General features: G+C 64.6%; 107 protein-coding genes, 1 tRNA gene and 1 pseudogene (2 of these 109 only partly in view). 42 read left to right on the forward strand and 67 right to left on the reverse strand.

Annotation, left to right across the window (positions count from 1 at the left end):
- The 5 genes from P9273_RS01255 to P9273_RS01275 all read right to left on the reverse strand — a co-directional run.
- Positions 1-160, reverse strand: partial view of an isocitrate lyase/PEP mutase family protein gene (locus P9273_RS01255; RefSeq protein WP_278047280.1) — the start only. Its footprint begins 647 nt before the window's first position; 160 of the gene's 807 nt are visible here — the first part of the coding sequence; the start codon lies at positions 158-160; its stop codon lies beyond the left edge, outside the window.
- Positions 161-239: 79 nt separating this feature from the next.
- Entirely contained in the window at positions 240-1,094 is an 855-nt protein-coding gene (locus P9273_RS01260; RefSeq protein WP_278047281.1) for a hypothetical protein, read from the reverse strand.
- A gap of 62 nt (positions 1,095-1,156) precedes the next feature.
- Positions 1,157-1,816 (reverse strand): HAD family hydrolase, encoded by a 660-nt coding sequence (locus tag P9273_RS01265; RefSeq protein ID WP_278047282.1) that lies wholly within the window; start codon positions 1,814-1,816, stop codon positions 1,157-1,159.
- The gene (gene dut / locus P9273_RS01270; RefSeq protein ID WP_278047283.1) at positions 1,816-2,301 is read right to left on the reverse strand and encodes a dUTP diphosphatase; all 486 of its coding nucleotides are present in this window, start codon (positions 2,299-2,301) and stop codon (positions 1,816-1,818) included. Before dut ends, P9273_RS01265 begins: the two co-directional genes overlap by 1 nt.
- A gap of 135 nt (positions 2,302-2,436) precedes the next feature.
- Positions 2,437-2,907 (reverse strand): Lrp/AsnC family transcriptional regulator, encoded by a 471-nt coding sequence (locus P9273_RS01275; RefSeq protein WP_040994450.1) that lies wholly within the window; start codon positions 2,905-2,907, stop codon positions 2,437-2,439.
- A 115-nt stretch (positions 2,908-3,022) separates the two neighbouring features.
- Between P9273_RS01275 and P9273_RS01280 the strand changes: the two genes are divergently transcribed.
- The 3 genes from P9273_RS01280 to P9273_RS01290 all read left to right on the forward strand — a co-directional run bounded on the left by P9273_RS01280 (position 3,023) and on the right by P9273_RS01290 (position 5,048).
- Positions 3,023-3,277, forward strand: a complete 255-nt coding sequence (locus P9273_RS01280; RefSeq protein WP_040994452.1) for a DUF6356 family protein — start codon at positions 3,023-3,025, stop codon at positions 3,275-3,277.
- A gap of 16 nt (positions 3,278-3,293) precedes the next feature.
- Positions 3,294-4,097: a class II glutamine amidotransferase gene (locus P9273_RS01285; RefSeq protein WP_278047284.1), complete on the forward strand. Its 804-nt coding sequence runs from the start codon at positions 3,294-3,296 to the stop codon at positions 4,095-4,097.
- A 150-nt stretch (positions 4,098-4,247) separates the two neighbouring features.
- Entirely contained in the window at positions 4,248-5,048 is an 801-nt protein-coding gene (locus tag P9273_RS01290) for a class II glutamine amidotransferase (RefSeq protein ID WP_278047285.1), read from the forward strand.
- A gap of 47 nt (positions 5,049-5,095) precedes the next feature.
- Here the strand turns inward: P9273_RS01290 and P9273_RS01295 are convergent, their stop codons facing one another.
- Together P9273_RS01295 and P9273_RS01300 are read right to left on the reverse strand one after the other, a co-directional pair.
- Positions 5,096-6,169 (reverse strand): NAD(P)/FAD-dependent oxidoreductase, encoded by a 1,074-nt coding sequence (locus tag P9273_RS01295; RefSeq protein ID WP_278047286.1) that lies wholly within the window; start codon positions 6,167-6,169, stop codon positions 5,096-5,098.
- A gap of 67 nt (positions 6,170-6,236) precedes the next feature.
- On the reverse strand, positions 6,237-8,051 hold the full coding sequence (locus P9273_RS01300; protein ID WP_278047287.1) for a winged helix-turn-helix domain-containing protein: 1,815 nt from the start codon (positions 8,049-8,051) through the stop codon (positions 6,237-6,239).
- Between the two features lie 204 nt (positions 8,052-8,255).
- Here P9273_RS01300 and P9273_RS01305 point away from each other — a divergent pair, with 204 nt between their 5' ends.
- From P9273_RS01305 to P9273_RS01330, 6 genes are all read left to right on the forward strand, one after another.
- The gene (locus P9273_RS01305) at positions 8,256-8,537 is read left to right on the forward strand and encodes a DUF4242 domain-containing protein (RefSeq protein WP_126079726.1); all 282 of its coding nucleotides are present in this window, start codon (positions 8,256-8,258) and stop codon (positions 8,535-8,537) included.
- Positions 8,538-8,553: 16 nt separating this feature from the next.
- Complete coding sequence (locus P9273_RS01310) at positions 8,554-9,069, forward strand: hypothetical protein (RefSeq protein ID WP_278047288.1); 516 nt, start codon at positions 8,554-8,556, stop codon at positions 9,067-9,069.
- A 79-nt stretch (positions 9,070-9,148) separates the two neighbouring features.
- Positions 9,149-9,397: a DUF1127 domain-containing protein gene (locus P9273_RS01315; protein WP_278047289.1), complete on the forward strand. Its 249-nt coding sequence runs from the start codon at positions 9,149-9,151 to the stop codon at positions 9,395-9,397.
- Between the two features lie 148 nt (positions 9,398-9,545).
- Positions 9,546-10,142: a TetR/AcrR family transcriptional regulator gene (locus tag P9273_RS01320; protein WP_278047290.1), complete on the forward strand. Its 597-nt coding sequence runs from the start codon at positions 9,546-9,548 to the stop codon at positions 10,140-10,142.
- On the forward strand, positions 10,139-11,059 hold the full coding sequence (locus tag P9273_RS01325) for a haloalkane dehalogenase (protein ID WP_278047291.1): 921 nt from the start codon (positions 10,139-10,141) through the stop codon (positions 11,057-11,059). The genes P9273_RS01320 and P9273_RS01325 overlap by 4 nt, the downstream gene beginning before the upstream one ends.
- Before the next feature lie 96 nt (positions 11,060-11,155).
- Positions 11,156-12,748, forward strand: a complete 1,593-nt coding sequence (locus P9273_RS01330) for a peptide chain release factor 3 (protein WP_278047292.1) — start codon at positions 11,156-11,158, stop codon at positions 12,746-12,748.
- An 81-nt stretch (positions 12,749-12,829) separates the two neighbouring features.
- Here P9273_RS01330 and P9273_RS01335 read toward each other — a convergent pair whose 3' ends face one another.
- Positions 12,830-13,300 carry a VOC family protein gene (locus tag P9273_RS01335; RefSeq protein ID WP_278047293.1) on the reverse strand — a complete coding sequence of 157 codons (471 nt, stop codon included), beginning with the start codon at positions 13,298-13,300 and terminating at the stop codon, positions 12,830-12,832.
- A 244-nt stretch (positions 13,301-13,544) separates the two neighbouring features.
- On the opposite strand from P9273_RS01335, the gene ilvD reads away from it, so the two are divergent.
- Entirely contained in the window at positions 13,545-15,389 is a 1,845-nt protein-coding gene (ilvD, locus tag P9273_RS01340; protein ID WP_040993790.1) for a dihydroxy-acid dehydratase, read from the forward strand.
- 207 nt (positions 15,390-15,596) lie between these two features.
- Here ilvD and P9273_RS01345 read toward each other — a convergent pair whose 3' ends face one another.
- Complete coding sequence (locus tag P9273_RS01345; RefSeq protein WP_278047294.1) at positions 15,597-17,351, reverse strand: ABC transporter ATP-binding protein; 1,755 nt, start codon at positions 17,349-17,351, stop codon at positions 15,597-15,599.
- 177 nt (positions 17,352-17,528) lie between these two features.
- On the opposite strand from P9273_RS01345, the gene P9273_RS01350 reads away from it, so the two are divergent.
- Both P9273_RS01350 and P9273_RS01355 read left to right on the forward strand, forming a co-directional pair.
- Positions 17,529-18,809 carry an amidohydrolase family protein gene (locus P9273_RS01350; protein ID WP_278047295.1) on the forward strand — a complete coding sequence of 427 codons (1,281 nt, stop codon included), beginning with the start codon at positions 17,529-17,531 and terminating at the stop codon, positions 18,807-18,809.
- 81 nt (positions 18,810-18,890) lie between these two features.
- On the forward strand, positions 18,891-19,811 hold the full coding sequence (locus tag P9273_RS01355) for a DMT family transporter (RefSeq protein WP_278047296.1): 921 nt from the start codon (positions 18,891-18,893) through the stop codon (positions 19,809-19,811).
- A 15-nt stretch (positions 19,812-19,826) separates the two neighbouring features.
- Here the strand turns inward: P9273_RS01355 and P9273_RS01360 are convergent, their stop codons facing one another.
- Positions 19,827-20,723, reverse strand: coding sequence for a phosphotransferase family protein (locus P9273_RS01360; RefSeq protein ID WP_278047297.1), 897 nt, complete (start codon positions 20,721-20,723; stop codon positions 19,827-19,829).
- Positions 20,724-20,830: 107 nt separating this feature from the next.
- On the opposite strand from P9273_RS01360, the gene P9273_RS01365 reads away from it, so the two are divergent.
- Entirely contained in the window at positions 20,831-21,463 is a 633-nt protein-coding gene (locus P9273_RS01365; RefSeq protein ID WP_278047298.1) for a class I SAM-dependent DNA methyltransferase, read from the forward strand.
- 15 nt (positions 21,464-21,478) lie between these two features.
- On the opposite strand, the gene P9273_RS01370 is transcribed toward P9273_RS01365, so the two are convergent.
- The gene (locus tag P9273_RS01370; protein ID WP_278047299.1) at positions 21,479-23,932 is read right to left on the reverse strand and encodes a GcvT family protein; all 2,454 of its coding nucleotides are present in this window, start codon (positions 23,930-23,932) and stop codon (positions 21,479-21,481) included.
- Positions 23,929-24,813, reverse strand: coding sequence for a phosphotransferase family protein (locus tag P9273_RS01375; RefSeq protein WP_278047300.1), 885 nt, complete (start codon positions 24,811-24,813; stop codon positions 23,929-23,931). The genes P9273_RS01370 and P9273_RS01375 overlap by 4 nt, the downstream gene beginning before the upstream one ends.
- A 384-nt stretch (positions 24,814-25,197) precedes the next feature.
- On the opposite strand from P9273_RS01375, the gene P9273_RS01380 reads away from it, so the two are divergent.
- From P9273_RS01380 to P9273_RS01410, 7 genes are all read left to right on the forward strand, one after another.
- The gene (locus P9273_RS01380; protein ID WP_278047301.1) at positions 25,198-25,962 is read left to right on the forward strand and encodes a DeoR/GlpR family DNA-binding transcription regulator; all 765 of its coding nucleotides are present in this window, start codon (positions 25,198-25,200) and stop codon (positions 25,960-25,962) included.
- Between the two features lie 54 nt (positions 25,963-26,016).
- Entirely contained in the window at positions 26,017-26,928 is a 912-nt protein-coding gene (locus P9273_RS01385; RefSeq protein WP_040993810.1) for a LysR substrate-binding domain-containing protein, read from the forward strand.
- Positions 26,929-27,137: 209 nt separating this feature from the next.
- Complete coding sequence (locus P9273_RS01390) at positions 27,138-28,292, forward strand: ABC transporter substrate-binding protein (RefSeq protein ID WP_278047775.1); 1,155 nt, start codon at positions 27,138-27,140, stop codon at positions 28,290-28,292.
- A 157-nt stretch (positions 28,293-28,449) separates the two neighbouring features.
- Entirely contained in the window at positions 28,450-29,448 is a 999-nt protein-coding gene (locus P9273_RS01395) for an ABC transporter ATP-binding protein (protein WP_278047302.1), read from the forward strand.
- A gap of 217 nt (positions 29,449-29,665) precedes the next feature.
- Positions 29,666-30,631: an ABC transporter permease gene (locus P9273_RS01400; protein WP_278047303.1), complete on the forward strand. Its 966-nt coding sequence runs from the start codon at positions 29,666-29,668 to the stop codon at positions 30,629-30,631.
- Positions 30,621-31,436 carry an ABC transporter permease gene (locus P9273_RS01405; protein WP_278047304.1) on the forward strand — a complete coding sequence of 272 codons (816 nt, stop codon included), beginning with the start codon at positions 30,621-30,623 and terminating at the stop codon, positions 31,434-31,436. The genes P9273_RS01400 and P9273_RS01405 overlap by 11 nt, the downstream gene beginning before the upstream one ends.
- Positions 31,437-31,540: 104 nt before the next feature.
- Positions 31,541-32,968 (forward strand): gamma-aminobutyraldehyde dehydrogenase, encoded by a 1,428-nt coding sequence (locus P9273_RS01410; protein ID WP_278047305.1) that lies wholly within the window; start codon positions 31,541-31,543, stop codon positions 32,966-32,968.
- 162 nt (positions 32,969-33,130) lie between these two features.
- On the opposite strand, the gene P9273_RS01415 is transcribed toward P9273_RS01410, so the two are convergent.
- The 11 genes from P9273_RS01415 to P9273_RS01465 all read right to left on the reverse strand — a co-directional run bounded on the left by P9273_RS01415 (position 33,131) and on the right by P9273_RS01465 (position 45,276).
- Positions 33,131-34,540, reverse strand: coding sequence for an FAD-binding oxidoreductase (locus P9273_RS01415; protein WP_278047306.1), 1,410 nt, complete (start codon positions 34,538-34,540; stop codon positions 33,131-33,133).
- Between the two features lie 334 nt (positions 34,541-34,874).
- Positions 34,875-35,189 (reverse strand): hypothetical protein, encoded by a 315-nt coding sequence (locus P9273_RS01420; protein WP_040993821.1) that lies wholly within the window; start codon positions 35,187-35,189, stop codon positions 34,875-34,877.
- 59 nt (positions 35,190-35,248) lie between these two features.
- Positions 35,249-35,611, reverse strand: a complete 363-nt coding sequence (locus P9273_RS01425) for a nuclear transport factor 2 family protein (RefSeq protein ID WP_040994460.1) — start codon at positions 35,609-35,611, stop codon at positions 35,249-35,251.
- A 79-nt stretch (positions 35,612-35,690) separates the two neighbouring features.
- Positions 35,691-36,164, reverse strand: coding sequence for a carboxymuconolactone decarboxylase family protein (locus P9273_RS01430; RefSeq protein WP_040994462.1), 474 nt, complete (start codon positions 36,162-36,164; stop codon positions 35,691-35,693).
- A 108-nt stretch (positions 36,165-36,272) separates the two neighbouring features.
- The gene (locus P9273_RS01435) at positions 36,273-37,826 is read right to left on the reverse strand and encodes an alpha/beta fold hydrolase (protein WP_278047307.1); all 1,554 of its coding nucleotides are present in this window, start codon (positions 37,824-37,826) and stop codon (positions 36,273-36,275) included.
- A gap of 122 nt (positions 37,827-37,948) precedes the next feature.
- Positions 37,949-38,263, reverse strand: a complete 315-nt coding sequence (locus P9273_RS01440; RefSeq protein ID WP_278047308.1) for a formate dehydrogenase subunit delta — start codon at positions 38,261-38,263, stop codon at positions 37,949-37,951.
- Entirely contained in the window at positions 38,253-39,083 is an 831-nt protein-coding gene (gene fdhD, locus P9273_RS01445; RefSeq protein ID WP_040993827.1) for a formate dehydrogenase accessory sulfurtransferase FdhD, read from the reverse strand. The genes P9273_RS01440 and fdhD overlap by 11 nt, the downstream gene beginning before the upstream one ends.
- 145 nt (positions 39,084-39,228) lie before the next feature.
- Entirely contained in the window at positions 39,229-42,141 is a 2,913-nt protein-coding gene (gene fdhF, locus P9273_RS01450; RefSeq protein WP_278047309.1) for a formate dehydrogenase subunit alpha, read from the reverse strand.
- 10 nt (positions 42,142-42,151) lie between these two features.
- On the reverse strand, positions 42,152-43,708 hold the full coding sequence (locus P9273_RS01455; protein WP_278047310.1) for a formate dehydrogenase beta subunit: 1,557 nt from the start codon (positions 43,706-43,708) through the stop codon (positions 42,152-42,154).
- Entirely contained in the window at positions 43,705-44,184 is a 480-nt protein-coding gene (locus P9273_RS01460; protein WP_278047311.1) for a formate dehydrogenase subunit gamma, read from the reverse strand. The genes P9273_RS01455 and P9273_RS01460 overlap by 4 nt, the downstream gene beginning before the upstream one ends.
- A gap of 192 nt (positions 44,185-44,376) precedes the next feature.
- On the reverse strand, positions 44,377-45,276 hold the full coding sequence (locus P9273_RS01465; RefSeq protein WP_278047312.1) for a LysR family transcriptional regulator: 900 nt from the start codon (positions 45,274-45,276) through the stop codon (positions 44,377-44,379).
- Positions 45,277-45,436: 160 nt separating this feature from the next.
- Here P9273_RS01465 and P9273_RS01470 point away from each other — a divergent pair, with 160 nt between their 5' ends.
- Together P9273_RS01470 and P9273_RS01475 are read left to right on the forward strand one after the other, a co-directional pair.
- Positions 45,437-46,078, forward strand: a complete 642-nt coding sequence (locus tag P9273_RS01470) for a DUF47 domain-containing protein (protein ID WP_278047313.1) — start codon at positions 45,437-45,439, stop codon at positions 46,076-46,078.
- A 3-nt stretch (positions 46,079-46,081) separates the two neighbouring features.
- On the forward strand, positions 46,082-47,086 hold the full coding sequence (locus P9273_RS01475) for an inorganic phosphate transporter (RefSeq protein WP_278047314.1): 1,005 nt from the start codon (positions 46,082-46,084) through the stop codon (positions 47,084-47,086).
- Positions 47,087-47,110: 24 nt separating this feature from the next.
- Here P9273_RS01475 and P9273_RS01480 read toward each other — a convergent pair whose 3' ends face one another.
- Positions 47,111-47,488 (reverse strand): VOC family protein, encoded by a 378-nt coding sequence (locus tag P9273_RS01480; RefSeq protein WP_278047315.1) that lies wholly within the window; start codon positions 47,486-47,488, stop codon positions 47,111-47,113.
- Between the two features lie 197 nt (positions 47,489-47,685).
- On the opposite strand from P9273_RS01480, the gene P9273_RS01485 reads away from it, so the two are divergent.
- Positions 47,686-48,846: an Mrp/NBP35 family ATP-binding protein gene (locus P9273_RS01485; protein ID WP_278047316.1), complete on the forward strand. Its 1,161-nt coding sequence runs from the start codon at positions 47,686-47,688 to the stop codon at positions 48,844-48,846.
- A 22-nt stretch (positions 48,847-48,868) separates the two neighbouring features.
- Here P9273_RS01485 and P9273_RS01490 read toward each other — a convergent pair whose 3' ends face one another.
- The gene (locus tag P9273_RS01490; protein WP_278047317.1) at positions 48,869-49,318 is read right to left on the reverse strand and encodes an SRPBCC family protein; all 450 of its coding nucleotides are present in this window, start codon (positions 49,316-49,318) and stop codon (positions 48,869-48,871) included.
- A 152-nt stretch (positions 49,319-49,470) separates the two neighbouring features.
- Between P9273_RS01490 and P9273_RS01495 the strand changes: the two genes are divergently transcribed.
- A complete protein-coding gene (locus tag P9273_RS01495; protein WP_278047318.1) occupies positions 49,471-51,276 on the forward strand; it encodes an IlvD/Edd family dehydratase in 1,806 nt (601 codons plus the stop codon).
- A 124-nt stretch (positions 51,277-51,400) separates the two neighbouring features.
- The gene (locus P9273_RS01500) at positions 51,401-51,799 is read left to right on the forward strand and encodes a hypothetical protein (RefSeq protein WP_278047319.1); all 399 of its coding nucleotides are present in this window, start codon (positions 51,401-51,403) and stop codon (positions 51,797-51,799) included.
- 45 nt (positions 51,800-51,844) lie between these two features.
- Here the strand turns inward: P9273_RS01500 and P9273_RS01505 are convergent, their stop codons facing one another.
- The gene (locus tag P9273_RS01505; protein ID WP_278047320.1) at positions 51,845-53,434 is read right to left on the reverse strand and encodes a trimethylamine methyltransferase family protein; all 1,590 of its coding nucleotides are present in this window, start codon (positions 53,432-53,434) and stop codon (positions 51,845-51,847) included.
- A 220-nt stretch (positions 53,435-53,654) separates the two neighbouring features.
- Entirely contained in the window at positions 53,655-55,148 is a 1,494-nt protein-coding gene (gene pdxR, locus P9273_RS01510; protein WP_040993852.1) for a MocR-like pyridoxine biosynthesis transcription factor PdxR, read from the reverse strand.
- Positions 55,149-55,579: 431 nt separating this feature from the next.
- Between pdxR and pgi the strand changes: the two genes are divergently transcribed.
- Entirely contained in the window at positions 55,580-57,223 is a 1,644-nt protein-coding gene (pgi, locus tag P9273_RS01515; RefSeq protein ID WP_278047321.1) for a glucose-6-phosphate isomerase, read from the forward strand.
- Between the two features lie 5 nt (positions 57,224-57,228).
- Complete coding sequence (locus P9273_RS01520) at positions 57,229-57,954, forward strand: HAD family hydrolase (RefSeq protein ID WP_040993856.1); 726 nt, start codon at positions 57,229-57,231, stop codon at positions 57,952-57,954.
- A gap of 55 nt (positions 57,955-58,009) precedes the next feature.
- Here P9273_RS01520 and P9273_RS01525 read toward each other — a convergent pair whose 3' ends face one another.
- The 6 genes from P9273_RS01525 to P9273_RS01550 form a co-directional block, all read right to left on the reverse strand.
- Complete coding sequence (locus P9273_RS01525) at positions 58,010-58,585, reverse strand: CGNR zinc finger domain-containing protein (RefSeq protein WP_278047322.1); 576 nt, start codon at positions 58,583-58,585, stop codon at positions 58,010-58,012.
- 12 nt (positions 58,586-58,597) lie between these two features.
- On the reverse strand, positions 58,598-59,494 hold the full coding sequence (locus tag P9273_RS01530) for a DMT family transporter (protein WP_278047323.1): 897 nt from the start codon (positions 59,492-59,494) through the stop codon (positions 58,598-58,600).
- A 9-nt stretch (positions 59,495-59,503) separates the two neighbouring features.
- Entirely contained in the window at positions 59,504-59,830 is a 327-nt protein-coding gene (locus P9273_RS01535) for a hypothetical protein (RefSeq protein ID WP_278047324.1), read from the reverse strand.
- Between the two features lie 38 nt (positions 59,831-59,868).
- Positions 59,869-60,747 (reverse strand): alpha/beta fold hydrolase, encoded by an 879-nt coding sequence (locus P9273_RS01540; protein ID WP_278047325.1) that lies wholly within the window; start codon positions 60,745-60,747, stop codon positions 59,869-59,871.
- A gap of 150 nt (positions 60,748-60,897) precedes the next feature.
- Positions 60,898-61,611: a class I SAM-dependent methyltransferase gene (locus P9273_RS01545; RefSeq protein WP_278047326.1), complete on the reverse strand. Its 714-nt coding sequence runs from the start codon at positions 61,609-61,611 to the stop codon at positions 60,898-60,900.
- On the reverse strand, positions 61,608-63,548 hold the full coding sequence (locus P9273_RS01550) for a long-chain fatty acid--CoA ligase (protein WP_278047327.1): 1,941 nt from the start codon (positions 63,546-63,548) through the stop codon (positions 61,608-61,610). Before P9273_RS01550 ends, P9273_RS01545 begins: the two co-directional genes overlap by 4 nt.
- A 460-nt stretch (positions 63,549-64,008) precedes the next feature.
- Between P9273_RS01550 and P9273_RS01555 the strand changes: the two genes are divergently transcribed.
- Genes P9273_RS01555 through P9273_RS01575 form a run of 5 tightly spaced genes read left to right on the forward strand, consistent with a single transcriptional unit; the run spans position 64,009 to position 69,250 of the window.
- Entirely contained in the window at positions 64,009-65,607 is a 1,599-nt protein-coding gene (locus P9273_RS01555; RefSeq protein WP_040993865.1) for an ABC transporter substrate-binding protein, read from the forward strand.
- 51 nt (positions 65,608-65,658) lie between these two features.
- Positions 65,659-66,666 (forward strand): ABC transporter permease subunit, encoded by a 1,008-nt coding sequence (locus P9273_RS01560; RefSeq protein WP_040993867.1) that lies wholly within the window; start codon positions 65,659-65,661, stop codon positions 66,664-66,666.
- On the forward strand, positions 66,667-67,578 hold the full coding sequence (locus P9273_RS01565; RefSeq protein ID WP_442920177.1) for an ABC transporter permease subunit: 912 nt from the start codon (positions 66,667-66,669) through the stop codon (positions 67,576-67,578).
- Positions 67,578-68,429, forward strand: a complete 852-nt coding sequence (locus tag P9273_RS01570; protein ID WP_278047328.1) for an ABC transporter ATP-binding protein — start codon at positions 67,578-67,580, stop codon at positions 68,427-68,429. Before P9273_RS01565 ends, P9273_RS01570 begins: the two co-directional genes overlap by 1 nt.
- Positions 68,426-69,250: a dipeptide ABC transporter ATP-binding protein gene (locus tag P9273_RS01575; protein ID WP_278047329.1), complete on the forward strand. Its 825-nt coding sequence runs from the start codon at positions 68,426-68,428 to the stop codon at positions 69,248-69,250. Before P9273_RS01570 ends, P9273_RS01575 begins: the two co-directional genes overlap by 4 nt.
- A gap of 236 nt (positions 69,251-69,486) precedes the next feature.
- Here P9273_RS01575 and P9273_RS01580 read toward each other — a convergent pair whose 3' ends face one another.
- The 18 genes from P9273_RS01580 to P9273_RS01665 form a co-directional block, all read right to left on the reverse strand.
- A complete protein-coding gene (locus P9273_RS01580; protein ID WP_278047330.1) occupies positions 69,487-70,767 on the reverse strand; it encodes a cysteine desulfurase-like protein in 1,281 nt (426 codons plus the stop codon).
- 37 nt (positions 70,768-70,804) lie between these two features.
- Positions 70,805-71,479 carry an amino acid ABC transporter permease gene (locus P9273_RS01585; RefSeq protein ID WP_040993874.1) on the reverse strand — a complete coding sequence of 225 codons (675 nt, stop codon included), beginning with the start codon at positions 71,477-71,479 and terminating at the stop codon, positions 70,805-70,807.
- 105 nt (positions 71,480-71,584) lie between these two features.
- The gene (locus tag P9273_RS01590; RefSeq protein WP_278047331.1) at positions 71,585-72,370 is read right to left on the reverse strand and encodes an ABC transporter substrate-binding protein; all 786 of its coding nucleotides are present in this window, start codon (positions 72,368-72,370) and stop codon (positions 71,585-71,587) included.
- A 100-nt stretch (positions 72,371-72,470) separates the two neighbouring features.
- The gene (locus P9273_RS01595) at positions 72,471-73,610 is read right to left on the reverse strand and encodes an aminotransferase class V-fold PLP-dependent enzyme (protein WP_278047332.1); all 1,140 of its coding nucleotides are present in this window, start codon (positions 73,608-73,610) and stop codon (positions 72,471-72,473) included.
- A 164-nt stretch (positions 73,611-73,774) separates the two neighbouring features.
- The gene (locus P9273_RS01600; RefSeq protein ID WP_278047333.1) at positions 73,775-74,503 is read right to left on the reverse strand and encodes a GntR family transcriptional regulator; all 729 of its coding nucleotides are present in this window, start codon (positions 74,501-74,503) and stop codon (positions 73,775-73,777) included.
- 284 nt (positions 74,504-74,787) lie between these two features.
- Positions 74,788-75,183 (reverse strand): RidA family protein, encoded by a 396-nt coding sequence (locus P9273_RS01605; protein WP_278047334.1) that lies wholly within the window; start codon positions 75,181-75,183, stop codon positions 74,788-74,790.
- 29 nt (positions 75,184-75,212) lie between these two features.
- Positions 75,213-76,361: an acyl-CoA dehydrogenase family protein gene (locus P9273_RS01610; RefSeq protein ID WP_278047335.1), complete on the reverse strand. Its 1,149-nt coding sequence runs from the start codon at positions 76,359-76,361 to the stop codon at positions 75,213-75,215.
- A 210-nt stretch (positions 76,362-76,571) separates the two neighbouring features.
- Positions 76,572-77,384, reverse strand: coding sequence for an enoyl-CoA hydratase family protein (locus tag P9273_RS01615; RefSeq protein WP_278047336.1), 813 nt, complete (start codon positions 77,382-77,384; stop codon positions 76,572-76,574).
- Positions 77,381-77,845, reverse strand: a complete 465-nt coding sequence (locus tag P9273_RS01620) for a MarR family winged helix-turn-helix transcriptional regulator (RefSeq protein WP_040986048.1) — start codon at positions 77,843-77,845, stop codon at positions 77,381-77,383. The genes P9273_RS01615 and P9273_RS01620 overlap by 4 nt, the downstream gene beginning before the upstream one ends.
- Positions 77,839-78,612 (reverse strand): SDR family NAD(P)-dependent oxidoreductase, encoded by a 774-nt coding sequence (locus P9273_RS01625; RefSeq protein WP_278047337.1) that lies wholly within the window; start codon positions 78,610-78,612, stop codon positions 77,839-77,841. Before P9273_RS01625 ends, P9273_RS01620 begins: the two co-directional genes overlap by 7 nt.
- Complete coding sequence (locus tag P9273_RS01630; RefSeq protein ID WP_278047338.1) at positions 78,609-80,903, reverse strand: bifunctional salicylyl-CoA 5-hydroxylase/oxidoreductase; 2,295 nt, start codon at positions 80,901-80,903, stop codon at positions 78,609-78,611. Before P9273_RS01630 ends, P9273_RS01625 begins: the two co-directional genes overlap by 4 nt.
- A gap of 193 nt (positions 80,904-81,096) precedes the next feature.
- Entirely contained in the window at positions 81,097-81,696 is a 600-nt protein-coding gene (locus P9273_RS01635) for a VOC family protein (RefSeq protein WP_278047339.1), read from the reverse strand.
- 80 nt (positions 81,697-81,776) lie between these two features.
- On the reverse strand, positions 81,777-82,601 hold the full coding sequence (locus P9273_RS01640) for an ATP-binding cassette domain-containing protein (RefSeq protein ID WP_278047340.1): 825 nt from the start codon (positions 82,599-82,601) through the stop codon (positions 81,777-81,779).
- Positions 82,594-83,472: an ABC transporter ATP-binding protein gene (locus tag P9273_RS01645; RefSeq protein ID WP_442920185.1), complete on the reverse strand. Its 879-nt coding sequence runs from the start codon at positions 83,470-83,472 to the stop codon at positions 82,594-82,596. Before P9273_RS01645 ends, P9273_RS01640 begins: the two co-directional genes overlap by 8 nt.
- 8 nt (positions 83,473-83,480) lie before the next feature.
- Positions 83,481-84,329, reverse strand: coding sequence for an ABC transporter permease (locus P9273_RS01650; RefSeq protein ID WP_278047342.1), 849 nt, complete (start codon positions 84,327-84,329; stop codon positions 83,481-83,483).
- Positions 84,322-85,329, reverse strand: coding sequence for an ABC transporter permease (locus tag P9273_RS01655; RefSeq protein WP_278047343.1), 1,008 nt, complete (start codon positions 85,327-85,329; stop codon positions 84,322-84,324). The genes P9273_RS01650 and P9273_RS01655 overlap by 8 nt, the downstream gene beginning before the upstream one ends.
- Before the next feature lie 70 nt (positions 85,330-85,399).
- Entirely contained in the window at positions 85,400-86,929 is a 1,530-nt protein-coding gene (locus tag P9273_RS01660; RefSeq protein WP_278047344.1) for an ABC transporter substrate-binding protein, read from the reverse strand.
- Between the two features lie 91 nt (positions 86,930-87,020).
- The gene (locus tag P9273_RS01665; RefSeq protein WP_278047345.1) at positions 87,021-88,595 is read right to left on the reverse strand and encodes a phytoene desaturase family protein; all 1,575 of its coding nucleotides are present in this window, start codon (positions 88,593-88,595) and stop codon (positions 87,021-87,023) included.
- 120 nt (positions 88,596-88,715) lie between these two features.
- On the opposite strand from P9273_RS01665, the gene P9273_RS01670 reads away from it, so the two are divergent.
- The 6 genes from P9273_RS01670 to P9273_RS01695 all read left to right on the forward strand — a co-directional run bounded on the left by P9273_RS01670 (position 88,716) and on the right by P9273_RS01695 (position 95,714).
- Entirely contained in the window at positions 88,716-89,507 is a 792-nt protein-coding gene (locus P9273_RS01670) for a cyclase family protein (protein WP_040993905.1), read from the forward strand.
- A gap of 18 nt (positions 89,508-89,525) precedes the next feature.
- Positions 89,526-91,097: a phytoene desaturase family protein gene (locus P9273_RS01675; protein ID WP_278047346.1), complete on the forward strand. Its 1,572-nt coding sequence runs from the start codon at positions 89,526-89,528 to the stop codon at positions 91,095-91,097.
- Positions 91,097-91,579 (forward strand): MarR family winged helix-turn-helix transcriptional regulator, encoded by a 483-nt coding sequence (locus tag P9273_RS01680; RefSeq protein ID WP_278047347.1) that lies wholly within the window; start codon positions 91,097-91,099, stop codon positions 91,577-91,579. Before P9273_RS01675 ends, P9273_RS01680 begins: the two co-directional genes overlap by 1 nt.
- A gap of 46 nt (positions 91,580-91,625) precedes the next feature.
- The gene (locus tag P9273_RS01685) at positions 91,626-93,779 is read left to right on the forward strand and encodes an indolepyruvate ferredoxin oxidoreductase subunit alpha (RefSeq protein WP_278047348.1); all 2,154 of its coding nucleotides are present in this window, start codon (positions 91,626-91,628) and stop codon (positions 93,777-93,779) included.
- Positions 93,772-95,355, forward strand: coding sequence for an indolepyruvate oxidoreductase subunit beta family protein (locus P9273_RS01690; RefSeq protein ID WP_278047349.1), 1,584 nt, complete (start codon positions 93,772-93,774; stop codon positions 95,353-95,355). Before P9273_RS01685 ends, P9273_RS01690 begins: the two co-directional genes overlap by 8 nt.
- Before the next feature lie 86 nt (positions 95,356-95,441).
- Positions 95,442-95,714, forward strand: coding sequence for a GCG_CRPN prefix-to-repeats domain-containing protein (locus tag P9273_RS01695; protein WP_278047350.1), 273 nt, complete (start codon positions 95,442-95,444; stop codon positions 95,712-95,714).
- 54 nt (positions 95,715-95,768) lie between these two features.
- On the opposite strand, the gene P9273_RS01700 is transcribed toward P9273_RS01695, so the two are convergent.
- The 11 genes from P9273_RS01700 to P9273_RS01750 form a co-directional block, all read right to left on the reverse strand.
- A complete protein-coding gene (locus P9273_RS01700; RefSeq protein ID WP_278047351.1) occupies positions 95,769-97,004 on the reverse strand; it encodes a DUF1501 domain-containing protein in 1,236 nt (411 codons plus the stop codon).
- A 19-nt stretch (positions 97,005-97,023) separates the two neighbouring features.
- Positions 97,024-98,457: a DUF1800 domain-containing protein gene (locus P9273_RS01705; RefSeq protein WP_278047777.1), complete on the reverse strand. Its 1,434-nt coding sequence runs from the start codon at positions 98,455-98,457 to the stop codon at positions 97,024-97,026.
- A gap of 129 nt (positions 98,458-98,586) precedes the next feature.
- The gene (locus P9273_RS01710; protein ID WP_278047352.1) at positions 98,587-98,874 is read right to left on the reverse strand and encodes a GCG_CRPN prefix-to-repeats domain-containing protein; all 288 of its coding nucleotides are present in this window, start codon (positions 98,872-98,874) and stop codon (positions 98,587-98,589) included.
- Between the two features lie 112 nt (positions 98,875-98,986).
- Positions 98,987-99,430, reverse strand: coding sequence for a periplasmic heavy metal sensor (locus tag P9273_RS01715; RefSeq protein WP_040993919.1), 444 nt, complete (start codon positions 99,428-99,430; stop codon positions 98,987-98,989).
- Positions 99,427-99,876 carry a hypothetical protein gene (locus tag P9273_RS01720; RefSeq protein ID WP_278047353.1) on the reverse strand — a complete coding sequence of 150 codons (450 nt, stop codon included), beginning with the start codon at positions 99,874-99,876 and terminating at the stop codon, positions 99,427-99,429. Before P9273_RS01720 ends, P9273_RS01715 begins: the two co-directional genes overlap by 4 nt.
- A gap of 74 nt (positions 99,877-99,950) precedes the next feature.
- Positions 99,951-100,493, reverse strand: coding sequence for an RNA polymerase sigma factor (locus tag P9273_RS01725; protein ID WP_278047778.1), 543 nt, complete (start codon positions 100,491-100,493; stop codon positions 99,951-99,953).
- A gap of 45 nt (positions 100,494-100,538) precedes the next feature.
- Positions 100,539-100,964: an EF-hand domain-containing protein gene (locus P9273_RS01730; RefSeq protein WP_278047354.1), complete on the reverse strand. Its 426-nt coding sequence runs from the start codon at positions 100,962-100,964 to the stop codon at positions 100,539-100,541.
- Positions 100,965-101,119: 155 nt separating this feature from the next.
- Complete coding sequence (locus tag P9273_RS01735; RefSeq protein ID WP_040986255.1) at positions 101,120-101,308, reverse strand: YodC family protein; 189 nt, start codon at positions 101,306-101,308, stop codon at positions 101,120-101,122.
- Positions 101,309-101,508: 200 nt separating this feature from the next.
- The gene (locus P9273_RS01740) at positions 101,509-101,721 is read right to left on the reverse strand and encodes a hypothetical protein (protein WP_278047355.1); all 213 of its coding nucleotides are present in this window, start codon (positions 101,719-101,721) and stop codon (positions 101,509-101,511) included.
- 353 nt (positions 101,722-102,074) lie between these two features.
- Positions 102,075-102,150 (reverse strand) — tRNA-Thr (locus P9273_RS01745).
- Between the two features lie 41 nt (positions 102,151-102,191).
- Positions 102,192-102,395, reverse strand: a complete 204-nt coding sequence (locus P9273_RS01750) for a hypothetical protein (protein WP_278047356.1) — start codon at positions 102,393-102,395, stop codon at positions 102,192-102,194.
- Positions 102,396-102,476: 81 nt separating this feature from the next.
- On the opposite strand from P9273_RS01750, the gene P9273_RS01755 reads away from it, so the two are divergent.
- Positions 102,477-103,673, forward strand: coding sequence for a hypothetical protein (locus P9273_RS01755; protein WP_278047357.1), 1,197 nt, complete (start codon positions 102,477-102,479; stop codon positions 103,671-103,673).
- Positions 103,674-103,835: 162 nt separating this feature from the next.
- On the opposite strand, the gene P9273_RS01760 is transcribed toward P9273_RS01755, so the two are convergent.
- Together P9273_RS01760 and P9273_RS01765 are read right to left on the reverse strand one after the other, a co-directional pair.
- A complete protein-coding gene (locus P9273_RS01760; protein WP_278047358.1) occupies positions 103,836-105,437 on the reverse strand; it encodes a cisplatin damage response ATP-dependent DNA ligase in 1,602 nt (533 codons plus the stop codon).
- Positions 105,438-105,669: 232 nt separating this feature from the next.
- On the reverse strand, positions 105,670-106,680 hold the full coding sequence (locus tag P9273_RS01765; protein WP_278047779.1) for a ligase-associated DNA damage response exonuclease: 1,011 nt from the start codon (positions 106,678-106,680) through the stop codon (positions 105,670-105,672).
- A 211-nt stretch (positions 106,681-106,891) separates the two neighbouring features.
- Between P9273_RS01765 and P9273_RS01770 the strand changes: the two genes are divergently transcribed.
- The 3 genes and pseudogenes from P9273_RS01770 to P9273_RS01780 all read left to right on the forward strand — a co-directional run.
- Complete coding sequence (locus P9273_RS01770) at positions 106,892-107,836, forward strand: methyltransferase domain-containing protein (protein ID WP_278047359.1); 945 nt, start codon at positions 106,892-106,894, stop codon at positions 107,834-107,836.
- A 122-nt stretch (positions 107,837-107,958) separates the two neighbouring features.
- A complete protein-coding gene (locus P9273_RS01775; protein ID WP_278047360.1) occupies positions 107,959-108,333 on the forward strand; it encodes a hypothetical protein in 375 nt (124 codons plus the stop codon).
- Positions 108,334-108,407: 74 nt separating this feature from the next.
- A pseudogene (locus tag P9273_RS01780) lies at positions 108,408-108,920 on the forward strand (AAA family ATPase); the annotation flags it as partial.
- 15 nt (positions 108,921-108,935) lie between these two features.
- Here P9273_RS01780 and P9273_RS01785 read toward each other — a convergent pair.
- The 3 genes in view from P9273_RS01785 to P9273_RS01795 are tightly spaced (at most 38 nt apart) and all read right to left on the reverse strand, a layout consistent with a single transcriptional unit that may run on beyond the window.
- On the reverse strand, positions 108,936-109,877 hold the full coding sequence (locus P9273_RS01785) for a 2-hydroxyacid dehydrogenase (protein ID WP_040993940.1): 942 nt from the start codon (positions 109,875-109,877) through the stop codon (positions 108,936-108,938).
- A 38-nt stretch (positions 109,878-109,915) separates the two neighbouring features.
- Positions 109,916-111,544 carry an ABC transporter ATP-binding protein gene (locus tag P9273_RS01790; protein ID WP_278047361.1) on the reverse strand — a complete coding sequence of 543 codons (1,629 nt, stop codon included), beginning with the start codon at positions 111,542-111,544 and terminating at the stop codon, positions 109,916-109,918.
- On the reverse strand, positions 111,541-112,580 hold the 3' portion of the coding sequence (locus P9273_RS01795; RefSeq protein ID WP_278047362.1) for an ABC transporter permease. It continues 100 nt past the right edge of the window; the window shows 1,040 of its 1,140 coding nt (coding positions 101-1,140); its start codon lies off the right edge, out of view; it ends in the stop codon at positions 111,541-111,543. The genes P9273_RS01790 and P9273_RS01795 overlap by 4 nt, the downstream gene beginning before the upstream one ends.

A 112,580-nucleotide genomic window follows, 5' to 3' on the forward strand; every position in this document is an offset into this window, starting at 1 on the left:
CGCCGTCCGGCAGGCCGCGCGAGAAGGCGAAGCCGGCGCTGGTCGTCGCCAGCGCCTTAAAACCGAACGAAGCAAGAAGCTTCGTCGTGCCTACGTCCCAGGGATTGGGCATGACGAAGGTGGAGGAATGCAGATCGCGAAAAATCTTGCCCTTGTCCATGGCGGATCCTCAATCGTGATCGGGGTTGTGAGGGAAATCTATCGCGGTCGCTCGAACCGGGCAAACGAATGCGTCTGGCTCAGAAGTGTTTGGCGTTCTCTGCTGCCAATTTCTCGAAGGCGTCGGAATCCGGCACGTAACGCGACCTTGCCTCCTCCCAGTGATAGGTGACGGTAACGTCATGCGAAGCAGCCTTCGGCGCCGCCTCGTCGCAGCTTTCACCGCTCGGCTTGGTGACGTCGCTCACTGTCGCCTTGATCGCCGCATAAGGTTTTTCACTGCCGGGCGTCTGGAACGACAGGTCCTGTGTGCGTTTGTAGGCGCAGACATTCTCGTCGAACGTATTGATCTGATCGATAGGCTCGAAGCGGTCGTCGCGAACGAGGATAAGAATGGTGCTGACATAACCCTGGTTCGAATTGAAATGCATGCTCATGGTGATGAGGGCATCGTCATCCGGACCGATTGCGATCTTGCTAGGATCGCGAAAATAGCTGTTCTGGTCGGTTCCGACATTGACGGCATCGAGCAGCTTCGGCTTGCCCGAAAGATCGTAAAGCGCCAGCACCGCAAACCCTTCGGCGCTGTTTTGCGCCTGGCCAAGGTCGAAAAGCATCGTCAGCCGGTCCTTGCCACCGGCCTTGATCGCAAGCACCGCCGCGTTCGGCAGGCTGATGGTCTCGGGCGGCGAGCCGCCTTGATCGCCGCCAAGGATGTGGCGCACCTCGATGGGCGCGCTTCCCTTGTAAAAACCGTCATCCCCGGCGGCGAGATCGGGGACGACCATTTTCGCGAGGTCGAGATAGGTGACGTCCTGATGACCGGGAATGGCGCCGTTCAGCTCCGGAAAGCTGACGGCCTGGGCGTGCGCCGCGGACCAGGCACAGGGCAGCAGCAGGCACGCGAGCAGGAGTCTCGATAAAATGGAAATCACTACAAGCACCCCCCGGAAAAAAGCACGATAGCACGGACGCGTAAGGTGCGCAGCCGGTGCTTTCAGCGGATCGGCACGAGGCTCGCGAGTTCGCGCATGTCGTCGAACAGGATGCCGCCGGCCGCCGCCAGGCCGTCACGGTCGGAGAGCGGATCGGCGTGGTAGGAGAACACCCGCATGCCGGCGGCGATGCCCGCCTCGGTTCCCGCGACGCTGTCCTCGATGACGACGCAGTCGGCCGGCGCGAAGCCCATCGTCCTTGCCGCATGCAGGAAGAGGTCCGGAAACGGCTTGCCGCGGGAAACCATGGTGGACGAGAACATCGCATGCTCGAACAGCGGCAGGAGCCCGGTCTGGCCGAGCGTGATGTGCATCTTCGACACCCGCGCCGACGAGGCGACGCAGTAGGCGATGCCGGCGGCTCGCACCTTCTGGACGAAGTCGCCCACATAGGGGATTGCCTCGACGCCGTGCGAAAAAAGATCCGGCAGACCGGCGTTCCAGCGCTCGACGAAGTCGGCGCCAAGCCTGATCTCGGTCGTCTCTTCGACCTCTTTCTGCACCGAGGCCATGCTGCGGCCGGAAAAATGCTTGCGGCAATATTCGAATGTGCTCGTGAAACCGGCGGCTGTGAGCCATTCGGCGAGACGTCTGTTGGCAAGGTTTTCTGTGTCGACCAGAACCCCGTCGCAGTCGAAGATGACCAGTTTCGGAACTTGCATTAAGCGGTGCCGGTCGATCCGAACCCGCCGGTACCTCGTGTCGTGCCGCCCGCCAGCGCCCGCTCCTCGACCGTGATTTGGGTCAGGGCAGCGAAGACGATCTGGGCGATGCGCATGCCGCGCGTCACCGCGAAATCCTCGTCGCCGAGGTTGACGAGCAGGACTTTCACCTCGCCGCGATAGTCGCTGTCGACGGTGCCGGGCGAGTTGAGGACGGTGAGCCCATGCTTGAAGGCAAGGCCCGAGCGCGGCCGCACCTGGCCTTCCATGCCTTCCGGGATTTCCAGCACAAGCCCGGTCGGCACCAGCGCGCGTTTCCCCGGCAGGATGAGCAACGGCCGGTCTTCCGGCACCGCGGCGCGCAAATCCATGCCGGCGGCGCCCGCGCTCTCATAGGCCGGCAGAGGCAGGCCTTCGCCATGCGGAAGCCTGACGAAACCGACGGTGGGGCCGATGACGGAGGAAGGATGGACAGCCGTGCGCATGAGCCCACTCCTATCGGCGCGAATGCCGATTCGGTCAACTCGGCCGTGACGCTATCCAAGGCTTTCTTTGGGGCGTCACGATGACCTGAAGTGTGTTGAGATTCGGGTCAGGCCTCACCTAAAACTGAGCATGCCTCAGCGCAGTTCCACCGGCACCACGGTCGTTTCCTTGATCTCCTCCATGACGAAGGAGGCCGAGACATCCGACAGCGGCACCCTGGCGATCAGCCGCTGGTAGAGACGGTCATAGGCTTTCACGTCGGCGACACGGGCCCTCAGCACATAATCGAGGTCGCCCGACATGCGGTAGACGCCGGTGATCTCGGCAAAGCCGGTCACCGCCGCGCGAAATTTCTGCAGCCAGTCCGGATCGTGATTGGACGTACGGATTAGGACAAAAACGGAGAGGCCGACCCCTAGCTTGTCGGCATCGACCAGCGCGACGCGGCCGGTGATGACGCCATCCTCCTCCAGCCGCTTGACGCGCCGCCAGCAGGCGTTGCGCGACAGCGCCACGCGCTCCGACAACTGGTCGACCGAAAGCGTGCCGTCGCGCTGCAGCTCGGCCAGCAATCTTCGATCGATCTCATCGATTTCCGTCGGCATGTTGGGATGAATGTCCCACAAAATGGCAAAAGGCAAGGACGATTTGGGACCGATGAACCAAAGCCGTGTGGCACGATACTCATCATCGGGACTCATCCCGGCAGGAGGGATCACCATGACGACACGGTTTACGGCACTGTTCACGGCTCACCCGGAGAAGGTCGGCGAGACTTATTTCGGCCACATGGCCTTTGCCGCCTGGTTCTGTTCGCGCCTGTCGATGGCGGCGGGCGCCGCGCTCGTTCACGCTTTCTTGCCATTTCTGTTCGAAACTACGGCCAGCCGAATCGTTCGCGAGCTCTATGAGCGCACGCATAACAGGGGTTCGCATGCGGTGAAGGAGCCGAAGGCTCTCTTGGACCGCGCCTGATAGATGGTGAAATGCGATGTGCCGGTGGGCGGCCTATCTTGGTGAAGCGGTCTTCCTCGAAGACATCATCACCGCGCCCTGCCATTCGCTGATCGCCCAGAGCCACTGTGCTCAGGAGGCCAAGTCGCCGACCAATGGCGACGGCTTCGGCCTCGCCTGGTACGGCGACCGGCCCGAACCTGGGCTCTACCGCGACATCCTGCCGGCCTGGTCGGACCCCAACCTGAAAAGCCTCTGCCGGCAGATCAAGTCCGGCCTGTTCCTCGCCCATGTGCGCGCCTCCACCGGCGGCGCCACCAGCCGCATGAATTGCCATCCCTTTGTCTCGGGCCGCTGGTCGTTCATGCATAATGGCCAGATCGGCGGTTTCGAAAAGATCCGCCGCGCCTTGGAGAATTCGCTCTCCGACGAGGTCTTCGACCAGCGTGAGGGCACCACCGATTCCGAGCTCTTCTTTCTTCTGATGATCGACCAGGGTCTGGCGACCGACCCGCAGGGTGCGGTGTCGCGAGCAACCGGTCGCGTCATCGAAGCATCCCGCCGGGCTGATATCGAGCCGGCGCTGAAGCTGACGGCGGCCTTCTCGGATGGCGCGGCGGTGTACGCCGTTCGCTATGCCACCGATGGCCACGCGCCGACGCTCTATACCGGCGCCTTCGCGAAACGCGCCGGCCATTGCATCGTCTCGGAACCCTTCGACCGCAACGGTGGCGAGTGGCAGGCGATACCTCCGGCGAGCTTCGTCACCATGACCAGGGACGGCACGGGCATCCGCCCGTTTGCGCCGGCAGCGAACAAGCTGGCGCTGGTCGTCGGCTGACGCAAATCCCGAGCTGCCGCGTTCAGGCAGAGATCAGCAAAACGTAAGCGCGGCGTAAGGACGCCCAAGCTCCCTCCTGTCATCTGTGGCGCTCGACGGGCGGCGAATTCATTCGCGCTCAAAAACGCATCGACACAGGATCACAGGACAATGTGCAGATGGGCTGCCTATCTCGGCGACGCGATCTTCCTGGAAGACGTCATCGCCGCACCCTCCCATTCCCTGATCGTTCAGAGCCGCCAGGCGCGGGAGGCAAGATCGCCGACCAATGCCGATGGCTTCGGCGTGGCATGGTACGGCGATCGGCCGGAACCGGGCCTTTACCGCGATGTTCTGCCGGCCTGGTCGGACACCAATCTCAGGAGCCTTGGGCGCCAGATAAAATCCGGCCTGTTCCTGGCCCATGTACGCGCCTCGACAGGCGGCGCCACCAGCCGCGTGAACTGCCATCCCTTCGTCTCGGGCCGCTGGTCCTTCATGCACAACGGCCAGATCGGCGGCTTCGAGAAGATCCGCCGGGTGCTGGAGAATTCGCTCTCCGATACGTTGTTCGACCAGCTCGAAGGCACCACGGATTCCGAACTGTTCTTCAGGCTTATGATCGGCGAGGGGCTTTCGGACGATCCCTATGGCGCCGTATCGCGCGCCACCAGCCGCGTGATCGAGGCTGCGCGCCGCGCCGCCATCGACCCGTCCCTGAAGCTGACGGCCGCCTTCAGCGATGGTAAGGCGCTTCACGCCGTCCGCTACGCCACCGACGACCAGGCGCCCACGCTCTACACCGGCGCCTTCGCCAAGGGCGTCGGTCGCTGCATCGTCTCGGAGCCGTTCGATCGCGACGGCCGGACCTGGCATGAGATTCCGCAGTCGAGCTTCGTGACGATGACCCGCGACAACACCAGCATCCGGCCGTTCGCGCCGGCAGTCGCACGTTTGGCGATGGCGGGTTAAGGCATCGGTCCTTGCTGATCCCGGGACGGCTTTCGCCGTCCTTCGGGCTACCGGGCGAAACGCGAGAGAGCGTAAGGCCTGAGTAACGCATCGCGCTCGCCGTCGAGGATTTCGCGCGCCGCAAACAATCCCACGGCCGGTGCCAGTGTGATGCCGGAATGCGTGACGGCGATGTAGACACCGCTGACGCCTTCCGACCGGCTGACGATCGGGAAACCATCGACCGGCGTCGGACGGTAGCCCACCGTGTGGAAATCGAGCTCCAGCCCCTCCGAACCGCGCAGCATCGCTTTCGTCGCTTCGAAAAGCTCGCGAGCGGTGGCCTGGGGGTCCTCGCCCGGATCGCCGCCGCTGAAATCCGAGCCGGCGATGATGCGGCCCTCGGCCGTCTGGCGCATATGCAGCCTGTCGGCCATGACCAGGCCGTTGAGGAGCTTCTTGTAAGGGCGCGAATGCACGATCAGGCCGGGCGGCGTTTCGATCGGCAGCCTTATCCCAGCCGTCGCGGCGATCGCCGGGGTGCCGGCGCCCGATGCAATCACCACCTCGTCGGCCGCGATGATATCGCCTGAAACAGCGACGCCCGTGACCTTGCCGTCGACCAGCGCCAGCCTGTCGATGGTACCCGTGGCGATCCGCGCGCCGCGCCGTTCGGCATCGGCCAGCAGCGCCTTCGCGGTCGCCACAGGCTCGGCCACGCCTTCCTGCGCGACGTAAAGCGCAAAATCGGGAAGCACCGCCAGGTTGGGCTCGATGCGCGCCGCTTCTTCGCGCCCGACCCGCTCTACGCCATAGCCCCAGGACGAATGCTCGGCCGCATAGGCTTCGAGCTTGTCCGCGGGCAGGTCCCAGCACAGACCGCCGCACCAGGCGAGCGGCAGGCCCGGCAGGTCGTTCGCCAGCCGTTTCCATTCGGCCATGGCGCGGATGCGCAGCCGGAAATAGGTTTCCGGATTGCCCCAGCTAGCATTGATCCAGGCAAAGGAATTCGGCGTGGCGACGCCGCCGGCGCCGCTTTCTGAAATGACCGTCACCTGTGCGCCGGCTTTCGTGAGATGCCAGGCAGTCGACGCGCCGATAATGCCGGCTCCAATGACGATGACTTGCTTTGAGCTGCTCATACCGGACCCTTGAGAGAGATTTCTCCCCTCATGCCACCGCGCCGGCTGGACCTCAAGTGAGAGTCGGCTATGCGCCGCCCGCCGCTACCGCAGGCGCCCCGGCAATCAGGGCCTTCAGTTCGTCGCAGCGCCGCATGAGCCGTGAAGAGTCGACCTTCTTCGCAACCGCCAGCGCGGTGCCGAGCTCCAGCTCGGCGCCGGATCGATCGCCGATCTTGATGAGCAGCGCGGTAAGCGACAGTCTGGCGTCGGCGGCATTGATCGGCGAACCGATCTCGTTCCAGCGCGAGCATGCGATCTGCAGCTCCCGGGCGGCCTCGGCGAGGCGTTCTTCCTGCATGAAAAGCTCCGCCTTGGCTTCCGCGGTCAGCGCTTTGATGGAGGCCATCGGCCAGCGTTGCGGCTGGGTCTCCAGTTCGGCGATCACCTCTTTCGCCCTGTCGCGCCGATCGGTCCGCGCCGCCACCTTGGCCAGAGTGGCAAGGACCATGCCTCGCCGCTGCAGGGTCGGCCAGCCATTGCCCACCAGGGAACGTTCGAGGGCGTTGAAAGCGGCCTCCGGCTGTCCTTGCTCGAGTTGCAGCAGCGCAAGTCCGGGTTGCGGATCCCAGCCCGCTGCATGCGATGCACGGTAGGCCGTTTCGGCCTCCGTGAGTTCTCCGGCCGCGAGGTGGATGTCGCCCAGCACACGCAAGGCATCGCCGGTCGCCCAGGGCGCGTCGAGGGCAAGCTGGTCGAGTGCCGCACGCACAAGCGCTTCCGCCTCCTTCAGCGTGCCGTGAACGCCGAGTACTTCGGCGCGATGCAGCCGGCACGAGCCCGAAAGGTCCTCCAGGCCATGTCCCCTGCACCAGTCTTCGTAGCCGAGGGTCCACTGGTTGGCGCGCGACCAGTCGCCGAAATTCCGGCAGGCCCACAGGATGTTGCAGTAGAGGATTCCGCCGACGACCGGGTCGACGTCGCTGGACAGGCCGAGCGCGGCGGCAAGGTCCTGATCCTCCTGTCCGGCTTTGGTTTCACCGAGGCAGAGCTTGAAGAAGCCGCGATAGATAAGGCCGAGCGACTCCACGACCGGATCGTCGAGATGCCTACCGACCGCGAAGGCCTGCTCGGCGAGCGCCAGCGCCTGTTCCGGCTCGGCTTCCGCGCCCATGATGCGCGCGCCCATCCAGCACCAGAGACCGTGCTCCCTGCTGTCGGTAGCGGTATCGATCAACTGCCCGGCTCGCTTGTGCCAACCCTTGGCGACAGCAAGCTCGCCTCTCTCGAGATGGATCCTGGCAAGGGTGATTGCCGGGGAAGCCGCGCGCAAGCGCTCGCCGGCCACGCCGTAGGCCGTCACCGCGCGCGCCAGAAGCGGAATGGCTTCGGCCGGCCGGCCCATGCATTCCAGGGCCAATGCCCATTCCTCGAGATCGGCCGTCAGCAGCTCGTCGTCGGCGTCCGCTTTCGTGAAAGAGGCGGCGGCCTCATGCCATTTTCTGCCCGCAACGGCCGCGCGCGCCGACAGGATCGGTGAACCGGGGCTCGAAGGCTTGCCGCCCGCATCGGCCAGCGCCGGCCTGGTTTCCGAGGCGGCTGGCTGATCGAGGCAAATCCGGTAGCCGAAGCGGGGCAGGTTGCGCAGCGCCGTCTCCATGCCGCCCTGGCGAAGAATGCCGCGGGCAAGGCTCGCCACGCGTTGTAGCGAAGCCTCGGTCACCGTCACGCCGGGCCACAGCGTCTCAAGCAATTCGTCCTTGCTCAAGGCGCGCTCCTGGTGGCGCAGCAGGACGGCGAGGAAATCGAAGACGAGGGGCTGCACCTCGATCTCGCTTCCGGCGAGACGGAGCGCGCGCGAGTGCTCATTGAGCTCGAAGTCGCCGAAGCAATAAATTCCCATCGGCAGCAATCCCTGTAACGGCAATAGGCAAAGGATCAGAATAAGATAAGGGCGGCGTAAGGACTGTTGGCCGCCTCTTTCGTAATTCTCCGTCTGTCTGGCGGGCCAAGCTGAGAGTTTAGCTCAGCGACCCCCAGGATGTCACCGGCACCGACATGGTCGGGCGCCCGGTGGGATTTGCACCCAGATCAAGGAGATTGTCACATGCAGAAATACATCATCGAACGCGAGATCCCGAAGGTCGGCACCTTCGAGCGCGAGCAGCTTCGCGACGCGTCCAAGGCCTCGAACGCAGTCCTGGCCGAACTCGGCCCGGACATCCAGTGGGTCGAATCCTTCGTGGCGGACGACAAGACCTTTTGCGTCTATCTCGCCAAGGACGAGGCGATCATCCAGCGTCATGCCAAGATGAGCGGCTTCCCGGCGACCAAGATCACGCAGATCAAGCGCCTGTTCGATCCGACGACGGCTTACGCCGCCGCCTGACGGGAAGGGATCGATCGTGAAGCGCATTGCGGAAATCGTCCTTGCCGTCGGCGCCTCGGCGCTGCTTTGCGGTGGCGCGGTCGCCCATGACATGCCCGATCCGGTGCTCAACCGGTCCCGGGAAATGGCGGCCAAGTATCTCGATATCGAGGTCGCCAAGACCGAAGGCTACAAGCAGCTGTTCGAATGCACGACGCATGACGAGCACGGCACGATGGGCGTCCATTTCATCCATCCCGGCCGCGCCGGCGACGGCAAGCTCGTGCTCGGCGAGCCGGACGTGCTGACCTACGAGCCGGAGGCCGATGGCTCGATGCAACTCGTCGGCATGGAATACATCGTCTTCGAAAAGGACTGGAAGGGTAAAGGCGTGCCCGAATTCCTCGGCCGCACCCTGCAGCGCAAGACGACGGTGGGCGTTCATCCGGTGGACCCGTATTACGAGCTCCATGTCTGGCACTGGCGGCACAACCCGGCCGGCATGTTTGCGGACTGGAACCCTGATGTGAGCTGCGAGCACGCCCGGTCCTGACGGGCGTGACGGGCGGCGTCCTCGGGAGGGCCATTCATGGCCCTCCCGATCCCTTCGTTCAGACAAAGGAAAGACGATCATGTCAACTCTTCGCATGGGAATGAAGTCTGTGGCCGGCCCGTCCGTTGGCGGGCGTTTCTTCGCGACAGCCGTCGAAACATGCCGCTCCGGCCTGCGCGTGCTTGCGCGGCTGGTCCGCATCCGCAGCGACCGCGTCTGGTTGGACGAGTTGCCGGATTATCTGTTGCGCGACATCGGTATCAAACGTTCGGAAATCTCGTCGGTGACCTGGTACGGCGTCAGCCAGGACGACGATGCGCGAATTTGAGGGCTGGTTTCGGCGCGACTTATCCATGGTGTGCGCTTCAGCCGGAGCCGATGAGGTCGGCCCGGCGGCACGCATCGCTCGCACAGTTTGGGTCTTGCCAGTCCAAATTCGTGCTTGACCTCAATACGTACGTACGTATTATTTGGCAATGGCCAGGCAATCACTCCGTGAAAACCTCCTAGACGCCGGGTTCCAGACGATCTGGAATTCCGGCTACACCGCGGCCGGCGTTCGCGACATCGTTGCCGCCGCAGGCGCCCGCCCGGGCTCATTCACCAACCATTTTGCCTCCAAGGAAGATTTCGCCGGCGAGGTGCTGGAACGCTACTTCACCTATGTCAGCGACCTGGTGGAAAATGCGCTGGCGCGTGACGGCACGCCGCCCGTCGGGAGGCTCCGCCGCTATCTCGACGTCATCACCTCGAAGCTCGAGGCGCATGATTGGGCGCGCGGCTGCATGATCGGCAATCTCAGCCTGGAGACGGCCGTCCACAGCGAGCCGCTCCGGCTCAGGCTGGTCGCCATCTTCGAGCGCTGGCGCCGACCATTCGCGGCCTGCATCGCCGAGGGTCAGGCGGCGGGCGAGATAACAAAAACCTTCGATGCCGAGGACCTTGCCGATTTTCTGCTGTCGTCCTGGCAGGGCGCCATGCTGCGCATGAAGGTCGAGCGCAGCCCGGAGCCGCTCGAACGGTTCAAGAAAATCATCTTCAGCACTGTATTTGGGAAGGAGACAGCGCGATGAGTTCGAAGACCGGTGGACAAGAAGCCGCGCTGCGGCGTTTGCGAGTGAATGTGCTGGACTCCAGCATGTCCTACCTGGAGGCCGGATCGGCCGGCCCGACCGTGCTGTTCCTGCACGGCAATCCGACTTCGTCCTACATATGGCGGAACATCATCCCGCATGTCGCGCCGTTCGGTCGCTGTATTGCGCCCGACCTGATCGGCTATGGCCAGTCGGGCAAGCCGGACATCGACTATCGCTTCTTTGATCAGGTCCGCTATCTCGACGCCTTCATCGAAGCGCTCGATCTCAAGGACATGGTGATCGTCGCCCAGGATTGGGGTACGGCGCTGGCGTTCCATTTCGCCGCGCGGCGGCCGCAGCGTGTTCTCGGCCTCGCCTTCATGGAGTTCATCCGGCCCTTCGAGCGCTGGGAGGATTTCCACCAGCGCCCGCAGGCGCGCGAATTGTTCAAGGCGCTGCGCACGCCTGGCGCCGGCGAGAAGCTGGTGCTGGAGGAGAATGTCTTCGTCGAAAAGATCCTGCCTGCTTCCATCCTGCGCAAGATGAGCGCAGAGGAGATGGACGCTTATCGTGCGCCGTTCCCGACGCCGCAGTCGCGCAAGCCGGCGCTGCGCCTGCCGCGCGAACTGCCGATCGAGAACCAGCCGGCCGATGTCGCGGCGATCAGCGAGCACGATCACCGCGCGCTGCGGCTTTCCTCCTATCCGAAGCTGCTGTTCGCCGGCGACCCAGGTGCCCTCATTTCGGCGCAGGCGGCAAAGGAGTTCGCGGCCGGGCTGAAGAACTGCCGCTTCATCGATCTGGGCCCTGGCGCCCACTATCTGCAGGAAGACTACCCCCACACGATCGGTGAGGCCATCGCCGGCTGGCTGCCGGATGTCGCCCGGGCCGAAAGCGCGGCCGAGCCGGCTTGAGCCGGAGCGTCAAGTACGAGGCGTGCCCACCCATGTCGACAGGCCGGCGCTGCGCTGATAGAAGCGCCGCCTGTCACACGGAACGCCTTAAACGATATGCCCGAAACGATACCTGAAGAGGTCGCGCGCCGCCGCACTTTCGCGATCATCGCGCACCCCGACGCCGGCAAGACCACACTCACCGAAAAGCTGCTTCTGTTCGGCGGCGCCATCCAGCTTGCCGGCGAGGTCAAGGCCAAGAAGGACCGCATCCAGACGCGGTCCGACTGGATGAAGATCGAGCGCGAGCGCGGCATCTCGGTCGTCACCTCGGTGATGACCTTCGAATATGACGACAACGTCTTCAACCTGCTCGACACGCCTGGCCACGAAGACTTCGCCGACGATACCTATCGCACGCTCTCGGCGGTGGATTCCGCCGTCATGGTCATCGACGCCGCCAAGGGCATCGAGCCGCGCACGCTGAAGCTGTTCGAGGTCTGCCGGCTGCGCGACATCCCTATTATCACTTTCGTCAACAAGATGGACCGCGAGAGCCGCGACCCGTTCGAGATCCTCGACGAGATCGAGCAGAAGCTCGCGCTGGACACCGCTCCCGTCACCTGGCCGATCGGCCGCGGCAAGACCTTTTCAGGCACCTACCACCTGGCGCAGAATGCGGTGCGCCGCAGCGACGACGAGAAGGAGCGCACGCCGGTCAACGGCCCGGATTCAAACCGCGTCGCCGGGCTTTTGCCGGACAATGAGCGCAACGACTTCATCGAGGAGCTGGAGCTGGCGCGCGAAGCCTGCCGTCCGCTCGATGTCGACGCCTTCCGCGAAGGCCACCTGACGCCGGTCTATTTCGGCTCGGCGCTCCGCAATTTCGGCGTGCGCGACCTGATCGAGGCGCTTGGCGCCTATGGCCCGCCGCCGCGCGCCCAGGAAGCTGACGAGCGTCTGGTCGAGGCGACCGAGGAGAAGATGACCTCCTTCGTCTTCAAGATTCAGGCCAACATGGATCCCAACCACCGCGACCGCATCGCTTTCGTGCGCGTCTGCTCGGGCAAGCTGGAGCGCGGCATGAAGGCAAAGCTGGTGCGCACCGGCAAGCCGATGAGCCTGTCTGCGCCGCAGTTCTTCTTCGCCCGCACCCGCGTCACCGCCGACGAGGCCTTCGCCGGCGACGTCGTCGGCATCCCCAACCACGGCACGCTGCGCATTGGCGACACGTTGACCGAGGGCGAGGAGATCCTGTTCCGCGGTGTGCCGAACTTCGCGCCCGAAATCCTGCGTCGCGTGCGCCTCGGCGACGCGATGAAGGCCAAGAAGCTGAAGGAAGCGCTGCACCAGATGGCCGAGGAAGGCGTCGTGCAGCTGTTCTCGCCGGAGGACGGCTCGCCGGCCATCGTCGGCGTCGTCGGCGCGCTGCAGCTCGATGTGCTCAAGGAACGGCTGAACATCGAATACTCGCTGCCGGTGGATTTCGAGATGTCGCGCTTCTCGGTCTGCCGCTGGATCTCGGCCGACGACAAGGCGGAGGTGCAGCGTTTCATCGAATCGCACCGCGGCGACATCGCCCGCGACCTCGACAACGATCCGGTCTTCCTCGCCCAGCACGCCTTCTCGCTCAACTACGAAGCCGAGCGCTGGAAAGCGATCCGCTTTGCTGCGGTGAAGGATTATCAGGTGCGTGATAAGGCGGCGTGAAGCGCGGCCTTTCCTTCTCCCCTTATGGGCCTGTTCTCGCTAACTGCGCAACAGCCCCACAAGGGGAGAAGGGAAAAGCGCTCACCCCTTCGCCGCTTCCTCGATCTTGGCGATGTCGATCTTACCCATCTGCATCATCGCGCTCATGACGCGGCCGGCCTTCTCCCGGTCGGGATCCTGAAGCAGGCGCGGCAGCTGTTCCGGCACGACCTGCCAGGAAACGCCGAACTTGTCCTTCAGCCAGCCGCAGGGGCCGGGTTGCCCGCCGCCTTCGGTGAGCTTCGTCCAGAAGTGATCGACTTCTTCTTGCGTCTCGCAGTCGATCGACAGCGAAATAGCTTCGGTGAAATTGAATTCCGGTCCACCATTGAGCGCCTGGAACGGCACCCCGTCCAGCTCGAAGGTGGTCACCAGCACCTTGCCCTCATCACGATGACCCTTGGGCCAGCGCATGACGCTCAGCACCTTCGAATTCTTGAAGATGGATGTGTAATGGTTCATCGCCTCTTCGGCCTGGCCGTCGAACCACAAGCAGGTTGTGATCTTTTGCATGCGTCTTCCTCCGAATGCTTCTTTGCGGATACGGTCAACGGCTGAGTGCTGACTGGTGCCGTTCCGTCTGCCCAAGGACGGCTGTGCGGCCCGTGATCCGACACAGGCCTGCGGTTTTTCCGGAAGAATCTGGCGCAGTGCAAAATGGTGGTCATGCCTGGCCGTGATCGCTATAACCGCTGCCGACTAAAATTCGAGCGCCGCCCGCCGCGCATCGGCGCGGCCAGCCAGCAAGGACAATCCAATGCCTGCCTATCGTTCCCGCACCACCACCCATGGCCGCAACATGGCCGGCGCCCGCGGCCTGTGGCGCGCCACGGGCATGAAAGACAGTGATTTCGGCAAGCCGATCATCGCGGTGGTCAATTCCTTCACCCAGTTCGTGCCGGGCCATGTCCATCTGAAGGATCTCGGCCAGCTTGTCGCGCGCGAGATCGAGAAGGCCGGCGGCGTAGCCAAGGAATTCAACACCATCGCCGTCGACGACGGCATCGCCATGGGCCATGACGGCATGCTCTATTCGCTGCCGTCGCGCGAGCTGATAGCCGATTCCGTCGAATACATGGTCAACGCGCATTGCGCCGACGCCATGGTCTGCATCTCCAATTGCGACAAGATCACGCCCGGCATGCTGATGGCGTCGCTCCGCCTCAACATCCCGACCGTCTTTGTCTCGGGCGGACCGATGGAAGCCGGCAAGGTGGTGCTGGCCGGCAAGGCGCAGGCGCTCGACCTGGTCGATGCCATGGTCGCCGCCGCCGACGACAGGATCTCCGACGAGGACGTCAAGGTCATTGAGCGCTCGGCCTGCCCGACCTGCGGCTCGTGCTCCGGCATGTTCACGGCCAATTCGATGAATTGCCTGACCGAGGCGCTCGGCCTGTCGCTGCCTGGCAACGGATCGACGCTTGCGACCCATGCCGACCGCAAGCGGCTGTTCGTCGAGGCCGGCCACCTCATTGTCGATCTCGCCCAGCGCTATTACGAGCAGGAAGACGAGAGCGCGCTGCCGCGCAGCATCGCCTCCAAGGGCGCCTTCGAGAATGCCATGGCGCTCGACATCGCCATGGGCGGCTCGACCAACACCGTGCTGCACATCCTCGCGGCGGCTCACGAAGGCGAGGTCGACTTCACCATGGAAGACATCGACCGGCTGTCGCGCAAGGTGCCGGTGCTCTGCAAGGTGGCGCCGGCCAAGTCCGACGTGCATATGGAGGACGTCCACCGTGCCGGCGGCATCATGGCCATCCTCGGCCAGCTTGACCGGGCGGGCCTGATCAACCGCGACCTGCCGACGGTGCATACCGCCACGCTCGGCGAGGCGCTCGACCATTGGGACATCGCTCGCACTTCCGCCGAAAACGTGCGCGAGTTCTTCCGCGCCGCGCCCGGCGGCGTGCCGACGCAAGTCGCCTTCAGCCAGGATCGCCGCTGGGACGAGCTTGATCTCGATCGTGAGACGGGTGTGATCCGGTCGGCAAAGACTCCGTTCTCGAAAGATGGCGGCCTTGCAGTGTTGAAGGGCAATCTGGCGCTCGACGGCTGCATCGTGAAAACCGCCGGCGTCGACGAGTCGATCCTGAAGTTCACCGGTCCGGCCCGCGTCTTCGAAAGCCAGGACGCATCCGTCAAGGCGATCCTCGGCAACGAGATCAAGGCCGGCGACATCGTCGTCATCCGCTATGAGGGACCGCGCGGCGGCCCCGGCATGCAGGAGATGCTCTACCCGACCAGCTATCTGAAGTCGAAGGGCCTCGGCAAAGCCTGCGCGCTGATCACCGACGGCCGCTTCTCCGGTGGCACGTCAGGCCTGTCGATCGGCCACGTCTCGCCCGAAGCCGCCGAAGGCGGCGCGATCGGCCTGGTCCAGGAAGGCGACACGATCGAGATCGACATTCCCAACCGCACCATCCGGCTCGCCGTCAGCGATGCCGAGCTTGAAGCGCGGCGGGCGGCGATGAACGCCAAGGGCGCCGACGCCTGGAAGCCGGCCGAAAAGCGCAAGCGCAAGGTGACGACCGCGCTGCGCGCCTACGCAGCCTTCGCCACCAGCGCCGACAAGGGCGCGGTCAGGAAAGTGCCGGAGTGAGGAGCGGTTCTCCCTTCTCCCCTTGTGGGAGAAGGTGGATCGGCGCGTTAGCGCCGAGACGGATGAGGGGTGTTCCAGCGGAGTGAGACCTCGAAGATTGAAGGGTCCCGCGCGCTTAATTCTTCGGCGTCGCGATCCTTCCAACACCCCTCATCCGGCCGCTTCGCGGCCACCTTCTCCCGCAGGGGGAGAAGGTGAAGCCTGCGCCTACGGCATCAGCTGATATTCATAAAGCTTCTGATAGAGCCCGCCCTGCTTGAGCAGGGTCTTGTGCGAGCCGCTTTCCAGCACCTTGCCCTTTTCCAGCACCACGATCGTGTCGGCCTGGTGCACGGTGGACAGCCGGTGCGCGATGACGATCGTCGTGCGTCCGACGGTCAGCTGCTGCAGCGCGTCGCGGAACAGCGCTTCCGACTCGGCGTCGAGCGCGCTGGTCGCCTCGTCGAGCAGCAGGATCTCGGCGTTGCGCAGCATGGCGCGTGCGATCGAGATGCGCTGGCGCTGGCCGCCGGAGAGCAGGGACCCGTTCTCGCCGACCTCCGTGTCGTAGCCCTTGGCCATGGCGCTGATGAACTCATGCGCGTTGGCGGCCTTGGCGGCGGCGACCACCTCCTCGTCGGTCGCGCCCTCGCGGCCGAGCCGGATATTGTGCATGATGGTGCCGGCAAACAGGAACGTGTCCTGGCTGACATAGGCGATCTTCTGCCTGAGCGAATCGAGCGTCGCGAAGGAGATGTCCTGCCCGTCGAACATCACTTTGCCGGTCTGCGGATCGTACATGCGCATGATCAGGTTCAGGATCGTCGACTTGCCGCTGCCCGACGGCCCGACCAGCGCCGTCATCTTGCCGGGGGCGAGCGTCAGGTTCAGACCTTCGAAAACCGGCGGGCTTTCCGGATAGGCGAAGCTGACATTCTCGAAGCGGATTTCGCCCGGACCGGGTTGCAGCGGTGTGGCGCCGGGTTTCTCGGCGAGCGTCAGCGGCCGGTCGGCGAGCTGGAACATCATGCGCACGCCGACGATGCCGGTCTCGAGCGAGATGCGCACGCGCGCCAGCCGCTTTGCCGGCTCATAGGCCAAGAGCAGCGCTGCGATGAAGGCCATGATGTTGCCCGGCATCTGGCCGCCCTGCAGCACCAGCAGGCCGCTGACCAGCACGGCGCCGGCGATCGCCAGCCCGGCCAGCGTTTCCATTACCGGGCTGGTGGCGGCTTCCAGCGTCGCGATGTTGTTGGCGCGGGTTTCGACGTCCGAAACCGCCTTGTGCATGCGCTTGCGCATCGCGGCTTCGAGATTGAAGGATTTGACGACGCGCACGCCGATCGCCGTCTCCTGCATCACATGCACGATCTGGCCCAGCGAGATGAATTCCATCGCCGCGATCTTGCGCACGCGCTTCAGGATACGGTTGACGCCATAGATCGCCATCGGTCCGACGATGAAGCAGATCAGCGACAGCGCCGGCTGTTGCCAGACCATGACCCCGACCAGCACGATCAACGTCACCAGGTCGCGCACATAGGAGGTGACGACGAGGTCGAGCACGCTGCGCGCGGCCTGCGCGTTGTTGGTCATGCGGGCGATCAGGTCGGCCGATGAGGTCGAATGATAGAATTCGATGCCTTGCGCCAGGATGCGGTCGTAGATCCGGCGCTGCCGGTCGGCGATGATGGCGTTGCCGACGCGGCTCATGAAATAGGCTTGGACGAAGGTGGCAAAACCCTTGAGCAGGAAGATCGCCGCGACGCCCGCCGCGATCAGGTTGACGCGGTCGAGCCTCTTGAAGACGACGAATTCGTTGGTGATCTCGCGCAGGATCCAGGCGCTGGCGCCGGTCATGGCGGCCACCACCAGCATCGATGCGATTGCCGCGCCATAGCCCAACTTATACTCGTGGAAGGATTCCCTCACCAGCCTCGCGATGAGGCGTTGGTTTTCCGTCGAACGGAAGAAGCGAAACAACGGCCGATCCTGTGTCTGGCTTGCAAAGAATTTCGGATTCGCCACAAGGGCGAGAGGCGGCTTATAGAGCGAGTTGCGGCGCGATGGAACCTTTCGGCCGCCGAGGAAAGAAAAGGCTGCGCCGGGCTGTCTTTTCGGCCACGATGGGTGCCGATTCTTGGGAAAAGGTGACGACAGATGGATTTCGACCTCATCGTGCGCGGCGGCACGCTGCCGGACGGCAGGATCGCCGATATCGGCATTACCGGCGAAACCATCAGGGCGGTCGTGCAGAAACTGCCGGGCTCCGCGCCGACCGAGATCGACGCGCGCGGCAATCTGGTCTCCCCGCCCTTCGTCGACCCGCATTTCCATATGGATGCGACGCTCTCCTACGGCATTCCGCGCATCAATGCTTCCGGCACGCTGCTCGAGGGCATCGCGCTCTGGGGCGAGCTGAAGCCGCTTCTGACCCATGAAGCCGTGCGTGAGCGTGCGCTCGCCTATTGCGACTGGGCCGTGTCGATGGGCCTGCTCGCCATCCGCAGCCATGTCGATGTCTGCGACGACCGGCTGCTCGCGGTGGAAGCGCTGCTCGACGTGAAGAAAACCGTCGCGCCCTATATCGACCTGCAGCTCGTCGCGTTTCCGCAGGACGGTCTCTACCGCTCGCCGACGGCGCTGAAGAACACCATCCGCGCGCTAGACATGGGCGTCGACATCGTCGGCGGCATTCCGCATTTCGAGCGCACCATGGCCGACGGCACGCGCTCGGTCACGGAGCTTTGCGAGATCGCGGCGAAGCGCGGCCTGATGGTCGACATGCATTGCGATGAGACCGACGATCCGCTGTCGCGCCATATCGAGCAACTGGCCTTCGAGACGCAACGGCTCGGCCTGGAGGGCAGGGTGGCCGGCTCGCACCTGACCTCCATGCATTCGATGGACAATTACTACGTCTCGAAGCTTTTGCCGCTGATCGCCGAGGCCGGCGTTTCGGCGATCCCCAATCCGCTGATCAACATCATGCTGCAGGGGCGCCACGACACCTTCCCGAAGCGGCGCGGCCTCACCCGGGTCAAGGAGATGCAGGCGCTCGGCATCCGCGTCGGCTGGGGCCAGGATTGCGTGCTCGACCCCTGGTATTCGCTGGGCACCGCCGACATGCTCGACGTCGCCTTCATGGGCCTGCATGTCGCGCAGATGTCGAGCCCGGCCGATATGGCGCGCTGCTTCGACATGGTCACCAACGTCAACGCCGCCATCATGGGGCTCGACCATCTGGGGCTTGCCGTCGGCAAGCGCGCAAGCCTCGTCGTGCTCGACGCCGGCAACGCGATCGAAGCCGTGCGCCTGCGTCCCGAACGCCTCTGCGTCATCGCCAGGGGCAAGGTGGTGGCTGAGCGGACGAAGCAGGAAACCCGTCTCTCGATCGCGGGACGGCCTGCGCAGGTGAATCGGCGGCACAGGGCCGGCTAGAACCAGCCGATTTCCGCCGCTGGTCTTACCGATCGCCCGATTTTCCCTCGTCAAACCGGCCGCTTGCGGCTAGGGAGCGGCATGGCTCCGCTCGCCCGCAATTTCACGATCAGGAACATGTTGCTCGCCGGCGTCCTGTTGATGCTGGCCGGCGACTTCATGTTCGCGCTGAACGACGCGATGGGCAAATGGCTGGTCGCGAGCTTCTCCGTCGGGCAGGTGGTGCTGATCCGCTCGATCGGCGCTTTCATCGTGCTCGGCCCGATGATCGCCAACCAGGGCACCGGCAAGCTGTTTCACATGGACCGGCCGCTCCTGCAGTTCCTGCGCGTCGTGGCCACCACCACCGATACTGGGCTTTTCTATGCCGCCGTCGTCTACTTGCCGCTGGCCGACGTGATGAGCTTCTACATGGCCGGGCCGATCTATGTCGCGGCGCTGTCGCACCTCCTGCTCGGCGAAAAGGTGGGCTGGCGCCGTTGGCTGGCGATCCTGGTCGGCTTCTGCGGCGTGCTGATCATCCTGAAGCCCTCCTCGGCGGCTTTCTCGCTGTCTTCGGCCTTCGCGCTGGTCGGCAGCATCGCCTTCGGCTTCGCCATCATTCTTGGGCGCCTGCTGCGCGGCACCAGCGACACGACTTTGGTCACCTGGCAGACGATCGGCACGCTGATCGTCGGCGGCCTGCTCACCATCGGCGCCTGGCGCACGCCGTCGGCGCTCGATTTTGGCGCCATGCTGTTGCTGGGCGTCGTCTCCTGCGCCGCGCATCTGATGATCACAAGGGCGCTGAAGCTGGCGCCCGCCTCGACGCTGGCGCCGCTGCATTACACGCTGCTCCTATGGGCTGTGGTCTTCGGCCTCGTGTTCTTCGGCGATGTCCCGGGGCCGCGTATATTGATCGGCGCTGGCACCGTCGTGCTTGCCGGTATGTTCATCTTCCATCGCCAGAAGGTGGTGGAGACCGAGGTGCCGCCCGAGAACGTGCCGAAGGGCGTGAATTAGGATCCAGGCCTGGGCTCATCCCTCTCGCACAGCCGCCAGATGCTGTGAAAACTCCGCCGTTTCCATCAGGGTCTTGCAGCGGGTGAAGCGGCCGTCGGCATAGGCGCGGAAATCGTCTGCCGGATTGTCGTTGGCGAGCTGGATCAGGCCCCACAGTGTCCAGAGCAGGTCGCACATCGCCTTGTAGATAACGACGCGGCCGCGCTCGGCCGGCCTCGCCTCGCCGCCGAAATAGGCGCGCATCAGTTCTTCGTCCTGGCCCGCGTCGAATCTGCCCTCGATCGAGAGGTCGCCGAGATCCCAAAGGGGATCGTTCATGCCGGAGTATTCCCAGTCGACGATCCACATGCGATCGCCCGTATCGAGGAAGTTCTCGCAGAGCGGATCGCAATGGCAGGCGGCGAGCTGGATCGGATGGGCGGCGAGCGCCTCCCGCACGCTGCCTGCCTCGCGCACCACGTCGTGATAGCCCGAAGGCAGCGCGACATCCTTGGTCGAGAGCACCCTTAGATAGTCGTCGATCATGGCAAACAGCTCGAAGCGGAAAGGAAAGACGGCGCCCGATGAATGCAGCTTGCGGAAGGCCTGGCCAGCCCGCGCGGGGCTGCCCGGCCGCGCCTTGAACTTCTCCGGCGACATCGTCTCGGCGGCGGCGATGAAACGCGTCGCCATCAGGCCGGATGCCGGATCGGCATAAAGCACCTCGGGGCTAACGCCGGCCTTGGCCGCCTCGCGCGCCGCCACCGCCTCGTTGGCGCGGTTGATATATTCTTCCGTACCCTTGCCGGGAATGCGCAGACAAGCTTCGCCGGCCCTGTAGACCCTATTGGTCAGGCCGCCCAAGCGCTCCAGCGGCCCGTCATAGCCTGCCAGGGCGGGAATGGCCGCCAGCGCCGCGCGTATGTCGTCCATCGGCTTTCCCCTCTTTTTTAACCTTCCCGTCATGTTTATGGCCGGACGGTTCCACAGTTTTCGCCGCTTGGCTATCATGGATGAACAAAGATTCGGCGGGAGCAGCAATGACGGACGGCAAGCACAGCGGCTCGCTAAGCGCGGCCTATGCCGCTACCCGGCCGGACGAAGTCGCCGCGGTTTATGACAGTTGGGCCGAGACCTACGACGCCGATATGTCGGCTGCCGGTTATCGCCATCCGACGATCTGCCTGGCGCTGCTTGCCCGCCATCTGCCGCGCGGCGCCGCGCCCTTGCTCGACGCCGGCGCCGGAACCGGCCTGATCGGCGAGTGGCTCGCGATCACCGGCTATCCGAGGGTCGAGGCGCTCGACATCTCGCAAGGCATGCTGGACAAGGCCGGCGCCAAGGGCGTCTACACGGCGCTGCACCGCCTGGCGATGGGCGATGCTCTGCCCTTCGCGGACGGCGCTTATGCCGGCATCGTCTCGGCCGGCGTCTTCACTTCGGGCCATGTCGGGGCCGAGGGCCTTGACGAGCTGATCCGCATTTGCCGCCGAGGCGGCATTATCGTGCTGACGGTGAAGAACACGCTGTGGGATGCCGGTTTCGCGGGGCGGATCGCCGAACTGGAAGCCCGCGGCGCGATAAGCCGCCTCGAAGAGACACGGCCTTACGCCTCGATGCCCGGCGAGGGCGACACTGTGCCGAGCCGTTGTCTGGCGCTGCGTGTCGGCTGACCCGCGCTGCGCGGATCAGGCCTTTATCTTCGTCCCGGCCGGATCGTACATCGCCTCGAGATGGATCTTTGCCGGCGTGCGTTCCATCGCCGCCACCAGCTCGTAGTCGCCCGAGGCGAGGAACCCGTCGCTGACGCCGTCGGCGTGGCGCACATAGCCGTAGCCGATGTTCTTCTCGACCGTATAGCCGTAGCCGCCGCTGGTGAGATAGCCGACCGGTTCGCCATTGCGCAGGATCGTCTCGCGCCCGACCAGCACGATCTCCGGATCGTCCACCGTGAAGCCGGCAAAGCGTTTCGCCGGTGGCTTGCCGGCTGCTTTCTCCAACGCTCTTCGCCCGACGAAATCGGTGTTCTTGCGAAGCTTCACCGCCCAGCCGAGCCCCGCTTCCAGCGGCGTGTCGTTCGGGGTGATGTCGGAGCCCCAGGCGCGATAACCCTTTTCCAGCCTGAGCGACTCCAGCGCCCGGTAGCCGACCGGGCGAATGCCATGCGCCTCGCCCGCCGCCATCAGCGCATCGAAGACTTCGCCGGTAGCCTCAATCGGCACATGCAGCTCCCAGCCGAGCTCACCGACATAGGTGACGCGCAGCGCCTTCACGCCATGGCCGGCAATCTGGATTTCACGCGCATGGCCGAAGCGGAAGGCGGCGTTCGTGACATCGGCCGCCGTCACCGCCTGCAGCACGTCGCGGGCGCGCGGTCCCATCAGCGACAGCGTGCCGAAATCCTCCGTAACGTCGGTCAACCTGGCGTCGAGGCCGGAGCCGATGTGATCGCTTATCCAGGACAGGTCATGGGTGCGGAAGCCCGTGCCGGTGACGATATAAAACCGATCCTCGCGGAGCCGCGACACGGTGAGGTCGGCCTCGATGCCGCCGCGCGTGTTGAGAAGCTGCGTGTAGGTCAGCCGTCCGACCGGCTTGTTGACGTCGTTGGCGCAGATCCAGTCGAGCGCCTTCAGCGCATCGGTCCCGCTCAGCTCATATTTGGCGAAGGAGGATTGGTCGAAGATGCCGACCTTCTCGCGCACATGCCGGTGTTCCTCGCCGACCGGGCCGAACCAGTTCTGGCGGCCCATCGAATAGACGTCCTCGGCGGCTGCGCCATCCGGCGCGAACCAGTTCGGCCGCTCCCAGCCGAGCTTGGAGCCGAATACCGCGCGGTGCGTCTTCAGCCGCTCATAGAGCGGCGAGACGATGCGCGGCCGGCCGGTCAGATATTCCTCATGCGGGAAGCCGATCGTGTAGTGCTTGCCATAGGCTTCCAGCGTGCGATCGCGGACCCAGTCGCGGTCGCGATGCAGGCTTGAAAAACGCCTTATGTCGACCACCCAGAGGTCGAGCGGCGCCTCGCCATCGACCACCCATTGCGCGAGCACCCAGCCGGCGCCACCGCCCGACGCGATGCCGAAGGCGTTGAAGCCGGCGCCGACGAACATGTTGGCGCATTCCGGCGCGACGCCGAGGATGAAATTGCCGTCCGGCGTGAAGCTTTCCGGCCCGTTGATCATCTGCTTGACGCCGACGGTTTCCAAGGCGGGAACGCGCGCGATCGCCTGGCTCATATGCTGCTCGAAATGATCGTAGTCGTCGTCGAACAGGCGGAATTCCCAGTCGCTGGGAACGTCGCCGCCGGGGAGCCCGGTTGCCCAGGCCTGCGGGTTCGGCTCATAGCCGCCCATCACCAGCCCGCCGACCTCTTCCTTGAAATAGGTGCGGCGGTCGGGGTCGCGGATCGTCGGCGCGTCGTTGGCCAGCCCTTCGATCTTCTCGGTGATGATATACTGGTGCTTGACTGGCTGCAGCGGCACGTTGATGCCGGCCATCGCGCCGACCTGCCTTGCCCACTGCCCGGCACAGTTCACCACCTTGTCGCAGGCGATGTCGCCTTTTGAAGTCTGCACTGCCGTGATGCGGCCGTCCTTCATCGCAAAGCCGGTGACGCGCACATCCTCGAACAGTTTCGCGCCATGCATGCGCGCGCCCTTGGCGAGCGATTGCGTGATGTCGGAGGGGCTTGCCTGGCCGTCGGTCGGCAGCCATGAGGCGCCGACCAGGTCGCTGGTCTCCATCAGCAGCCACATGCGCTTCACCTCCGCCGGCGACAGAAGCTGCATGTCCATGCCGAAGCTTTTTGCGGTGGTCGCCAGCCGCTTGAACTCGGTCCAGCGGTCGGCGTTGGTCGCCAGCCGCAGGCACCCGGTCATCTTCCAGCCGGTCGCCAGGCCGGTCTCGGCCTCGAGGCCCTTATAGAGCTCGACCGAATATTTGAGCACGCGCGTGATAGAGGCCGAGGAGCGCAACTGCCCGACCAGACCCGCGGCGTGCCAGGTCGAACCCGAGGTCAGCTTGCCCTGTTCGAGCAGCACCACATCGGCCTTGTGGTCGCGCGCCAGATGATAGGCGGTGGAACAGCCGATGATGCCGCCGCCGATGACGACGATTTCGGCATGGCTGGGCAAGGTCATGACTTGGTCCCGTATTTCGTCCGGTAGTTCTCCAGCGCCGCATCGAGCCGGACGAGGTTTTCCTCGGTATAGGCGACATAGTCGATGCCGGGCGCGTCGAGATAGAGCTCGGAGACCATGCTCCACATCGCCTCGCGCAGCAGCGAGGCGCATTGCATGGCGGCGTGCGAGCGGCGGATTTCGCTGTCCGGCTCCTTCATGAAATAGGCCGTCAGGAAGGCTAAGGATTCCTCATCGCTCAGGCCGGCATTGGAGGCCGCGCCGGCAAGATCGAACATCGCCGTGTTGAAGCCGGCATATTCGAAATCGATCAGCCACAGCCGCCTGCCGTCGTCGAGAATATTGGCCGGCAAAAGATCGTTGTGGCCGAAGACGATCGGCAACAGCTTCTGTGCCCGCTCGAGCTCGTCGGCGAGCGAAAGATAGCGCGGCAACTGATCCTTCTTGCGGCTGCCGCCTTCGTCCAGGGTGCGCGCATAGTCGCGGATGACGTGGAACACCCAGAACATGAAGCCGGCGCCGGAGACATGGTTCGGCATCTCGCGATGGAAGCCGCGCAGCAGTCCGGCAATACGGTCAAGGTTGGCCCGCACGTCTTCGGCGACGAAGGTCTTGGCGCCGAGGAATTCCGTCACCAGTATGCCGGGCTCGGCATAATGCACGGCGGGCGCGAAGCCGGCCGCATGCGCCGCCCTCGCCGTCATCACCTCGCGCTCGCGAAAGACATGGTGGAACGGGAAGTCCTGGCCGAAGCGCACGACATGCCGCCCGGCCGCATCGGTGACGACAAAATTGGCGTTGCTGAGGCCGCCCGGCAGCGGCTCGATCTCAATGCTGCCGTTCCAGCACGGCAGGGCCCGGATGCGGTCTTCGGCACTCAAGGCTTCGCTCCGGCCTCAGCCGGTCTCGCGGAAAACGACGATGGGACAAAATAAAAAAGCCTCGTCGGTGCGAGACGCCAGGATCGGTATCCCGCACCGCACCGACGAGCCCCTTGGCCAGGTATGGTATCCCGGCATCCGCCCCCGCGGATTCGATAAAAGCTCGCGCCTGGCTGGTTCCAGACGATCTGGTCACTAGGTTGCGGCTCTGCCATCACCTTCCCGTGGCAGCTCCGAGCCTGTCACAATGTCAGTCTCATGCCGGCAAGGCAGCGCTGTCAATCAAAAGCTGTGACCTTTTTTGGGTGTTTTGCCCGAAAATATGAGCGACTCCTTTCAAAGCATTGCCAAAGCGTTAAATTCGGTCAAAATTCCGGGCCCCCGATGATCCATTCGAAACGGCATGGCGAAATCCTGCGCCTCCTCAACGAGGAGGGCACGATCACCATAGCCAGCCTTGCCGAACGTCTCGGCGTCTCGCTGGAAACGGTGCGGCGCGACGTCAAGCCGCTCGCCGATGACGGGTCGGTGCTGAAGATGCATGGCGCCGTGGGTCTTGCGTCAATCGTGGGCGAGGCGCCATTCGAGCGGCGCATGCGCGAGAATGCGGAAGCCAAGCGCCTGATCGCCAGGACGGTCGCGGCCACGATCCGCGATGGCGAGGCCATTATGCTCGATACCGGCACGACCACATCCTTCCTCGCGCGGGAGCTGCTCGGCCATCGCCGGCTGACGGTGGTCACCAACTCCTCCGACATCGCCCGTACGCTGGCGACGGTGAACGGCAACAAGGTCTATATGGCCGGCGGCGAGCTGCGCAGCGATTCGGGCGCAGCTTTCGGCGTTTCGGCGATCGAGTTCGTCAGCCGCTTTTCGGTCGATCATGCGGTGATCTCGATCGGCGCGGTCGATGCCGCTGCCGGCCTGACCGACTACGAACTGGAGGAGGCGGAGTTCGCCCGCATGGTGCTGTCGCGCGGCCAGCGCTCGCTGGTCGTCACCGACCATACCAAGTTCGGCCGCCAGGGCCTGGTCAGGGTCTGCGGCTTCGACGGCTTTTCCGAGCTCGCCACCGACCAGCCGCCGCCATCCGACATAGCCGCCGCGCTGACCCATGCCGGAGCGCGCCTGACCATCGCGACGGCCTAGCGCCGGAGCCGCCAGTATCTTTCCTTCCGTGCCGCGCCGGTGTTTAGTCCGGCCATGGCCTTCACCATTCGCCAATTGCAGTTCTTCGTCGCCGTCGCCGAGCAGGGCACCGTCTCGGGCGCCGCGCAGAATCTGTCGATTTCCCAGTCCTCGGTCACCGAAGCGATCAAGGAATTGGAGAGCGACCTCGGCGTCGAGCTGTTCGAGCGCCATCCGCGCGGCTTGAACATCACCCACAAAGGTCACCAGTTCCTGCGCCACGCGACCAAGATCCTGGCCGATGTCTCCGATGCGCGCCGCTCTTTCTCCAGCGAGCAGGCTGCCACGGGCGGGCGCCTGCAACTCGGCGTCACCTCTTTAGTCGCCGGCTATGTGCTCTCCGACCTGCTCGCCCGCTACCGCCGCGCCTATCCTGGTGTCGAGGTCTCCGCCATCGAGGATAATGGCGACTATCTCGAGCACCTTCTGGTCGGCGGCAAGCTCGATATCGCCGTGATGGTGACGTCCAACCTGCGCGACCGCACGGCATTGCAGTCGGAAATCCTGGAAGTCTCGGCCTACCGGCTGTGGATCCCGCTCAGCCACCGGCTCGCCAGCGCCGATATCATCTCGATCGGCGATATCGCGTCCGAGCCGCTGATCATGCTCACCGTAGACGAGATCGAGGAGAACACCGGCAAGCTGCTTTCGGCGATCGGCGCCCGTCCGCATGTCGCTTTCCGTACGCGCTCGGTCGAGGCCGTGCGCAGCCTGGTCGCCACCGGCGCCGGCGTGGCATTGTTGCCGGATCTAGTCTACCGCCCCTGGTCCCTGGAAGGCGACCGCATCGAATCGCGCGATATTTCCGGCTCGCTGCCGGTGGTCCAGGTCGGCACCGTCTGGCGCCGCGGCTCCGGCCTGCCGCAGGCCGCGCGCGACTTCATCGGCCTTGCGCAGTCGCAGCGCATGGCTCGCCAACGGCTCTGATCAGAGCAATTCCAGGAAAAGCGTGAAGCGGTTGGGTTTGGGGACTTCGCCATAGCCCTCCGCCCGGAATGCGTCAAAGAAAGTATCGGGAAAACCGATATCGGGTTTCTGATAAATGAATTTGCGAAACCGGATTTTTCACAGCACCTTCCGCTTAGGGAACAAAGCCGCGCCCTGAGAGCGCTGCCCCTAGCAATGGGAGATCGATGATGAATGCATTCCTGAAGTCGTGCACCGCGCTGACTGTCGCGCTGACTTTTTCCGGTCAGGCCATCGCCCAGGTCAAGGAACTCGGCAAGGGCGAGGGCGAGCTCAACATCGTTGCCTGGCCGGGCTATATCGAGCGCGGCGAGACCGACAAGAATTACGACTGGGTGACGGCTTTCGAGAAGGAAAGCGGCTGCAAGGTCAACGTCAAGACCGCCAACACCTCGGATGAGATGGTCTCGCTGATGAACGAGGGCGGCTTCGACCTTGTCACCGCTTCGGGCGATGCTTCGCTGCGTCTCGTTGCCGGCAAGCGCGTGCAGCCGATCAACACCGATCTGATCCCGAGCTGGAAGACTGTCGACGACCGGCTGAAGGATGCGCCCTGGTTCACGGTCGACAAGGTGCATTACGGCGTTCCCTACCAGTGGGGCCCGAACATCCTGATGTACAACACCGACGTGTTCAAGGAAGCGCCCAAGAGCTGGAATGTCGTCTTCGAGGAGATGAAGCTGCCCGACGGCAAGTCGAACAAAGGCCGCGTCCAGGCCTATGACGGTCCGATTCACATCGCCGACGCCGCCAATTACCTGATGTTCCACAAGCCCGAGCTCGGCATCAAGGATCCCTACGAGCTGAATGAAGACCAGTACAAGGCGGCGCTGGATCTTTTGCGCACGCAGCGCACGCTGGTCGGCCGCTACTGGCACGATGCCGCGATCCAGGTCGACGACTTCCAGAACGAGGGCGTGGTCGCTTCCGGCTCCTGGCCCTATCAGGTCAACACGCTGGTGGCCGCCAAGAAGCCGATCGCGTCCACCGTGCCGGAAGAGGGCGTTACCGGCTGGGCCGACACCACCATGATGGAGGCCGACGCCGCCCATCCGAATTGCGCCTATATGTGGCTCGAGCATTCGCTGTCGCCGAAAGTGCAGGGCGACGTCTCGGCCTGGTTCGGCTCGTTGCCGGTCGTGCCCGCCGCCTGCAAGGGCAACGAACTGCTCGGCGACGAAGGCTGCAAGACCAACGGCTACGAGAATTTCGAGAAGATCAAGTTCTGGAAGACACCGGTGTCGAAATGCGCCAGCCAGAACGACCAGTGCGTACCCTATTACCGCTGGGTGTCGGATTATATCGGCGTCATCGGCGGACGGTAACGCCATCACCCTTCCACAAAGGAGGGTCGACGCGCAACGTCGGGGAGGGTCTTCGAAGTGCCCCCACCCGGCTTCGCAGCGACCTCCCCATCGAGGGGGAGGTCGGGCGTCGTGCGAGCTCGCACTCGTTTAACCGGCAACTGAACTGACAGGGCCCATGACCTCTGCCGTTTCCTTCAAACAAGTCTCGCGCCATTTCGGCAGCGTGCGCGCCGTCGACGCGGTGGATCTGGAGATCGCGCCGGGCGAGTTCTTCGCCATGCTTGGCCCGTCCGGCTCCGGCAAGACGACCTGTCTGCGTCTGATCGCCGGCTTCGAGCAGCCGACGGCAGGCTCGATCTCCATCTTCGGCGATCGCGCCGAAGGCGTTCCGCCCTATCGGCGCAACGTCAACACCGTTTTCCAGGACTATGCGCTGTTCCCGCATCTGAACGTGCTCGACAATGTCGCTTACGGGCTGATGGTCAAGGGCGTCGGCAAGGCCGAGCGGCTGAAAGCGGCGGAGGAAGCGCTGTCGCTGGTTCGCCTGCCGGGCTATGGCGCGCGCCGCCCCGGCCAGCTCTCCGGCGGCCAGCGCCAGCGCGTGGCGCTCGCCCGAGCGCTGGTCAACCAGCCCAAGGTGCTCCTGCTCGACGAGCCGCTCGGCGCGCTCGACCTCAAGCTGCGCGAGAACATGCAGGAGGAATTGAAGTCGCTGCAGAAGGTGCTCGGCATCACCTTCGTCTTCGTCACCCACGACCAGGGCGAGGCGCTTTCCATGGCCGACCGCGTCGCCGTCTTCAACGACGGCAGGATCATGCAGGTCGGCACGCCGGAGGATATTTACCAGCGCCCGAACACGCGCTTCGTCGCCGATTTCGTCGGCTCGTCCAATGTGCTGCCGCCGGATTTCGTCCAGCGCTATTCCGGCCAGCGTCGCTGGGGAAGTCTCCGGCCAGAATCGATCCGCGTTTCAAGCGCGACCAGCGGTGACGGTGTCGCCGCGCGCCTCGTCGGCACGAATTATCTCGGCGCGACGACAAGGCTGGCGCTCGATGCCGACGGGTTGAGACTCCATGCGATGGTGCCTGCTGGTACCGCGCTGCCGGCGGAGGGTGAGGCGGTGATGCTCACCTTCAACCGCGAGAGCCTGCATCTGATGGATGAGCCGGCATGATGAAGGTTTGCGCGAAGCACCCCCCTCTGTCCTGCCGGACAGCTCCCCCGCGAGGGGGGAGATTGGCCGTCGCCACGGGCTTCGCCAATTTTCGACGTTGCAGAACCGGCGGAGCAGACAAGCTGCTGATCTCCCCCCTTGCGGGGGAGATGTCCGGCAGGACAGAGGGGGGTGTGAAGGAACGCGACCTTTCCGCCATTGTTCCAGCAGGCATGTCATGACCATCGCCGCTGTTCAATCCAACCCCACTCCCGCTATCCTTCCCGGCAGCGGCGGTCTGCGCGGCGCGCTCTCCGACCTCTTCTGGCGGCGGCCGAAATTCCTGCTCACCCTGATGCTGCTGCCGCCGCTTCTATGGCTGGGCATCGTCTATATAGGCTCACTCTTTGCCTTGCTGGCACAGAGCTTCTTCTCGATCGACGAGTTCTCCGGCCTCATCAACCGCGAGTTCACGCTGAAGACCTATGGCGACCTGTTCCAGGCCGCCAATCTCGACATCATCCTGCGCACGGTGACGATGGCGGCGCTCGTCACGCTCGCTTCGGCGATCATCGCCTTCCCGATCGCCTATTACGCGGCGCGCTATGCGCGCGGCCGCTGGAAGGCGCTGTTCTATCTCGGCGTCATGCTGCCGCTGTGGTCGAGCTACCTGGTCAAAATCTACGCCTGGAAGCTGATCCTCGCGAAGGAAGGCATCCTCACCTGGCTGCTCGCCAAACTGAACCTGCTCTGGCTGCTCGATGCCTGGCTGTCGCTGCCCATCGTCGGCGGCAACTCGCTGTCGGTCTCCTTCACCGGCACCTTCATCGTCTTCGTCTATGTCTGGCTGCCCTTCATGATCCTGCCGGTTCAGGCCGCGCTCGAGCGCGTGCCCGGCAACCTGGTCGAGGCTTCGTCCGATCTCGGCGCCTCGCCCGGGCAGACTTTTCGCAACGTGCTGTTTCCTCTGGCACTTCCCGGCATCGTCGCCGGCTCGATCTTCACCTTCTCGCTGACATTGGGCGACTACATCATCCCGCAGATCATCGGCACGTCGCGGCTGTTCATCGGCCAGGCCGTCTATTCGCAGCAGGGCACCGCCGGCAACATTCCTTTGGCTGCCGCCTTCACCGTGGTGCCGATCGTCATCATGGGCTTCTACCTCTGGGGCGCCAAGCGCATGGGGGCTTTCGATGCGCTCTGACCATGGTCAATCCGCTCCGCTCGGCCTGAAAATCGCCGCCGCCTGCGGCCTGCTCTTCCTGCATTTGCCGATCCTCCTGATCTTCATCTATGCCTTCACGACGGAGGAGAAGAGTTTTGTGTGGCCCCCGCCGGGGCTCACCACGCAATGGTTCGCCGTCACCTGGAACCGGCCGGATGTCTGGGATGCGCTTTCGCTGTCGGTCCGCGTCGCTGCCATCTCGACGGCGATCGCGCTGGTGCTCGGCACGCTTTGCGCCGCCGCCGTCTCGCAGACGCGCTTTTTCGGCCGCGAGACCATCTCGCTCCTGGTCATCCTGCCGATCGCGCTCCCCGGCATCATCACCGGCATCGCGCTGCGCTCCGCCTTCGCGCTGGCCGACATTCCGTTCTCGTTCTGGACGATCGTGCTCGGCCACGCCACCTTCTGCGTGGTCGTCGTCTACAACAACGCCGTTGCCCGATTCCGCCGCACCTCGGGCTCGATGATCGAGGCCTCGATGGATCTCGGCGCCGATGGTTTTCAGACCTTCCGGCATGTGGTGCTGCCGAACATCGCCACCGCGCTGCTCGCCGGCGGCATGCTCGCCTTCGCGCTCTCTTTCGACGAGGTCATCGTCACCACCTTCACCGCCGGCCAGCAGCAGACGGTGCCGATCTGGATGTTGGAAGAGCTGATCCGGCCGCGCCAGCGCCCGGTCACCAATGTCGTGGCGATGGTCGTCGTGCTGGTCACGCTGCTGCCGATCCTCTTCGCCTATTACCTGACCCGCGACGGCGACCAGATCGCGGGGAGCGGAAAATGAAAACAGCGAATAGGGAGTAGCGAATAGCGAATAGGGAAAGCCGGCAGCCAAACCCCATTCGCTATTCGCTACTCGCTACTCGCTCCTGAATAAGGAGAAACCCCATGAACACCCAGATGCTGATCGGCTCGAAATTCGAGAAGGGCACCGAAACCGAGGAGCCGATCCTCAATCCGAAGACCGGCGCGACCATCCTCAATTTGCCCGAGGCGAGCCCGGCGCAGATCGACGCGGCCGTCAGTGCCGCCGGACAAGCGTTCGTCAGTTGGTCGCGCACGACGCCGGCGCAGCGCTCGGGCTACCTGCTCAAGATCGCCGATCGCATCGAGGCGGAAGCGAAAGAATTCGCGGCGCTCGAAGCGCTGAATTGCGGCAAGCCGATCAACGCCGTGCTCAATGACGAGATCCCGGCGATCGTCGACTGCTACCGCTTCTTCGCCGGGGCGGTGCGTTCGATGCCCGGCCAGGTCGCCGGCGAATACCTGCCCGGCCACACCTCGATGGTGCGGCGCGACCCGGTCGGCATCGTCGCTTCGATCGCGCCCTGGAACTATCCGCTGATGATGATGGCCTGGAAGCTGGCGCCGGCGATCGGCGGCGGCAACACGGTCGTCTTCAAGCCATCCGAGCAGACGCCGCTCACGGCGCTGAAGCTGGCGAAGATCCTCGCCGAGATCCTGCCCGAGGGCGTCGTCAACGTTGTGCTCGGTCGCGGCGACAGCGTCGGCAACACGCTGATCAATCATCCCAAGGTCAACATGATCTCGATCACCGGCGATGTCGCCACCGGCAAGAAGGTGCTGCAGGCGGCCGCCAAGTCGGTCAAGCGCACGCATCTCGAGCTCGGCGGCAAGGCGCCGGTCATCGTCTTCGACGACGCCGATCTCGGCGCCGTGATCAACGGTCTGCGCGCCTTCGGCTATTACAATGCCGGCCAGGACTGCACCGCCGCCTGTCGCATCTATGCCGGCAAGAAGATCTACGACAAGCTGGTTGCCGATCTGTCCTCGGCCGTATCGACCATCAGATACAACCAGCCCGACGACACCGAAAACGAGATCGGTCCGTTGATCTCGCGCCGCCAGCGCGACCGCGTGTCGAGCTTCGTCGAGCGCGCCTCGGAGCTGAAGCACATCGAGATCACCACCGGCGGCAAGCCGGGCGAAGGCTCCGGCTTCTACTACCAGCCGACGGTCGTCGCCGGCGCGCTGCAGGAAGACGAGATCGTGCGCCGCGAAGTGTTCGGTCCGGTCGTTTCGGTCACCCGCTTCGCGGATGTCGACGAGGCGGTGAACTGGGCCAACGACAGCGACTACGGCCTTGCCTCGTCGGTATGGACCAAAGACATTTCGCGCGCCATGGCGACCGCGGCCCGCCTGCAATATGGCTGCACCTGGATCAACACCCACTTCATGCTGACCAACGAAATGCCGCATGGCGGATTGAAGCAGTCCGGCTACGGCAAGGACATGTCGCTCTACGCGCTGGAGGACTATACCGCCGTGCGCCACGTGATGGTGGCGCACGGATAGCGCCATTACTCTCCCGTTGTCGGAGAGGATAGATCGCCCCGCTGCGGCGTGGCCGAAGCGCCGGGCGATCTTGGCGAGGCGTAGCTGGTATCCGGCTGGCCAAGCCGGATACCAGCCGATTTGCCCAAAGGGCGGCAATCCGACCGAAGAGGCGCGGCAGATTTAAGCGGCTGTCCTGCCCTCCGCCGCCGAAGTCGCGGGCTTGATGTTCTGGTTGACCCGGAAGACGTTGAAGGGGTCATAGATGCGCTTCACCTGACTCAGCCGCTCGTAATTTGCGCCATAGCTCGCCTGCACGCGCGCTTCTCCTTCGTCGTCCATCATGAAATTCACGTAGCCGCCTTCGCCGTTGTGTGGATGGATGCTCGCCCAGTAATTCTTGGCCCACTTGGTGAGGTCGGCGGCCTTGCCTGGATCGGGATCGATGCCGGCGATGACCATTGACCAGGTTGCGTCGCGCGCATTCCATGCCGTCTCATCCTTGCCGACGCGGCGGACGGCGCCGTCGATCGGGTAAAGATGCATGAGCGACAATTCGCTCGGCGCCTCGGCGGCCTGCGCGATATGGGTCGCGATGGCTTCGTCCGGAAGCGACCTGACGAAATCGCCCTTCCAATACCATTGCAGGCCTTTCGGAAGCAGCGGATCGAACATTGCCTGCAAGGCCGGGAACGGCATCATGCCCATCCAGTTGAAGATCGGCGGCGGCAGATTGTCGAGCAGCGGCGCCATGGCCTTGCGGCCATCCTCCTCGCTGCCGTTGTAGCAGGAAATGATGGCGCAGGCGCGCTTGCCCCAATATTCGCGCGGGAAGGGATCGGTCGAGGGAACGGTTTTCAGGCCGACAAAGGCGCCGAGATCCTCCGGCGCCCCCGGCAGGTAGTCTCGATAGGTCCGCATGACGGCCGGGGCATCCTTGGCCTCCCAGAACACCGGGCCGCCGAAGATCATGTTCACAGGATGGGCCTGGAACAGGAAGCTCGTCACGACGCCGAAATTGCCGCCGCCGCCGCGGAGCGCCCAGAACAGGTCCGGGTTCTCGGCTTTGCTTGCTGTGACCACGCTGCCGTCGGCCAGCACCAGATCGGCTTCGACCAGATTGTCGATGGTGAGACCGTATCTGCGCGTGAGATAACCTGTCCCTCCGCCGAGGGTTAGCCCGGCAACGCCGGTGGTCGAGACGATGCCGGCCGGAACAGCCAGCCCGAAAGGATGGGTGGCATGGTCCACGTCCCCCGAAGTGCAGCCGGGGCCGACCCTCACGGTGCGCGTTTTCGCATCGACATGGACCCCCTTCATCATCGACAGGTCGATGACGAGGCCGCCGTCGCAGATCCCCAGCCCGGCGCCATTGTGCCCTCCGCCGCGCACGGCGATCAGCAGATCGTTGTCGCGCGCGTATTTCACGGCGGTGATCACGTCGGCGACATCGGCGCAGCGAGCAATCAGCAACGGGCGCTTTTCGATCATCCCGTTATAGACCTTGCGGGCCTCGTCATAGCCGGCATCGTCACGCAGGATCACCTCTCCGCGCAGGCTTTCACGCAGTTTTGCATGGGTTTCGTCGGTCATCGATTTGCTCCCTTGATTGCGCCGAACGCCATGCGGCGTCGGCGCCACGCATTTGTTGCTTCGTTATGCCGCCTCGACGGGCGGGTGCGTTGGATGGTGCAGGAAGAGCACAGTGCACCAATCCGGTGCTCGCCGCTTCGCCCGAAAGGACCAGCGGGGCATGGCCCGGGAGAGCCATGATACGGCAACCGACGCGGCCGCCGGGGCTCGTCGCACCGGGAGTTCAGTCCCCGGTTTTGTCGATCTGACGATGACGAGCGGCCGCCCGCGTCGCGGCCACTCGTACCACGCTCCTCGCCGGCGGCCTCTCAGCTCCGGCTCGTCGACGATGCGGCTATTCCACGATCCGGAAGATCTGCCACTGGCTGGTGCCCGACACCACATAGGGCTCCAATTCCTTGCCCCATTTGGCATGCGCATCGATCTTGGCGATCTTGGCGAAGAACGCTTCCAGCTGGGCCAGACTCTCGACCTCGTGATGGGACTCGATCGTCGCCTCTCGCGCGCCGATCGAGCCCGTCATGAGCCGGAAATTCAAATCGGCGAGCCCGACCTGCGAGCCGATCTCGCGCTCCCATTTGCGCATCAGCTCGAGTGCGGTCTGCTTATGTCCGAACTTGGCATCGATCTGCCATCTGGCGCTGAACATGTTTGCTCTCCCTCATGATTGCGCTGTTGATTGTCCGCTGTTGATTGTCCGTGGGTTGATTATTCGTCCCAGGCCTGCACGACGGTCTGCCGCGCGATCCGCCCGTTCTTCAGCTCCACCATCGCTGCGCAGTACACCTTTGTGCCGTCCGGATAGGCGCAAGCCTGGGTGAAGGCGAGGCTGTCGCCCTCGGCGATGGTGGTGTCGACCTTGTGGGTCATGGCCCGGCTGCAGATATCGTCCCAGAAGGTGCTGATCGCCGCGCGGCCGCGGATCTCGCGCGGCTTGCTCGGCGGATTGTTGCGGTCGATCACCCGCACCAGCGCATCGTCGGTGTAGAAGCTCGACAGCAACTTGCCGTCACGGCCCTCGATCGCCTTCTTGATCGCGGCGCCATCCACGTTTCCTGTCTTGGTCAGCATGTCATCCTCCATATGCCCGTCTTCGATCGGGCGGTTGACGAGGGAACCACCCGGCATTCGTCGCCGGGCAGGATTTCGTTCACTGCGACTTGGCCTTGACGGCGGCGAACAGGTCGTCGGTCTGTTTCTTGAAGGCGGCGAGATCGACTTGGCTGCCGTTGAGCATGGTCGACCAGTGGCGTACGATCGCCGCCATCGCCACCGCCTCCTTGATCTCCTCGTCGCTCGCGCCGTTCGCCTTGGCCGCCAGCGTGTGGAAGTAGATGCAGTACTGGCAGGGTATCTGCGAGGCGACCGCCAGCCCCATCAGCTCCTTGGTCTTGCCGCTGAGGGCGGTGTTGGGGTTGAGCTGAACACCCTTGATCTCGGCCCAGGCGCCGGCGACCGCCACATCGGGCAACGTCTTGAACATGTCCGGCACCGTGCCGAGCGTGGCCTGGATGTCCTTGTAGGCGGCGGTGGCCGAAGCGTCTTCGGCATGCGCCGGGGTGATGGCCAGCAAAGCACCCGCAGCAAATGCCAGCAGTCCGATCTTGCGACTGAGTTTCAGCATGTCATCCTCCATTTCGCAGGGCATTTCGGCGACATCGCCCGGCCCGCATAGGGAGAATTGGTATCGCTTACGGTGCCCCCAGCGCTTCCCCCGAAAGCGCCATGGCTCTCATGGCCCGTCCGGGCCAGCATGCCTCGCCGAAAAAGCCGCCGCCGCCGCGCGCGACGGCAGGTCGAGCTTGAGCAGGATGTTGGCGACGTGCCGCTTGACCGTATGCTCGCTGAGGCTGAGCTCGGCGGCGATCGCCGCGTTGCTCTTGCCGTCGGCGATCAGGTTCACCACCTCGCTCTCGCGCGCCGTCAGCGCGGCCGGATCGGCAGACTTTGCTTTGGGCCGGCAGGCCGGTTCCAGATGCTGCTCCGACGTCGCCAGAACCACCGGTACAGGCTCATCCAGCTCATCGAGGCTGACGCGTCCGGCGTCGACGAAATGCAGGCCGGAGCCAACCGCGAGATCGGCGACCAGCCGCGAGGCCAGGATGTCGCCGCGCCCGGCATAGGCGGCGAGCTGCATCGTCACCCGCGCCGTCAGCCCGACCGGTTGGCCGCGCATTTCGATCTCGCCGACATGCACGCCCTGCGCGCTCGCCACGCCGATCTGCTGTGCCGCCTCGCGCAGTGCCGCCGCGCAGCGTATGGCGCGCGCCGGCCCATCGAAGCGCGAGATCATCAATTCGGCATGCGTTCCGGCCGTGCGTCCGCCATGGCGCCCGACCAAAAGCCGCCAGGTTTCCTGGAAGTGCTGGCTGCGCTCGCTCCACATACGATCGCCGAGCTTGGCCGTGTCGTAGATGCGCGTGACCAGCAACGCGGCGAGCACGCGTTCTACATCGGCCACTGCCGGTTCCCCGGTCAGGAATTCCTCGATCAGGTCGGCCACTCGGTCGACGTCGCCGGTCCAGATCGGGTGGTCGCGCCCCGAGATTTCGACCAGACGGGCGTCGGGAATCTTCCTTGCGAGGAAGCGGCTGGCGTCAGGGTCGACGCGGGCGTCGTTACGACGATGGATAAGGAATGTCGGCACACGTATCGTCCCGAGCATGTCGCGCACGTCGATATCGGCGTTCATGCGGGCAAGCGCTGCCGCGGCGGTCGGGCTGGCCGACAGACGCTCGAACCGGGCCCACCACTGGGCAAAATGCGCGTCGTCCACCCGGCCAGGCGCGAAATTGGGCAGTGTCGCGCCGGTGCCCCAGGACGTTTCCGCCGTCTCGATGAAAGCCTCCAGCCGCTCCCGCGGCATCACCCATTTGTGGAAATGCGCATAGCCGCCATAAAGCACCAGCGCACGCGTCCGCTGCGGATAGGTGGCGGCGAACAGCATCGCCATCGGCGCCCCTTCCGAGGCGCCGAGGATCGCCGCGCGACCACTGCCGGCGGCATCCATCACCGCACGCACGTCGTCCATGCGTGTTTCGAGGCTGGGAAGATGTCGGCTGTCGACGCGGTCGGAAAGCCCGGTGCCGCGCTTGTCGAACAGGATCAGCCGCGAGAAGGCCGAGAGCCGTTTCAACAGGCGGCCGTAGCCTTCGTCTTCCCAATGCAGGTCGAGATTGGAGATGAAGCCTGGCACGAAGACCAGATCGAACGAGCCCTGGCCGACCACCTGATAGGCGATCCGCACCTCTCCGCTGCGCGCATATCTGGTCTCGATCGGCCTCACGAGTTTTTCCGCCTGGCCTGACGATTTCCTTGTCGCCGACCATAGCAGAAATGGGCCGTCTAAGGCAGAAGAACTTTAGAAAGCGGGAATATAAGCCGTTCGGCGACCGGGAGTTGCCCTGCCTATTTCCGGGGCGTGGCGCCCACGGTCTCGGCAGGCCTGACATAGCCCAGGCTCGCGTCGGCCTGCTGCGGCGTCTGCGGCCGCTTGATCTTGGGCGAGGCGGCAATCACCAACTCGTCGAAATCCTCCGCGTCGCCGTCGAGCAGTTCGAAGAACTGCCGCCGCATCCTAGGCTCCCAGAATTTGTTGATGTGCTCGGCGACGCCGGCAATACCTTCCTCGCGCGGCTTCGAATGGAAGAAGGTGGCGATCTGGTTGGCCATGCGCACCAGCTTTTCCTTGGTGCTGGCGATGTGGTCTTCGTCATGCGACATGCTTGGCAACTCCGGAAGCCACCCGTTCGGGGTGGGTGAAAATATCGAAATCGTCCCCGCGCACCAGCGCCACCAGCGTCATGCCGGCGGCTTCGGCGGTGCGGATAGCGAGCGCGGTCGGCGCCGAGACGGCCATGATGATCGGGGCGCCGATGGCGGCCGTCTTCTGCACCATCTCCACCGAGACGCGCGAGGTCACCACGACGGCGCCGCTCGCGCCGTCGATGCCGGCCTTGGCCAGCGCGCCGGCGAGCTTGTCGAGCGCGTTGTGGCGGCCGACATCCTCGCGCGCCATCACGATGCCCTTGCCGGGAACGTAGAAGCCGGCAGCGTGAACCGCGCCGGTTTCAATGTGCAGCGGCTGCTGCTTCGACAGCAGCTTCACCGAACGGGTAACATCCCCTGCGTCAAGCGTAAGTTTCGAGGAACCGACGGCGTCGACCGAGCGCATCGCTTCCTCGATGGATTCGATGCCGCACAAGCCGCAGCCGACCGGCCCGGCAAGCCGGCGCCGCCGCGCCTGGAAGCGCGTGTTGGCCTTGTCCTTCAGCCTGATCTGGATGTCGATGCCGGCACCGAGATCCTCGACTTCGATCGCCTCGATCTCTTTTCGGTCGGCGACGATGCCTTCGGTCAGCGAGAAGCCGAGCGCGAAATCCTCGAAATCGGCGGGGCTCGCCATCATCACCGCATGCGTGGTGCCGGCATAGGAGAACGCCACCGGAGTCTCTTCGGGCACCATGCGGTTCGCGGCCGCAGTGCCGCCGGCGCGATGCGCGAGGCGAGAGATTTGAGTGACCGGACGGCGTTCGTTCGTCATGAGGCGCGCCCCTCTATACCGCCTGTCCTTCGCAGTAGCTGTGGGCGTTCGCGCCTTTCCTCTCCCCCGTCGATCGGAGGAGAGGTGTCAAGCGAAGCTCGACGGAGTGAGGGTCGGTCAGCAGTCAAGATTGAAGCTCTTGCCTCTACTCCGCCGCTTCCAGCGGAGCGATACGGCGGCTCTGCCGAGCCTGCTCGTTATAGTCCTTCTGCCAGTCGGTCGGGCCGTTGGACGGCGCCACCTGCACGGCGGTGACCTTGTATTCCGGACAGTTGGTCGCCCAGTCCGAGAAGTCGGTCGTGATCACATTGGCCTGCGTGTCGGGGTGGTGGAAGGTCGTGTAGACGACACCGGGCGAGACGCGGTCGGTGATCAGCGCGCGCAGCGTCGTCTCGCCGGAGCGGCTCGCGAGCCGCACCCAGTCGCCATCGCGCACGCCGCGGACTTCGGCGTCATGCGGATGGATCTCCAGCCGGTCCTCGGCATGCCAAACAATGTTTCCGGTGCGCCTCGTCTGCGCGCCGACATTGTACTGCGACAGGATACGTCCGGTGGTGAGCAGCAGCGGATAGCGCGGGCCGGTCCGCTCGTCCGTCGCCACATATTCGGTACGGATGAATTTGCCCTTGCCGCGCACGAAGCCGTCGACATGCATGACCGGCGTGCCGAGCGGTGCCTTTTCGTTGCAGGGCCACTGCACCGAGCCGACGCGGTCGATCAGATCGAAGGAGACGCCGGCGAAACTCGGCGTGGTCTTGGCGATCTCGTCCATGATCTCGGACGGATGCGTATAGTTCCAGTCGAGCCCGATGGCGCGGGCGAGTTCCTGCGTCGCTTCCCAGTCAGCGTAGCGCGCCTTCGGCTCCAGCACCTTGCGCACCATGTTGATGCGGCGCTCGGCATTGGTGAAGGTGCCGTCCTTCTCGAGGAAGGTCGAGCCCGGCAGGAAGACATGCGCGTAGTTCGCCGTCTCGTTGAGGAAGAGGTCGTGCACGACCACGCATTCCATCGCGGCGAGACCGCCGGCGACATGCTTGGTGTCGGGATCGGACTGCAGGATGTCCTCGCCCTGGATGTAGATGCCCTTGAACGAGCCGTCGACGGCGGCGTCCAGCATGTTGGGGATGCGAAGGCCCGGCTCGTCGTCCAGCTTCACGCCCCACAGGCTCTCGTAGATATCGCGCACTGCGTCGCCCGAGATATGGCGGTAACCCGGCAGCTCATGTGGGAAGGAGCCCATATCGCATGAGCCCTGCACGTTGTTCTGGCCGCGCAGCGGGTTCACGCCGACACCCGGACGGCCGATATTGCCGGTGGCCATGGCGAGGTTGGCGATGGCGATCACAGTGGTCGAGCCCTGGCTGTGCTCGGTGACGCCGAGGCCGTAATAGATCGCGCCATTGCCGCCCTTGGCATAGAGCCGCGCAGCACCCCGGATGGCCTCCGGGTCGACGCCGGACAGCTTGCCGACAGTCTCGGGGCTGTTCTCCGGCAGGGCGACGAAGGAAGCCCAGTCCTGGAATTCGGCCCAGTCGCAGCGCTCGCGGATGAAAGCCTCGTCGAACAGGCCTTCGGTGACGATGACATGCGCCAGCGCCGTCAGCACCGCCACATTGGTGCCGGGCTTCAAAGGCAGGTGGTAGTCCGCCTCGACATGGGCCGATCTCACCATCTCGGTGCGACGCGGATCGATGACGATCAGCTTGGCGCCCTGGCGCAGCCGCTTCTTCAGCCGCGAGGCGAAGACCGGATGCGCGGAAGCCGGATTGGCGCCGATGATCACCGCGACATCGGTGTATTCGACGGAATCGAAATCCTGCGTGCCGGCCGAGGTGCCGTAGGTCTGGCCGAGACCGTAGCCGGTCGGCGAATGGCAGACGCGCGCGCAAGTATCGACATTGTTGTTGCGGAAGCCCTGCCGCACCAGCTTCTGGACGAGATAGGTTTCCTCATTCGTGCAGCGCGAAGAGGTGATGCCGCCAATGGCGCCGCGTCCGTATTGATACTGGATGCGGCGGAATTCCTTGGCCGTGTGGGCGATAGCCTCTTCCCAGCTCACCTCGCGCCAGGGATCGGTGATCTTCTCGCGGATCATCGGCGACAGGATGCGGTCCTTATGCGTGGCGTAGCCATAGGCGAAACGGCCCTTGACGCAGGAATGGCCATGATTGGCCTTGCCGTCCTTGTAAGGCATCATGCGGATGACCTCGTCATCCTTCACCTCGGCCTTGAACGAGCAGCCGACGCCGCAATAGGCGCAGGTGGTGACGGCCGAGCGCTCCGGCATGCCCTTTTCAAGCACCGTCTTCTCGCGCAATGCGTCCGTCGGACAGGCCTGCACGCAGGCGCCGCAGGAGACGCATTCGGAAGCGATGAAATCCTCATGCATGCCGGCGACCATGCGTGACTCGAAACCGCGGCCCTCGATGGTCAGCGCGAAGGTGCCTTGCACTTCCTCGCAGGCGCGCACGCAGCGCGAGCAGACGATGCACTGCGCCGGGTCGTAGGTGAAATAAGGATTGGATTCGTCGCGGGCGATATAGTCGACGGCGAGGGAGCCGTGGCCGGGCGCGACCCCATTCTCCTGCTTGACGTGGTTGCGGCCTTCGACGCCGTAACGATTCTCGGTGAGCCCCACCGACTTCGCCACCGCGTCGAACTCGCTGGCGCCGGTTCCGGCCTTCTCGTTCCAGCCGGTCGGATGGTCGGAGACATAGAGCTCCATGACGCCGCGCCGGATCGCGTCGAGCCGGTCCGATTGCGTGCGCACCACGATACCCTCAGCAACGGGCGTCGTGCAGGAGGCGGGCGTGCCGGCGCGGCCCTCGATCTCGACCAGGCAGACGCGGCAGGAGCCGAAGGAGTCGAGCATGTCGGTGGCGCAGAGCTTCGGGATCTCGACCCCGCCCTCCATGGCCGCGCGCATGATCGAGGTGCCTTCCGGCACGGTGATGCTTTGCCCGTCGACGGTCAGCGTGACCTGCTTGGTCGCTTTCGACTCCGGCGTTCCGTAGTCGATCTCCTGGATGAGTGTCGGGAAGTCGGCCTTGATGTTCATCTGCCAGCTCCTATTCAGCCGCCACGCGCGCCGGCGCAGGCTTGAAATCCTCGGGGAAATGCGTGATCGAGCTCATCACCGGATAGGGCGTGAAGCCGCCCAGCGCGCAGAGCGATCCGAACTTCATTGTGTTGCAGAGATCGGTGACCAGCGCGAGGTTCTTCTCCGCCTCGATTCCGGCGGCGACCTTGTCCAGAACCTCAACGCCGCGCGTCGAGCCGATACGGCACGGCGTGCACTTGCCGCAGCTTTCGATGGCGCAGAACTCCATGGCGAAGCGCGCCTGCTTCATCATGTCGGCGCTGTCGTCGAACACGGTTATGCCGGCATGGCCGATCAGTCCGTCGCGCTTGGCGAATTCCTCGTAGTCGAAGGGCGTGTCGAAGAGCGCGCGCGGGAAATAGGCGCCGAGCGGCCCGCCGACCTGCACCGCCTTCACCGGGCGTCCCGAAGCCGTGCCGCCGCCGATCTCGTCGACGATTTCGCCGAGCGTCAGACCGAAGGCCGTCTCGAACAGGCCGCCATGCTTGACGTTGCCGGCGATCTGGATCGGGATCGTGCCGCGCGAGCGGCCCATCCCGAAATCCTTGTAGTAGGCGGCGCCCTTGTCCATGATGACAGGCACGGAGGCCAGGCTGATCACATTGTTGATCACCGTCGGCTTGCCGAACAACCCTTGAATGGCCGGCAGGGGCGGCTTGGCGCGCACCACGCCGCGCTTGCCTTCGAGGCTGTTCAAGAGCGAGGTTTCCTCGCCGCAGACATAGGCGCCGGCGCCGACGCGGATCTCCATGTCGAAGGCGTTGGGCGAACCCAGCACGTTGAGGCCGAGCACGCCCGCCTTGCGCGCGATCGCGACCGCCTTGTTCATCGTCGCCACCGCATGCGGATATTCCGAGCGGATATAGACGAAGCCTTTGGTGGCGCCTGTGGCGATGCCGGCGATCGCCATGCCTTCGATCAGCACGAAGGGATCGCCTTCCATGATCATGCGGTCGGCGAAAGTGGCGCTGTCGCCCTCGTCGGCGTTGCAGACGATGTATTTCTGCGAGCCCGCCGTATCCAGCACCGTCTTCCACTTGATGCCCGTCGGGAAACCAGCGCCGCCGCGGCCGCGCAGGCCGGATTCGGTCACCTGCTTCACGATGTCCGCGGGCGCCATCGCCACTGCATTCTGCAGGCCGTTCAGGCCGCCATGCGATTTGTAGCTGTCGAGCGACAGTGGATCGATGACGCCGCAGCGCGCGAAGGTCAGCCGCGTCTGCTTGGCGAAGAAGGGGATCTTGTCGGGCGAGCCCAGCCAGCGCTTGTGGTGGCCGCCGGTAAGAAAGCCGCTGTCGAACAGGCTCTTGACGTCGGACGGCTTTACCGGCCCGTAGGCGATGCGGCCCGTGTCGGTAGCCACTTCCACCATCGGCTCCAGGAAATAAGCGCCGCGCGAACCGTTGCGCACGATCTTGGCTTCGACGCCGCGTTCCTTGAGCTCCTTTTCGATCGCTTTGGCGACCTTTTCGGCGCCGAGCGCCAGCGCGCCGGAATCTGCCGGGATATAGATGCGCGGGATCATGAACGCACCTCCGCGACGATCTCTTCGATCTTCTCGTCATCGAGCCGGCCGATGACTTCGCCGTCGAGCATTGCCGACGGCGAGCAGGCGCAAAGCCCGAGGCAATAGACCGGCTCCAGTGTAACCGATCCGTCGCGCGCGGTCTCGTGGAAATCGATGCCGAGCAACCGCTTGACCTTGGCGGCGACCGCCTCCGAGCCCATCGACTGGCAGGCTTCCGCCTGGCAGAGCTTCAGCACATGCCGTCCTGCGGGCTGGGCGCGGAAATCGTGATAGAAGCTGACCACGCCGTGCACTTCGGCACGGGAGAGGTTCAGCCCGTCGGCGATCACCGGCAGAGCGTCCTTCGGAACGTGCCCGAACTCTTCCTGTATGCTGTGCAGGATCGGCAGCAGCGGGCCCTCGAGGCCCTTCATCTCGTCAATGACCGCCGCCGTGCGCGACGCTATCTCGGTACTTGCGGCCTGCATGGTCACGCAGCGCCCTCCCTGGGTCGTGGCATCCAACCATATGTCGCCCAAACGCTTAGCGATTTTGAGGCGACGACATGCGTGGACGCAATATCGCTAAGTCCTTACGAAATCAGAGGAAACCCCCGAGATCAATAAAGCGCTCCCGTTGCTTGATAGAAATTTTCTATCAAGAGCCGGCGGCCCGCATTCTCTAACCTACCGGTGGGCGCGGAAATCGTCCGCCAGCGCCATCGCCTCGTCCAGAAGCGCCTGCACCAGCGGCGTGTGCGGCTCGCGCGGCGCCGCCACCAGCCCGACCGTATGGCTGGCATCCGGCTCGACGATCGGTATCGCCCTGATCGGTTCGGAAAAGCCAAATGTTTCCGCAAGGTTGAGCGGCATGATCGACGACCATTTGCCGGTCCTGATATGCGAGAACAGCACGATCATCGAATTGGATTCCAGCGTCGGCCGTACCTGCACGCCGGCTTCCGCAAGGTGTTGGTCGATGATGCGGCGGTTCTGCATATCCGGCGTGAGAAGACAGAGCGGCAGCTGGCTGATCTCGGACCAAGTCACTTTGTCGCGGTCGGAATAGGGGTTCCCGACCGCGGTGATGAGCTGGTAGCGCTCGTCATAGAGCGGCACGCTGGTCACGCGTCCGAGCGGCTCGTTATCGAGATAGGTGATGCCGGCATCGACATCGAAATTGCCGAGCAGCGACAGCACTTCGATCGAGGTGCGCGACAGCACCGAGAAGGTGACGCCCGGATGCTTTTCCCGGAACGGCGTCGTCAGCCGCGCCACCATGGCAAGCGCCGTCGGGATTGCCGCGATGCGGATGCGTCCGGACAGACCGTGACGCGCCGCCCGCATCTCCTCGCGCATGGTCCTTGTATCGCCCACGATGCGGCGCGCCCAGCCCAGCACTTGCTTGCCTTCCGGCGTCAGGCCCTGGAAGCGGGAACCGCGCAGCACCAGCATGACGCCGAGCTGCTCTTCGAGCTGCTTGATGCCGGCCGATAGAGTCGGCTGCGTGACGCCGCACACTTCCGCGGCCCGGCCGAAATGCTCCTCCTTGGCCAAAGCGATGAAGAATTCCAGCTTGTCGATCATGCCATCCGATCCGCAGCGTTCGGCCCAAGGTCGGGGAAATCGCATCGCTCCGCAAGACGCACGCGCAATCGGACCTCGTCCACACTTTTGAGCCGGCTATCTGTTTTCCCGCGCCGCGCGGGGCGCTATGTGGGGTAGGGCGCGGACTGAGGAGGACGACATGCTGGGCTGGTTTCGCAAGCTGTTGCCGCGCGAGGATCGCTTCTTCGATCTGTTCGAGCGGCATTCGCGCACCGTGGTCGGTGGCGCCGAGGCTCTCGAGCAGCTTTTGCAGGGCAAGGACATCGACCGCTGGTGCCAGAAGATCGTCGATCTCGAAAACGAGGCCGACGGCATCACAGCCGAGGTCCTGCTTGCCGTCAGGCGCTCCTTCATCACCCCCTTCGACCGCGGCGACATCAAGGATCTGATCCAGTCGATGGATGATGCCATCGATATGATGCACAAGACCGTCAAGACGGTGAAATTATTCGAGGTCAAGGACTTCGACCCGTTGATGCGGGAAATGGGCGGCGTCATCGTCCAGGCTGCCCGATTGGTCGCGGAGGCGATCCCGCTGCTGAGCAAAGTCGGCGCCAACGCAGCGCGCCTCAATGCCATCGCCGAGGAGGTGATGCGCGTCGAGGGTCGTGCCGACGACCTGCACGAGCAAGGCCTGAAGGATCTGTTCAGGCGTCACGGCCGCGGCGACGCCATGGCTTATATGATCGGCTCGGAGATTTATGGCCAGTTGGAGAAGGTGGTCGACCGCTTCGAGGATGTCGCCAACGAGATCAGCGGCATCGTCATCGAGAACGTTTAGGCGATGGAAGCCGCGATCGCTTTTCCCCTGCTGGTCGGCCTCGTCGCCGTGGCGCTGTTCTTCGATTTCCTCAACGGCCTGCACGATGCCGCCAACTCGATCGCGACCATCGTCTCCACCCGTGTGCTCAGGCCGTATTACGCGGTGTTCTGGGCCGCATTCTTCAATTTCATTGCCTTCCTGTTCTTCGGCCTGCATGTCGCCGAGACGGTGGGAAAAGGCATCGTCGACGCCAGCATCGTCACACCGGCGGTGATCTTTGCCGCGCTCGTCGGGGCCATCGTCTGGAACATCGTCACTTGGGTCGCCGGCATTCCGTCGAGCAGCTCGCACGCGCTGATCGGCGGGTTGGTCGGCGCGGGCGTCGCCAAGGCCGGAACCGGCGCCATCGTCTGGTCTGGGCTCGGCAAGACGGTCGCGGCCATCGTGCTCTCGCCGGCGACCGGGTTCGTGCTGGCGCTCGTCCTTGTGGCCATCGTCTCCTGGCTGTTCGTGCGCCAGACGCCGTTCGCGGTCGACAATACGTTTCGTCTCCTGCAGTTCTTTTCCGCCTCGCTCTATTCGCTTGGGCATGGCGGCAACGACGCGCAGAAAACCATGGGCATAATCGCCGTGCTGCTCTATTCGCAAGGTGTGCTCGGCCCGACTTTCCACGTGCCGCTATGGGTGGTCCTCACCTGTCAGTCGGCGCTGGCTCTGGGCACGCTGTTCGGCGGCTGGCGCATCGTCCACACCATGGGATCGAAGATCACGCGGCTGAACCCCATGCAGGGTTTCTGCGCCGAGACCGGCGGCGCCATCACGCTGTTCGCCGCCACCTGGCTCGGTGTCCCGGTCTCGACGACGCACACCATCACCGGCGCCATCATCGGCGTCGGCGCCGCTCGTCGCGTCTCCGCCGTGCGCTGGGGTATCGCCGGCAACATCGTCGTCGCTTGGGTGATCACCTTGCCGGCGACGGCGGCAATTTCGGCATTGACCTATGTCGCGACGCGACTGGCCGCATGAGGCGGCCCGGATCGGGGCGCTGCGCTATTCGCCCGTGAGGTTCAGGATATTGCCGTCGGGATCCTTGAACCAGGCGACCTTCATGCCGTAACCGACATGGAGGTCGCCCTCGAGCGACAGCCCGGGCATGTCGTAATGCTCGAAAGTGACGCCCTTCGACTTCAATGATTTGACGATTTGGCCGATCTGGTCGCCGACCGCCCAGGTCACCGCCGTCGCCTTGTTGGTGCCGGCGAATTGCGAATGGTAGACGTTGATGAGCGTGTCGCCGCTCTGGTAGACGACCAACTCGCCGCCCATGTCGTCTACTTGTTTGAGGCCGAGCGTTCCTTCGTAGAACGCCTTGGCCTTGCTCAAGTCCTTCACCGCGAGATTGGCTGTCGCATTGCTGTTTTGCAGCATGACGGTCTCCTTCACAGATTGTCGTGGTGGCAGTGGAGATAGCGCGGGCAGGTCGTTTGACCATTACCAGGCTAATCCCGATGCAAATCCGACGTCATCCGTCGCTTTCCGGGGCACGCCGGGCGGGCCATTGCGCCACGGCTTGGTTCTGCCGGCAAACTGCACTATCTGGAACGCCAAAGCCCCGAGGAAATGTCATGTCCATCACCAAGGAATTCGTCATCGAGCGCCTGAAGACGGTGAACGGGCCGGACTTCACCGGCAACATCGTCGACCTCGGCATGGTCTCGGAGATTTTCATAGCCGATTCCAAGGTCTTCTTCTCGATCACCGTTCCCGCCGCCCGTGCCCAGGAGCTGGAGCCATTGCGCGCCGCCGCCGAGCGCGCGGTGAAGGCTATCCCCGGCGTCGCCAGCGCCGTCGTCGCGCTGACCGCGGAGAAGAAGGGCGGCGGCATGGAAGCGCCGGTTCCGGCGCGCCCGGCCGCTCCGCAGCCGGCGCCGCACCGCCCCGCGCCGCACGCGGCCGCATCGCAGAGCCACGGCAAGCGCGGCGTGCCGGGCATCGATGCCATCATCGCGGTCGCCTCCGGCAAGGGCGGCGTCGGCAAGTCGACCACCGCGGTCAACCTGGCGCTCGGCCTTGCCGCCAACGGGCTGAAGGTCGGCGTGCTCGATGCCGACATCTACGGCCCGTCGATGCCCAGGCTGCTCAACATCCACGGCCGGCCGCAGACCGTCGACGGCAAGATCCTCAAGCCGATGCAGAATTACGGCCTCAAGGTGATGTCGATGGGCTTCCTCGTCGATGAGGAGACGCCGATGATCTGGCGCGGCCCGATGGTGATGTCGGCGCTGACGCAGATGCTGCGCGAGGTCGAGTGGGGTCCGCTCGACGTGCTGGTGGTCGACATGCCGCCCGGCACCGGCGACGCCCAGCTCACCATGGCCCAGCAGGTGCCGCTTGCGGGCGCCGTCATCGTCTCGACGCCGCAGGACTTGGCGCTGATCGACGCGCGCAAAGGCCTCAACATGTTCAAGAAGGTGGACGTGCCGCTGCTCGGCATCGTCGAGAACATGAGCTATTTCCTCGCTCCCGACACTGGCAAGCGCTACGACATTTTCGGTCATGGCGGCGCGCGCCGGGAGGCCGAGCGCCTCGGCGTCACCTTCCTCGGCGAGGTGCCGCTGGAAATGGGCATTCGCGAAAGCTCGGATACCGGCGCGCCGGTCGTCGCCTCCAAGCCGGAGGGTGCGGAGGCGAAAATCTACCGCGACATCGCCTCGAAGGTCTGGGACCGGGTCCAGGAAGAGCGCGGTGCGGCCGAAGCCGCGGTGCCGAGCATCGTGTTCGAGTGATCCCTCCCGTCAACGGGAAGGGTCAGGCGCCCACCTTTTCGCCGAAGGTGGAGAAGAATTGCCCGGCGAGCTTTTTCGACGTCGATTCGATCAGACGGCTGCCGAGCTGCGCGATCTTGCCGCCGACCTCGGCCTTGGCGGCGTATTTGAGGACCGTCCCGTCCGGCCCGTCGGCGGTCAGCGTCACGTCGGCGCCGCCCTTGGCAAAGCCGGCGATGCCGCCCTTACCTTCGCCCTGGATGGTATAGGAATGCGGCGGCATGAGGTTCTTCAGCGTCACCGCTCCGTTGAAGGTCGCCTTGATCGGCCCGATCTTGAGCACCACGGTCGCCGCCATCTCGGTGTCCGAATTCATCTCGAGGCTCTGGCAGCCGGGAATGGCTTCTTTCAGGATCTCCGGGTCGTTGAGGGCGTCCCACACTTTTTCCACGGGTGCGGCGATCCGCTCCTCGCCTTCGATCACCAAAGCCATCAAGACCTCCCCGATTTTGCCGATGCCGATTGGTCGTAGCGCGCGGGCCGAAACAAGTCTATCGCACCAAAGTCCGGGTTCCGGCAGCGCCTGCCTCTTGCTTGCGCTCGCGCGTTGTCATATCGATTTGTCATACAAATACGGAGACCACCATGGCAGGCGCCCCCACCAAGAAGAAGAAATTTCGCTCCCAGGAGTGGTTCGATAATCCCGACAATCCGGGCATGACGGCGCTCTATCTCGAGCGCTACCTAAACTACGGACTGACGCGCGCCGAGCTGATGTCGGGCAAGCCGCTGATCGGCATCGCCCAGACCGGCTCCGACCTCTCCCCCTGCAACCGGCATCACATCGAGCTCGCCAAGCGCGTGCGCGAAGGCATCGTCTCGATGGGCGGCATTCCCTTCGAGTTCCCGTGCCACCCTATCCAGGAGACCGGCAAGCGCCCGACCGCGGCGCTCGACCGCAACCTCGCCTATCTCAGCCTGGTCGAGGTACTTTACGGCTATCCCCTCGACGGCGTCGTGCTCACCATCGGCTGCGACAAGACCACGCCAGCGCTGCTGATGGCGGCGGCCACCGTCAACATTCCGGCCATCGCGCTGTCGGTCGGCCCGATGCTCAATGGCTGGCACCACGGCAAGCGCACCGGCTCCGGCACCATCGTCTGGGAATCGCGCCAGCGCCTGTCGGCCGGCGAGATCGACTATGACGAGTTCATGGACATCGTCGCCTCCTCGGCGCCGTCGACCGGCTATTGCAACACCATGGGCACCGCCACGACGATGAACTCGCTGGCCGAGGCGCTGGGCATGCAACTGCCCGGCTCAGCCGCGATTCCCGCGCCCTATCGCGAGCGCGGCCAGATCGCCTACGAGACCGGCAAGCGCATCGTCGACATGGTGCATGAAGACCTGAAGCCGTCCGACATCATGACGCGTCAGGCCTTCGAGAACGCCATCGTCGTCAACTCGGCCATCGGCGGCTCGACCAACGCGCCGATCCACCTCAATGCGATCGCCCGCCATCTTGGGGTGCCGCTCGACAATGACGACTGGCAGAAGATCGGCCTCAACGTGCCGTTGCTCGTCAACCTGCAGCCGACGGGCGAATATCTCGGCGAGGATTATCACCATGCCGGCGGCGTGCCGGCGGTCGTCGCCGAATTGATGAAGGCCGGGCTGTTGCCGCATCCCGATGCGATCACCGCCAATGGCAAGTCGATCGGCGACAACTGCCGTGACGCGGTCAACGAGAATCACGACGTTATTCGCAGCGCCGACAAGCCGCTCAAGGCCAATGCCGGCTTTATTAATCTCAAGGGCAATCTGTTCGATTCCGCTATTATGAAGACCAGCGGCATCTCGCCGGAATTCCGCGAGCGCTATCTCTCCAATCCGAACGATCCGGAGGCCTTCGAAGGCAACGCCATGGTTTTCGATGGGCCGGAGGATTACCACGCCCGCATCGACGATCCGGCGCAGGGCATCGACGAGCACACCATCCTGTTCATGCGTGGCGCCGGTCCAGTCGGCTATCCGGGCGGCGCGGAGGTGGTCAACATGCAGCCGCCGGCTTACCTCATCAAGAAGGGCATCCATTCGTTGGCCTGCATCGGCGACGGCCGCCAGTCCGGCACCTCCGGGTCGCCGTCGATCCTCAACGCCTCGCCGGAAGCCGCGATCGGCGGCGGCCTGGCGCTGCTGAAGACCGGCGATCGCGTCCGTATCGACCTGAAGAAGGGCACCGCCAATATCCTCGTCAGCGACGAGGAGATCGCCAGGCGGCGCGCCGCGCTGCAGGGCAATGGCGGCTATCACTACCCCAAGCACCAGACGCCATGGCAGGAGATCCAGCGCGGCATGGTCGACCAGTTTTCGGCCGGCATGGTGCTGAAGCCGGCGGTGAAGTACCAGGACGTCGCCCATACAAACGGCGTTCCGCGCGACAATCACTGAACTTATTCGGCTCGATCGAAGGGCGGCTTGCGGACAGCGGGCCGCCCTTACTCATGCCCTTGTTTCGGCTCCGAGCGCCCACAGATAAGCCTGGTCTCAGCGCTTCACGAAGAAAGAGACCACCATGGCGAAACGGCGTTCTTCCCTCGGCTTTCTCGGCATGTTCGGCCGCTCGGGCGACTTGCGCCAGCTCGACCAGGCATTGCGTGCGGCCGACCTGCACCCGGCCCTGGTGCCGGAGGGCGTGAAGCTCACCATCGTCAATCTGATGAAGGACCGCTGGCCGGATGAGCCGCCGACGGGCGCCTATCGATCCGTTGCGCAGCTTTGCGGCTATTGCGTCGCCGGCCCACAGGTGTTCGAGCAGGCCAATGGCCGCGAGCCGACCTTGGAGGTCGAGCGCCGCATCGAGGCGGCGCTGGAGACCGGCGACAGTTTCGACGCGCAGATTGTGCTGATGACGCTGCACGCCAAGCTGGTCAATCCCGAGGTCGTCGAGCGCTACGGGCTGAGCGCCGAGTGACCTGGATAGACGGTGAGGCCGGCCTCACCGAAATATCAAGGTGTCCTAGCCGCCCATCTTGCTGCGCGGCAATTTGATCATCTCGCCGAAGCGGGCGCGCAATTTGTCGTCGAGAATGCGCGAGACATGGCGCGGGAAATGCTCGGCAAGCACACGCTTCTTCTCCGCGATAGCCCGCGACAGGATGTCGGGCCGGCCCTTTTCGTTCCATTCCTTGGGCGAGAAACGGTCGCCGACGGCGGGATAGAAATACTCGGTCTGCATCAGCTTCAGCGTCTGATCGTTGCCGAGATAGTGTCCGGGACCCTTGAGGCAGACATCGGCGATGGTGTCGATCGACAGCGCGTCGTCGGTCACCTCGACGCCGCGCACGCAGCGCAGGCAGTGTCCGAGCATGTCGTTGTCGATGATCAGGCTTTCGAGGCAGAAGCCGAGCAGCGAGGCATGCATACCGGCCGATTCATAGACCAGGTTCAGGCCGGACAAGCCTGCCATGACATTGGTGATGCCTTTCTCGTAGCCGGCCTGGATGTCGGGCAGCTTCGAGTCCGACATGCCGGCGGCCGAGCCGCCGGGCAGGTCGTAATATTGCGCCATCTGCGCGCAGGCCGCCGTCAGCACCGCCTGCTCGGCCGAGCCGCCGGACATGGCGCCGGTTCTGAGGTCCGAGACGAACGGCCAGGTGCCGAAGATCGCCGGATGTCCGGGCTTGATGGCGTTGACATAGACCAAGCCCATCAGCACTTCGGCCACCGCCTGCACGACGGCGCCGGCGATCGCGGCAGGTGCCGTGGCGCCCGCCTGGCCGGCCGACAAAAGCAGGATCGGAATGCCGCCTTCGACGCAGGCCTCCAGCACACCGCAGGCGTCCTCGGCGAACTTCATCGGCGGCACGACGAAGCAGTTCGAGTTCGACACGAAGGGCCGCGCCCGGAAATTCTCCTCGCCGCCGGCGATCGCATAGAGCATTTCCAGCGCCGGCTTGACGTTCTCGCGCACGGTGAACGAGGTGCCGACATGCTTGGACGTCCCCATCACGCAGGCATAGAGCGTGTTGAAATCCATATCGAGCGGGTCGGGAATATCGCGCGGCACCATGGTGCGCTGGAAGAAATGGATGTTGTCCAGCCCGTCGACTAGACGGGCGGCGTCGTAGAGATCCTGCAGCAGCGATTCGCGATATTCGCGCTTCTCGACGTCGACCAGATGCACCGCCGCGCCCGCCGTGCCGAAATGCACGCGTTTGCCTTGGATCAGCATGTCGTGCTTCGGATCCTGGCCGTAGAGGGTGAAGTTGCGCGCCGCCTTCTTGATCGTGTCCAGCACGAGCGCGCGGGGCAACCGGATGCGGCCGTCGTCGCCATAGGTGGCGCCGACCCGGGTCAGTGCTTCGATGCAGGACGGAATGGCATTGGCGAAGCCGACCGTCTCCAGGAGCGTCAGCACCGCTTCGTGGATGCGTTCCCGGTCGTTCTGGCTCAATGGGCCATAGCTGCCACCTTCAAGCCCCGCCCGCACCGGACGGATGTCGTCGGCCAAGGGCGCAGCGCGCATCGCGCGGCGCGCTTCGCGCCCGCCGGACCGCCGCGAACGCTGGTCCGACGACGATTCCTGCTTCTCGAGAGCCACTGACATGGAAGCACTCCACCTTTGTCTTATCTGCGAGGCGATCCGCGGCGGTTGGTCCACCATCGGCTGTCTCGTCCCCTTCTGGCCCCGACTATGCCGCCGGCATTGGTGCAGCCTATGGGCCAGTCATTTCCGTCGAATATGCCAGGGTCCTAAAGCAACAGGAGTGCGTCAAAACGAAAAGAGCCGGCCCAGGGCCGGCTCTTTTTCGGGACGTTTGTGGCGATCACGCGGCCGCCGGCCTGCGTCCGGCGGCGGTGGCGAGTTCGCGGATACCCGGCTCGATATGCTGCAGCGAGATCGAGGAGATGCCCAAGCGCATGAAACGAGAGGGCTTTTCGCTGCGGTCGAAGAATCGGTCGCCGGGTTCGATGATGACGCTGCGCGAAGCGGCGGCTTCCGCCAGGCCGCGTGAATCGGTGCCGCGCGGCCCTTCCAGCCAGAGCGATGTGCCACCCGCCGAGTCGGTCGAGCGCCACTCTGGTAGGAAAGCGGAAATCGCATGGACCAGACGCTTGCGCCGCTCGTCGAATGCGGCGGAAAGCCTGCGCACCAGCGCCTCGTGATGGCCGAGCGACAAAAACAGCGCCACCGCGCGCTGGTTGTTCGCAGGCGGGTGCCTCAGCATGAAGCGGCGCAGCGCGCGAAGCTCGGCGATTAGCCCCGCGGAGGCGACGATGTAGCCAAGCCGGAGGCCCGGAGCCAGCGTCTTCGACATCGAGCCGACATAGATGACGCGGCCCGAGCGGTCGAGGCTCTTCAGCGCCTGCTGCGGCGCCTCGTCGAGGAGTTGGCTGTCATAGCCGTCCTCGATGATGATCTGGTTGTTGCGGTTGGCACGCGCCAGAAGATCCTGCCGCCGCTCCGCCGACAAAGGCACCATGGTCGGGCAGTGGTGGCTCGGCGTGACGAAGACGAAGCCGGAATCGCTGGGGATCGCCGAGGTGACGATGCCCGACTGGTCGACCGGAACCGGCTGGATATCGGCGCCGGCCAGCCGAAAGATCGAGCGGGCGTCCGGATAGCCGGGGTCTTCCATCGCCACTTTCGAGCCCTTGGTCATCAAAAGCGAAGCCAGCATATAGAGCGCGTTCTGCGCGCCCAGCGTCACGATGATCTCGTCCGGATTGGCGAAGATGCCGCGGCGCGGCAGAAGCCTGGCCTGGATTTGCTCGATCAGCAGCGGATCGTCGCGATCCACCATGTCGGACGCCCAGTTGCGGATCTCGAGCACGGCGAGCGCCATGCGGTTGCATTCGCGCCATTCGGCGGTCGGGAACAGCGCCGGGTCAAACTGGCCGTAGACGAACGGGTAGGAGGACTTGATCCAGTTGTCGTGCTTGGCCGGCGGCGGCATGTCGCTGGCGGCGATCTGCCGGCGCGCCTTCCAGTCGATCTCGTTCTGCTGGTCCGGCGCCTTCTGGTGCGGCTTGGCGGGAGTGGCCAGCACGTCCGGATTGACGAAATGGCCGCGCCGCTCGCGCGCCACCAGGAAGCCCTGGTCGACCAGCTGCTGGAAGGCGAGCACCACCGTGCCGCGGGCAACGCCAAGTTTTTCCGCGAGAATTCGGCACGACGGCAGCGGCATCGAGGCGGCGATCTGCCGGTCGAGAATGGCCGCGACGATCGCCTGGCGGATCTGCGCCTGGAGGGTTTGGCCGGATTCAGCCGAAATCCGGAACAGGCCGGACCATATGGCCGTGTCATTGCGCTGTGGCATGGGAAATCTTCCTCGGATGGCCAGCTGTTTTCACTTGGCTGGACCAGTGGAGTGTATGGGTGGCATAAGGGGTTGCGCCAATCAATTTTTCTGATCGCTGGGATTTATGCCAGTGATCTATCAAGGCGCGATGCGAAGCATCGTCGCCCGCGTCGAAGCGCGATGCGAAGCATCGTCGCGGCAACACCCAAACGCGATGCGAAGCGTCGTCGCCCCGCATTTAAGCACGACGCGAAGCGTCGTCGCGGCGCGATGCACGCTAATATTCCCGCACCCTCACCGTCCAATACCGCCCCTCATCAAAGCGTGATGCAGTGCGGCAAAGCCGCGCTTGAACGAAATGGAAATCGGCTCAATAGAATGACGCGCCGACATGCGCCGGAAACATCCGGCCTGTTAAAATGGTCTAAAAACCCGCCAGGAGCCCGCCAGTGGACCAGCCATCCTTCGACAAGCAACTTGCCGCCTTGCGCGACCAGCGCGCGGCGGCCAAGGGCTCGATGCGCGAGGCCTTCGCCGCCGATCCCAAGCGCTTCGAGACATTCTCCGCCACCGATGGCGATCTTCTGCTCGACTGGTCGAAATGTGCCGTCGACGCGAACACGATGACGATGCTGGAGAAGCTCGCGGATGCCGCCGATCTCGCGGGACGCCGCGCCGCCATGTTCGAAGGCAAGAAGATCAACATCACCGAGAACCGCGCCGTGCTGCACACCGCGCTGCGCAACCTGACCGGCAAGAGCGTGATCGTGGACGGCCAGGACACCAAGGCCGATGTGATCGCCGTGCTCGACGCCATGGGCGCCTTCGCCGACGCCATCCGCTCCGGCAAGGCGGCCGGCGCCACCGGCAAGAAGATCACCGACATCGTCAACATCGGCATCGGCGGCTCCGACCTCGGCCCGGCGATGGTAACACTGGCGCTAGCGCCCTATCATGACGGGCCGCGCGCGCATTACGTCTCCAACGTCGACGGCGCCCATATCCATGACACGCTGAAGGGCCTGTCGGCGGAAACGACCTTGTTCATCATCGCTTCCAAGACCTTCACCACGGTCGAGACGATGACGAATGCCGAGACCGCGCGCGACTGGGTTCAGAAGGCGCTGGGCAAGGAGGCGGTCGGCAAGCACTTCGCCGCCGTCTCGACCGCGCTCGACCTTGTGGCGAAATTCGGCATCGAAAAGGACCGCGTCTTCGGCTTCTGGGACTGGGTCGGCGGCCGCTATTCGGTCTGGAGCGCCATCGGCCTGCCGGTGATGATTTCCGTCGGCCCGCGCAACTTCCGCGCCTTCCTCGACGGCGCGCATGAGATGGACGACCATTTCCGCTCGGCTCCGATGCAAAAGAACCTTCCGGTACTGTTGGGTCTGATCGGTTGGTGGCATCGCGTCGTCTGCAAATATCCGGCCCGCGCCGTCATCCCTTACGACCAGCGCCTGTCGCGCCTGCCCGCTTATCTGCAGCAGCTCGACATGGAATCGAACGGCAAGAGCGTCACGCTGGACGGCACCGCGGCCGCCACGCCGACCGGCCCGCTGGTCTGGGGCGAGCCCGGCACCAACGGCCAGCATGCCTTCTTCCAGCTCTTGCATCAGGGCACCGACTTCATCCCCGTCGAGTTCCTCGCCGCGGCGATAGGTCACGAGCCCGAACTGAAGCACCAGCATGATCTCTTGCTCGCCAACTGCCTGGCGCAGTCGGAGGCCTTCATGAAGGGCCGCACGTTGGAAGAGGCGCGCGCGCAGTTGCTGGCCAAGGGCATGAAGCCGGCCGATGTCGACCGCATCGCGCCGCACCGCGTCTTCTCAGGCAACCGTCCGTCGCTCACCATCCTCTACCGCAAGCTCGATCCGCGCACATTGGGCCGAATCATCGCGCTCTATGAGCATCGCGTCTTCGTCGAAGGCACGCTGTTCAACATCAATTCCTTCGACCAATGGGGCGTCGAACTCGGCAAGGAACTGGCGACGGGTCTGCTGCCTGTCGTAGAAGGCAAGGAGACTGCCGCAAAACGCGACGCCTCGACTGCCGGACTGGTGGCTCATATCCACCAATTGCGTGGCGTGGAGTAAAAGGATTGGCGGATATCAAGGGGATCTTGTTCGACAAGGACGGCACGCTTGTCGACTTCAACGCAACCTGGCTCGGAATAGCCGACTTCATGGCGATGGACGCCGCCGAGGGCGACCGCTGGAAAGCCGACCGGCTGCTCGCCGCCGCCGGCTTCGACTTCGCCACCAAGCGCTTCAAGCCCGATTCGATCTTCGCCTCCGGCTCGAACATGGATGTCGTCGAGCTCTGGTTCCCGCGCCTGTCCAACGAGGACCAGCTACTGGCCGTCTCCCGCTTCAACGAGATCACTTCGGCGCAAGGGTCGGCCATGGCCGTGGCGCTGCCGGGCATCGTGGAGTCGCTTCGGACCTTGCACAGCCGCTCCTATCGGATGGGCGTTGCCACCAACGATTCGACCAGCGGCGCTGAAAAGACGCTCGCCACGCTCGGCATCGCGCAGCTTTTCGATGCCGCTTTCGGCTACGACGCCGTGGCGAACTCCAAACCGGCGCCCGACACGGTCGTCGCCTTCTGCGACCTGACTGGGTTGAAGCCGGGCGAGATCGCCATGGTTGGCGACAATCGCCATGACCTGGAGATGGCGCGCGCCGGCGGCTGCGGCCTGGCGGTGGGCGTGCTCTCCGGCACCGGCACGCGCGACTCGTTGGCGCCGATGGCGGACGTCGTTCTGGATTCGGTCGCCGACCTGCCGGACTTCCTTGCCGCACGGGTGAACGTGCCGGCGGGTTAGAGCTGAGACGCGGTTTTCGTCCGGAATTGCCTAAGAGACAAGAAGATTGAGCATTTCACCGTCTCGGTGAAACGCCTAGATCCGGCATTGTCAGATGCGACTGCTTCTTGGCCCGATTGCCGCAGCTGCTCATGTCGCACCACCGTCGCGAACCGTTTTTCGTGCGATCTATGAAAAGCCAGCGGCAATCATCCGGCGGGCATTGTTTGAGACGCGATAGTTCGTCGTCGCGAAGCAAATCGAGGGCCGCCCATGCGATTGCCCCGATAATGCGGTTGGCGCCTCGGAAATGCAACGATACCGGCGACCCGCCGAGCGCGGCGGTCCTAAGTGCCTCGGCCGCATATTTTCGGATTGTGTCGAGCGCAGCAGCCGAAGGTTCGCCGCCGTGAGCGATTGCCGAGCCGGCGTCGTTTATAGCGCTGCGAAGGGCGAGAACGTCTTTGACCAAAGCCTTGCGGTCGGTCGAACGAAGAGCGAAATCATCATCGATCAGCCCGGTTTGCCTCGACCACGCCAGGATGTCCGCCGCCGTCGCGAGATGGTCGACTTCCCGGGCGGTGCCTCGCCGACTGACGGTGTTAGCGAAGTCAAGGGCCAGATTGCCGGCGATACGATGGGGAAATGACATTGGCGACGGCCTTCAATTCCTCGCTGGGTCGGCGCGGTCGCGTCTAAAAAGCGCTAATCCTGCTGCTACCAACAACAGCACGGCGCCGCCGATCTCGGCCGCTCCGACCTTTTCGCCGAAGAGCCAAACGCCTACGGCCAGTGCAACGATGGGCGAGATAAAGGCGTAGAGCCCGGCACGTGCGGTGCCCCATTTTTCAAGCAGGCGCAGATAGATCGTATAGGCTACGATGGTTCCGAGCAGGGAGAGGAACAACAGGCTGGCCGCAGCCGGAACGACATCGATCGTCGCTGCTGGCGTCGCCGAAACCTCGCCCAAAAGGAACGAGACGACGATCAGGGCCGCGCCGCCGAGAACGGCATGGATCGCCGTGAGCGTCAGAGGTTTGATCGGGCCGATCAGCGGCCGTGCGACGACACTCCCCACGCAGTAGCACGCCGTGCCCGCTACGATCGCGGCAAGCCCCAGCCCGTTTCCGGATTCCTGCTCGGTAAGACGCGTCCAGAACAGGCCAAAGAGGCCTGTGCAGCCGAGCGCCAGCGCCAGGCCGTGCCGCCAGGTTGGCCGCTCTTCTCCGAGCACGACTGCCAAGCCAAACAGAAGCACTGGAACCAGTGCGAGATTGACCAGGCCGGACAGGCCGGACGGGACCGTTTGCATGCCCCAGAACAACAGTCCATAGGTTCCGGCATTCGTCAGCAGGGCCGACACGATGACTCGTGCCGCCCGGCCTTCCGTGAAGGCTGAAAACGATCCATGTGTCCAAAATGCGAGGATTCCCGCAGTTAGCAGATAGCGCAGTCCCGCCAGAAGAATTGGGGGGACGCCCGCCTCCAGGCCAATCTTGATGGCGGCCCAGGTCAGCCCCCAGATCAGCGCCATAAGGCCGAACAGCGCGAAATTGCTCATAGGGCGATCTCAGCGCAGATCCTGATCGTCGACCAGGATGCGGTGGATCTCGATGCGCTCGGGCAACTCGATCAGAAATTCGGCGTCGCGGTCGAGATGATGGACTTTGATCGGGTCGCCCTTGGTGAAAGCGGTCATGGCCTCGATGTCAGGCCAGTAGGAGGTGGTCGTGAACCAGGTCTCCTCATCCCGATCCTCCCGAAAGAGTTGGACACCGAGCGCCACCTTCTGGAGCGGAGGAATACCCTCTGCCTTCAGATACGGTTCGTAGCTGTTCGCGACGTCGCGACGGGTTCGGCCGCGCCAGATGCGTGCGATGGTTGGCTTTGTGGCCATGTTCGTCTCCTGAGTTCTAGATTTCGCAGGGAGCCGTCTTACGGCAGCGTTCGCGAGAGGAAGTCGCGCACGAAACGCAAAGCTTCCTCGAAATGTGTTTCCAACAGCCAATGGCCGGCATCATCGAGGATGTGGAGTTCCGCATCCGGGAGATCGCGCCGATAGGCGAGCGCCGACTGTTCGGGCATGTAGCCATCCTGCGGGCCCCACACGATCAGCGTCGGCGGTCGGTGCTCGCGCAGATAGGATTGGTACCGCGGGAACCATTCGATATTCTGTTCAAGCTTTTCCATCAGCCGGACCGACACCGCCTTCCGGACACTCGTGTTCATCAGCGGCCAATGCAGCTTCCACAGATCAGGAGGAACGCGGCTGGCGACTTCCTCGGAGATCTCGCCGATGAACTCCTTGCGGAATCCCTCCTCGCTCACCGCTTCTTCGAGCGGACGGTGTCTCTCGACCGATTTGTCCGCCCACCACGCTTTGATCGTGTCGTATTTCGGTCCGAGGGCGTCCTCGTAAATGTCGCCGTTCTGGATGATCAGCGCCGCGATCCTGTCCGGACGCGCTATCGCGTGACGAAGGCCGATCTGAGAACCGTAGTCGTGGAGCCAGAGTGCATAACGCTCCAAATATAGCGCGTCGGCGACGTCAGCGAGAACACTGGCATAGGCATTGAAATCATAGTCGAACTCCGCGGGATCCGGTGTGTCGCTGTAGCCGAATCCAGGCCAGTCGAATGCTACTGTCCGCCAGCGATCGGCCAGGCCCGGCATCAGGCGCCTGAACTGGTAAGACGAGCACGGGTAGCCATGCGGCAAAAGAAGGACCGGAGCATCGGGAGGTCCTGCTTCCCGCAGGAATATTGTGTGGCCGCCGATTTTCAATCGACGGTGGCTTGTGTCGTAGATTTCCATGACCGCTCCGTCTTTTCGCTCTATCTGTTAGAACTGGCAAAACGGGTTTAGCTGGTTCTTGTTCCGAACTTCGCCCCGCGGAACCAAGGAAGGAAGCGCTGCGTGATCTTTCGCGCCCCGATGTGAGGCGAGGGGCGATTGCTGGACTTTTTAGCCGCCCTTTATCGGAACAAAGGCGAACACCGCGCTGGGCCTGGGCTCGCTGCCACCGTTTCCGCCGACATCCGGCACGTGGTATTCGCCGAGCAGGCAGAGCCGCGACCGGGGCAGCCAGGCGCGACCGGGATCGCCGACCAGCACATCGATCCCGGCGCCGAGGCATCGGTCGAGGAACGGTGCCATTCGCTGTCCGACATCCTGCGCGTAGAAAATGTCGCCCGCCAGCACAAGGTCGGCCGCCGGCGGCGGACCGGCGGTGACGTCCTCATCGCGTATCTGGATGGCGACGCCGTTGGCTTCCGCATTGAGGCGGAGCGCCACCACGCCGTTGCCGTCGATCTCCGCCGCGATCACCATGCGCGCCCCCGCTTTTGCCGCCGCGATCCCGACCAGTCCCGAGCCAGCGCCGAGATCGAGCACCCGCTTGCCGGCGACGATCGAAGGGCGGTCCAGGATGTAGCGGGCCAGCACGGCGCCGCCGGCCCAGGCATAGGCCCAGTAAGGCGGCTGCGGCTCGGCCTCAATTCCGTCGTTGTCGTCGTCCGGTTCGAGCAGCCGCCGCAGTCCGCTGCCGGGATGAGCCTGATAGAGCTGGACCTCCGGCACTGACGGCGCCGGCGCCAGCCGCATGTTCGTCTTGATGAAGTCCGCCGGATCGAGCCGCCTGCTGCGTGACCATGTCTTGCCGGCGAAATGATCGCTCAAGCCTGGTCCCGCAACGCCCGCCGCAGGATCTTGCCGACCGGTGTCTTCGGCAGCTCGGTGCGGAACTCGATATATCGCGGCCGCTTGTAGCCGGTCAGGTGCTCGCGGCAGTAGGCCATCAGGACTTCGACGGTGAGCGCCGCGTCCTTCTTGACCACGAACAATTTAGGCACTTCGCCGGAATGCTCGTCCGGCACGCCGATGGCCGCCACTTCCAGCACGCCCGGGTGATGCGCCACCACCTCTTCCAGTTCGTTCGGATAGACGTTGAAGCCGGAGACCAGGATCATGTCCTTCTTGCGGTCCACGATCTTGGTGTAGCCGCGCTCGTCCATGAAGCCCATGTCGCCGGATTTGAAGAAGCCGTCCTTGGTCATCGCCTTGGCGGTCTCGTCGGGCCGGTTCCAATAGCCGGCCATCACCTGCGGGCCGCGGATGCAGATCTCGCCCACTTCGCCGAGCGGCACGTTGTTGCCGTCGTCGTCGCGTATGGCGATTTCGGTCGAAGGCAGCGGCAGGCCGATCGTGCCGGTGAAATCGGCCGAGCTGAACTTGTTGGCGGTCGCAACCGGTGAGGTTTCGGACAGTCCGTAGCCTTCGCTCACCGGGCAGCCGGTCAGCGCTTTCCAGCGCTCGGCCACACCTTTCTGCACCGCCATGCCGCCGCCCAGCGTCAGGACCAGCGGTTTGAAATCCAGCTTGCGGAACTCCTCATTGTTGAGCAGCGCGTTGAACAGCGTGTTGAGGCCGGGAAAGATGTGCATCGGGTATTTCGCCAGTTCCTTGACGAAGCCCGGGATGTCGCGCGGGTTGGGGATCAGCACGTTCTGCGCGCCCTGCTGCATGCCCATCAGCGCGTTCACCGTCAGCGCGAAAATGTGATAGAGCGGCAGCGCGCAGATGAAGTTGAGATGCGCCGGCTTGGGCTTCACCGTGTAGGCGTCCTCCACCCACAGCGAGTTCTGCGCAACGTTCGAAAGCACGTTGCGATGCAACAGCACAGCGCCCTTCGAGACACCGGTGGTGCCGCCCGTATATTGCAGGAAGGCGATGTCGTCGCCGGAGACCGTGGGCGGCTTGAAGGCGATGGTCGCGCCGGTCTTGAGCACGGCGTTGAACTTGACGTGGCCGGGCAGCGACCATGCCGGAACCATCTTCTTCACCCGCCGCACGACGAGGTTGACGATGGCGCCCTTGAGGCCGCCCAGCATGTCGCCCATGGCGGCGACGATCACATGCTTGACCGGCGTCCTGGCAATCACCGCCTGCAGCGTGCCGGCGAAGTTCTCGAGAATGACGATCGCCTGCGCGCCGGAATCCTTCAGCTGGTGTTCCAGTTCGCGCGGTGTGTAGAGCGGGTTGACGTTCACCACCGTGTAGCCGGCGCGCAGTATGCCCATCATCGCCACCGGATATTGCAGCACGTTCGGCATCATCAGCGCCACGCGCGCGCCCTTCTCCAGGCCCCTCGCTTGCAGGTACGCGCCGAACGCGGCCGAGAGCCGCTCGAGCTCGGCATAAGTGATCGACTTGCCCATGCACACGAAGGCCGGCTGTCCGGCGAATTGCTTGCAGGCGCCGACAAGGAACTCACCGATGGACTTGTAGGGCAGGGCGCCGATCTCGGCCGGCATGTTCTTCGGATAGCTTTTCAGCCATGGCTTTTCCGGCAGGCCGACGGTGAGCTCGGTGATCTCCTTCGGCAAGCCCTTCGAGGCGAGCCTGGCTGCGGCCGGCTTGGCGGTCTCCGCTTTTGCGGGTTCCGGCTTGCCCACTTTCGCGGTTGGGGCCCTGGTCTTTGCCGCCGCGGGATTGGCAGTGGCCGGCTTTGAGGCTGCCTTGGCAGGCGCTGCCTTCGCAGCCTTGGGCGCATCGCTTTCGGCGGCGGCCTTGGCCTTTGCTTTCGCCGGGGCTGTCGTCTTGGCTGCTTTTGCCACCTGTCTCTCCCTGTCGCCTTCGATCTGGGCGCCGCCTCTGAAAGAAGCGTCCTCCACGCCGGTCCGGATTTTCCGGGAAATCCCGCCCATCATCTATGTATTGCCTCTATCCGCGACCGTGCAAGTCTTGCCCCAGCGGCAATGCGGGGAAAGATCTGCCGTCGAAATCCCGTACTTCGGTCGCCTCCCGCATCATGGCTGGGCGGCGAGGCGATCCGGGGCAGGCATGTCTCGCTTCGCCATTTCGACAGGCGGCCGATCAATAAAAAATCGCCGTCGTTAACAATGTCGTGAGCAGAAAAAACTACTCGTTTTTTCCACGATTTGAGCAAAGGATAGATTCTTTTCCTGCTTCCCGTAGGGTACGCAAACGAGGTGTTCCAAAGGCGAAGAAACGGTGCTTATATGCGCCCTTCGCGAGCCTGATAGAGGGGCTTGGGAGAACATCAGGGAGTGCTCAATGAAAAAGACAATGGCTTTTGCAGCCGCGTTGCTGGCTGCAAGCGTCCTCAGCGGCATGGCCAGCGCCAAGACGCTCGTTTATTGCTCGGAAGCGTCGCCGGCCAATTTCGATCCCGGCACGACGACCGGCGGCAACGACTTCGACGCATCTTCGCGCACCGTCTATTCGCGATTGGTCGAATTCAAGCACGGTGGCACAGAGATCGAGCCTGGTCTCGCCGACAAATGGGAAATTTCAGACGATGGCCTAGTCTATACTTTCCATCTGCATCCGGGCGTGAAGTTCCAGACCACCGACTATTTCAAGCCGACGCGCGACCTCAACGCCGATGACGTCGTCTTCTCCTTCGATCGCCAGTTCAACAAGCAGAATCCGTGGAATGGCGACAAGTATCTGCCGAACCTGACCTGGGACTATTACACCGGCATGGACATGCCGAAATATGTCGCCAAGTGGGAGAAGGTCGACGACCTCACCGTCAAGCTGACGCTGACCGAGCCGAATGCGCCGATGCTGGCCAATCTCGGCATGGACTTCGCCTCGATCGTGTCGAAGGAATATGCCGACCAGCTCGAGAAGGAAGGCAAGATGGCCGACTTCTCGACCAAGCCGATCGGCACCGGTCCGTTCCAGTTCGTCGACTATCAGCTGGATTCGGTCATCCGCTATGCGGCAAACCCCGACTACTTCAAGGGCAAGGAAAAGATCGACGATCTCGTCTTCGCCATCACGCCTGACGCGACCGCGCGCATCCAGAAGGTGCTGGCCGGCGAATGCGACATCGCGCCCTATCCGAACCCGGCCGACATCGCCACCATCAAGGCCAACAAGGACGTCACCCTGCTCGACCAGGCCGGCCTCAACATCGGCTATATGAGCTACAACACCACGATCCCGCCGCTCGACAAGCCCGAGGTTCGCCATGCGCTCAACCAGGCGATCGACCGGGAAGCCCTGATCAAGTCGCTGTTCCAGGACGCCGGCGCCACGCCGGCCGAAAACCTGATCCCGCCGACCATGTGGTCGTGGAACAAGGACGTGAAGACCGACACCTACAACCCGGAAGCGGCCAAGAAGGTGCTGGCCGATGCCGGGCTGAAGGAGATCCAGCTCTGGGCCGCGGACCGCGTGCGTCCCTACAACCCGAACTTCCAGCGCGCCGCCGAGCTGATCCAGGCTGACTGGGCCAAGGTCGGCGTCAAGGCCAACATCGTCAATTACGAGTGGACGAAGTATCGCGAGGAAGGCAAGAAGAAGGACCGTCCGGGCGCCTTCCAGATCGGCTGGACCGGCGACAATGGCGATCCGGACAATTTCTTCGCCACCCTCTTCGCCTGCTCCGCCATCGGCGTCTCGAACTATTCGAGCTGGTGCGACAAGGACTTCGAGGACCTGATCCAGAAGGCCAAGAAGACCAGCGACCAGGCCGAGCGCACCAAGCTCTATGAGCAGGCGCAGGTGATCTTCGCGAAGGAAGCGCCCGCCTTCCTGCTGGCTCACAGCCAGGTCTACGCGGTCGTTCGCAACAACGTCACCGGCTTCAAGATGGACCCGCTCGGCATTCACCGTTTCGACGGTGTTGACAAGTCCGAGTAATATTTGCGAACGGGGCGGCGCAAGTTTGCGCCGCCCCGTTTCCATTTGACGATGCTCCGATATCTTCTCAACAAAATCGCCCTTTTGATCCCGACCCTGGTCGGCATCACCATCTGCGCCTTCGCCTTCGTCCGTCTGCTGCCCGGGGACCCGATCCTCGCCATGGCCGGCGAGCATGGCGTCGCTCCCGCCCGCTACGAAGAGCTCAAGGAACAGTTCGGCTACAACCTGCCGATCTGGGAGCAATACGCGCGCTATGTCCGTGAGGTGGCCACCGGCGATTTCGGCGTTTCCATCTCGTCCAAGCGGCCGGTCCTGGAGGAGTTCAAGACGCTCTTCCCGGCGACGCTGGAACTGTCCTTCTTCGCCATGATCTTCGCCATGGTGATCGGCATTCCCGCCGGCATCTTCGCCGCCGTCAAGCGCGGCTCATGGTTCGACCAGTCGCTGATGGGTACCGCACTTGTCGGCTATTCGATGCCGATCTTCTGGTGGGGCCTGCTGCTCATCATCTTCTTTTCCGGCTATCTCGGCTGGACGCCGGTGTCGGGCCGCATCGGCCTGCAGTTCTTCCTCAAGCCGATCACCGGCTTCATGACCATCGACAGCCTGCTTTATGGCAAATGGGATGCGTTCCGCTCCGCGCTCAGCCACCTTGTGCTGCCTTCGATCGTGCTCGGCACCATTCCGCTGGCGGTGATCGCGCGCCAGACGCGCTCGGCCATGCTCGAGGTGCTGGGCGAGGACTATGTCCGCACCGCGCGCGCCAAGGGCCTTTCGGCGGCCCGCGTCATCGGCGTGCACGCGCTGCGCAACGCGCTGATTCCGGTCGTCACCACCATCGGCCTGCAGGTCGGCACGCTGCTTGCGGGCGCCATCCTCACCGAGACCATCTTCGCCTGGCCGGGCATCGGCAAATGGATGGTCGATTCCATCTTCAAGCGCGACTATGTCGTCGTGCAGTCGGGTCTGCTTTTGATCGCGCTCATCGTCATGGCGGTGAACCTCATCGTCGATGTGCTCTATGCCGTCATCAACCCGCGCATCAGGGCAGCGTAAATGAGCCAGTCAACAGAAATCGCCCCGATGGCCGCCGGCAGCCCGGATCGTCTGACCGGCTTCAAGACGTTCTGGCATTATTTCGCCGTCAACCGCGGCGCGGTCATCGGCCTGTTCGTGTTCATCCTTTTGGTGCTCGCAGCGCTCTTCGCGCCGCTGCTCGCGCCCTACGCGCCCGACATCCAGGACAAAGCCGCCTTCCTCAGGCCGCCGGCCTGGCAGGAAGGCGGCTCGACGCAATATCTGCTGGGCACCGACCCGGTCGGCCGCGACATCCTTTCGCGCCTGCTTTATGGCGCCCGCTTCTCGTTGCTGATCGGCGCGGTGGTGGTCACGCTGGCGCTCACCGGCGGCATCACCCTCGGCCTCTTGGCAGGCTATTTCCGCGGCTGGGTCGACGTTGCGATCATGCGCGTCATGGACCTGATCCTGGCCTTCCCGTCGCTGCTGCTCGCGCTGGTCCTTGTCACCATCCTCGGCCCCGGCCTGTTCAACGCCATGTTGGCGATCGCGCTGGTGCTGCAGCCGCATTTCGCCCGCCTGGTGCGCGCCGCCGTGATGGCCGAGAAGAGCCGCGAATATGTCGTGGCGGCAAAGGTCGCTGGTGCCGGACACCTCAGACTGATGCTCCGCACCATCCTGCCCAACTGCTTGGCGCCGCTGATCGTGCAGGGCACGCTGTCCTTCTCCAACGCCATCCTGGAAGCCGCCGCGCTCGGTTTCCTCGGCCTCGGTGCGCAGCCGCCGACGCCGGAATGGGGCACGATGCTTGCCTCGGCGCGCGAATTCATCCTGCGCGCCTGGTGGGTGGTGACCTTCCCCGGTCTCGCCATCCTCATCACCGTGCTTGCCATCAACCTGATCGGCGATGGCCTGCGCGACGCCCTCGATCCCAAGCTCAGGAGGTCGTGATGGCGCTGCTCGACATCCGAAATCTTGTCGTCGAATTCCAGACCGCGTCGGGCCCGTTCCGCGCCGTCGATGGCGTCTCGCTCCATGTCGACGAGCGTGAGGTGCTTGCCATCGTCGGCGAATCCGGCTCCGGCAAGTCGGTGTCGATGCTGGCCGTGATGGGCTTGCTGCCGTGGACTGCCACCGTCACCGCCGACCGCATGACCTTCAACGGCCGCGACCTTTTGAAGATCAGCCCGGCCGACCGCCGCAAGATCATCGGCAAGGATATCGCCATGATCTTCCAGGAGCCGATCGCCAGCCTCAACCCTTGCTTCACCGTGGGTTTCCAGATCGAGGAAGTGCTGCGCTTCCACATGGGCATGGACAAGGCCCAGCGCCGGGCGCGCGCCATCGAGCTTTTCAAGCAGGTCGGCATTCCGGAACCGGCGGAGCGGCTCAACTCCTTCCCGCACCAGATGTCGGGCGGCCAGTGCCAGCGCGTCATGATCGCCATGGCGATCGCCTGCAACCCGAAACTCCTGATCGCCGACGAGCCGACCACGGCGCTCGACGTCACCATCCAGAAGCAGATCCTCGACCTCTTGGTCTCGTTGCAGGCCAAATACGGCATGGGCCTGATCATGATCACCCACAATATGGGCGTGGTGGCCGAGACCGCCGACCGCGTCATCGTCCAGTACAAGGGCCGCAAGATGGAAGAGGCAGACGTGCTGTCGCTCTTTGAATCGCCGAAGAGCAACTACACGCGCGCGCTGCTCTCGGCGCTGCCGGAGAACGCCGTCGGCGACCGGCTGCCGACCGTCTCCGACATGCTGTTCGAGCCCGCACCCTCGGGAGCCGGCGCATGACCAAGGTTGTCGAAGGCAAGGATATCAAGCGCGACTACCATATCGGAGGCGGCCTGCTCCGCGGCGCGCGCACCGTGCATGCGGTGAAGGGCGTCTCCTTCAGCGTCGAGAAGGGCAAGACGCTGGCGATCGTCGGCGAGTCCGGCTGCGGCAAGTCCACGCTCGCCCGCATCATCACGCTGATCGATCCGGCCACCTCCGGCGAGCTCTTCATCGACGGCAACAAGGTCGATATCGCCAGGGACGGGCTCACCAAGGAAATGCGCCGCAAGGTGCAGATCGTGTTCCAGAACCCTTATGGCTCGCTCAATCCGCGCCAGAAGATCGGCGACGTGCTCGGCGAGCCGCTCCTGATCAACACCGACAGGCCGGCCGAGGAGCGGCGCGACCTTGCGATGAAGATGCTGAGAAAGGTCGGCCTCGGACCGGAGCACTACAACCGCTATCCGCACATGTTCTCTGGCGGCCAGCGCCAGCGCATCGCTATTGCCCGCGCGCTGATGCTGAACCCGAGCCTTCTGGTGCTGGACGAGCCGGTTTCGGCGCTCGACCTCTCCGTGCAGGCGCAGGTGCTGAACCTGCTCGCCGACCTGCAGGACGAGTTCCAACTGACCTATGTCTTCATCAGTCACGACCTGTCGGTGGTGCGCTATATCGCCGACGATGTGATGGTGATGTATTTCGGCGAAGCCGTCGAATATGGCCCGCGCGACGAGGTCTTCTCCGACCCCAAGCACGCCTACACCAAGACGCTGTTCGCCGCGACGCCGCGCGCCGACATCGCCAGCATCAAGGCGAGGCTGGCGAAGAAGGCGGCCTGACGTCTGCTTCGTCCTCGTAAAGGGCGCTAGCCCAGAGGTCTTCTAGGGCGGAGCGCCGCGAAGCGGCGCGCAGACCCAGAATCCATGCCTTAGCTCACTCGAAAGGCGCAGCGGAGCAGAATTCTGCACGGTGAGCGGCGCTCGGATATCACGGCATGGATCCTCGGGTCTGCGCCGCGTCGCTTCGCTCCTTGCTCCGCCCGTGGATGACGACGCTGAGTCCAGTGCGCCTCTGCCTACGACAACTTCGCAATGACGGCCCGCAGCGCTTCCCCAAACCGGCGCACTTCCTCGACCGTGTTGTAATGCACTAGCGAGGCGCGGATGGCGCCGCTGTCCATTGAGAGGTTTAGCCGCTTCATCAGGCGCGGCGCATACATGTGGCCGTCGCGGATCCCGATCTGCATGGCCGCCATCTCCTCGACGATCCGTTGCGGCGAGAGCTTACCGATGTTGAAGCAGAAGGTCGGCACGCGCTCATGGATGCGCGCCTCGTCGGCGATGCCGTAGATGGTGGCGCCACAATCCTTCAGCACCTGCAGCATCTCGCGCGCCAGCATCAGCTCGTAGTCGCGGATGGCGTTCATGCCGGCGACGATGTTGTCGCGGCGTGAGCGATTGTTTTGGGCTAAGAAGTTGCGGCCGACCGATTCCAGATAGCGCACCGCCGCGTCCATGCCGGAGACGTTTTCGTAGATGAAGGTGCCGGCCTCGACCTTGTAAGGCGGCTCGTCCGGAATGAAATCCTCGCGGAAGGTCGGCAGCCGCCTCAGCGTTTCGAAGCGGCCCCACAGAAAACCCATATGCGGCGAGAAGTTCTTGTAGCCGGAGCAGACGAGATAATCGCAGTCCCAGGCCTGCACGTCGATCAAGCCGTGCGGTCCGTAATGCACGCAGTCGAGGAACACTGCGGCGCCCGCGGCATGCGCGATCCTGGCCACCGATGCGACATCGACGATCGAGCCGATCGAATGCGCCGTCACCGTGCAGGCGACGAGCCGGGTGCGTTCGGAAACCAGCGGCTTGAGATCGTCGACATGCAGATTCCCGTCCTCGCGCATGCGCCACCATTTGAACTTCGCGCCGACCTGTTCCAGCGCCAGCCAAGTGGCGATGTTGGCGTCATGATCCATGTCGGTGACGACGATCTCGTCACGATCCGAAAGCATCTGGCCGATGCCGAGGCTGACCAGGCGGATGAACGAGGTGGCGTTCATGCCGAAGCAGATTTCGGAGGGGCTGTAGGCGTTAATGAGAAGCGCGACGCTCTCGCGTGCGTCCGCTACCGACTGGTCGACGCTAACACTGCGGCCATAGCGGCCGCCGCGCTGCACATTGTGCCCGACCAGATGGTTGGTCACCGCATCGAGCACGCTTTGCGGGATCTGCGCGCCGGCGGCATTGTCCATGAAGATGAAATCGCCGGCTTGGCTAAGCGCCGGGAACATGGCGCGGATTTTTTCGACCGGGAACGAGGCGGCGCCCTCCTGCGCTTTCGAAACATGGTGCTGGTTCACGAGGCGTCTCCTTCAGGTCATCGATGCAAAAATGGGTTCAGTGCGCGGACCGGGCCTTACCGCGCTCTTCGAGGTAGCCGACCAGTCTCACCAGCGGCCACAGGAAAGCGAGATAGATGATCGCGGCGCCGATCAGCGGCGTCGGGTTGGCCATCAGCGCCTGCGCGTCGGTCGCCTGCTTCAGAAGGTCGGGCATCGCCACGACGGAGGCCAGCGCGGTGTCCTTGAATACCGAGACGCAATTGCTGGTGAGCGGCGGGATGACGACGCGGATCGCCTGCGGCAGCACCACCTTGCGCATGGCCACCCAGAAGGGCAGGCCGAGCGCGGCCGCCGCCTCGAACTGGCCTTTCGGGATGTTCTGGATGCCGGCGCGGCAGACTTCCGCGGTGAAAGCCGCAAGCACCAGCGACAGCGCGAGTGCGGCCGACACGAAGGACGACAGGCGGATGCCGATAAAGGGCAGGGCGTAATAGATCAGGATCAGCACCACCAGAATCGGCAGCGCGCGGAAGACGTCGATATAGAGCGTCGCCAGCCGCCTCAACGGCTTCGGCGCATAGAGCCGCACCAGGCAGATCGCCAATCCGGCAATGGTGCCGAAGACGATGGCCGCCAAGCCGAGCAGGATGGTGTTGCCCAGCCCGCGGATCAGGATCGGAAACGATCGGACCAGGATGCCCCAGTTGAAGAAGGTGTCGATCAGTTCCATCGGCTCACCATGAAGGCAATGCCAAGCCCACCGCCTTCGCGGGCCTGAAGGGTGGAGGCGGGAGCGCCGGCCTGGCCGGCACTCCCGCGGCGATATTTCGCCGGACTATTGGGGGATCGGACCGGGCGTCACGGTGCTGGTGCCGGCTTCCGGATCGACGCCGAACCACTTCTTGTGGATTGCCGCCATCGTGCCGTCCTTCTTCATGGCGGTGATCGCGTCGTTGACCTTCTCGAGCAGCGGATGACCCTTCTTGGTCATCATGGCGAAGCGCTCGCCGGTCGGGATGCGCACCAGGATCTTCAGCGCCGGCATCTGCTTGATGGCGAACAGGAAGCCGGCGAGCTCGCCGGCGCCGCCGTCGATGCGCCCGTTCTGCACGTCGAGCAAAAGGTCCTGCTGGGCGTTGTAGCTCTTGGTCTCGGCGACGCCGAGCTTGGCGGCGTTCTCCTTCATATAGGCTTCGCCGGTCGAGCCTGCGATGACGCCGATGGTTTTGCCCTTGAGGTCGTCGAGCGACTTGATGGCCGAATCCGCCTTGCCGACGATCGTGCCGTCGCTGTCGTAATAGGGTTGCGTGAAGCCCTGGTTCTGCAGCCGCTCCTTGGTGACCGAGATCGAGGATACGGCGAAATCGATGCGGCCGGAAGCAGTCGCCGCGAACAGCGCCTGGAAACCGAGGTCCTGGAATTCGGCATCGGCGCCGATGCGCTTGGCGACATCGTTGGCGACGTCGATCTCAAAACCCTCGAAGCCGCCGGAATCGGTCTTGTATTCCCATGGCGGGTTGGCCGGATAGGCGCCTACCATGATCTTGTCGGCAAAGGCGGGCGCCGCGAAAGCCACACCCGCGCCAACGATCACCCCAATCAGTCCTAGACGTTTCAACATTGTGCTTCCCTCTGGTTCGGCCACGTCAAAGTGACTCATTTCCTCTTCCGCTTCTTCCGGCGCCAGCTCCCAGGCGCCGCAGGCGAGACGGTGCCTGCAATCAGGATGCGCGGCGATGCCGCGAACCGATATGTTCCTCAAGCCTGGCGATCAGCGCTTCGACCGCCGCTTCCGTGGTGACCATGCCGGGCGACAGCCTGAGCGTCGTGCCGCGCGCATCGCAGTAGAGGCGCTCGTTGCGCAGCGAAGCGATAATCCTCGCCGCCTCGACGCCTTGCGGCAGGCCGAGCATGACGCTGCCGCCGCGCTCTCTGGCATCGAGCGGCGAACGCAGTGTCCAGCCATTGTCGAGCGCCGCGCCGATGATGCGTTCGACCAGCGTGGCGTTCTGCGCGCGGATGGCGTCGATGCCGGTCTTTTCCACCCATTCCAGCCCGGGCAACGAGGCGACGCTGGCCAGGATCGCCGGCGTGCCATGGTCGAAGCGGCGCGCATCGTCGGCATAGGCGAAGGCGTCGAGATCCCAGGAGAACGGGTTCGGCTGGCTGAACCAGCCGCGCAGCTCCGGCCGGCAGGTCGCGAGCAATTCCGGCGCGACCTGCAATATGCCGGCGCCGGAGGAACCACATAGCCATTTCAGCGAGGTCGAGACGACGAAATCGACCGGCGTCGCGGCAACGGAAAACGGCGCCACGCCGATCCCTTGCGTGACATCGACGCCGACAATGCTGCCCATGGCGCGGCCATGCGCCGCCAGCCGCTCGATGTCGCAGCGATGCGAGGCCGTCGAGGTGACGAAGGTGATGAGCGCGAGCCCGACATCCTCTTGCCAGCGGGCGATGAAATCCTCATCGCGCACCCAGCTCTCGCCCGGTCGCAGCGGCACGGTGTATAGCATAAAGCCGAAACGCTCGGCCAAGCCCGCGAGCAGGAAATGCAGGCTCGGAAAGCAGTCGGCTGCGACAAGCAGCCGTTTGCCCGCCAGGCGCTCGGCCGGCAGGCCGCCGATCAGGCTATAGAGCGCGGAGGTGACATTCTCGGCCGTGGTCAATGTGCCCCGCGGCGCTTCGATCAGCCGCGTCCAGGCGTCGATGAAGCGTTGGCGGGCGGCCAGCGCGGCCGGCCATTGGCCGTCATCTTCTGCTGACCAGACGCCGGAAAATTCCGCCAGCGCGACGGCCATCGCTTCGGCCTTGCCGGGGAAAGTTCCGATCGAATGATAGAGAAAATAGCCGGACATTTGCTGTCTCTCGCTCCCTTGTGATCATGTGATCACAAAACCAGGCGGCGATCAATCCTTTAAGGCTAAAGAAAGCCAGCGGGGGACGATCAAAAAGCGATTACTTGGGCCAGCGCGGCTGCGGCCGGACCGTTTCCGGACTTCGGTCACCGACGTTGAGAAAATCAGGACGCTTTGCCGAAACCGGCGAAATCGACCGCCTTGGGCTCAGGCACCTCGGGACAGATCGTGCGCAAGGTCGCTTGAGTCGCTGTGATGTCGGCCACCACCTCGTCGCGGGCGCGCGGAAAATCCTTGTCCTTGAGCGCTGCGATGATCGCGGCGTGACGCCCCGAGGGCTCCATGGTGCCGGCGCGCATCAGCGGCGCGACATGGTTGGACAAGAGCCGCATATAGGGGCCGAAGCGCAGCCACAGCGTTTCGATCAGCTGGAACAGCACGTCGGAGCCGGATGCGCGATAGATGGTGAAGTGGAACTGCTGGTTCTTGGCGATCAGCTCGTAGATACTGCCGTCGCGGCCGATCGCCTGCTGGTCGTCGGTGACCCTCTGCAAGCTGGCGATGTCGGCAGCGGTCAGGCGCGGCGCGCCGAGCTCGGCCGCCAGCCCTTCGACGGCGAGCCGGGCGCGGCAGAGATCGTCGAGCCTGGCCCGCGTCACCACCGGCACGCAGGCCGAGCCATTCTGCGAGATCTCCAGCGCGTTCTCCGCCGCCAGCCGGCGCAGAGCTTCGCGCACCGGCATGTTCGAGGTGCCGAAGGCCTCGGCCAGCGAGGCGATGGTCAGCACCTGCCCGGGATCGAAACTGCCGACCATCAAGGCGTGGCGAAGCTGTTGGTAAACGCCATCCTGGACGGTGATGCGTCCCGATACAGGTTCGAAGCCCAGAGCCACGCTTTTGCTTTCCTTGGGTGCCGGCAAAGTCTATGTGCGATGACATACCCGCCAAAGCGGGCGTGATCATCTGATCACAGATTGTCGCGGCAGCCAAGCGGCTGTGAGAACTCGCCCGTCTGGCCACCGCCGGTGCTGCCCCTCATCCGCCTGCGGCACCCCGTTCACGGGAGAAGAGGCGGTAGCCAGATGAGGAGCGGCGGCAACGTTGAAGTTTTTGATCATCTTCGCTTGGTCTCAGGCCAATTGCCCGCCGTTGCGAAATGAAGCCAGTGCGCCTCAGCTCACTCCGGAATAACCGCCATCGCCTGGATCTCCACCTTCGCCCGGTCCTCGACCAGCGCCACCACCTGCATGGCGGCCATCGCCGGGAAATGCCGGCCGATGACAGTGCGGTAGGCCTCGCCTATTCCCTTAAGATTGGTGAGATACTCGGCCTTGTCGGTGAAATACCACGTCATGGAAGTGATATGCTGAGGCTCGCCGCCGGCTTCAGCGAGCACCGCGACGACATTGGCAAGCGTCTGGCGCACCTGGCCGACGAAATCGTCGGTCTCGAACTTGCATTCGGCGTTCCAGCCGACCTGGCCGCCGATGAAGACAAGCCGGCCACGCGCGGCCACGCCATTGGCGTAGCCGATCGGCTTGGCCCAGCCCTCCGGCTGCAGAATGGTGTGCATGTCCAGTTCCCCCTGGTTCAACTCTGTTCTCACGCCCCGCCCATTACCTGCCTGGCGATCACCACCTTCTGCACGTCCGAGGCGCCCTCATAGATGCGCAGCGCCCGGATCTCGCGATAGAGGCTCTCGACGACATGGCCCTTGCGCACGCCGTCGCCGCCATGCAGCTGCACGGCCTTGTCGATCACCTCCTGCGCCTTGTCGGTGGCGAAGAGCTTGGCCATCGCCGCCTCGCGCGTCACCCGCGTGGCGCCCAGGTCCTTGGTCCACGCGGCGCGGTAGATGAGCAGCGCCGCGGCGTCGACATCCAGCGCCATGTCGGCGATATGGCCCTGCACCATCTGCAGCTCGGCCATCGGCGCGCCGAACAATTTGCGCTCCGCGGCGCGTTTGACGCTCTCGTCCAGCGCACGCCGCGCGAAGCCGAGCGCCGCCGCCCCCACCGTGGAGCGGAAGACGTCGAGCACCGACATGGCGATCCGGAAACCATCGCCGGGCTTGCCGATAAGCGCTGAGGCCGGAACGCGTACATTGTCGAAGGACAACCTGGCCAGCGGATGCGGAGCGATCACCTCGAGCCGCTCGGCTATGCCCAGTCCCTTGGTGTCGCCGGACACGATGAATGCGGAAATCCCCTTGGCGCCCGGCGCCTCGCCCGTGCGGGCGAAGACGACATAGAGGTCTGCGATGCCGCCGTTGGAGATCCAGGTTTTCTCGCCCGACAGCACATAGAAGTCGCCGTCGCGGACAGCCGTCATCTCCATGTTGGCGACATCGGACCCGGAGCGCGGCTCCGACAGCGCAAAGGCGGAAATCGCCTGGCCGGCTCGTGTCTTCTCCAGCCAGCGCTGCTGGTCCGGCGTGCCGAACAGCGAGATCGCGCCGGTGCCCAGCCCCTGCATGGCGAAGGCGAAGTCGGCGAGGCCATCATGGCGGGCCAGCGTCTCGCGCGTGATGCAGAGCGCGCGCACGTCCAGCGGCGCGGGATTGGCCGGGTCGAGCGCCGTCGGCTTCAGCCAGCCGTCACGGCCGAGTTTAGCCGCCAGCGCGCGGCAGGCGGCGTCGACATCGCGGTGGTCGACGGGAAGGTTTTTCGCGCACCAGGCGTCGAGGTTTTCGGCGAGTTGGCGGTGGCGGTCTTCGAAGAAGGGCCAGGAGAGGAAGGAGCGGTCAGGCATGGAGAGAACCTCCTGCGTAGCGTTCCTTCACACCCCCCTCTGTCCTGCCGGACATCTCCCCCGCAAGGGGGGAGATTGGCAGCTTCGATCTCGGCGCCCATCCTGAGACGTTGATGATTGGCGAAAGCGATGCAATCAGCTGATCTCCCCCCTTGCGGGGGAGATGGACGGCAGGCCAGAGGGGGGTGCCTGGGCGAAAACCGTCCATCGTTAGTTCCCCTCGAACACCGGCTTTTCCTTCGCCACGAACGCCTTGTACGCCCGCTCGAAATCGCCGGTCTGCATGCAGATCGCCTGCGCCTGCGCTTCCGCCTCGATCGCCTGATCTAGGCCCATCGACCATTCCTGGTTGAGCTGCGTCTTGGTGATGCCATGCGCGAAGGTCGGGCCGGAGACGATGCGCGCCGCCATGTCGAGCGCGTCGGCTTCGAGCGCCGCCGCATCGACCAGACGATTGTAGAATCCCCAGCGTTCGCCCTCAGCGGCACTCATGGTGCGGCCGGTATAAAGCAGTTCGGCAGCGCGGCCCTGGCCGATGATGCGCGGCAGGATCGCGCAGGCGCCCATGTCGCAGCCGGCAAGGCCGACGCGGGTGAACAGGAAGGCGGTCTTCGCCTCCGGCGTGGCGATGCGGATGTCGGAGGCCATGGCGATGATCGCGCCGGCGCCGACCGCGACGCCGTCGACCGCCGAAATGATCGGCTTGCCGCAGGCGAGCATCGCCTTGACGAAGTCGCCGGTCATGCGCGTGAAGGCGAGCAGCGCCTTCATCTCCATCTTGACCAGCGGCCCGATGATGTCGTGGACATCGCCGCCCGAGCAGAAATTGCCGCCATTGGGCAGGAACACCACGGCGTCGACGTCGTCGGCATAGACGAGCTCGCGAAACGTGTCGCGCAGCTCGGCGTAGCTGTCAAAGGTCAGCGGGTTCTTACGCTGCGGCCGGTCGAGCCAGATTTTCGCGACCTTGCCTCCGACTTCCCAGAGGAAGTGCTTCGGCTTGAGTTTGGCCATGGCGCTCATTCGCGTCCCTCCCAATTGCTGCGGAACGATTTCAGCATGCCGGTCAGCCGGCGCGCCTCGTCCTCACTGACGGTGCCGAGCAGTTCGCCGACCCAGTTCTCATGCGCGGCGGCAATCGCGGCGAAAGATTTCGAACCCTCCTCGGTCAGCCGCACCATCGAGGTGCGGCGGTCGCCATTGCGGCGCGCCCGTGTTACCAGCCCTTCGGAAACCAGCCGGTCGACGATGCCCGTGACGTTGCCGTTCGACACCAGAAGGAAGCGCGACAGGTCGCTCATCAGCATGCCTTCCGGCGAGCGGTAGAGCGCCGCCATCACGTCGAAGCGCGGCAGCGTGGTGTCGAACTCCTTCTTCAGCCGCTCGCGCAGCTCGGCCTCGATGGTGCGCGAGGCGCGCAGCAGGCGGATCCAGAGACGCAGCCGCTCCTTGCCCGGTCCGGTGGAGGTCGGTCCCGCTACCATGTCTCGCCCCCGGAGACCGAGATCGCCTGTCCGGTGATCGATCGCGCAGCATCGCTGCACAGCCACAGCACAGTGGACGCGACCTCTTCCGGTTGAATAAAACGCCCCTGCGGATTCGTCGCTGACAGGCTCTGTCGCGCTTCTTCCACTGAGCGGCCGGTCTTCTCGACGATGCGTTGGACCGACTCTTCCAGCATGTCGGTTTCGACGAAGCCGGGGCAGACGGCGTTGACCGTCACACCCGACTTGGCGGTTTCGGCGGCCAACGCCCGCATCAGTCCGACGACACCATGTTTGGCGGCGACGTAAGGAGCGACATAGGCGTAGCCCTTCAGGCCGGCCGTCGAAGCGACGAAGACGATGCGACCTGTCTTCCGCGCAAGCATGCCGGCCAGGGCCGGCTTCACCGTCAGGAAGGCGCCGGTGAGGTTGACGTCGAGCGTGCGCTGCCAGTCGGCCAGTGCGGTCTTGTGCGCCGGCGCGCTGCCGGCCATGCCGGCATTGGAGACGACGATGTCGAACGGCCCGCGCGCGGCTTCGGCCTTCTCGTGGAGGGCCGCCATCTCAGTCTCGTTCGTGACGTCGGCGGCGAGCCCAGAGATGCGGCTATTCTCCTTCGCGACCTCGGCCAGCGCCGCTTCGCGCCGCCCGCAGATGGTGACGTTCACGCCGGCTTCCGCCAGCGCAAACGCGATCGCCTTGCCGACGCCGGAGCCGCCGCCCGTAACCAGCGCGTGCTTGCCGGCAATTTCGCGCGCGGCGCTCATACTTTGAGCCCCGCCGCTGCCTCGCGCTCGGCCAGCCGGTAGATCTGGTCGCGTCCGCGCAGATAAGGATCCGGCCATTTGACGCCGCGATCGCCAAGTGTGACCGCCGCATGCAGCGTCCAGTAGGGATCGGTGAGATGCGGCCTGGCCAGCGCTACCAGGTCGGCGCGCCCGGCCATCAGGATCGAGTTGGCATGGTCCGGCTCGTAGATATTGCCGACCGCCATCGTCGCCATGCCGACCTCGTTGCGGATGCGGTCGGAGAACGGGGTCTGGAACATGCGGCCGTAAACCGGCTTGGCGGCGATGGTGGTCTGCCCGGCCGACACGTCGCAGAGATCGACGCCGGCCTGATGCAGCAGCCTGGCGATCTCGACCGCGTCGGCCGGTGTCACGCCTTCGATGCCCACCCAGTCATTGGCCGAGATGCGCATCGAGATCGGCTTCCCGGCCGGCCACACGGCCCGCACTGCGTGGAAGATCTCCAGCGGATAGCGCATGCGGTTCTCAAGTGAGCCGCCATACGCGTCGGTGCGCCTGTTGGTCAGCGGCGTGATGAAGGCGGAGAGCAGGTAGCCATGTGCGGCATGGATCTCCAGCATGTCGAAGCCGCAGCGCTCGGCCATCTGAGCCGAAGCGACGAACTGATCGCGGACCATGTCCATGTCCGCGCGGTCCATCGCCTTCGGCACCTGGTTCTGCGGCGACCATGGCACGGCCGACGGCGCCATCACCGGCCAGTTGCCGGAAGGCAGCGGCTCGTCTGTTCCTTCCCAGCCGAGACGGGTCGAACCCTTGGCGCCGGAATGGCCGATCTGGGCGCAGATTTTGGCCTCGGTCTCGGCATGGACGAAATCGACCAGCCGCTTCCACGCGACTTCATGCTCTGGTCTGTAGAACCCCGGGCACCCGGGCGTGATGCGCCCTTCGGGGCTGACGCAGGTCATCTCGATATAGACCAGTCCCGCGCCGCCCTTGGCGCGCTCGGCATAGTGGGCGAAATGCCAGTCGGTGGGGCAGCCGTCGACGGCCTTGTACTGCGCCATCGGCGACACGACGATGCGGTTGGTGAGCGCCATGTCGCGCAGCCTGAACGGCGCGAACATCGGCGCGCGGCGTAAGCTGTTGCCACCGGCGCCGGCCTTGCGCTGGAACCATTCCTCGGCGCCCGCCAGCCATTCGGCATCGCGCAGGCGAAGGTTCTCGTGGCTGATGCGCTGGGAGCGGGTGAGCAGCGAATAGTTGAACTGAACTGGATCCAAACCGAGATATCGTTCGACTTCCTCGAACCATTCGAGTGAATTGCGCGCCGCCGACTGCAGCTTCAGCACCTCGGTGCGCCGCGCATCCTCGTATTTGTTGAAGGCCGCCTCGAGGTTGGGCTCGGACTCGACATAATCGGCGAGCGCGACCGCGCTTTCGAGCGCCAGCTTGGTGCCGGAACCGATCGAGAAATGCGCCGATGCCGCCGCGTCGCCCATCAGTGCCAGGTTCTTGTAAGACCAGCGCTCGCATAGCACGCGCGGGAAGTTGATCCAGGCCGAACCTCTGATGTGGTTGGCGTTGGTCATCAGCGGATGGCCGCCGAGATGCTTTTCGAAGATGCGCTCGCAGACGGCGATCGATTCCTGCTGCGTCATCTGGCCGAAGCCGAAGGCAGCCCAGGTCTTTTCGCTGCATTCGACGATAAAGGTCGCGGTCTCGCTGTCGAACTGGTAGGCATGCGCCCACACCCAGCCATGCTCCGTCTTCTCGAAGATGAAGGTGAAGGCGTCGTCGAATTTTTGCGTGGTGCCGAGCCACACGAACTTGCACTTGCGAATGTCGATATCCGGCTTGAAAACGTCGGCGAAGGCGGCGCGCGACTTCGAGTTCAACCCGTCGGCGGCGACCACCAGGTCGTGCGTTTCCATGAAGGGTTTGGGATCGGAAATCTCGGTCTCGAACATCATCTTGATGCCGAGTTCGCGCGCTCTGCGCTGCAGCAGGATCAGGAGCCGTTTGCGGCCGATACCGCAGAAACCATGGCCGGTGGAAACTGTGCGCACGCCGTCATGGATGACAGCGATGTCGTCCCAATAAGCAAAATGCTTCTTGATCCAGACCGCGCTGACCGGATCGTTCCTGGTCAGGTTCTCCAGCGTCTCCGCCGACAGCACGACGCCCCAGCCGAACGTGTCATCGGGACGATTGCGCTCATAGACCGTCACCTCATGCGCGGCATCGCGCAATTTCAGCGAAATGGCAAAATAGAGTCCGGCCGGACCGCCACCGAGAACCGCAACCTTCATGTCTTGCGATCTCCTCTAGAGCAATTCCAGGAAAAGTGCGTAGCGGTTTTCCGTCCGGAATTGCGTAAACTCCATAAGGTGTCGAAAGTCGCCGGCAAGGCCGGCGATCCCGATCGTCACTATCGCGCCGCCCGGCAGTTATTTCAAGCTTGAAGTTTCATAATTGAACGATTTGCGTCGGCGCGTTGGTTCTTCATTTGGTCGGATCCTTCGGGCTCCACAGGACCGTCTCGGCGCCCTTCTCATAGGCCATGCCTTCGGGATAGCTGATGGCTTCAAGCTGCAGGCCCCAGGGCGCCTGGAAATAGAGGATGGTCTGCCCGGCCGCCGGCCCTTCCTTCACCGGCAGCGGTCCCATCCTGGTCTTCACGCCCTTGGCTTCGAGATAGGTCTTGGCCGCGGCGACATCGTCGACATAGAACGCGATGTGGAAGCCGCCGATATCGCTGTTCTTCGGCGTCAGGTCCTTTTGGTCGGGCGCGGTGTATTTGAACAGCTCTATGTTCGATCCATAGCCGCAGCGCACCATGGTGATCTCCTCGATCACCGCCTTCGGATCGACGCCGAGCAGGTCCTGCATAAAAGTGCCTTTGTCGTCGGCGAACGGCCCGAAGGACATTGCCTTCTTGCAGCCGACGACATTGGTGAAGAAGTCGACGGCCTGCTTCATGTCGGGCACGGTGATGCCGGTATGGTCATGCCCGCGCATGCCGGGGATCGAATCCGCTGAAGCCGCTCCCATTGCGCCGAACAAGGAGGCCGCGAAGACCGCTGCCTGGGTTGCGTATTTCATGTCACCCTCCATTGGCGGGCTGACTTGTCGTCGCGCACATCCGAGGCCCGCTGGTCGGCGTGCGGATATCGAGACTCAATTCATGCCGGCGCTTTCGGCTTCAGCCAGTCGGCGTCGATCTCGGGCAGCGGAATGGCGGCGAGCAAGTCGCGCGTGTAGGCTTCCTTCGGATTGTCGAACAGCGTGTCGGTGGCGCTTGCCTCGACGATCCTGCCTTCGCGCATGACGATAACCTGCTGGCAGAGCCGCCGGATCACCGACAAATCGTGGCTGATGAAGGCGACCGTCAGGCCCATCTCGGCCGCGAGTTTTTCCAGCAGCGTCAGGATCTGCGCCTGCGTCGAGACGTCAAGGCCGGAGACGATCTCGTCAGCCAGCACGAATTTCGGCGACAGCGCGAGCGCCCGCGCGATGCCGACGCGCTGCCTTTGTCCGCCCGACAGCTCGTGGCGATAGCGGCTGGCGAAAGTTTGCGGCAGACCGACACGGTGCAGGGCTTCCGCGACGCGCTCCTTCAGCCGGTCGCCAAGCCCGTTCTGCCGCAAGGGGGCTGCGATGATGTTGAAGATCGTATGGCGCGGATTGAGCGACGACATTGGGTCCTGGAAGATCATCTGCAGGTCGCGGCGCAGCGGCCTCAGCTCTCCCTCCGAAAGATGGCCGATGTCGCGCCCCTCGAAGGCGATCGCGCCGGCGCTCGGTTCGAGCAGCCGAACCAGTGCGCGGCCGAGCGTCGATTTGCCCGAGCCGGACTCGCCGACGATGCCGGTGACCGATCCTTTGGGAAGATCGAAGTCAAGCCCTTTCAGGATTTCGGCCAGCGGCGCTCGGCCGACCAGCGGCTTGCGCGTCATGTCGGGCAGCGCCACCTTCAGCCCGCGCACGGAAAACAGCGGCTCAGCCATGGCCGGGCCTCCAGTCCTTGTCAGCGGCGGCGATTTCGGCCGCCAGCCCGGCAAGCACGCTCTCGTCCACCGGCTTCAGCGATGCGTAGGGATCGGTGTAGCGCGGCGTCGCCGCGATCAGCGCCCGCGTATAGGGATGCTGCGGCGCCGCGAAGAGCTGCGCGGTCTCTGCCTCCTCGACCACCTTGCCGGCATAGAGCACCGACACTTTCTGGCTGATCTTTGCGACGACGCCGAGATCGTGGGTCACGAACAGGATCGCCGTGCCGTGGTCGCGCTGCAGCTGCGCGATGAGCCGCAGGATCTGCTTCTGCACCGTCACGTCGAGCGCCGTCGTCGGCTCGTCGGCGACGATCAGCCTCGGTTCCGCGGCGAAGGCCGCCGCGATCAGCACGCGCTGGCGCATGCCGCCGGACAATTCATGCGGATAGCTTTTCAGCACGCGTTCCGGGTCGCGGATCTGCACCTCGTCGAGCAACTGGCGGATGCGCTCCTTGGCTGTTTCGCCGCTCCAGCCGAGGATGCGCACCAGCCTGTCGGTCATCTGCGCGCCGATGCGGCGCGACGGGTTGAGCGCGGTCAGCGGATCCTGCGGGATCAGCGCGGTGCGCGCGCCGATCAGGGTCCGCCGCGCCTTGGCGTCGAGCCGGCCCAGATCCTCGCCCTCGATCAGCATCTCCCCTTCGATGATGCGCACGCTTTTCGGCAGCACGCCGAGCACCGCCTTGCCGATCATCGTCTTGCCGGCGCCGCTTTCGCCGACCAGTGCGCGCACCTCGCCCGGCTGCACGCTGAGCGACACGGAGCGCAACACGCGCTGGCCGTTGGGCAGCACGGCGCTCAAGCGGCGGATGTCGAGGCATGGTTTCATATTGGCGCTCATCGCAGCACCGGATCGAAGCGCGCCTTCAGCGCTTCGCCGAACTGGCTGAACGAGAGCACGGTGAGGATCAGCGTGATCAGCGGGAACACCAGCACCCACCAGGCCTGATGGATCGACAGCCGTCCCTCGGCGATGATGCTGCCCCAGGTCGGATCGTCGGTCGAGATCGACAGGTTGACGAAGGACAGGATCGCTTCGACGATGACGGCGATGCCCATTTCGAGCGACAGGAGCGCCACCACCGACGGCAGCACATTGGGCAGCACTTCGCGCAGCATGATGCCAATGCGGCTATAGCCGGCGATGCGCGCGCTCTCGACATAATCCATGCGGGCCTGGCTCATCGCCTCGGCGCGGATCACCCGGCAGAAGCGCGTCCAGTCGATGATCGCAATGGCGAGGATGACGGAGCTCAGGCCGGTGCCGAGCACGGCGACCAAAAGAATCGCGAACAGCACAGGCGGGAAGGCCATCCAGACGTCGACGACACGCGAGATGATGCGGTCGGCCCAGCCGCCGAAATAGCCGGCGATCAGGCCGAGCGCCGAGCCGATGAGGCAGGCCGACGTCGCCGCCGCGAAGGCGACGATGAAGGCGATGCGGCCGCCGAAGATCAGCCGCGACAGCAGGTCCCGCCCCAGGCTGTCGGTGCCCAGCCAATAGCCGGGTTCGGCACCGTCCAGCCAGAAAGGCGGCAGCCGCTCCAGCATCAGGTCCTGAGCCAGCGGATCCTGCGGCGCGACCATGGGCGCGAAGATGGCCGCGAGCAGCGCCAGCAGAAGCCAGCCGCCGGCCAGCCATAGCCTCGGGCTCAAGCCGCGTCGGGGGATGCGCGCCTCATCCATGGCGAAGCCTCGGATTGAGCAGCGCATACATCATGTCGACGGCGAGGTTGATCAGCACGAAGAGCAGCGCGAAGACCAGCACGATGCCCTGGATCAGCGGCAGGTCGCGGTTGATGACGGCATCGATCGCCATGTTGCCGAGCCCCTCATAGGAGAACAGCCGCTCGACGATGACGGTGCCGCCGATGAGGAAGGTGAACTGCACGCCGACCAGCGTCAGCGTCGGCAGCGCCGCGTTCTTCAGCGCCTCGCGCAGGATCACCTGCGTCTCGGAAAAACCCTTCACGCGCGCCAGCACGACATAGTCGAGGTCGAGCACTTCCTTCAGCGACTGTTTCAAGAGCTGGGCGATGATCGCCGCCAGCGGCAGCGCCAGCGCGACGGCCGGCATCAGCATGTGCTTGATGAGGTCCCAGGTGAGATCGAAGCGCAGCCTCAGAATGCTTTCGGCGAGATAGAACTGGGTGGCGAAGGGCAAATCGAGCTGCGGCGACACCCGGCCTGAAATGTCAAAGACCGGCACCAGCACGCCGAACAAAAGGATCAATACCAGCCCCCAGAGGAAATCGGGGATGGAGAGCGTCGCGCCGCTCACGATGTCGATGCCGGCTTCGATCGCCGTGCCGCGCGAGCGCGCGCCGAGGATCGCGGCGGTAGTGCCTATGGCGATCGCCATCAGCAGCGCCACGGTCGCAAGCTCCAGCGTCGCCGGCAGCCGGTTGAAGACGAGGCCGAGCACGTCCTGGCGCAAGGATATCGACGTGCCGAAATTCCCATGCAGCACGCCGCCGAGCCAGATGAAGAACTGCTGCACGATTCCCTTGTCCAGCCCATAGAGCGCGCGCAGCCGAGCGATGTCGTCGTCGCTGGCGCCGGGCGGCAGCATCATCGCGATCGGGTCGCCGGGCGCGACGCGGATGACGACGAAGACGACGACGGCGACGCCGAAAAGGGTCACCAGCATCGTCGACAGACGAACAAGAAATCTCTGCAGCAGCATGCGCCCATATGTCCGGATGAAAATGCGCGCCGTCTTGCGGACGGCGCGCGTGGCGATCCAAGACCGGTGATCAGGCGGCCGGGGTCATAAGCGCCGGCAGCAGCGCGCCGGACACATGCTGCACGACATTGACCTTCGTCGAATGCACGATCGGTTGCGCATACTGGATCAGCGGCAGCACATAGGCCTGCTCGGCGATATATTTGTCGACGGCCTTCCAGCCGGCGATGCGCTTGGCCTCGTCCTTCTCGCCCCAGAGCGGCCCGATCTTGGCGTCGAGATCATCCGTCTTCCAGGACGAGTGCGGCGACGGGCCGAACATGGCGAAGCCCGTCGAGGTGGTCGGGTCGCCGATCGAGTTGCCCCAATTGTAGAAGGCGGCCGGCGCCAGCTTGTGCGCGGCGCGCAGCTCGTAATGCTTCGCGATCTCGTAGACCTCGATCTCGGCCTCGATGCCGACCTTGCGCCACATGCCTACGATCGCCTGCACCATCTCATAATCCTTGGGCTTGAAACCCTTGGTGGTCTGGATGGTGAACTTGGCCGGTTTCTTCGTCGAATAGCCGGAGGCGGCGAGCAACTCCTTGGCCTTGTCCGGATTGTGCTCGACCTTGATCGACGGATCGAAGGCCGCGTATTCCGGCGTCTCCAGCGTGTCGATCGGCTGGCCGTAGCCGCGCAGCAGCCGCTTGACGAGGAGTTCCTTGTCCACCGCCATCACGGCCGCCTGCCGGACGTTCTTGTCGAGCATCGCGTCCTTGTTGTTGAAGAAGATCATGCCGATGTCGGAGACGTTCTTGATCGAGCCGGCCAACCCGTCCTTGGCGATCAGCCGGTCATATTCCTCATACGGAATTTCAAGCGTCACCTGCGAGGAGCCGGACTCGATCTCCGCGACGCGGCTCGCCGCGTCGGTGACGAACTTGATCGTCACATTCTCGAAGGCGGGCTTCGTGCCCCAATAGTGCGGATTGGCTTTCAGCCGCAGGAAGGCGTTACGCTCGAACTTGTCGACCATATAGGGGCCCGTGCCGATCGGCGCTTTCTCGAAACCGTCCGCGCCGACCTTCTCGTAATAGGCCTTGGGCAGGATGTAGCCGGTCAGGAACGACATCCACTTGAAGTAGACAGGGTCGAACTGCACGACGTCGCCGGTGATCTTGTTGCCGTCGATCTTGAAATTGTTGACGTTCTTCCAGACAAACTGGATCGGGTTGCCGGTCTTCTCGTCGCCGGCCCGCTGCAGCGACCACACCACGTCTTCCGGTGTGAAGGGCGAGCCGTCATGCCATTTCACGCCGTTGCGCACCGTCATCATCACCTTGGTGCGGTCGTCGTTCCAGCCCCATTCGGTGAGCAGTCCGGGCGTGAAGGACAGGTCCGGCTTCTGGCCGATGATCTGGTCGAACACCGACTGATAAAGGCCCTGGATGGTCGGGTTCACCGCCGAGGGCCCGGTCGTCGGGTCCCAGGAGGGCAGGTTGACGTTATAGGCGATGGTGAGCTCGTCCGCCGCCTTTGCCGCCCTCGGCAGACCGAGCGTGGCAGCACCCAGCGCCGCGGCGCCATATCCAAGCAAGTCACGTCTGTTGATGGTCATGGTCGTTCCCCTTGTTGGTTGTCATTTGTCCGCGCGGCGGTTTCGTTCGGTGGTGGGCATCCGCGCCTTGTCCATCCCGGAATTGTTCGGCTCAACTTCCTCCCAACTGTTGGGCGAGCATATAGCCGGAGCCCGCGCCCGTGCCGGCGCCCGGCCATGTCGCAGCGCCGGTCAAGTACAGGTTGGCGACCGGCGTGTTCCAGCGCGCGAAGCCGCGCACCGGGCGGAAGAGGAAATTCTGCGCCAGATGATGGCTGCCGCAGATCTGGTCGCCGCCGACCAGGTTCGGATTCTCGCGCTCGAGGTCGAGCGGCGAGAAAATCGCTTGGCCAAGGATTTTTTGGCGCAGGCCCGGCGCAGAGCTCTCGATGATGTCGAGCACGCGCTCGGCATAGGCGTCCTTGACGGCGTCCCAGTGAGCGGGCGCGATCTTGCCCGCGGCATCGCCAAGGATCTCCGCCGGCAGCATGCGCACCTGCACCCACAGCACATGCTTGCCTTGCGGCGCGCGCGACGGATCGACGGCCGTCGGCTGGCCGACGACGAGCACGGGTTGGTCGGGCAGCATCCCGGCGATCGCCTGCTGGTAGACCCGCGACATGCCGTCGAGCGACGGCGCCAGATGCACATAGGCGAATTGGCGAAGCTCCGTGCCCGCGCTCCAGTCCGGCAGGTCGTCCAGCGCCAAATGGATCATCATCGTGCCCGGCGCATGGCGGAATGTCTTCATCGCCGCGTCGAAGCCGCCGTCGCCTGAGCCATTGGGCAGCAGCTTGCCCGGTAGCGCTCTCGGCGCGACACCGGCAATGACGGCCTTGCGCGCGACATGGGTTTCACCGGATGCTAGCCGCACCCCGGTCGCCTTGCCGACGGAAACCGTGATCTCGGCGACATCCGCTCCGGTCGTGATCTGGCCGCCGGCCGCCTTCACCATGCCGGCCAGCGCGCGGATGATGGTGTCGGCGCCACCCTTGCCCAGCACCATGCCGAAACTCTGGTTGGCCATCGATTCCAGGTAGGGGAACACAGCACCCCCGGCGATGTCGGGCGAGAAGTCGAGATGCATGCCCCAGGCCGCGAGCGTCGTGCGCACATGCGGTGTCTCGAAATTTTCCTCCAGCCAGGCGCGCGGCGATGACAGCAGCAATCGAGCCGTATCGAGCGCGCCAGCCACGCCCTTCCTGCGCCACAGGTTCCAGGCCGTACCGGCCAGCGCGCGGGCGCTCATCGGCGAACCCAGCAGCCGGAACAGGTGCTCGGCCTCGCCAGGGAAGCCGCCGACCAGACGGCGCCACGTGGCCTCGTCCGCCGCCGAGAAGGCGGCGAGCCGCGAGACGGTCTTTTCCAGATCATTGCTGACGCCGAACCATTTGCCGTCCGGGAAGACGCTTGCGAAACAGTCGGCCACGGGCGCGAATTCCAGTCCGTGGCTTTTCAATTCATTTGCATATTTCCGGTGGAAGGCGGAGCCGGCGAAGAGGCTCAAATTCATCGCGCCGAAATCGTGCCGGAAGCCGGGAAGCGTGTATTCGGCGGTCCGCACCGCGCCGCCGATCGCCTTGCTGCGCTCAAAAACCGCTATTTTCCAGCCTTTGAGCGCCAAATGCGCGGCGCATGCCAGACTGTTGTGGCCTGCCCCGACAAAGATGGCGTCGAACTCGCTCACGCCCCGCCCCAAAATGCTTTATGCTTAAAGATAATTGCAGATGCATATGTTTTCGTCTAGTAGGTATATTAAGGGCCGCAACGAGCCTTGATGATCACGAACTAGAGGGAACGAAAGACCATGGACACGCAGAAACTCCTCGGCGAGGTCGCCAGCCAGCTGCTCTCGGGCGCGATCAAGGTGGTCGACCTGACGGCGCCACTCGGGCCTAACACGCCGCTGATCAAGCTGCCGCCGGAGCTTGCCGTCGACACGCCGAAGGTCGAGATCCACGAGATCTCCAAATACGACAAGAACGGTCCATGGTGGGCCTGGAACTGGCTGAAGCTCGGCGAGCATTCGGGCACGCATTTCGATGCGCCGCAGCACTGGATCACCGGCAAGGACTATCCGGACGGCGCCACCGACACCATTCCGGCGCAGAATTTCATCGGCCCGGTCAACGTCATCGATTGCTCCAAGGAGGCCGCTGCCGACCACGACTTCCTGCTCACCGTCGACCACATCAAGGCTTGGGAAGCCAATCATGGCGCCATCAATCCCGGCGAGTGGGTGGTGATGCGCACCGACTGGTACAAGCGCAACGGCTCGGAAGCGGAGTTCCTCAACGCCAACGAGACCGGTCCGCACACGCCCGGCCCGACGGCGGAGGCCATCCAGTTCCTGATCAGTAAGGACATCAAGGGGTGGGGCTCGGAGACGATCGGAACCGATGCCGGCAAGGCCGGCGGCATGGAGCCGCCATTCCCGGCGCACACGCTGATGCACAAGGCCAACCGCTATGGGCTGGCCAGCCTCTGCAATCTCGACCAGCTGCCGCCGAAGGGCGCGATCCTGATCGCCGCTCCGCTCAAGATCGAGCACGGCACCGGCAGCCCGATCCGCGCGCTGGCACTGGTGCCACGAGGTTAAAAAGTCAGGGCCACGACGATGAGCGACGTCGATCACATCATCGTCGGCAGCGGCATCAACGCCCTGGTTTGCGCTGCGATGCTTGGCACCAAGGGCGCCAGGGTGCTCGTGCTCGAGCGCAACGACCGCATCGGCGGCTGCATGCGCACCGAGGAGGCGACCGTGCCCGGCTTCGTCCACGACGTGATGGCGACGACGTTTGTGCTGTTCATCACCTCACCGGCTTTTGCCGCGCTCGGCAAGGACCTGGCGCGCCACGGGCTGGAGTTCTGCCACACCGGGACGCCCACCGGTGTGCTTCGGCCCGACGGCAGCCACGCCGTGCTCAGCACGGACCGCGCCGCCAACATCGCGGCGCTGAACCGGATCGCCTCCGGCGACGGCGACCGCCATGCCGCCGATGTGGGCGGCATCGAGCGCAATGCCGGGCTTCTGTTCGGCCTGCTCGGCGGCGCGCTCTGGTCTTATCCGACCACCAAGCTCATCGCCGGCGAGGCCTGGCGGCGCGGCCCGCGCCACCTCGCAGCCTTCATGGGCGAGGCGCTGGTGCCCGCGCGCGGCTGGCTGGAGACGACTTACAGTTCCGATCTCATCCGCGCGCTCTGGGCGCCGTGGGTGCTGCATGCCGGGCTCGGCCCGGAAGACGCGTTTTCCGGCCAGATCGCCAGGGTCATCGCCTTCGCGCTGGAGGCTGCCGGCGCACCGGTCGTCAAGGGCGGCGCAAGGAACCTGCTCGCCGCCTTCGAGGCGCTGATCAAGGAACGCGGCGGCGAAATCCGCGTCAATGCCGACGTCGACTCGATCGTCCAGAGCGGCGGCCGCGCCTCCGGCGTGCGGCTCGCCTCCGGCGAAACGGTGAGCGCCGCGAAAAGCGTCATCTGCTCGGTCACGCCGACACAGCTGTACGGCCGCCTGCTCGGCGACGCGGCTCCAAAGCGCGACGTAGAAGCGACGCGCGTCTATCGCTACGGCAAGGGCAACTTCCAGATCCACTACGCGCTCGACAAGCCACCGGCCTGGCGCGGCGAGGGCCTCGACAAGGTGGCGCTGCTGCACCTGACGCCGGGGCTCGACGGCGTCTCGAAAGCCTGCAACGAGGCGGTGCGCGGCCTGCTGCCGGAAGTGCCGACCATCTGCGTCGGCCAGCCGCATGCGCTCGACCCGTCGCGCTGCCCCGACGGCAAGGCGATCCTCTGGCTGCAACTTCCCGAGGCGCCGCGCCATATAAGGGGTGATGCCGCCGGCAAGCTCGAAGCGCCCGCCGATGGCCGCTGGACCGAGGCGCTGCGCGAGGCCTATGCCGACCGCGTCGAGGCGATCCTCGCCAACCACATCGACGGTTTCCGCGAGAGCGTGATTGCGCGCCGCGCCTATTCGCCGGCCGATCTCGAGGCAATGAACATCAACCTGGTCGGCGGCGATCCCTATGGCGGCTCGTCCACCATCGACCAATCCTTCCTGTGGCGGCCATTCAAGGCAAGCCGAAACCACGAGACCGGCATCAAAGGCCTCTATCACATTGGCGCCTCCACCCATCCGGGCGCCGGCCTTGGCGGCGGCTCGGGCTTCCTGCTGGCGGGGAGGCTCTGATGGAACAGAAGCTTCCCGAAAAACGCCAGCGCATCTCGACACTCGGCCAGATCGGCCTGCAGCAATTCGCGCCCTATCTGATGAACCGCATCATGGGCCGCTACAACGCCACTTTGCGCGAGGATTTCCGCAAGCAGGGCCTGACCATTCCGCAGGTGCGGACGCTCGCCGTGCTCTCGGTCACCGATGGCGTCACCGTCAACGACCTCTCTGTCTATACGGTGATCGAGCAGTCGACCTTGAGCCGCACGCTCGATACGCTGGAAGGCCAGGGCCTGGTGCGGCGCGAGCAGGGCGTCACCGACAGCCGCTTCCGCCATGTGTTCCTGACCGATGACGGCCGCGCGCTGTTCACCCGCGCCTGGCCTGCGATGCACGACGCCTTCGAGGCGATGTTCGACGGTGTCGACGATTCCGAATATGCCGCGCTGATCGCGATCCTGCAGAAGATGCTGAAGAACATCCGCAAGCACGACATTTGAGTTTGACCTACGCGCCGCCCGATAGCGGCAACGGAAGGAGGCAGAGATGGCCGAACGGTCTTTTGCCAAGGAAGTCGAAAAGCTGAGGCTCGGCGCCGGCGAGGAATTTTCCGGCGAGGGCATCCTCGCCATCACCAAGGCGCTCTTGCAATGCGGCGTCGGCTATGTCGGCGGCTACCAGGGCGCGCCGATCAGCCATCTGATGGATGTGCTGGCCGACGCGCAGGACATTCTGGGCGAGCTCGGCGTGCATTTCGAGGCGAGCGCCTCGGAAGCGACCGCCACGGCCATGCTCGCCGCCTCCGTGCATTATCCGATCCGGGGCGCCGCCACGTTCAAGTCGACGGTCGGCACCAATGTCGCTTCCGACGCGCTGGCGAACCTGGCGTCGGGCGGCGTCACCGGCGGCGCGCTGATCATCGTCGGCGAGGATTATGGCGAGGGCTCTTCCATCATGCAGGAGCGCAGCCATGCCTTTGCCATGAAGAGCCAGGTGTGGCTGCTCGACCCGCGCCCGAACCTGCCTTCGATCGTCAAGGCGGTCGAGGATGGCTTCGAGCTGTCCGAGGCCTCCAACACGCCGGTCATGCTGCAGGTGCGCATCCGCTGCTGCCACGTCCATGGCCATTTCACCGCCAAGGACAACAAGCGCCCGCCAATGTCGGTAGCCGACGCGCTGTCGGCGCCGCGCCGCGACACCGGCCGTATCGTGCTGCCGCCCGCTTCCTTCCTGCACGAGAAGGAGAAGGTCGCCAAGCGCTGGCCGGCTGCGGTGGAGTTCATCAAGAGCCGCAAGATCAACGAGATCTTCGGGTCGGACCATGGCTTGGTCGGCATCGTCATGCAGGGCGGCATGTACAATTCCGTCATCCGCGCGCTGCAGCGGCTCGGCCTTGCCGACACCTATGGCGACACCGATGTGCCGCTTTATGTGCTCAACGCCGTCTATCCGCTGATCGAGGACGAGTTCCTCGCCTTCTGCGAAGGCAAGCAGGCGGTGCTGGTGGTCGAGGAAGGCCAGCCTAACTACATCGAGCAGGCTTTCGCCGCGATGCTGCACAAGGCCGGCCGCGACACCAAGCTGGTCGGCAAGGAGCATCTGCCGATGGCCGGCGAATATACCGGCCAGGTGATGCTCGACGGCATCGGCTCCTTCCTGCGCGCCAATGCCCCGCATCTGCTGCCTGGCGAGGTGCGCGCGCCCAACAAGCTGGGCGAGGGCGTCGAAACGGCCGATCTGATCAATGTCGTTCCTGGTCGCCCGCCGGGCTTCTGCGTCGGCTGTCCCGAGCGGCCGATCTTCGCCGCAACGAAGCTGGTCGAGCAGGAACTCGGCAAGCACCACATCGCCTCGGACATCGGCTGCCATCTGTTCTCGATCATGCCGCCCTTCGAGCTCGGCGCCACCACCATGGGCTATGGGCTTGGGCCGGCTTCTGCTTCGGCTTTCAATTCACCGGAAGCGAAACGCCGCTCGATCTCCTTCGTCGGCGACGGCGGCTTCTGGCACAACGGCCTGACCTCCTCGATCGGCAATGCCGTCTTCAACAAGAATGACGGCGTCATCGTCATCGTCGATAATTTCTACTCGGCCGCCACCGGCGGCCAGGACATCCTGTCCTCGCGCGCCAACAACAGAACGAAGTCCACAAAACATCCGATCGATGAAGCGGTGAAGGGCATGGGCGTCAAATGGCTGCGCCACATCGACCGCACCTATGATGTCGGCAAGATGCGGGCGGCCCTGCGCGACGCGCTGACCACCAAGGAGAAGGGCCCGAAGGTCATCGTCGCCTCGTCCGAATGCATGCTCAACCGCCAGCGCCGCGAGAAGCCGCTGGTCGACAAGGCGATCAAGGGCGGCGAGCGGGTGGTGAAGCCGAAATTCGGCGTCGACGAGGACGTCTGCACGGGCGACCACGCCTGCATGCGGCTCTCCGGCTGCCCGTCGCTGTCGGTGAAGACGCTCGACGATCCGCTGCGCGACGATCCGGTGGCCTCGATCGACCAGAATTGCGTCGGCTGCGGCAATTGCGGCGAGGTGGCGGATGCGGCCGTGCTCTGCCCCTCCTTCTACCGCGCCGACGTCGTCCACAATCCGAGCCGCTGGGACCGTTTCCTCGAAAGCGCGCGCCGCGCCGTGATCGGTCTTCTGCAGCGCCGCCGCGAGAGCCGCCGTTTGATGTTCGCCGATGCTTGATCAGGCTTCTCCCCTGCGCCCGAAATCGGGCGCCCATGACGACGAGCAGGTGATAAAACTCGCTGTGCTCGCGGTCGGCGGTCAGGGCGGCGGCGTGCTTGCCGACTGGATCACCGACGTCGCCGAGCGCAACGGCTACATCGCCCAGTCGACCTCGGTGGCCGGCGTCGCGCAGCGCACCGGCGCGACGATCTATTACATCGAGATGGCCCGCGACACCGGCCGGCTGCCGGTCTTTGCGCTGTCGCCCTCGCAGGGCGACGTCGACATCCTGATCGCTGCCGAGCTGATGGAAGCCGGCCGCGCCATCATCCGCGGCTTCGTCACGCCCGAGCGCACGACGCTGATCACCTCCTCGCACCGCATCGCCGCCGTGTCGGAGAAGATCGAGCCGGGCGACGGCCGCGCCTCGTCCGAAAAGGTGCATGCGACGGCGCAGGCGGCGGCCAAACGCTTCATCGCCTTCGACATGGAAAAGATCGCCGCCGACAACGGCACCATGATCTCGGCCAGCCTCCTCGGCGCGCTGGCCGGCTCCGACGCGCTTCCCTTTACCCGTGAAAGCTACGAACAGGCGATCGGCGCCGGCGGCCGTGGTGTCGGGCCAAGCCTCGCCGCCTTCGGCGCGGCTTACGATCGCGCGCGCGGCATCGCGGCAGCGCCGGCGGGCGACAAGGCAGCGAAACCGGCCGCGACCGAAGCCCGTGCAACGGCAAAGGTCAGCGGCCCGGAAACGCTGCTGAAAGGCTGGCAGGAGCTTGCCGCCCGCGTCGCCGCGCTGCCGGAGCCGGTGCGCGACATGGCCGAACGCGGCCTGAAGAAGGTCGTCGACTACCAGGACATCGCCTATGGCGGCGAATATCTCGACCGGCTGGGCAGAGCGGTGGCGCTCGACAATGCGGAGCGCGGCTACGCGCTGTCGATCGCGGCGGCGAAGCATCTCGCCAATGCCATGTGCTACGACGACATGATCCGCGTCGCCGACCTGAAGACGCGCTCGGCCCGCGACAAGCGGGTGCGCAAGGAAGTCGGTGTCAAGCAAGGTTCGGTCCTCCAGGTCACCGAATATTTCCATCCGCGCATCGAGGAGTTTTGCGGCACGCTTCCTGCTGGGCTCGGCAGCTACATCGAGAACCGCCCAAAACTCGCGGCCTTCCTCGACCGCCGCATCAACCGCGGCCGCCATATACGCACCGACAGTTTCACCGGTTTCGCCATGCTATGGTTCATCGGCGGCCTGCGCCGCTGGCGCCGCCGCCTGCTGCGCCACAAGGTCGAGCTCGAGCATCTGGAGCGCTGGTACGAACTGGCGCTCAGCCACGCTCGCCAAGACTACGCTTTGGCCACCGAAATCCTGAACTGCCGCCGTCTGATTAAGGGCTACAGCGACACTCATGCCCGCGCCCAGTCGAAATTCGACCGCGTGCTCTCGGCGCTGCCGATGCTCAAAGGCCGCGAGGACGCTGCCGATTGGATCCGCCGTCTGCGCGAGGCAGCGCTGAAGGACGAGAAAGGCGACATGCTGGACGGCGCACTGAAGACGGTGGCGACGCTCAATGAAGGCGCCGCCCGCTAACGAAGATGTGATCCGCACCGCTCCGACGGAATTCCGCCCTGTCCTCCGTTTCACGGAGGTAGGGATGAATCACGGAGACGAACCTTATGCTCACCAAGTATTTTCTGCCCGTCGCCTTGGCAGCCGGCACCTTGATGCTGTCCGGCGCCGGCTCGCAGGCCATGCCGCTTGTCAGGCCGAGTGCCGCGCCGCTGCCGATCGAGAGCGTCGGCTGGCGCTGCGGTCCCGGCTGGCACATGAACCGCTGGGGCAGATGCGTGCCGAACGGCCGGGTGATCATCCGCCCGATGCATGTGCGCCACTGGCATCCCGGTTTCTGGCATCACGGCCGCTGGCACCCAGGCTATTGGACCTGGTGATCGCTCTCGGATCGCCGTCGACGCCCGCGCTGGCAACGGCGCGGGCGTTTTCGTTCACGCCACCAGATTCCGCATCGGTTTCACCGTCGCCGACTCCGGAAACACCTTGTCGCCGAGCACCGCAGCGGAAAGCCCGAACTGATCCGCCAACAGCCCTTTCAGCACTGCGCGCACGTCGCTGGTCGGCGCGAGGTCGCGGCCTTCATAGAGCTGCGCAGCCTTCAGTCCCGGCCAGTTGGCGATGACGCGGCCGCCCTTGATCGCGCCGCCGGCCAAAAGCACCACCGTGCCGGTGCCGTGGTCGGTGCCGACGGTGCCGTTGATGCGTGCCGTGCGGCCGAACTCGGTGATCGCGACGACCGCCGTGTCCTGCCAGCGCTCGCCAAGCCCCTTCTCGAATTCCTCGAAGGCGCCGTCGAGGCCGCCGAGCAGATTGGCGAGCCGGCCGGTTGCGCCGCCTTCGTTGACATGCGTGTCCCAGCCGTCGAAGGCTAAAGCCGCGATGCGCGGCCCGTCATCGGCCGCCATCAGCCGCGCCGCGCCCTGTGCCGACTGCCGCATGCCTGCGGCATTGTCGAGGCCGCCTTTCGGCGTCATCGTCTTGCCGTCGAGCTGATCGCCCATCGCCATCCGGTCGGCGTCGAGCCCTTTTTGAAGTGCTGCCGCCAGCACCGGGTCTCGATGATTGTAAAGATCGAGCACGCGCTCCGCCAAGGCGTCGCCGGGCGCCGGCAACGCCTGCGGCGCCCAGCCGAGCACGGGGGCGACGCCGCGGATCACCAGCGGCGTCGAAGGCCCGACCGCCAGCCCTCCCAGCTTCGCCACCCGCTCGCCTGCCGGCAGGCTGGCCAATGCCCGGTTCAGCCAGCCCGTGGTGGCATTGCCGGGGCCGGGCAGGCCGCTTTCCAGCACGTCCTGGCCGTCGAAATGCGAGCGGTCGCGATAGCCGGTCGCCGCCGCATGCACCACCGCAGCCTGGCCCGCCTTGAACAGGCGCGCAAACACCGGCATTGCCGGGTTGACGGCAAAGAAACCGTCAAGCGGCAATGCCGGGTTGGCGCCTGAGAGCGAAAGCGCGATGTCGCCATGCAGGCCGGCATAGTCGGGATCGCCCACCGGCCCGACCGTCGACAGCCCGTCCAGCGCGCCGCGCAGCACGATGACGATCAGGCGCGGGTCGCGCTTGTCGGCGGCGCGCGCGAAGCGCGGCAGATAGGCCCAGGCAAACAGCGCGCCGCCACTCATCAGCACCGCGCGACGGGACAGGCTGGGGGTTTCGCAAAGGCTCATGGCCATCTCCATAGCTAGCTCACCGGCGCTGGAATTCGGGCGCCATCAACAGCAGCGCCAGGCCCTGCTGCTTGGACTCCGCCCGTGAAATCGCCTGCCGCGTCTCGGCCGAGACGGACGTGCCGATGATGGAAGCCAGCGTCTCGTCGGGATCGCCGGTGTTATCCGCCTGCTTCGCGGCCTGCCAGGCGATGTCCAGCCGCGTCTTCAGACCCTCGGCGGAGGCCCATGCATCCGTCCGGTCGGAAAAGCCGTTCGGCCCCGGCGGTTGCCACAGCGGCTCACCGAGCACGCTCAGCCAGCGAAGCGACCGTTGCGGTTCGTTGCCGGCGGTAGCGCCGACCGCCCGCCGCAGCGCCACGACATAGTCCAAGGGCGAGCGCAGCTTCGTGAGCGGCGTCGACCAGGCCTCGGGCATGTCGATCAGCGTCAATGCGATCGAGCGCAGGTCGCCGTCGGTCTTGGTGAAGACCGTGGCCAGGCGGGCGACCGCTGACGGCGGCGGATCGTCGGCGATGAAATGGCGGGCAAGCTTGGTGGCGATGTGCTGCGCGGTGGCCGGGTGGCGGGCGATGTCGTTGAGTGCGGCCTCCGCCTGGCCCATGCCGCCGTCGGGATAAATCTTGCCGAGCAGCACCGCCTTGCCCGGCTGGTGCGCGTTGGCGTTGAAGACGAAGCTTCCCGGCTCCCCAAGCCGCCCCTCGCGGCCCGCCATCGTCCAGCCGGTCAGCATGGCGGCGAAACTGGTGACGTCGGCCTGGGTATAGCCGCTGCCGACGCCGAGCGTGTGCAACTCCAGGATCTCGCGGGCGAGGTTCTCGTTGAGGCCGCGTCCGCGCCGCTTGCCGGCGCGGGAATCGGGGCCGACGGACTGCCGGTTGTCGAGATAGAACAGCATCGCCGGATGGTGCTCGACGGCCAAAAGCATATCGGCGAAGCGGCCGAGCACGAAGGGGCGGATCGCCTCGCGTTCGAAGGCGCCGGCGCTGGCCCGCACGACAGGCGCCTTGGCGACCGAAACGCAGAAATGGTTCGACCAGAAGCCGACAAGGCGCTCCACGAAGCCTGGCGCCGCCGCGAGCGCCTTGTCGAAGCGGACCTGCGCCTCGTCGCGATAGATATCTGCCTCGACACGCGGCACCGCGGGTTTGGCTTTTGCCACGGCTGGGCCGGGTGGATCATCCGCTGCCATTGGCCGCATGGCGGCCGCCGCCTTCTCATCCCGCGCCGCCTTGCGCTCCATGGCCGCCGCCATGCTGGCCTGGATCGCCGCGGTGCTGTCCAGCAGCCCGGCATTCCGCGGGTCGTCGGGGGAAATGAGCGCGATGTCCTGCTGCTTGAGCTCGGCCTTGAGGTAGCCGCGCGGATCGGCGGCGATCTTGCCGAACTCGTCGCCGGGTTTTGCGCCGAGGCCGAAGCGGTGGAGCGCTACCAGCGCCGGATCGGGGGACATGGACTGTGAAACCGGTGCGGCCAACGAAGCCTCCGTCCGAGCCCGACGCATATCGCGTCGTCCGACATATTGCATGATCGCAAGAGCGCTCATGGCACCGGCCGCAGCACCGGCCCCATGAGCGGACCATCACCAGCGGCGCCAGTGGTGCCAGCGGTGGTAGGGATGCCAGACCGGGCCGATATAGACGCGCGGTCCGCCCCAGTAATAATAGCCGGGATAGATCACGCGGCGATTGGGCACGCAGCGGCCCCAATAATTGGGATGCCAGCCCGGACCGCAGCCCCAGGCGACGTGCTCTATCATTGCGGGCGCCGGAGCGATCGGTGCGATCGGCATCGCCGAGGCGGCGCTCGCGGCGGCTGTTCCGCCGATGGCGAGCGCTGCCGCGAGCGAATATTTCGTCAGACTGTTCATGGGATACTCCCCAATATTTCGAGGTTGAAGAGAACCTGCCCGCCGCCGAAGGTGGTCACAGGCCTGTCCCTCTTTCCCTTGAACGGAGCGCGCCCGCCCTTTCCGTCGCTGCCTATGGCGATTTTTTTGCAGGCGGCGGCTGCCGGCCGGCGCGCCGAAGCAGTGCGTCTGCCAGCAATTGGCGGTCCTCCAGCGATCCCGATGCGGCGAATTCGATGATGCGCTGTTCCAGCCGGGTGCGGACCGTCACATCGGCATTGCGCGCGCGCTCGAGCGCGGCGGCAAGCGCGTTGCTGTCGAGGGTCGGCTGCTGCAGGAGGTGCGCCGCCTCGCGCCGCGCAGCCTGTCCATCGAGGATCACGTCGCGGGACTCTCGGCGCACCTCACGCAGCGCCTGGCGGAAGACCTTGCGGTCGGCGGCCGGCAATCTGCCGCCGGCCGATTCCAGCGAATAGCCCGGATTGGACTTGCCGATCAGCCAGCCCGCCCCGCCCGCGAGCGCGCCGATCAGAAAGACGTTGAGTACCAGGGATGCCGCGACGAGACGGGGGTTCATAGATCCTCCTCGGCCTGATCGGCGTCGGGGCCGGCATCGCCGAACGACGTCGCATTGGCGTCCATCACATAGTGATCCGACTGGATATCCGGGGCAACGACGGTCACCAGCGCCAGCCCGGCCATGGCGCCGGCGAGCCCGACGCCCGCAAGCCCGAAGCCCAGCCACCAGAATCGCCGGCGGCGTTCCTGCCTGACCTCGCCTGCGGCGCGGGCGACGATCATGCGATGAAGCGCCGGGCTGGGTGCTTCGACCCGATAACGGTCGAGCACGGCGTCGAGCCTGCCGGCGCGCTCCAGGATGGCGCGGCCTTGCCCGGTCTCGGCAAACAGCATTGCGGCGGCCTGCTCGGCTGGCGGCCAGCGGTGCAAGGCGCTGCCATAGGCATCCGCCAGCGCGGCGAAGCGCCCGGCATCCATCGGCCCGTCCGTGGTTTTCTCAGCCATCCCGTTTCCCCTTGCGCCGTTCCGGCGTGGCGCGCCGCGTCCTTCCCCGTGAAGCCGGCAATGCCCTTGCTGTCTCAGTCATTGCCATCATCTCCAACGAGCATGGCCTGCAACGAGCGGCGACCCCGCGCGAGCAGACTTTCCAGCGCATCGACGCTGACCTGCATGGCGCCGGCGGCCTCGATGTTGGACAGCTCCTGATAATAGACCAGCACGATCGCCTCGCGCTGGCGCGGCGCGATGCGCTGCAAAGCCTGGTTGACCCTGCGCTCTTCGTCGCCCGGCATGGCATCGGGGAGCGGTGCCTCGTCCGCCAGTTCCGGCAGCTCGTCCGTCGTCCATTCGCGCCGGCGTCGCAGCCGGTCGTAGCAGAGGTTGAGCGCGACGCGGTGGATCCAGGTGTCGAAGCGTGCCTGGCCTTGGCGCCAGCCCGAGGCGTGGCGCCAGATGCGCACGAACGTCTCCTGAGCCACGTCCTCGGCCTCCGCCGCGTCGCCGAGCATCCTTGTGGCCAGGGCCAGGATGAGCGGCAATTTGCGCGCCACCATCGCCTGCACGGCGGCGGGGTCGCCGGCGCCGATGCGGCGTACCAGTTCCTCGTCCGGATCGGCGCCCATCATCCCGGGCGCTCGCGACTGTCATTGTGCGGCATAGCCTCTTGGTCATTGCTCCAGCTTGGGAGCGGATTTGTGGCCCGGCCTCTCGTCGGCGCTAAGCACGCCGTCGCTGTTCTTGTCGAGCCTGGCGAAGCGCTTGGCGAGGAAGGCGTCGAGCTCGCCTCTGTCGAGGAAGCCGTCCTTGTTGGTGTCCATGCGCGCGAAGGATTTGGCTGGATCGCCCTTGGCTTTGCGCGCGGTCTGGAAAGCGGTCCACTCGGCCAGGCTGACCTTGCCGTCATCATCGGTGTCGGCCCGCATGAACGCCTTTTCCCGGCGCGCCTCGAATTTCTCCAGCGTCAGGCCGGACTTGGCAGCAGCCGAGCTGTCTGGCGTCGTCTGGGCGGGCGCAGGGGCCGGCGTCGTCGCCTGGGCGACCGCGGCCGCGGTCTGCAAGCCAAGCACAACGGCGAATAGGGTGGGGCGGATCATGCTCTCGTCTCCGGTTGGGCGCGGCCATTGGCGGCCACGCTTCAGCCGTTGAACGCGGCGACGAGCAAAATCCGTCGGTCCTTTTTCGACCGGGCAGAAATCCTCGGAATCCGACGCCGCCGCGGCGAAGGATTCCTCAGGACAGGAGCTGACGACTATCTCGGCTGGTCGACGACCACCAACTGGTCCGGCTTGAAACCTGCATGCTGCGGCGTCCAGACGTCGCCCTCGCGGTTGAACCAGTGGCACAGATACGTGCCGGAAGCCGCGCCGTCGCTGACGGTCATTTCCGGGCCTCCGGATTTCAGCCTGACGACGTCTCCGGTCTTGAAACTATTGGGCATTTCGACCTCCCATGCTGACAAAGGGAGTTTCCCACCAACATCGATTCCCGACAATGGCCGAGATGCGCATGTGAAGTGGTGCAGGGCGCGAAGGCGTGGAAAACTGGTGCTGCTTGTGCGGCAAGCCGGGCGGCCTGAAGGCGTGGCCGGATCATGTCGGGCGCTTGGAGCCGAGCGAGCGGCCCGATCGTTCCTTGGGTTCAATCGGTGTCGCGCTGGGGAGCGGGCGGCTGCCCCGATTGGCTGTCGTCTCCGGCCGGGCGGACGGTCATGGACCTTTCATCGGGCCACAATACTTGCGCCTTCATCACCGCCGCCAAAAGATTGTCTGCTTCGACGCTTCCGATTACAGTCAGAAGCGGTTTGTTGCCTTCTGCTTCGAAATCGACGTGGTAGACCGTCCAACGCCTCATTGCATTTCCGACAACTTCCGTCTCGGCACGGCACGCGGATGGAAGCCCGGCTCGCATTTTGTGGTTAGGATTTGAGGTCCTGCAAGCCGGGCATGCACCGACCGATGGGCGGGGGGCTTGGGGTTATCGGCCGGCGCGATCGCGAGACTGTCTGATTTGCCCGCTCGCCCACAATCGACCGAGGTCCATCCTGCCGGACGCATTGGTCCGAAAGGGCCAAAGATATAGCCCCTTATTCCGTTGGGGCAGATTACCCCCGCCGATGATCTTTTGTCACCTGCCCCGTCGCCTGGCGTTCACGGGCACCGCTCAACGATCGGCTTCGGTAATGGTTTGGTTCTCGTGGAGAAATTTGGTGCCGCTTGCGTGACTCGAACACGCGACCCCATCATTACGAATGATGTGCTCTACCAACTGAGCTAAAGCGGCCCGGGAAGCGTCAGGCTTCCAGAATGGGCTGGGTGATAGACTCAACCGCTCGCTAATTCAAGATGGGCAGCGGTGAATTCCGGTCTCGCCGGCGGCAATTCCGATCTACGGTTACCGCGCGACGGGCCTGCAGCGGCGTGCGGGCCGCCTGTCCCTTGCACCGGGCTGACCGGTGCGGTCGCGCCGGCGGTGACGAAAAATGTTGATTCTTCAACAAAAAATGCCGAAATGGCTTTGACCGGCAAGGCAGCCGCTCGCCGTTGATCGATTGGTCGTCCGCGGCTGACGATCAGACAACCGGCAGCGAACGCGCAGAGGGAGCTCGTTTGGACCCCATCGAGAAAGCGATCCGCAATGCCTTCGAGAAAGGCAATGCCGAGGACCGGGCGTTCCGCGAGAAGGTCTATCGATCGGCATTTGCCGCGCTCGACCGCGTCCTGCAGGCCAATCCGAACGTCACGGTCGAGGCCGCCATCAGCCGCCGCAAGGCGGTGCAGGCCAAGATCACGGAGATCGAATCAGAGTTCCTGCCGGCCGTCCCCGATGTGACGCTGCCGCCGGAAAACGTCGTGCCGGCCGGCAATGGCGCGCCGGATCCGCGCGTCGAGGCTCCTGCCGTATCGGCCGCGCCGTCGGTCGACGCGCCACGGCCGCCGTCGCAATCCGCGCCGTCGCCCTCGATCACCGTTGACGGGCCGGTGCAGCCCGATGCCTCTGACCGGCCGCATTCGCGCGTGCTGCCGCGTGTGCCCGACATCATGCCGGACGAGACGGCGCTTCCCGATGCGCCCTCGCTCGATGATTCGCCGGGCGCCCCGGTCGGCAACGGCGCCCAGGTCGCGCCCGACCCCGACGAGCGGCGCATCAGGGGCCGGCGCCTGCCGCTCACCGCGATCTTCGTCGTCGCGACGCTGCTCGCGGCCGCCGGCATAGGCCTCTATTTCGCCAAGCAGACCGGTGTCTTCAAGACGGCGGCCGAGCTCAACACCGGTCCGCCGGAGCCGGCGCCGACGCTGGACGATGAGGATTCCTCCCAGCCGGCCGAACCCGGCTCGCCGCAGAAGCCGGGCCAAGCGGACCAGTCGAAGAACTGGATCAACGTCTTCTCACCCGCCGATCCGACGCATGTCAGCGCGCCGTCCGACGCCGCTGCCGAGGTGATGAGGGACGATACCGGCCAATTCCTGCGCATCCGCTCGGGCGCGTCGGGCTCGGCCATCGCATTCGATGTCGGCCAGGGCGTGCTGGAGAAGCTTGCCGGCAAACATGCCATGTTCGACATCGTCGCCCGCTCGGAAGAGGGCAAGGAGACGCAGATCTCGATCGATTGCAATTTCGGCGATCTCGGCGATTGTGGCCGCAAGCGCTACGCGGTCGGCCACGAGCGCAACGAATACCTGTTCGACGTGCAGTTCCCGGACAAGCATCCGGGCGCGGCCGGCACCATCGCGATCAACTCCGACTTCGATCAGAAGGGCAAGTCGGTCGATATCTACGAGATACGTGTTTCGATCGCGCAGTGACCGTGTCGCTCTATCTGCAACGCTGGCTCTTCACCCCGCCCGCGCCTTCGGCGCGGCCTCCCCATCAACGGGAGGTAGGGGATTAGCGCCACGTCCTACTTCCCCTCGATGGGGAGGTCGGCGCGAACCGCCGGGTGGGGTGCTGCGCCTTCATTGGATTTTCTAGTCGTCCAGCAGCGCCTGCAGCGTCTCGATGCGGTCGGCTTCCGCTGCCGGCTTGTCCCAGCGCAGCCGCGAGATGCGGGGAAAGCGCATGGCCACGCCCGATTTGTGGCGCGTCGAGCGGTTGAGGCCTTCGAACGCCACCTCCAGCACCAGGCCGTTCCTGCGGTCGGCGCGCACCGAGCGCACCGGCCCGAAACGCTCGATCGTGTTGTCGCGCACATATTTGTCGATCTCTCTCAGCTCCTCGTCGGTGAAGCCGAAATAGGCCTTGCCGACCGGCACCAGCTCCTCCGAGCCCTCGGGGCCGGACCAGACGCCGAATGTATAATCGGAATAGAAGCTGGAGCGCTTGCCGTGGCCGCGCTGCGCATACATCAGCACCGCGTCGATGGTGTGCGGATCGCGCTTCCACTTGAACCAGGGCCCTTTCGGCCGGCCGGCAAGGTAGGGCGAATCCCAGCGCTTCAGCATCACCCCCTCGATGATCGGATGCGGCGGCGCCTGGCGCAGCCGCTCCAGCGTCTCCCACTCGGCGAACGCGACCAGCGGCGAGAGATCGAAGCGGCTGGGATCGAGGGTCTTGACGAAGGCTTCGAGCCGCTTGCGGCGCTCGGCGAAGGGCAGCGCGCGCAAATCCTCCCCGTCGATCTGCAGCGCGTCGTAGCAGCGCATGAACGCCGGGTATTGCTGCTGGATCTTTGGCGAGACGCTCTTGCGGTTCAGCCGCTGCTGCAGGTCGGAGAAGGTTCCGGTCGCCTCGCGCGGGTCGCCGACCAAAAGCTCGCCGTCCAGCGCCGCTTCGAAATTCATAGCGGCGGCAAGGTCCGGGAAGGCTCCGGACACGTCGTCGCCGGTACGCGAATAGAGCCTGCGGACGCCGCCTTCGCACACCGCCTGCACGCGGATGCCGTCCCATTTCCACTCGGCCGCATAATCGGCCGGCTCGAGCTTTTCGAGGTCGTTGTCATCGACGGCGTTGGACAGCATCACCGGGCGGAACAGCGCGAGCGCCGCGCTCCTCGGCTTTTCCGCCCGGCCCTCCAGCCAAGCGAACAGCTCGTTGTAAGGCGGCGCCAGACCGTGCCAGAGCTCCTCGATCTCGGCGACGTCGACCTTGCCGAGGTCGGCCAGCGCCTGCTTGGCGAGCCGCGCCGACACGCCGATGCGCAAGCCGCCGGTGACCAGCTTGATGATGGCGAAGCGCGCCGAGATGCTGGCGTCGTCGAGCAGCCGCGCTAGCACCCTGGGTCCGTCGGAGCGGCTCGCCGCCTGCAGCCTGCCGACCACCTCGGCCAGCGTCGGCACATGATTGGGGATGTGCCCTTGCGGTTGCGGCCAGACCAGCGACACGGTCTCGGCGAGATCGCCGACATAATCGTAGGAATAGCCGAACAGCACCGGATCCATGCGCTCGACCACCAGCGCGCGCAACATCGCCGGCTTTACCGCGGCGATGTTGAGATCGCCGGTGATGGCGGCAAGCGCCAGCCCGCGATCGGGGTCCTCGACGCTGCGGAAATAATCGGTGAGAAGCGTCAGCTTGCCGTTGCGCGACGGCGTCAACACCAGACGGTCGAGGAGCTCGGCGAAGCGGTTCATGCGCGACACGACAATGGCGAAGGCCGGCGCGAGGCGCCCCCCTCTGGCCTGCCGGCCATCTCCCCCTCCAAGGGGGAGATCAGATGCCGCGCCGGCTTTCGCCAATCTCTAGCGTGGCCGGAGATGCGCCGGCACTGAAACTGCCAATCTCCCCCCTTGAGGGGGAGATGTCCGGCAGGACAGAGGGGGGCGCCGTAGAACTCGGCGGCGGCGATTGGCGAACACTGTTCCATCAATCGCCCTCGTCCTCATACCCCACCAGATGCAGCGGCCGCGCCGCGATGCCCTCGAGCTCGCACCAGCGCACCAGCGCTTCCTCGCGGCCATGCGTGACCCAGATTTGCTCCGCGCCGGTTTCCTTGATCGTGATGATCAGCTCGTCCCAGTCGGCATGGTCGGAAATGATCAGCGGCAGCTCGACGCCGCCCTGCTTGGCGCGCTGGCGGATGCGCATCCAGCCCGAGGCGAAGCAGGAGATCGGGTCCGGGAAACGCCGCGCCCAGCGGTCGGCGAAGGCTGACGGCGGCCCGACGACGACCGCGCCGACGAAATCAGCCTTGCCGCCGCTTTCAACCGTCGCCGGCTCGAGCCGGCCGAGATCGATGCCCTGGCCTTGATAATATTGGCTGAGCTTGGCCAGCGCGCCGTGGATATAGATCGGCCCGTCGTAGCCGGCGTCGCGCAAAAGCCGCATCACGCGCTGCGCCTTGCCGAGCGCATAGGCGCCGATCAGATGCGAGCGCTCGGGAAACTGCGCCGCCGATTTCAGCACGCGTGCGATCTCCTCATGGTCCGGCGGATGGCGGAACACCGGCAAGCCGAAAGTCGCCTCGGTGATGAAGACGTCGCACGGGATAGGCTCGAACGGCAGGCAGGTGGCGTCATTCTGGCGCTTGTAGTCGCCGGAGGCGACGATGCGTATGCCTCCATGCTCGACGCAGATCTGCGCCGAGCCCAGCACATGCCCGGCCGGATGGAAGGTGACCGCGACACCGTTGATGTCGAGTGTTTCGCCGAGCGTGGCCGCCTGGGTCGTTCCGGCGAAATCCTCGCCATAGCGAAGCCCCATGATGTCGAGCGTCTCTTGCGTGGCCAGCACTGAGCTATGGCCGGATCGCGCATGGTCGGAATGGCCATGCGTGATCAGCGCCCGCCCGACGGGCCGCACCGGATCGATGAAGAAATCGCCGGGCGGGCAGTAGAGGCCTTCCGGGCGGGGCTTGAGCAGGTCGCTGGCGCGCATGGCTTTGAACATAGTGGCTAAATTTGCCGCGGGAAGCCTGTTGCAAGAGACTGCTGACTCGTCTTGGATCGTGATGGCGTTTCGTTGAAACGCCATCACGATCCAACTCTTGGTTGGAGCATGATCTCTCTCCGAAAACCGGTTCCCACTTTTCGGGATCATGCTATGGAACCCTTCGCCGGCCAGCTTTGCCGGCGGGACCCCTTCACGCATGAAACCGCTCCAGGCTTCGTCGGGCGATTTGAACGCCGACCGTCGCGCCGATTTCGCCGAGATGCTGCTCGCCTCGGGCGAGCCCGCGCAGGCGGCCGAGCTTCTGCTCGGCGCGCTGGAACTGGCGCCGCGATGGGCCGCGGGCTGGTTTCGCCTCGGCGAGATGCAGGAGGCGGCTGGCCTTCCCGACCAGGCCGCGCAGGCCTGGGCCATGGCGCTACATCTGGAGCCCGCTGACCGCCTTGGCGCTGCGCTGAAGCTCGAGCTGATCGGCAAGGCGTCAGCCGCAGCGGCGCCGCCCAGCGCCTTTGTCGAGACCCTGTTCGACCACTACGCCGACAGTTTCGAGGACTCGCTCGTCAAAAAGCTCGGCTACGGCCTGCCGGATTTTCTTGAGCGCGCCATCGGCAAGGCACGGCACGGCCGGTTCCGGCTGGCCCTCGATCTCGGCTGCGGCACCGGCCTGATGGGCGAAAGGCTGCGCCCTTTCGTCGACCGGCTGGAGGGCTACGACATCTCGGCCGGCATGCTGAAGAAGGCGAAAGCCAAGGGCATCTACGACCGGCTGGCCAAGGCCGACCTTCAGCATTTCACGCACACCGGCGACAGGGCCGACCTGGTGGTCGCGGCCGACGTGTTCATCTATCTGGGCGCCCTCGACCGCATCATCGGCGCGGTTGCGAACATACTTGCCGAGGACGGAATATTCGCCTTTTCGCTCGAGACGCTTGCCGGCGGCGGCGATTTCGCCCTTTTGCCGTCACGGCGCTATGCCCATTCCGAAGCCTATGCGCGGCGATTGCTAGGGGCGAACGGATTTGCGGTTCTGTCGCTGCAAAGCTTGGTTATCCGGCACGACCGGGGTGATCCGGTCCAAGGCCTGGCCATCGTTGCCGGCTTCGCCGCTGCAGCCGTCGAGGTGATAACTCCGGCAGCCGCATGAACCGGATCTTGCTGCGAAAAAGCCCGAATGGCATGGTCCGGGTAGCGCGGGGCGGATACCAAATGTTTTGCGCAATTCCGAGCGGAAAGCCCTTTCCTGGAATTGCCCCAAAGGAGGGATCCATGCGCTGGACCATGATTGTGTTGGCGTCCTGCCTGACGGTTGCCGGCTGTGTCGGCGGCACGTCGCTGGCCGAGCGCCAGGACGAGGATGTCCAATCCTCACTGCAATATGACGATGTGCCTTGCGACCAATTGCTGGCGCAGCGCAATCAGTTGGCGCGCCAGAACAATCTGCCCGTCACCGCCAAGCCGAGCTTCTCCAATCCGGCGATGGGCTTCGGCCCGTTCATACCTGACACCCGCTCCAAGGCGCAGCGCGCCAGCAACAAGGCGAGCGGCGAGATCGATGCCATGAACCGCTCGATCGACCGCCGCGACTGCGGCAAGCCGAAGAAGAAGGAGACGTTGGGGCTGCCCGGCTCGAAGCCTTCCTGAGAAGCCGGCATTCGATAGTCGTTTAGCGCTTGAGCGGATCGCCGAGCGTCTGACCGCGCTTGAAAGTCCACCCGATGAATCTCTCGGACCTCGGCGACCGCATCTGCATTCTGGGACCGTCCAATAGCGGCAAGTCCACCCTTGCCGACGCGATTGCGCGCAAGCGCGGTTTGGAAGCCGTTCACCTCGATCAGCTCTTTCACCTGCCTAATACGGATTGGCAGCAGCGTCCGAGGAACGAATTCATTGCCCTGCACGATGCAGCCATCGCCGGCGAGCGCTGGGTGATGGAAGGAAACTACTGGCTTTGCATGCCGCAGCGCCTTCGGCGGGCGACAGGTCTGATCCTGCTGGATATCTCCACGCCCGCAAGTCTGTTGCGTTACTTTCGGCGAACGCTGTTCGAGACCAAGCGGCATGGCGCGTTGGAAGGCGGGCGCGACAGCGTTAAACGGGACATGATCCATCACATCGCCGTCACCACGCCGCGAAACCGCAGCAAATACCGGGCAATGTTCGAAGGGCTCGATCTGCCGAAGCTGCAGCTGTCCTCGTTGCGGGCGATCAAGCACTGCTTCCGGGACTGGGGTTTTGACCCTCGATTAATACCCCGCCTCTCTGTCGACCAGATTGTCGAGCTTTTCGCCTCGCTCGAAGGCAGCCATCTGCCGAAGCATGATCGGCACCAGATGAGCGGGGTCCGACGTCGCCGCCGCATGCGGTGTGACGAACACTTTCGGATGGCTCCACAGGGGGCTGGTCTTCGGCAGCGGCTCGACCTCGAACACGTCGAGGCTCGCCTCCTTCAGCGTGCCGTCGTCCAGCGCGCGCACGATGTCGGCGTCCTTCTGCAGGCGCCCGCGCCCGGCATTGATCAGCACGGCACCGCCAAGGCCGTTGCGCCGGCGCAGTTCCTTGAGCAGCCCGTAATTGACGATGCCTTGGGTTTGCGGCGTCAGCGGCAAGAGCACGACGAGGATGTCGGTGGCGTTGAGGAACGGGATCAGCCCTGCCTCGCCGGAATAGGTCGAAACGCCCTGCATCGGTCGGTCGCTGCGCGACCATCCGTTGACGGCAAAGCCGAGCGACAGCAACGCCGAAGCCGCGGCGCGGCCGAGGCTGCCAAGCCCCATGATGCCGACCGAGATGTCTCCCGCCACTCTTTGCGGCGGCTCGTGCCAGATCTTCTTCTGCTGCTGGACCCGGTATAGCGAGGCCTGGCGATGGTGGTCGAGCACGCGCCAGACAACATATTCAACCATGTGCTGGGTGAGATTGTCGGCGACGATCTTGACGATCGGCACGTCGGGCAGGCCGGGATCGGCAAAGATATGGTCGACGCCGGCGCCGATCGAGAAGATGGCGCGCAGATTGGGCAGCGACTTGAGAAGGTTGGGCTTCTGCTTCCACACCACCGCATAGGTGATCGACGGATCGTCGGCGCCGTTCGGCTCCAGCACGACCTCGCGCTCGGCCGAAAGCAACTCATGCCAGCGCTGCGGGTGGATGCCCGTGAGGGCAAGCAGGATTTTGCCTTTTTCCATTCTCGGAGTTTTTCTTCCCTGTTGTTTTGGCTGGTCGGCTATTCACTGACCACGCCGGTCGGTGCCGTCTCGATCTTGAAGGCCGCCGCCATCAGCGCCCGCGTATAGTCGGTTTGCGGGCTGCTGAAAATCTGCTCGGAAGGGCCCGCCTCGACGATCTGGCCATTGCGCATGACGATGACGTCATTGGCAAGGGCACGCACCACCTTGAGGTCGTGGCTGATGAAGAGATAAGCGAGATTGTGCTTGGCCTGCAGGCCGCGCAGAAGGTCGACCACTTGCGCCTGCACGCTCATGTCGAGCGCCGAGGTCGGCTCGTCGAGCATGACGAAACGCGGGTTGAGCACCATGGCGCGGGCGATGGCGATGCGCTGGCGCTGGCCGCCGGAAAACTCGTGCGGGTAGCGGTGGCGCGTTTCGGGATCGAGGCCGACCTCCTTCAGCACGGCGACGACCTTGTCGTCGCGCTGGTCGGCCGAGAGCTTCGGCTCGTGGATCTCCAGCCCTTCCTCGATGATCTCGGAGACCGACAGGCGCGGGCTGAGCGAGCCGAACGGATCCTGGAAGACGATCTGCAATTCGCGCCGCAGCGGCCGCATGGCGCTGAAGGAGAGGTGGTTGATGTCGCGTCCGTTGAAATTGATCGTGCCCGTCGAGGAGATCATCCGCGCCAGCGCCAGCCCGAGCGTCGTCTTGCCCGAGCCGGATTCGCCGACCACGCCCAGCGTCTGTCCGGCCCGCACCGTGACGTCGATGCCGTCCACGGCCTTCACATGATCGACGGTCTTGCGGAAGAAGCCCTTCTTGATGGGGAACCAGACCTTGATGTCCTTGCCCGTCATGACGGATTTGGCGCCCGGGTCGGCCGCGGGCGGCTTGCCCTTCGGCTCGGCTGCCAGCAGATGCTTGGTGTAGTCGTGCCGCGGGTTGGCGAAGATTTCCCTGGTCGGGCCCGTCTCGACGATCTTGCCCTTGGTCATCACGCAGACGCGGTCGGCGATCCTGCGCACGATGCCGAGATCATGCGTGATGAACAGGAGCGACATGCCCTTGCGGGCTTTGAGCTTCGCCAGCAGTTCGAGGATCTGCGCCTGCACGGTGACGTCGAGCGCCGTCGTCGGCTCGTCGGCGATCAGAAGCTCCGGCTCGTTGGCCAAGGCCATGGCGATCATCACGCGCTGGCGCTGGCCGCCGGAGAGCTGGTGCGGATAGGCGTCGAGACGCTTTTGCGGATCGCGGATGCCGACCTCGGTGAGCAGCTCCAGCGTGCGCGCGCGGGCGGCTTGATCGCGCATGCCCTGATGCAGTTGCAGCACCTCGACGATCTGCTGTTCGATCGTGTGCAGCGGGTTGAGCGAGGTCATGGGCTCCTGGAAGATCATGGTGATCTTGTTGCCGCGCACACCGCGCAATGCCTTCTCGTCCATGGCGAGCAGATCGTCGCCGCCGAACAGGATCTTGCCTGAGGGATGGCTGGCGGCGGGATAGGGCAGAAGCTTCAGCACCGACAGCGCCGACACCGATTTGCCCGAGCCGGATTCGCCGACCAGGGCAACCGTCTCGCCCTTGGCGATGTCGAATGAGACATGGTCGACGGCGATCGACCGGTTGCCGCCCTGCGCGAAGGCGACGCTCAGATCTTGGACGGACAGCAGGGCTTCGCTCATTTGAACGTCTTGCGCGGATCGAAGGCGTCGCGTGTCGCCTCGCCGATGAAGACCAGCAGGGACAGCATCACCGAGATGACGATGAAGCCGGAAATGCCGAGCCAGGGGGCGTTGAGGTTGCGCTGGGCCTGTTTCAGCAGCTCGCCGAGCGAAGCCGAGCCGGGCGGCAGGCCGAAGCCGAGATAGTCGAGCGAGGTCAACGTCGAGATCGAGCCCGAGAGCAGGAAGGGCAGGAAGGTCAGCGTCGCCACCATGGCGTTCGGCAACAGGTGCCGGAACATGATGGTGAGGTTGGGCACGCCGAGCGCGCGTGCGGCGTTGACATATTCGAAGTTGCGGGCGCGCAGGAATTCGGCCCGCACCACGCCGACCAGCGCCACCCATGAGAACAGCAGCATCAGGCCAAGCAGGATGAAAAAGCCGGGCGGCAGGATGGCCGAGACGATGAGCAGGAGGTAGAGTACCGGGATCGCCGACCAGATTTCGATGAAACGCTGGAAGAGAAGGTCGGTCCAGCCGCCGAAATAGCCTTGCACCGCGCCGGCCGCGACGCCGATCAGCGACGAGCCGAGCGTCAGGATCAGGCCGAACAGAACCGAGATGCGGAAGCCGTAGAGCACGCGCGCCAGCACGTCGCGGGCCTGGTCGTCCGTGCCCAGCCAGTTCCAGTTGCCGACGGTGCAGTTCTCGTCGGCCTCCCCCTTCGGGTACTGACTGCAACGTTTGCTTTTATCGTAAAGCCAGGATGGTTTCGCCGGCGCCGGTTCCGGAATGGCGTTGTTGACTGTCTGATAGGAGTAACGGACCGGCGGCCAGACCATCCAGCCATTGGAATTGATCTCGTCCTGGATCACCGGATCGCGATAGTCGGTGACGGCATAGAAACCGCCGAACTTCTCCTCCGGATAGGCGACCAGCACCGGAAACAGGATCTCGCCCTTGTAGGAGGCGATGATCGGCTTGTCGTTGGCGATCAGCTCGGAAAACAGCGACAGCACGAACAGGAACAGGAAAATCCAGAGCGACCAGTAGCCTC

It is taken from the genome of Mesorhizobium sp. WSM4935 (assembly GCF_029625735.1).
Lineage (GTDB): Bacteria > Pseudomonadota > Alphaproteobacteria > Rhizobiales > Rhizobiaceae > Mesorhizobium.

What these genes read in the sequence shown, in the direction of transcription:
- P9273_RS01785 (WP_040993940.1), bottom strand. Translation starts at nt 109,877, where the DNA reads ATGGAAAAAGGCAAAATCCTGCTTGCCCTCACGGGCATCCACCCGCAG.
- P9273_RS01290 (WP_278047285.1), top strand. Translation starts at nt 4,248, where the DNA reads ATGTGCAGATGGGCTGCCTATCTCGGCGACGCGATCTTCCTGGAAGAC.
- P9273_RS01585 (WP_040993874.1), bottom strand. Translation starts at nt 71,479, where the DNA reads ATGGAACTGATCGACACCTTCTTCAACTGGGGCATCCTGGTCCGATCG.
- P9273_RS01715 (WP_040993919.1), bottom strand. Translation starts at nt 99,430, where the DNA reads ATGAACCCCCGTCTCGTCGCGGCATCCCTGGTACTCAACGTCTTTCTG.
- P9273_RS01480 (WP_278047315.1), bottom strand. Translation starts at nt 47,488, where the DNA reads ATGCTGCAAAACAGCAATGCGACAGCCAATCTCGCGGTGAAGGACTTG.
- dut (WP_278047283.1), bottom strand. Translation starts at nt 2,301, where the DNA reads ATGCGCACGGCTGTCCATCCTTCCTCCGTCATCGGCCCCACCGTCGGT.
- P9273_RS01640 (WP_278047340.1), bottom strand. Translation starts at nt 82,601, where the DNA reads ATGGCTGAGCCGCTGTTTTCCGTGCGCGGGCTGAAGGTGGCGCTGCCC.
- P9273_RS01475 (WP_278047314.1), top strand. Translation starts at nt 46,082, where the DNA reads ATGGAAGCCGCGATCGCTTTTCCCCTGCTGGTCGGCCTCGTCGCCGTG.
- P9273_RS01280 (WP_040994452.1), top strand. Translation starts at nt 3,023, where the DNA reads ATGACGACACGGTTTACGGCACTGTTCACGGCTCACCCGGAGAAGGTC.
- P9273_RS01675 (WP_278047346.1), top strand. Translation starts at nt 89,526, where the DNA reads ATGAGCGACGTCGATCACATCATCGTCGGCAGCGGCATCAACGCCCTG.
- P9273_RS01305 (WP_126079726.1), top strand. Translation starts at nt 8,256, where the DNA reads ATGCAGAAATACATCATCGAACGCGAGATCCCGAAGGTCGGCACCTTC.
- P9273_RS01555 (WP_040993865.1), top strand. Translation starts at nt 64,009, where the DNA reads ATGAAAAAGACAATGGCTTTTGCAGCCGCGTTGCTGGCTGCAAGCGTC.
- P9273_RS01595 (WP_278047332.1), bottom strand. Translation starts at nt 73,610, where the DNA reads ATGTCCGGCTATTTTCTCTATCATTCGATCGGAACTTTCCCCGGCAAG.
- P9273_RS01565 (WP_442920177.1), top strand. Translation starts at nt 66,667, where the DNA reads ATGAGCCAGTCAACAGAAATCGCCCCGATGGCCGCCGGCAGCCCGGAT.
- P9273_RS01385 (WP_040993810.1), top strand. Translation starts at nt 26,017, where the DNA reads ATGGCCTTCACCATTCGCCAATTGCAGTTCTTCGTCGCCGTCGCCGAG.
- P9273_RS01720 (WP_278047353.1), bottom strand. Translation starts at nt 99,876, where the DNA reads ATGGCTGAGAAAACCACGGACGGGCCGATGGATGCCGGGCGCTTCGCC.
- P9273_RS01790 (WP_278047361.1), bottom strand. Translation starts at nt 111,544, where the DNA reads ATGAGCGAAGCCCTGCTGTCCGTCCAAGATCTGAGCGTCGCCTTCGCG.
- P9273_RS01525 (WP_278047322.1), bottom strand. Translation starts at nt 58,585, where the DNA reads ATGTCATTTCCCCATCGTATCGCCGGCAATCTGGCCCTTGACTTCGCT.
- P9273_RS01610 (WP_278047335.1), bottom strand. Translation starts at nt 76,361, where the DNA reads ATGCCTGACCGCTCCTTCCTCTCCTGGCCCTTCTTCGAAGACCGCCAC.
- P9273_RS01455 (WP_278047310.1), bottom strand. Translation starts at nt 43,708, where the DNA reads ATGATCCCGCGCATCTATATCCCGGCAGATTCCGGCGCGCTGGCGCTC.
- P9273_RS01775 (WP_278047360.1), top strand. Translation starts at nt 107,959, where the DNA reads ATGCGCTGGACCATGATTGTGTTGGCGTCCTGCCTGACGGTTGCCGGC.
- P9273_RS01300 (WP_278047287.1), bottom strand. Translation starts at nt 8,051, where the DNA reads ATGGGAATTTATTGCTTCGGCGACTTCGAGCTCAATGAGCACTCGCGC.
- P9273_RS01760 (WP_278047358.1), bottom strand. Translation starts at nt 105,437, where the DNA reads ATGAACCGCTTCGCCGAGCTCCTCGACCGTCTGGTGTTGACGCCGTCG.
- P9273_RS01635 (WP_278047339.1), bottom strand. Translation starts at nt 81,696, where the DNA reads ATGAAATACGCAACCCAGGCAGCGGTCTTCGCGGCCTCCTTGTTCGGC.
- P9273_RS01505 (WP_278047320.1), bottom strand. Translation starts at nt 53,434, where the DNA reads ATGTCAGTGGCTCTCGAGAAGCAGGAATCGTCGTCGGACCAGCGTTCG.
- P9273_RS01570 (WP_278047328.1), top strand. Translation starts at nt 67,578, where the DNA reads ATGGCGCTGCTCGACATCCGAAATCTTGTCGTCGAATTCCAGACCGCG.
- P9273_RS01420 (WP_040993821.1), bottom strand. Translation starts at nt 35,189, where the DNA reads ATGTTCAGCGCCAGATGGCAGATCGATGCCAAGTTCGGACATAAGCAG.
- P9273_RS01330 (WP_278047292.1), top strand. Translation starts at nt 11,156, where the DNA reads ATGCCCGAAACGATACCTGAAGAGGTCGCGCGCCGCCGCACTTTCGCG.
- P9273_RS01370 (WP_278047299.1), bottom strand. Translation starts at nt 23,932, where the DNA reads ATGACCTTGCCCAGCCATGCCGAAATCGTCGTCATCGGCGGCGGCATC.
- P9273_RS01540 (WP_278047325.1), bottom strand. Translation starts at nt 60,747, where the DNA reads ATGGAAATCTACGACACAAGCCACCGTCGATTGAAAATCGGCGGCCAC.
- P9273_RS01365 (WP_278047298.1), top strand. Translation starts at nt 20,831, where the DNA reads ATGACGGACGGCAAGCACAGCGGCTCGCTAAGCGCGGCCTATGCCGCT.
- P9273_RS01500 (WP_278047319.1), top strand. Translation starts at nt 51,401, where the DNA reads ATGGCGAAACGGCGTTCTTCCCTCGGCTTTCTCGGCATGTTCGGCCGC.
- P9273_RS01710 (WP_278047352.1), bottom strand. Translation starts at nt 98,874, where the DNA reads ATGAACAGTCTGACGAAATATTCGCTCGCGGCAGCGCTCGCCATCGGC.
- P9273_RS01410 (WP_278047305.1), top strand. Translation starts at nt 31,541, where the DNA reads ATGAACACCCAGATGCTGATCGGCTCGAAATTCGAGAAGGGCACCGAA.
- P9273_RS01440 (WP_278047308.1), bottom strand. Translation starts at nt 38,263, where the DNA reads ATGTCGCATGACGAAGACCACATCGCCAGCACCAAGGAAAAGCTGGTG.
- P9273_RS01485 (WP_278047316.1), top strand. Translation starts at nt 47,686, where the DNA reads ATGTCCATCACCAAGGAATTCGTCATCGAGCGCCTGAAGACGGTGAAC.
- P9273_RS01590 (WP_278047331.1), bottom strand. Translation starts at nt 72,370, where the DNA reads ATGTTGAAACGTCTAGGACTGATTGGGGTGATCGTTGGCGCGGGTGTG.
- P9273_RS01690 (WP_278047349.1), top strand. Translation starts at nt 93,772, where the DNA reads ATGCTTGATCAGGCTTCTCCCCTGCGCCCGAAATCGGGCGCCCATGAC.
- P9273_RS01655 (WP_278047343.1), bottom strand. Translation starts at nt 85,329, where the DNA reads ATGCTGCTGCAGAGATTTCTTGTTCGTCTGTCGACGATGCTGGTGACC.
- P9273_RS01535 (WP_278047324.1), bottom strand. Translation starts at nt 59,830, where the DNA reads ATGGCCACAAAGCCAACCATCGCACGCATCTGGCGCGGCCGAACCCGT.
- P9273_RS01705 (WP_278047777.1), bottom strand. Translation starts at nt 98,457, where the DNA reads ATGTCCCCCGATCCGGCGCTGGTAGCGCTCCACCGCTTCGGCCTCGGC.
- P9273_RS01630 (WP_278047338.1), bottom strand. Translation starts at nt 80,903, where the DNA reads ATGAAGGTTGCGGTTCTCGGTGGCGGTCCGGCCGGACTCTATTTTGCC.
- P9273_RS01320 (WP_278047290.1), top strand. Translation starts at nt 9,546, where the DNA reads ATGGCCAGGCAATCACTCCGTGAAAACCTCCTAGACGCCGGGTTCCAG.
- P9273_RS01380 (WP_278047301.1), top strand. Translation starts at nt 25,198, where the DNA reads ATGATCCATTCGAAACGGCATGGCGAAATCCTGCGCCTCCTCAACGAG.
- P9273_RS01695 (WP_278047350.1), top strand. Translation starts at nt 95,442, where the DNA reads ATGCTCACCAAGTATTTTCTGCCCGTCGCCTTGGCAGCCGGCACCTTG.
- P9273_RS01620 (WP_040986048.1), bottom strand. Translation starts at nt 77,845, where the DNA reads ATGGTAGCGGGACCGACCTCCACCGGACCGGGCAAGGAGCGGCTGCGT.
- P9273_RS01495 (WP_278047318.1), top strand. Translation starts at nt 49,471, where the DNA reads ATGGCAGGCGCCCCCACCAAGAAGAAGAAATTTCGCTCCCAGGAGTGG.
- P9273_RS01660 (WP_278047344.1), bottom strand. Translation starts at nt 86,929, where the DNA reads ATGACCATCAACAGACGTGACTTGCTTGGATATGGCGCCGCGGCGCTG.
- P9273_RS01405 (WP_278047304.1), top strand. Translation starts at nt 30,621, where the DNA reads ATGCGCTCTGACCATGGTCAATCCGCTCCGCTCGGCCTGAAAATCGCC.
- ilvD (WP_040993790.1), top strand. Translation starts at nt 13,545, where the DNA reads ATGCCTGCCTATCGTTCCCGCACCACCACCCATGGCCGCAACATGGCC.
- P9273_RS01770 (WP_278047359.1), top strand. Translation starts at nt 106,892, where the DNA reads ATGAAACCGCTCCAGGCTTCGTCGGGCGATTTGAACGCCGACCGTCGC.
- P9273_RS01430 (WP_040994462.1), bottom strand. Translation starts at nt 36,164, where the DNA reads ATGCTGAAACTCAGTCGCAAGATCGGACTGCTGGCATTTGCTGCGGGT.
- P9273_RS01395 (WP_278047302.1), top strand. Translation starts at nt 28,450, where the DNA reads ATGACCTCTGCCGTTTCCTTCAAACAAGTCTCGCGCCATTTCGGCAGC.
- P9273_RS01735 (WP_040986255.1), bottom strand. Translation starts at nt 101,308, where the DNA reads ATGCCCAATAGTTTCAAGACCGGAGACGTCGTCAGGCTGAAATCCGGA.
- P9273_RS01360 (WP_278047297.1), bottom strand. Translation starts at nt 20,723, where the DNA reads ATGGACGACATACGCGCGGCGCTGGCGGCCATTCCCGCCCTGGCAGGC.
- P9273_RS01415 (WP_278047306.1), bottom strand. Translation starts at nt 34,540, where the DNA reads ATGACCGACGAAACCCATGCAAAACTGCGTGAAAGCCTGCGCGGAGAG.
- pdxR (WP_040993852.1), bottom strand. Translation starts at nt 55,148, where the DNA reads ATGCCACAGCGCAATGACACGGCCATATGGTCCGGCCTGTTCCGGATT.
- P9273_RS01575 (WP_278047329.1), top strand. Translation starts at nt 68,426, where the DNA reads ATGACCAAGGTTGTCGAAGGCAAGGATATCAAGCGCGACTACCATATC.
- P9273_RS01470 (WP_278047313.1), top strand. Translation starts at nt 45,437, where the DNA reads ATGCTGGGCTGGTTTCGCAAGCTGTTGCCGCGCGAGGATCGCTTCTTC.
- P9273_RS01625 (WP_278047337.1), bottom strand. Translation starts at nt 78,612, where the DNA reads ATGAGCGCCGCGCGCGAAATTGCCGGCAAGCACGCGCTGGTTACGGGC.
- P9273_RS01425 (WP_040994460.1), bottom strand. Translation starts at nt 35,611, where the DNA reads ATGCTGACCAAGACAGGAAACGTGGATGGCGCCGCGATCAAGAAGGCG.
- P9273_RS01605 (WP_278047334.1), bottom strand. Translation starts at nt 75,183, where the DNA reads ATGCACACCATTCTGCAGCCGGAGGGCTGGGCCAAGCCGATCGGCTAC.
- P9273_RS01275 (WP_040994450.1), bottom strand. Translation starts at nt 2,907, where the DNA reads ATGCCGACGGAAATCGATGAGATCGATCGAAGATTGCTGGCCGAGCTG.
- P9273_RS01390 (WP_278047775.1), top strand. Translation starts at nt 27,138, where the DNA reads ATGAATGCATTCCTGAAGTCGTGCACCGCGCTGACTGTCGCGCTGACT.
- P9273_RS01650 (WP_278047342.1), bottom strand. Translation starts at nt 84,329, where the DNA reads ATGGATGAGGCGCGCATCCCCCGACGCGGCTTGAGCCCGAGGCTATGG.
- P9273_RS01730 (WP_278047354.1), bottom strand. Translation starts at nt 100,964, where the DNA reads ATGATCCGCCCCACCCTATTCGCCGTTGTGCTTGGCTTGCAGACCGCG.
- P9273_RS01465 (WP_278047312.1), bottom strand. Translation starts at nt 45,276, where the DNA reads ATGATCGACAAGCTGGAATTCTTCATCGCTTTGGCCAAGGAGGAGCAT.
- fdhD (WP_040993827.1), bottom strand. Translation starts at nt 39,083, where the DNA reads ATGACGAACGAACGCCGTCCGGTCACTCAAATCTCTCGCCTCGCGCAT.
- P9273_RS01560 (WP_040993867.1), top strand. Translation starts at nt 65,659, where the DNA reads ATGCTCCGATATCTTCTCAACAAAATCGCCCTTTTGATCCCGACCCTG.
- P9273_RS01725 (WP_278047778.1), bottom strand. Translation starts at nt 100,493, where the DNA reads ATGGGCGCCGATCCGGACGAGGAACTGGTACGCCGCATCGGCGCCGGC.
- P9273_RS01670 (WP_040993905.1), top strand. Translation starts at nt 88,716, where the DNA reads ATGGACACGCAGAAACTCCTCGGCGAGGTCGCCAGCCAGCTGCTCTCG.
- P9273_RS01615 (WP_278047336.1), bottom strand. Translation starts at nt 77,384, where the DNA reads ATGAGCGCCATGGCCAAACTCAAGCCGAAGCACTTCCTCTGGGAAGTC.
- P9273_RS01315 (WP_278047289.1), top strand. Translation starts at nt 9,149, where the DNA reads ATGTCAACTCTTCGCATGGGAATGAAGTCTGTGGCCGGCCCGTCCGTT.
- P9273_RS01335 (WP_278047293.1), bottom strand. Translation starts at nt 13,300, where the DNA reads ATGCAAAAGATCACAACCTGCTTGTGGTTCGACGGCCAGGCCGAAGAG.
- P9273_RS01355 (WP_278047296.1), top strand. Translation starts at nt 18,891, where the DNA reads ATGGCTCCGCTCGCCCGCAATTTCACGATCAGGAACATGTTGCTCGCC.
- fdhF (WP_278047309.1), bottom strand. Translation starts at nt 42,141, where the DNA reads ATGAACATCAAGGCCGACTTCCCGACACTCATCCAGGAGATCGACTAC.
- P9273_RS01740 (WP_278047355.1), bottom strand. Translation starts at nt 101,721, where the DNA reads ATGAGGCGTTGGACGGTCTACCACGTCGATTTCGAAGCAGAAGGCAAC.
- P9273_RS01530 (WP_278047323.1), bottom strand. Translation starts at nt 59,494, where the DNA reads ATGAGCAATTTCGCGCTGTTCGGCCTTATGGCGCTGATCTGGGGGCTG.
- P9273_RS01400 (WP_278047303.1), top strand. Translation starts at nt 29,666, where the DNA reads ATGACCATCGCCGCTGTTCAATCCAACCCCACTCCCGCTATCCTTCCC.
- P9273_RS01285 (WP_278047284.1), top strand. Translation starts at nt 3,294, where the DNA reads ATGTGCCGGTGGGCGGCCTATCTTGGTGAAGCGGTCTTCCTCGAAGAC.
- P9273_RS01680 (WP_278047347.1), top strand. Translation starts at nt 91,097, where the DNA reads ATGGAACAGAAGCTTCCCGAAAAACGCCAGCGCATCTCGACACTCGGC.
- P9273_RS01765 (WP_278047779.1), bottom strand. Translation starts at nt 106,680, where the DNA reads ATGCGCGCCAGCGACCTGCTCAAGCCCCGCCCGGAAGGCCTCTACTGC.
- P9273_RS01700 (WP_278047351.1), bottom strand. Translation starts at nt 97,004, where the DNA reads ATGAGCCTTTGCGAAACCCCCAGCCTGTCCCGTCGCGCGGTGCTGATG.
- P9273_RS01295 (WP_278047286.1), bottom strand. Translation starts at nt 6,169, where the DNA reads ATGAGCAGCTCAAAGCAAGTCATCGTCATTGGAGCCGGCATTATCGGC.
- P9273_RS01350 (WP_278047295.1), top strand. Translation starts at nt 17,529, where the DNA reads ATGGATTTCGACCTCATCGTGCGCGGCGGCACGCTGCCGGACGGCAGG.
- P9273_RS01490 (WP_278047317.1), bottom strand. Translation starts at nt 49,318, where the DNA reads ATGGCTTTGGTGATCGAAGGCGAGGAGCGGATCGCCGCACCCGTGGAA.
- P9273_RS01265 (WP_278047282.1), bottom strand. Translation starts at nt 1,816, where the DNA reads ATGCAAGTTCCGAAACTGGTCATCTTCGACTGCGACGGGGTTCTGGTC.
- P9273_RS01685 (WP_278047348.1), top strand. Translation starts at nt 91,626, where the DNA reads ATGGCCGAACGGTCTTTTGCCAAGGAAGTCGAAAAGCTGAGGCTCGGC.
- P9273_RS01325 (WP_278047291.1), top strand. Translation starts at nt 10,139, where the DNA reads ATGAGTTCGAAGACCGGTGGACAAGAAGCCGCGCTGCGGCGTTTGCGA.
- P9273_RS01645 (WP_442920185.1), bottom strand. Translation starts at nt 83,472, where the DNA reads ATGAAACCATGCCTCGACATCCGCCGCTTGAGCGCCGTGCTGCCCAAC.